This is a genomic window from Streptomyces sp. NPDC048254, assembly GCF_043201895.1.
In the GTDB taxonomy this organism is placed as follows: domain Bacteria; phylum Actinomycetota; class Actinomycetes; order Streptomycetales; family Streptomycetaceae; genus Streptomyces.
Window position 1 is genome coordinate 171880 of the sequence record NZ_JBICZJ010000006.1, and the last position, 113234, is coordinate 285113.

General features: G+C 70.7%; 96 protein-coding genes, 5 tRNA genes and 2 pseudogenes (1 of these 103 running past the window's edge). 38 read left to right on the forward strand and 65 right to left on the reverse strand.

Annotation, left to right across the window (positions count from 1 at the left end; translation table 11 throughout):
* Positions 1 to 262: 262 nt before the first annotated feature.
* From smc to ACGFZQ_RS18835, 3 genes are all read right to left on the reverse strand, one after another.
* Positions 263 to 3889 carry a chromosome segregation protein SMC gene (smc, locus tag ACGFZQ_RS18825; protein WP_393841311.1) on the reverse strand — a complete coding sequence of 1209 codons (3627 nt, stop codon included), beginning with the start codon at positions 3887 to 3889 and terminating at the stop codon, positions 263 to 265.
* Positions 3890 to 4159: 270 nt separating this feature from the next.
* Positions 4160 to 4363: a hypothetical protein gene (locus ACGFZQ_RS18830; RefSeq protein ID WP_093498859.1), complete on the reverse strand. Its 204-nt coding sequence runs from the start codon at positions 4361 to 4363 to the stop codon at positions 4160 to 4162.
* A gap of 383 nt (positions 4364 to 4746) precedes the next feature.
* Positions 4747 to 5028 carry an acylphosphatase gene (locus tag ACGFZQ_RS18835; RefSeq protein WP_351712561.1) on the reverse strand — a complete coding sequence of 94 codons (282 nt, stop codon included), beginning with the start codon at positions 5026 to 5028 and terminating at the stop codon, positions 4747 to 4749.
* 189 nt (positions 5029 to 5217) lie between these two features.
* Here ACGFZQ_RS18835 and ACGFZQ_RS18840 point away from each other — a divergent pair, with 189 nt between their 5' ends.
* Together ACGFZQ_RS18840 and ACGFZQ_RS18845 are read left to right on the forward strand one after the other, a co-directional pair.
* Positions 5218 to 6345, forward strand: coding sequence for a CAP domain-containing protein (locus ACGFZQ_RS18840; protein ID WP_393841312.1), 1128 nt, complete (start codon positions 5218 to 5220; stop codon positions 6343 to 6345).
* An 82-nt stretch (positions 6346 to 6427) separates the two neighbouring features.
* Positions 6428 to 6832, forward strand: a complete 405-nt coding sequence (locus ACGFZQ_RS18845) for a winged helix-turn-helix transcriptional regulator (protein WP_393841313.1) — start codon at positions 6428 to 6430, stop codon at positions 6830 to 6832.
* Here ACGFZQ_RS18845 and mutM read toward each other — a convergent pair.
* The 8 genes from mutM to recG all read right to left on the reverse strand — a co-directional run bounded on the left by mutM (position 6805) and on the right by recG (position 14417).
* The gene (gene mutM, locus ACGFZQ_RS18850) at positions 6805 to 7665 is read right to left on the reverse strand and encodes a bifunctional DNA-formamidopyrimidine glycosylase/DNA-(apurinic or apyrimidinic site) lyase (RefSeq protein WP_351739374.1); all 861 of its coding nucleotides are present in this window, start codon (positions 7663 to 7665) and stop codon (positions 6805 to 6807) included. The genes ACGFZQ_RS18845 and mutM overlap by 28 nt on opposite strands.
* A gap of 82 nt (positions 7666 to 7747) precedes the next feature.
* Positions 7748 to 8605: a ribonuclease III gene (gene rnc, locus ACGFZQ_RS18855; protein ID WP_393841314.1), complete on the reverse strand. Its 858-nt coding sequence runs from the start codon at positions 8603 to 8605 to the stop codon at positions 7748 to 7750.
* A gap of 8 nt (positions 8606 to 8613) precedes the next feature.
* Entirely contained in the window at positions 8614 to 8787 is a 174-nt protein-coding gene (gene rpmF, locus ACGFZQ_RS18860; protein WP_007493396.1) for a 50S ribosomal protein L32, read from the reverse strand.
* Positions 8788 to 8789: 2 nt separating this feature from the next.
* Positions 8790 to 9440: a YceD family protein gene (locus ACGFZQ_RS18865; RefSeq protein WP_393841315.1), complete on the reverse strand. Its 651-nt coding sequence runs from the start codon at positions 9438 to 9440 to the stop codon at positions 8790 to 8792.
* A gap of 378 nt (positions 9441 to 9818) precedes the next feature.
* Complete coding sequence (locus ACGFZQ_RS18870; protein ID WP_351739383.1) at positions 9819 to 10922, reverse strand: ATP synthase F0 subunit B; 1104 nt, start codon at positions 10920 to 10922, stop codon at positions 9819 to 9821.
* A 58-nt stretch (positions 10923 to 10980) separates the two neighbouring features.
* Entirely contained in the window at positions 10981 to 11460 is a 480-nt protein-coding gene (coaD, locus tag ACGFZQ_RS18875) for a pantetheine-phosphate adenylyltransferase (protein ID WP_351739386.1), read from the reverse strand.
* Between the two features lie 26 nt (positions 11461 to 11486).
* A complete protein-coding gene (gene rsmD / locus ACGFZQ_RS18880) occupies positions 11487 to 12074 on the reverse strand; it encodes a 16S rRNA (guanine(966)-N(2))-methyltransferase RsmD (RefSeq protein WP_393841316.1) in 588 nt (195 codons plus the stop codon).
* Between the two features lie 138 nt (positions 12075 to 12212).
* Complete coding sequence (recG, locus tag ACGFZQ_RS18885) at positions 12213 to 14417, reverse strand: ATP-dependent DNA helicase RecG (protein ID WP_393841317.1); 2205 nt, start codon at positions 14415 to 14417, stop codon at positions 12213 to 12215.
* A gap of 169 nt (positions 14418 to 14586) precedes the next feature.
* On the opposite strand from recG, the gene ACGFZQ_RS18890 reads away from it, so the two are divergent.
* Both ACGFZQ_RS18890 and ACGFZQ_RS18895 read left to right on the forward strand, forming a co-directional pair.
* Complete coding sequence (locus ACGFZQ_RS18890; protein ID WP_393841318.1) at positions 14587 to 16413, forward strand: HSP90 family protein; 1827 nt, start codon at positions 14587 to 14589, stop codon at positions 16411 to 16413.
* Complete coding sequence (locus tag ACGFZQ_RS18895) at positions 16413 to 19331, forward strand: tetratricopeptide repeat protein (RefSeq protein ID WP_393841319.1); 2919 nt, start codon at positions 16413 to 16415, stop codon at positions 19329 to 19331. Before ACGFZQ_RS18890 ends, ACGFZQ_RS18895 begins: the two co-directional genes overlap by 1 nt.
* A 20-nt stretch (positions 19332 to 19351) precedes the next feature.
* Here ACGFZQ_RS18895 and ACGFZQ_RS18900 read toward each other — a convergent pair whose 3' ends face one another.
* Positions 19352 to 21025, reverse strand: a complete 1674-nt coding sequence (locus ACGFZQ_RS18900) for a DAK2 domain-containing protein (protein WP_393841320.1) — start codon at positions 21023 to 21025, stop codon at positions 19352 to 19354.
* Between the two features lie 259 nt (positions 21026 to 21284).
* On the opposite strand from ACGFZQ_RS18900, the gene rpmB reads away from it, so the two are divergent.
* From rpmB to ACGFZQ_RS18915, 3 genes are all read left to right on the forward strand, one after another.
* Positions 21285 to 21470, forward strand: coding sequence for a 50S ribosomal protein L28 (gene rpmB / locus ACGFZQ_RS18905; RefSeq protein WP_009190838.1), 186 nt, complete (start codon positions 21285 to 21287; stop codon positions 21468 to 21470).
* A gap of 170 nt (positions 21471 to 21640) precedes the next feature.
* On the forward strand, positions 21641 to 24694 hold the full coding sequence (locus tag ACGFZQ_RS18910; protein ID WP_393841321.1) for a BTAD domain-containing putative transcriptional regulator: 3054 nt from the start codon (positions 21641 to 21643) through the stop codon (positions 24692 to 24694).
* Positions 24695 to 24728: 34 nt separating this feature from the next.
* On the forward strand, positions 24729 to 25940 hold the full coding sequence (locus tag ACGFZQ_RS18915) for an FAD-dependent monooxygenase (RefSeq protein ID WP_393841322.1): 1212 nt from the start codon (positions 24729 to 24731) through the stop codon (positions 25938 to 25940).
* Here ACGFZQ_RS18915 and ACGFZQ_RS18920 read toward each other — a convergent pair.
* From ACGFZQ_RS18920 to ACGFZQ_RS18930, 3 genes and pseudogenes are all read right to left on the reverse strand, one after another.
* A pseudogene (locus tag ACGFZQ_RS18920) lies at positions 25937 to 26666 on the reverse strand (IS200/IS605 family accessory protein TnpB-related protein); the annotation flags it as partial. The gene ACGFZQ_RS18915 and the pseudogene ACGFZQ_RS18920 sit on opposite strands and share 4 nt — an antisense overlap.
* The gene (thiD, locus tag ACGFZQ_RS18925) at positions 26600 to 27445 is read right to left on the reverse strand and encodes a bifunctional hydroxymethylpyrimidine kinase/phosphomethylpyrimidine kinase (RefSeq protein WP_393841323.1); all 846 of its coding nucleotides are present in this window, start codon (positions 27443 to 27445) and stop codon (positions 26600 to 26602) included. The pseudogene ACGFZQ_RS18920 and the gene thiD, both read right to left, overlap by 67 nt.
* Positions 27442 to 28407, reverse strand: a complete 966-nt coding sequence (locus tag ACGFZQ_RS18930) for a thiamine-phosphate kinase (RefSeq protein ID WP_351705346.1) — start codon at positions 28405 to 28407, stop codon at positions 27442 to 27444. Before ACGFZQ_RS18930 ends, thiD begins: the two co-directional genes overlap by 4 nt.
* A gap of 206 nt (positions 28408 to 28613) precedes the next feature.
* Here ACGFZQ_RS18930 and ACGFZQ_RS18935 point away from each other — a divergent pair, with 206 nt between their 5' ends.
* Positions 28614 to 28847, forward strand: a complete 234-nt coding sequence (locus ACGFZQ_RS18935; protein WP_351705343.1) for an Lrp/AsnC ligand binding domain-containing protein — start codon at positions 28614 to 28616, stop codon at positions 28845 to 28847.
* Between the two features lie 20 nt (positions 28848 to 28867).
* Positions 28868 to 29353: a DUF3515 domain-containing protein gene (locus tag ACGFZQ_RS18940; RefSeq protein ID WP_351739410.1), complete on the forward strand. Its 486-nt coding sequence runs from the start codon at positions 28868 to 28870 to the stop codon at positions 29351 to 29353.
* Positions 29354 to 29479: 126 nt separating this feature from the next.
* Here ACGFZQ_RS18940 and ACGFZQ_RS18945 read toward each other — a convergent pair whose 3' ends face one another.
* The 3 genes from ACGFZQ_RS18945 to ACGFZQ_RS18955 are packed head-to-tail and all read right to left on the reverse strand — an operon-like array spanning position 29480 to position 32468.
* Positions 29480 to 30637 (reverse strand): D-alanine--D-alanine ligase family protein, encoded by a 1158-nt coding sequence (locus ACGFZQ_RS18945; protein WP_351739413.1) that lies wholly within the window; start codon positions 30635 to 30637, stop codon positions 29480 to 29482.
* A 59-nt stretch (positions 30638 to 30696) separates the two neighbouring features.
* The gene (locus tag ACGFZQ_RS18950) at positions 30697 to 31707 is read right to left on the reverse strand and encodes an NAD(P)H-dependent glycerol-3-phosphate dehydrogenase (RefSeq protein WP_351739416.1); all 1011 of its coding nucleotides are present in this window, start codon (positions 31705 to 31707) and stop codon (positions 30697 to 30699) included.
* Entirely contained in the window at positions 31704 to 32468 is a 765-nt protein-coding gene (locus ACGFZQ_RS18955) for a lysophospholipid acyltransferase family protein (RefSeq protein ID WP_393841324.1), read from the reverse strand. Before ACGFZQ_RS18955 ends, ACGFZQ_RS18950 begins: the two co-directional genes overlap by 4 nt.
* A 177-nt stretch (positions 32469 to 32645) precedes the next feature.
* On the opposite strand from ACGFZQ_RS18955, the gene cofC reads away from it, so the two are divergent.
* Both cofC and ACGFZQ_RS18965 read left to right on the forward strand, forming a co-directional pair.
* On the forward strand, positions 32646 to 33284 hold the full coding sequence (cofC, locus tag ACGFZQ_RS18960) for a 2-phospho-L-lactate guanylyltransferase (RefSeq protein ID WP_351739418.1): 639 nt from the start codon (positions 32646 to 32648) through the stop codon (positions 33282 to 33284).
* 9 nt (positions 33285 to 33293) lie between these two features.
* Positions 33294 to 33497, forward strand: coding sequence for a hypothetical protein (locus ACGFZQ_RS18965; RefSeq protein WP_351739420.1), 204 nt, complete (start codon positions 33294 to 33296; stop codon positions 33495 to 33497).
* A 114-nt stretch (positions 33498 to 33611) separates the two neighbouring features.
* Here the strand turns inward: ACGFZQ_RS18965 and ACGFZQ_RS18970 are convergent, their stop codons facing one another.
* The 4 genes from ACGFZQ_RS18970 to leuC form a co-directional block, all read right to left on the reverse strand.
* The gene (locus ACGFZQ_RS18970) at positions 33612 to 34232 is read right to left on the reverse strand and encodes an HU family DNA-binding protein (protein WP_351739423.1); all 621 of its coding nucleotides are present in this window, start codon (positions 34230 to 34232) and stop codon (positions 33612 to 33614) included.
* 140 nt (positions 34233 to 34372) lie between these two features.
* Entirely contained in the window at positions 34373 to 34603 is a 231-nt protein-coding gene (locus ACGFZQ_RS18975; RefSeq protein ID WP_351739425.1) for a hypothetical protein, read from the reverse strand.
* A 288-nt stretch (positions 34604 to 34891) separates the two neighbouring features.
* Positions 34892 to 35485: a 3-isopropylmalate dehydratase small subunit gene (gene leuD, locus ACGFZQ_RS18980; RefSeq protein WP_393841325.1), complete on the reverse strand. Its 594-nt coding sequence runs from the start codon at positions 35483 to 35485 to the stop codon at positions 34892 to 34894.
* A gap of 6 nt (positions 35486 to 35491) precedes the next feature.
* Complete coding sequence (gene leuC, locus ACGFZQ_RS18985) at positions 35492 to 36922, reverse strand: 3-isopropylmalate dehydratase large subunit (RefSeq protein WP_393841326.1); 1431 nt, start codon at positions 36920 to 36922, stop codon at positions 35492 to 35494.
* Between the two features lie 205 nt (positions 36923 to 37127).
* Here leuC and ndgR point away from each other — a divergent pair, with 205 nt between their 5' ends.
* Positions 37128 to 37844, forward strand: a complete 717-nt coding sequence (gene ndgR / locus ACGFZQ_RS18990; protein ID WP_003993203.1) for an IclR family transcriptional regulator NdgR — start codon at positions 37128 to 37130, stop codon at positions 37842 to 37844.
* Between the two features lie 253 nt (positions 37845 to 38097).
* Here ndgR and ACGFZQ_RS18995 read toward each other — a convergent pair whose 3' ends face one another.
* The gene (locus tag ACGFZQ_RS18995; protein WP_393841327.1) at positions 38098 to 38595 is read right to left on the reverse strand and encodes a DUF4188 domain-containing protein; all 498 of its coding nucleotides are present in this window, start codon (positions 38593 to 38595) and stop codon (positions 38098 to 38100) included.
* Positions 38596 to 38684: 89 nt separating this feature from the next.
* Here ACGFZQ_RS18995 and ACGFZQ_RS19000 point away from each other — a divergent pair, with 89 nt between their 5' ends.
* A complete protein-coding gene (locus tag ACGFZQ_RS19000; RefSeq protein WP_382542661.1) occupies positions 38685 to 39329 on the forward strand; it encodes a MerR family transcriptional regulator in 645 nt (214 codons plus the stop codon).
* 68 nt (positions 39330 to 39397) lie between these two features.
* Here ACGFZQ_RS19000 and ACGFZQ_RS19005 read toward each other — a convergent pair.
* The 9 genes from ACGFZQ_RS19005 to ACGFZQ_RS19045 form a co-directional block, all read right to left on the reverse strand.
* Positions 39398 to 39470, reverse strand: a tRNA-Glu gene (locus ACGFZQ_RS19005).
* 44 nt (positions 39471 to 39514) lie between these two features.
* Positions 39515 to 39586 (reverse strand) — tRNA-Gln (locus ACGFZQ_RS19010).
* A gap of 21 nt (positions 39587 to 39607) precedes the next feature.
* Positions 39608 to 39680 (reverse strand) — tRNA-Glu (locus ACGFZQ_RS19015).
* Between the two features lie 22 nt (positions 39681 to 39702).
* Positions 39703 to 39775, reverse strand: a tRNA-Glu gene (locus tag ACGFZQ_RS19020).
* Positions 39776 to 39814: 39 nt separating this feature from the next.
* A tRNA-Gln gene (locus ACGFZQ_RS19025) sits at positions 39815 to 39886 on the reverse strand.
* Between the two features lie 92 nt (positions 39887 to 39978).
* Positions 39979 to 40710, reverse strand: a complete 732-nt coding sequence (locus tag ACGFZQ_RS19030; RefSeq protein ID WP_393841328.1) for an HAD family hydrolase — start codon at positions 40708 to 40710, stop codon at positions 39979 to 39981.
* Between the two features lie 153 nt (positions 40711 to 40863).
* Entirely contained in the window at positions 40864 to 42348 is a 1485-nt protein-coding gene (gene gltX, locus ACGFZQ_RS19035) for a glutamate--tRNA ligase (protein ID WP_351739442.1), read from the reverse strand.
* On the reverse strand, positions 42341 to 43126 hold the full coding sequence (locus ACGFZQ_RS19040; RefSeq protein WP_351739445.1) for a fumarylacetoacetate hydrolase family protein: 786 nt from the start codon (positions 43124 to 43126) through the stop codon (positions 42341 to 42343). Before ACGFZQ_RS19040 ends, gltX begins: the two co-directional genes overlap by 8 nt.
* A 308-nt stretch (positions 43127 to 43434) precedes the next feature.
* Positions 43435 to 43623, reverse strand: a complete 189-nt coding sequence (locus tag ACGFZQ_RS19045; RefSeq protein WP_351705292.1) for a hypothetical protein — start codon at positions 43621 to 43623, stop codon at positions 43435 to 43437.
* 573 nt (positions 43624 to 44196) lie between these two features.
* Between ACGFZQ_RS19045 and ACGFZQ_RS19050 the strand changes: the two genes are divergently transcribed.
* From ACGFZQ_RS19050 to ACGFZQ_RS19100, 11 genes are all read left to right on the forward strand, one after another.
* Positions 44197 to 48216, forward strand: coding sequence for a nitrate- and nitrite sensing domain-containing protein (locus tag ACGFZQ_RS19050; protein WP_393841329.1), 4020 nt, complete (start codon positions 44197 to 44199; stop codon positions 48214 to 48216).
* 9 nt (positions 48217 to 48225) lie between these two features.
* On the forward strand, positions 48226 to 48639 hold the full coding sequence (locus tag ACGFZQ_RS19055; RefSeq protein ID WP_005479910.1) for a roadblock/LC7 domain-containing protein: 414 nt from the start codon (positions 48226 to 48228) through the stop codon (positions 48637 to 48639).
* 110 nt (positions 48640 to 48749) lie between these two features.
* Entirely contained in the window at positions 48750 to 49148 is a 399-nt protein-coding gene (locus ACGFZQ_RS19060) for a DUF742 domain-containing protein (protein WP_019058642.1), read from the forward strand.
* Positions 49129 to 49704 carry an ATP/GTP-binding protein gene (locus ACGFZQ_RS19065; RefSeq protein ID WP_046729249.1) on the forward strand — a complete coding sequence of 192 codons (576 nt, stop codon included), beginning with the start codon at positions 49129 to 49131 and terminating at the stop codon, positions 49702 to 49704. The genes ACGFZQ_RS19060 and ACGFZQ_RS19065 overlap by 20 nt, the downstream gene beginning before the upstream one ends.
* 381 nt (positions 49705 to 50085) lie before the next feature.
* Positions 50086 to 53379 (forward strand): nitrate- and nitrite sensing domain-containing protein, encoded by a 3294-nt coding sequence (locus ACGFZQ_RS19070; RefSeq protein WP_393841330.1) that lies wholly within the window; start codon positions 50086 to 50088, stop codon positions 53377 to 53379.
* 10 nt (positions 53380 to 53389) lie between these two features.
* Positions 53390 to 53803, forward strand: a complete 414-nt coding sequence (locus ACGFZQ_RS19075) for a roadblock/LC7 domain-containing protein (RefSeq protein WP_217455051.1) — start codon at positions 53390 to 53392, stop codon at positions 53801 to 53803.
* Positions 53804 to 53899: 96 nt separating this feature from the next.
* Positions 53900 to 54469: a DUF742 domain-containing protein gene (locus tag ACGFZQ_RS19080; protein WP_351739454.1), complete on the forward strand. Its 570-nt coding sequence runs from the start codon at positions 53900 to 53902 to the stop codon at positions 54467 to 54469.
* A complete protein-coding gene (locus ACGFZQ_RS19085) occupies positions 54450 to 55031 on the forward strand; it encodes an ATP/GTP-binding protein (protein WP_123973912.1) in 582 nt (193 codons plus the stop codon). The genes ACGFZQ_RS19080 and ACGFZQ_RS19085 overlap by 20 nt, the downstream gene beginning before the upstream one ends.
* 69 nt (positions 55032 to 55100) lie before the next feature.
* Positions 55101 to 55307: a hypothetical protein gene (locus ACGFZQ_RS19090; protein ID WP_393841510.1), complete on the forward strand. Its 207-nt coding sequence runs from the start codon at positions 55101 to 55103 to the stop codon at positions 55305 to 55307.
* A gap of 32 nt (positions 55308 to 55339) precedes the next feature.
* Complete coding sequence (locus ACGFZQ_RS19095; protein ID WP_393841331.1) at positions 55340 to 55615, forward strand: hypothetical protein; 276 nt, start codon at positions 55340 to 55342, stop codon at positions 55613 to 55615.
* Positions 55612 to 55959, forward strand: coding sequence for a hypothetical protein (locus ACGFZQ_RS19100; RefSeq protein ID WP_393841332.1), 348 nt, complete (start codon positions 55612 to 55614; stop codon positions 55957 to 55959). The genes ACGFZQ_RS19095 and ACGFZQ_RS19100 overlap by 4 nt, the downstream gene beginning before the upstream one ends.
* Positions 55960 to 56158: 199 nt before the next feature.
* Here ACGFZQ_RS19100 and ACGFZQ_RS19105 read toward each other — a convergent pair whose 3' ends face one another.
* Together ACGFZQ_RS19105 and ACGFZQ_RS19110 are read right to left on the reverse strand one after the other, a co-directional pair.
* Positions 56159 to 56356, reverse strand: coding sequence for an acyl-CoA carboxylase subunit epsilon (locus ACGFZQ_RS19105; protein WP_350783849.1), 198 nt, complete (start codon positions 56354 to 56356; stop codon positions 56159 to 56161).
* 34 nt (positions 56357 to 56390) lie between these two features.
* Positions 56391 to 57986, reverse strand: a complete 1596-nt coding sequence (locus tag ACGFZQ_RS19110) for an acyl-CoA carboxylase subunit beta (RefSeq protein WP_393841333.1) — start codon at positions 57984 to 57986, stop codon at positions 56391 to 56393.
* A 493-nt stretch (positions 57987 to 58479) separates the two neighbouring features.
* On the opposite strand from ACGFZQ_RS19110, the gene ACGFZQ_RS19115 reads away from it, so the two are divergent.
* Entirely contained in the window at positions 58480 to 59079 is a 600-nt protein-coding gene (locus ACGFZQ_RS19115) for a YceI family protein (RefSeq protein WP_393841334.1), read from the forward strand.
* 104 nt (positions 59080 to 59183) lie between these two features.
* Here the strand turns inward: ACGFZQ_RS19115 and ACGFZQ_RS19120 are convergent, their stop codons facing one another.
* The 3 genes and pseudogenes from ACGFZQ_RS19120 to ACGFZQ_RS19130 form a co-directional block, all read right to left on the reverse strand.
* Positions 59184 to 59867, reverse strand: coding sequence for a DUF899 family protein (locus ACGFZQ_RS19120; RefSeq protein ID WP_393841335.1), 684 nt, complete (start codon positions 59865 to 59867; stop codon positions 59184 to 59186).
* Positions 59868 to 60036: 169 nt separating this feature from the next.
* Positions 60037 to 60150 (reverse strand): annotated as a pseudogene (locus tag ACGFZQ_RS19125) (helix-turn-helix domain-containing protein); the annotation flags it as partial.
* Positions 60151 to 60252: 102 nt separating this feature from the next.
* Positions 60253 to 60378, reverse strand: a complete 126-nt coding sequence (locus tag ACGFZQ_RS19130) for an HNH endonuclease (RefSeq protein WP_393841336.1) — start codon at positions 60376 to 60378, stop codon at positions 60253 to 60255.
* Between the two features lie 170 nt (positions 60379 to 60548).
* Here ACGFZQ_RS19130 and ACGFZQ_RS19135 point away from each other — a divergent pair, with 170 nt between their 5' ends.
* Complete coding sequence (locus ACGFZQ_RS19135; protein WP_393841337.1) at positions 60549 to 61358, forward strand: tetratricopeptide repeat protein; 810 nt, start codon at positions 60549 to 60551, stop codon at positions 61356 to 61358.
* Here ACGFZQ_RS19135 and ACGFZQ_RS19140 read toward each other — a convergent pair whose 3' ends face one another.
* Positions 61359 to 61766: an ATP-binding protein gene (locus ACGFZQ_RS19140; RefSeq protein ID WP_393841338.1), complete on the reverse strand. Its 408-nt coding sequence runs from the start codon at positions 61764 to 61766 to the stop codon at positions 61359 to 61361.
* A 112-nt stretch (positions 61767 to 61878) separates the two neighbouring features.
* On the opposite strand from ACGFZQ_RS19140, the gene ACGFZQ_RS19145 reads away from it, so the two are divergent.
* The 4 genes from ACGFZQ_RS19145 (at position 61879) to ACGFZQ_RS19160 (ending at position 64181) form a co-directional block, all read left to right on the forward strand.
* Entirely contained in the window at positions 61879 to 62700 is an 822-nt protein-coding gene (locus ACGFZQ_RS19145; protein ID WP_393841339.1) for a helix-turn-helix domain-containing protein, read from the forward strand.
* Entirely contained in the window at positions 62697 to 62882 is a 186-nt protein-coding gene (locus ACGFZQ_RS19150) for a DUF397 domain-containing protein (protein ID WP_393841340.1), read from the forward strand. Before ACGFZQ_RS19145 ends, ACGFZQ_RS19150 begins: the two co-directional genes overlap by 4 nt.
* A gap of 103 nt (positions 62883 to 62985) precedes the next feature.
* Complete coding sequence (locus ACGFZQ_RS19155; protein ID WP_393841341.1) at positions 62986 to 63228, forward strand: hypothetical protein; 243 nt, start codon at positions 62986 to 62988, stop codon at positions 63226 to 63228.
* Positions 63229 to 63398: 170 nt separating this feature from the next.
* Entirely contained in the window at positions 63399 to 64181 is a 783-nt protein-coding gene (locus ACGFZQ_RS19160) for a serine protease (protein WP_351739482.1), read from the forward strand.
* Between the two features lie 87 nt (positions 64182 to 64268).
* On the opposite strand, the gene ACGFZQ_RS19165 is transcribed toward ACGFZQ_RS19160, so the two are convergent.
* A complete protein-coding gene (locus ACGFZQ_RS19165; protein WP_393841342.1) occupies positions 64269 to 65636 on the reverse strand; it encodes a hypothetical protein in 1368 nt (455 codons plus the stop codon).
* 41 nt (positions 65637 to 65677) lie between these two features.
* Positions 65678 to 68692, reverse strand: coding sequence for a glycoside hydrolase family 3 N-terminal domain-containing protein (locus ACGFZQ_RS19170; protein ID WP_393841343.1), 3015 nt, complete (start codon positions 68690 to 68692; stop codon positions 65678 to 65680).
* Between the two features lie 126 nt (positions 68693 to 68818).
* On the opposite strand from ACGFZQ_RS19170, the gene ACGFZQ_RS19175 reads away from it, so the two are divergent.
* Positions 68819 to 70684, forward strand: a complete 1866-nt coding sequence (locus ACGFZQ_RS19175; RefSeq protein ID WP_393841344.1) for a ricin-type beta-trefoil lectin domain protein — start codon at positions 68819 to 68821, stop codon at positions 70682 to 70684.
* Positions 70685 to 70739: 55 nt separating this feature from the next.
* Here ACGFZQ_RS19175 and cimA read toward each other — a convergent pair whose 3' ends face one another.
* From cimA to ureA, 8 genes are all read right to left on the reverse strand, one after another.
* Positions 70740 to 72350, reverse strand: a complete 1611-nt coding sequence (gene cimA / locus ACGFZQ_RS19180) for a citramalate synthase (protein ID WP_393841345.1) — start codon at positions 72348 to 72350, stop codon at positions 70740 to 70742.
* Between the two features lie 283 nt (positions 72351 to 72633).
* Positions 72634 to 73935: an MFS transporter gene (locus tag ACGFZQ_RS19185; RefSeq protein WP_351739495.1), complete on the reverse strand. Its 1302-nt coding sequence runs from the start codon at positions 73933 to 73935 to the stop codon at positions 72634 to 72636.
* Positions 73936 to 73972: 37 nt separating this feature from the next.
* Complete coding sequence (locus ACGFZQ_RS19190; RefSeq protein WP_393841346.1) at positions 73973 to 75103, reverse strand: hypothetical protein; 1131 nt, start codon at positions 75101 to 75103, stop codon at positions 73973 to 73975.
* Between the two features lie 126 nt (positions 75104 to 75229).
* A complete protein-coding gene (locus tag ACGFZQ_RS19195) occupies positions 75230 to 76513 on the reverse strand; it encodes a TolB family protein (RefSeq protein WP_393841347.1) in 1284 nt (427 codons plus the stop codon).
* Between the two features lie 135 nt (positions 76514 to 76648).
* Positions 76649 to 77248 carry a TetR/AcrR family transcriptional regulator gene (locus tag ACGFZQ_RS19200; protein ID WP_351711058.1) on the reverse strand — a complete coding sequence of 200 codons (600 nt, stop codon included), beginning with the start codon at positions 77246 to 77248 and terminating at the stop codon, positions 76649 to 76651.
* Positions 77249 to 77266: 18 nt separating this feature from the next.
* Entirely contained in the window at positions 77267 to 78301 is a 1035-nt protein-coding gene (locus ACGFZQ_RS19205) for an agmatine/peptidylarginine deiminase (RefSeq protein WP_393841348.1), read from the reverse strand.
* Between the two features lie 9 nt (positions 78302 to 78310).
* A complete protein-coding gene (locus tag ACGFZQ_RS19210; protein ID WP_393841349.1) occupies positions 78311 to 80023 on the reverse strand; it encodes an urease subunit alpha in 1713 nt (570 codons plus the stop codon).
* Positions 80020 to 80727 (reverse strand): urease subunit gamma, encoded by a 708-nt coding sequence (ureA, locus tag ACGFZQ_RS19215; RefSeq protein ID WP_393841350.1) that lies wholly within the window; start codon positions 80725 to 80727, stop codon positions 80020 to 80022. The genes ACGFZQ_RS19210 and ureA overlap by 4 nt, the downstream gene beginning before the upstream one ends.
* A gap of 156 nt (positions 80728 to 80883) precedes the next feature.
* Between ureA and ACGFZQ_RS19220 the strand changes: the two genes are divergently transcribed.
* A complete protein-coding gene (locus tag ACGFZQ_RS19220; protein ID WP_393841351.1) occupies positions 80884 to 82326 on the forward strand; it encodes a cytosine permease in 1443 nt (480 codons plus the stop codon).
* Here the strand turns inward: ACGFZQ_RS19220 and ACGFZQ_RS19225 are convergent.
* From ACGFZQ_RS19225 to ACGFZQ_RS19240, 4 genes are all read right to left on the reverse strand, one after another.
* Positions 82274 to 83575, reverse strand: a complete 1302-nt coding sequence (locus ACGFZQ_RS19225) for a KamA family radical SAM protein (protein WP_393841352.1) — start codon at positions 83573 to 83575, stop codon at positions 82274 to 82276. The genes ACGFZQ_RS19220 and ACGFZQ_RS19225 overlap by 53 nt on opposite strands.
* A 15-nt stretch (positions 83576 to 83590) precedes the next feature.
* Entirely contained in the window at positions 83591 to 84664 is a 1074-nt protein-coding gene (locus tag ACGFZQ_RS19230; RefSeq protein ID WP_393841353.1) for a hypothetical protein, read from the reverse strand.
* Positions 84665 to 84745: 81 nt separating this feature from the next.
* Entirely contained in the window at positions 84746 to 85834 is a 1089-nt protein-coding gene (locus ACGFZQ_RS19235) for a branched-chain amino acid aminotransferase (RefSeq protein ID WP_351739517.1), read from the reverse strand.
* A gap of 250 nt (positions 85835 to 86084) precedes the next feature.
* Positions 86085 to 87128, reverse strand: coding sequence for a 3-isopropylmalate dehydrogenase (locus ACGFZQ_RS19240; RefSeq protein ID WP_393841354.1), 1044 nt, complete (start codon positions 87126 to 87128; stop codon positions 86085 to 86087).
* 131 nt (positions 87129 to 87259) lie between these two features.
* On the opposite strand from ACGFZQ_RS19240, the gene ACGFZQ_RS19245 reads away from it, so the two are divergent.
* On the forward strand, positions 87260 to 88834 hold the full coding sequence (locus ACGFZQ_RS19245; protein ID WP_393841355.1) for a purple acid phosphatase family protein: 1575 nt from the start codon (positions 87260 to 87262) through the stop codon (positions 88832 to 88834).
* Positions 88835 to 88961: 127 nt separating this feature from the next.
* Here ACGFZQ_RS19245 and ACGFZQ_RS19250 read toward each other — a convergent pair whose 3' ends face one another.
* The 3 genes from ACGFZQ_RS19250 to ACGFZQ_RS19260 all read right to left on the reverse strand — a co-directional run bounded on the left by ACGFZQ_RS19250 (position 88962) and on the right by ACGFZQ_RS19260 (position 90654).
* On the reverse strand, positions 88962 to 89093 hold the full coding sequence (locus ACGFZQ_RS19250; protein WP_393841356.1) for a hypothetical protein: 132 nt from the start codon (positions 89091 to 89093) through the stop codon (positions 88962 to 88964).
* A gap of 305 nt (positions 89094 to 89398) precedes the next feature.
* Positions 89399 to 89938, reverse strand: a complete 540-nt coding sequence (locus ACGFZQ_RS19255) for a GNAT family N-acetyltransferase (protein WP_351739525.1) — start codon at positions 89936 to 89938, stop codon at positions 89399 to 89401.
* A gap of 20 nt (positions 89939 to 89958) precedes the next feature.
* Complete coding sequence (locus tag ACGFZQ_RS19260; protein WP_393841357.1) at positions 89959 to 90654, reverse strand: SDR family NAD(P)-dependent oxidoreductase; 696 nt, start codon at positions 90652 to 90654, stop codon at positions 89959 to 89961.
* A gap of 86 nt (positions 90655 to 90740) precedes the next feature.
* Between ACGFZQ_RS19260 and ACGFZQ_RS19265 the strand changes: the two genes are divergently transcribed.
* Positions 90741 to 91625: a helix-turn-helix transcriptional regulator gene (locus tag ACGFZQ_RS19265; RefSeq protein WP_393841358.1), complete on the forward strand. Its 885-nt coding sequence runs from the start codon at positions 90741 to 90743 to the stop codon at positions 91623 to 91625.
* A gap of 115 nt (positions 91626 to 91740) precedes the next feature.
* On the opposite strand, the gene pruA is transcribed toward ACGFZQ_RS19265, so the two are convergent.
* Both pruA and ACGFZQ_RS19275 read right to left on the reverse strand, forming a co-directional pair.
* Positions 91741 to 93372, reverse strand: coding sequence for an L-glutamate gamma-semialdehyde dehydrogenase (pruA, locus tag ACGFZQ_RS19270; protein ID WP_393841359.1), 1632 nt, complete (start codon positions 93370 to 93372; stop codon positions 91741 to 91743).
* A gap of 83 nt (positions 93373 to 93455) precedes the next feature.
* A complete protein-coding gene (locus ACGFZQ_RS19275; RefSeq protein WP_393841360.1) occupies positions 93456 to 94382 on the reverse strand; it encodes a proline dehydrogenase family protein in 927 nt (308 codons plus the stop codon).
* A gap of 181 nt (positions 94383 to 94563) precedes the next feature.
* On the opposite strand from ACGFZQ_RS19275, the gene ACGFZQ_RS19280 reads away from it, so the two are divergent.
* Positions 94564 to 95829, forward strand: a complete 1266-nt coding sequence (locus ACGFZQ_RS19280; RefSeq protein ID WP_393841361.1) for a PucR family transcriptional regulator — start codon at positions 94564 to 94566, stop codon at positions 95827 to 95829.
* Between the two features lie 24 nt (positions 95830 to 95853).
* Here the strand turns inward: ACGFZQ_RS19280 and ACGFZQ_RS19285 are convergent, their stop codons facing one another.
* Positions 95854 to 96429, reverse strand: coding sequence for a TetR/AcrR family transcriptional regulator (locus tag ACGFZQ_RS19285; protein WP_393841362.1), 576 nt, complete (start codon positions 96427 to 96429; stop codon positions 95854 to 95856).
* A gap of 98 nt (positions 96430 to 96527) precedes the next feature.
* On the opposite strand from ACGFZQ_RS19285, the gene ACGFZQ_RS19290 reads away from it, so the two are divergent.
* On the forward strand, positions 96528 to 98039 hold the full coding sequence (locus ACGFZQ_RS19290) for an MFS transporter (RefSeq protein ID WP_393841363.1): 1512 nt from the start codon (positions 96528 to 96530) through the stop codon (positions 98037 to 98039).
* A 108-nt stretch (positions 98040 to 98147) separates the two neighbouring features.
* Here ACGFZQ_RS19290 and serA read toward each other — a convergent pair whose 3' ends face one another.
* The 6 genes from serA to ACGFZQ_RS19320 all read right to left on the reverse strand — a co-directional run bounded on the left by serA (position 98148) and on the right by ACGFZQ_RS19320 (position 108120).
* Positions 98148 to 99737, reverse strand: a complete 1590-nt coding sequence (serA, locus tag ACGFZQ_RS19295) for a phosphoglycerate dehydrogenase (protein WP_393841364.1) — start codon at positions 99735 to 99737, stop codon at positions 98148 to 98150.
* A gap of 228 nt (positions 99738 to 99965) precedes the next feature.
* Positions 99966 to 100964 (reverse strand): ketol-acid reductoisomerase, encoded by a 999-nt coding sequence (ilvC, locus tag ACGFZQ_RS19300; protein ID WP_351739549.1) that lies wholly within the window; start codon positions 100962 to 100964, stop codon positions 99966 to 99968.
* Between the two features lie 119 nt (positions 100965 to 101083).
* Positions 101084 to 101608, reverse strand: a complete 525-nt coding sequence (gene ilvN, locus ACGFZQ_RS19305) for an acetolactate synthase small subunit (RefSeq protein ID WP_123973946.1) — start codon at positions 101606 to 101608, stop codon at positions 101084 to 101086.
* 21 nt (positions 101609 to 101629) lie between these two features.
* Complete coding sequence (locus ACGFZQ_RS19310) at positions 101630 to 103480, reverse strand: acetolactate synthase large subunit (protein WP_382544132.1); 1851 nt, start codon at positions 103478 to 103480, stop codon at positions 101630 to 101632.
* Between the two features lie 242 nt (positions 103481 to 103722).
* Positions 103723 to 106767: a putative bifunctional diguanylate cyclase/phosphodiesterase gene (locus tag ACGFZQ_RS19315; RefSeq protein WP_393841365.1), complete on the reverse strand. Its 3045-nt coding sequence runs from the start codon at positions 106765 to 106767 to the stop codon at positions 103723 to 103725.
* A 402-nt stretch (positions 106768 to 107169) separates the two neighbouring features.
* Positions 107170 to 108120, reverse strand: a complete 951-nt coding sequence (locus ACGFZQ_RS19320) for a 2-hydroxyacid dehydrogenase (protein WP_382544126.1) — start codon at positions 108118 to 108120, stop codon at positions 107170 to 107172.
* Between the two features lie 73 nt (positions 108121 to 108193).
* Here ACGFZQ_RS19320 and ACGFZQ_RS19325 point away from each other — a divergent pair, with 73 nt between their 5' ends.
* Together ACGFZQ_RS19325 and ACGFZQ_RS19330 are read left to right on the forward strand one after the other, a co-directional pair.
* The gene (locus ACGFZQ_RS19325) at positions 108194 to 109192 is read left to right on the forward strand and encodes an aldo/keto reductase (RefSeq protein ID WP_393841366.1); all 999 of its coding nucleotides are present in this window, start codon (positions 108194 to 108196) and stop codon (positions 109190 to 109192) included.
* A 147-nt stretch (positions 109193 to 109339) separates the two neighbouring features.
* A complete protein-coding gene (locus tag ACGFZQ_RS19330) occupies positions 109340 to 110509 on the forward strand; it encodes a PQQ-dependent sugar dehydrogenase (protein WP_393841367.1) in 1170 nt (389 codons plus the stop codon).
* Here ACGFZQ_RS19330 and ACGFZQ_RS19335 read toward each other — a convergent pair.
* Positions 110497 to 113234: the 3' portion of an AAA family ATPase gene (locus ACGFZQ_RS19335; protein ID WP_393841368.1), read on the reverse strand. It continues 343 nt past the right edge of the window; the window shows 2738 of its 3081 coding nt (coding positions 344-3081); the start codon falls outside the window, past its right edge; its stop codon occupies positions 110497 to 110499. The genes ACGFZQ_RS19330 and ACGFZQ_RS19335 overlap by 13 nt on opposite strands.

Consider the following 113234-nt stretch of genomic DNA (forward strand, 5'->3'; position numbering starts at 1 on the left):
GTTCAAGTGGCGCACAAGATCACACCGCTCACACCTGAAGGTAAAAGCAACGTTGCAGAGACTATGCCTTCAAGTTTCGAAGTCAATAGGGGATGAGGTGTGAAGTTGTAGATACCACGCACCGAAGATGCGTTCACTTCTTGAAGAAGAGGCGAAGGTGGCGCGCCCAAGGGGCGCAGGGCTGTATCGATGTGCGGCTCCGCCGCGGGGCGCGACCAGCCACAACGGCGCCGCACCCGGAACCGTCGGCCAAGACGCGGCGTCAGCGCAACCGCTGGCTGATGACCTTCGACACACCGTCACCCTGCATGGAGACGCCGTAGAGCGCGTCGGCGACCTCCATCGTGCGCTTCTGGTGCGTGATCACGATCAGCTGCGACGACTCCTGGAGCTCCTGCATGATGCGGATCAGCCGCTGCAGGTTGGTGTCGTCCAGGGCCGCCTCGACCTCGTCCATGACGTAGAACGGGCTGGGCCGCGCCTTGAAGATGGACACCAGCATCGCGACGGCGGTCAGCGAGCGTTCGCCACCCGACAGCAGGGAGAGCCGCTTGACCTTCTTGCCCGGCGGCCGGGCCTCGACGTCCACGCCCGTGGTGAGCATGTTGTCGGGGTCGGTCAGGATCAGCCGGCCCTCGCCGCCCGGGAAGAGACGGCTGAAGACGCCCTCGAACTCCCGGGCCGTGTCCCGGAACGCCTCCGTGAAGACCTGTTCGACCCGTTCGTCGACCTCCTTCACCACTTGAAGCAGGTCGGCGCGGGTCTTCTTCAGGTCCTCCAGCTGCTCGCTGAGGAACTTGTGCCGTTCCTCAAGGGCCGCGAACTCCTCCAGGGCGAGCGGGTTGACCTTGCCGAGCTGCTGGTAGGCCCGCTCGGCCGCCTTGAGCCGCCGTTCCTGTTCGGCCCGGTGGAAGGACTTGGGCTGGTTGCGCGGGTGCTCGGGGTCCTCCGGCAGCACCTCGCCCTCGGCGGGGGGCGAGGGCGGCACGAGCTGGTGCGGGCCGTACTCCTCGACGAGTCCCGCCGGTTCGACACCGAGCTCCTCCAGCGCCTTGGTCTCCAGCTGCTCGATCCGCAGCCGCTTCTCGGCGCCGAGTACCTCACCCCGGTGAACTGAATCCGTGAGTTTGTCGAGTTCCGCCTTGAGGTCACGGCCGGTGCTGCGGGCTGCGGCCAGCTCCTGCTCGCGCCGGGCCTTCGCGGCCTCGGCGGCGTCCCGCTCCCGGTCGGCCCGGCCGACCGAGACCTCGACGTGCGCGAGCAGCTGCCGGGCGCCGGAAGCGACGGCGTCGGCGACCGCGGCCTCGTGGCGCAGCCGGGCCCGGCGCTGTTCCGCACGCGCGCGTGCCTCGCGTTCCGCGCGGGCGGCGCGGTCGAGGGAGTCGGCGCGGCCGGCGAGGCCCTTGACCCGCTCCTCGTGGGTACGGACCTGGAGGCGGGCCTCCATCTCGGTCTGGCGGGCGTTGGCGCCGTCGGCGGCCAGCCGGTCCCGCACCGAGGTGTCCGGTTCCTCCTCGACCGGCATCTCCTCGGCCACGGCGAGCCGCTCGGCCAGTACCTCGACCTCTTCCAGGGCCTTGTCGAGGGACTCCTGGGCGCGGGCGGCGGCGGCCGTGGAACGTTCCGCCTCGCCGGCCGCGCCGCGCGCCTGTCCGGCGAGCCGGCCGAGCTGCTGGGCGACGGCCGACTTCTCTCTGTCGGCGACGCGACGGCGTTCCGCCAGCTCCTCGACCTGAGCGGTGCACGCCTTGCGGTGTTCCTGGGCCGTCTGCTGGGCCTCGGTCAGCGCCTCGCAGCGGACGGCCAGCTCTTCCAGTTCGGCGGCGGCCTCGTCGACGGAGGCCTGTACTTCGAGGAGGCTGGGGGCGCCCGCGGAGCCGCCGTGTGCGAAGTGCGCGCCGAGGAGGTCGCCTTCGGCGGTGACAGCGGTGAGGTGGGGGTGGCGGTAGACGAGTTCCTCGGCGGCTTCGAGGGTGTCGACCACGACGATGCCGTGCAGGAGGCGGCGGACGGCGGGCATCAGGTCGGCGGGGCCGCGGACGAGGTCGGCGGCGGGGGCCCCGGAGGGGGGTGCCGGGAGGGGGCGTGAGTCGGGTGCGGAGCCGTCGTGGCTGGGCGCGCCGTTCCCCGCGCCCCTTTGGGGCGCCGCCTCAGGCCGGGGCAGCTCAGGGGCGCCCGACAGCAGGAGGGCTGCTCGGCCTCCGTCCTGTTTGCGGAGGAGGCGGATCGCGTCGGCCGCCGAGGTCGGGGTCGTCACGGCGATGGCGTCGGCCGCCGTGCCGAAGGCCGCCGCCAGGGCCACCTCGTGGCCCGGGGTCACCGTGAGCAGTTCCGCCGCCGGGCCCAGGATTCCGGTCAGGCGGTCCCGGGCGCCGAGCAGTATGCCGGTGCCGTCCTTGCGGCGCAGGCCCAGTGCCAGCGCCTCGCGGCGGGCCTGGGTCGCGGCGCGGCTGCGTTCCGCCGCGGTGGTCGCCTCACGGGCCGCGGTCAGCGCCGCCTCCGCCTCGGCGAGCCGCAGCCTGGCCTGCTCGTGCTGTTCGGCCAGTTCCTCGTCACCGGCGTCGAGGCCGTCGACCTCCGCCTTCAGCGCCTCGTACTCCTCCTGCGCCGACACCGCCCGTTCCTGGGCCTCGTCGCGGGCGGCGGCCAGCCGGTCGATCTCGGCCTGGGCCGAGCCGGCACGCGAACGGGCCGCGTTGACCTGGCCGTTCAGCCGGGCCAGGCTCTCCCGGCGGTCGGCGATGGAGCGGGCCACGTCCTTCAGGCGCCGTTCCTCGTGGGCCAGTTCGCGCTCCAGTTCGGCGCGGTGCGCGACGGTGTCGTCGAGGGCGTGCTGGGCCGCCTCCAGGGCCGCCTCCAGCTCGGCCTCCTGCTCACGGATGCGGTGGGCCTCGCGCTCCATGTCCTCGGGGTCGCGGCCGCGCCGCTCCTCGGGCGGCGTGGAGGTGGCGCTCTTCACCCGCGCGTCGGCCAGCGAGATGGTGCCGCGCACCCGTTCGGCCAGCTGGGACAGCTCGTACCAGGTCTGCTGGGCGCGCTGGAGGCGCGGGGTGAGCCGGCGTACCTCGTCCTCCAGGAGTGCCTCGCGCTGGAGGGCCTTCTTCAGCTCCTGCTCGGCGGCTTCCTTGCGCTCCTTGAGGGCGGCCTCGTCGGCGATCTCGGTCTGCAGCGCCTGGCGCAGTCGTACGAGGTCGTCGGCGAGCAGGCGCAGCCGCGCGTCGCGCAGGTCCGCCTGGATGACGGCGGCCCTGCGAGCGACCGCCGCCTGGCGGCCGAGGGGTTTGAGCTGGCGGCGGAGTTCGTCGGTGAGGTCCTGCACGCGCGCGAGGTTGGCCTGCATCGCGTCCAGCTTGCGGAGGGCCTTCTCCTTGCGCTTGCGGTGCTTGAGGACGCCGGCCGCCTCTTCGATGAAGGCCCGGCGGCCCATCGGGTCGGCGTGCAGAACGGAGTCCAGCTGGCCCTGGCCGACGATGACGTGCATCTCGCGGCCGATGCCGGAGTCGGAGAGCAGTTCCTGGATGTCGAGGAGGCGACACGTGTCGCCGTTGATCTGGTACTCGCTGCCGCCGTTGCGGAACATGATCCGCGTGATGGTGACCTCGGCGTACTCGATGGGCAGCGCGCCGTCGGAGTTGTCGATGGTCAGGGACACCTCGGCGCGGCCCAGCGGCGGGCGGCCGGTGGTGCCGGCGAAGATGACGTCCTCCATCTTGCCGCCGCGCAGCGACTTGGCGCTGTGCTCGCCCATGACCCAGGTGAGCGCGTCCACGACGTTGGACTTGCCCGAGCCGTTCGGACCGACGACACACGTGATCCCCGGCTCGAACCGGAGCGTGGTCGCCGAGGCGAACGACTTGAACCCGCGAAGGGTCAGGGCCTTGAGATGCACGCCGTCGGACTCTACCCGGCGGCGCTACCGCACTCCACGACCCCTCGCAACCTCGCGGTTTCGCGCATGAACATGCAGGGCACACCAGACGTTAAAGAGGGTGAAAGGATGCGCGGGGCTGGAAGGGGCCGGGCGCAGGCGTGCGGGGGCCGCCGAGAGGGACAGCGAAGAAAAGAAGGGACGCCGGGGCGTCCCTTGCAGATCTTGACAACTTAGCGGTTGAAAGGGCTGCCCAACCGCCGCATGTGCTGTTGTGGAGCGATGCAGCGATCAGGTGAGCGCAGGCTCCGCCTGGTTTGCGTCGATGCTCTCCATGATCCTGTCGGGAGAAGCGGCAGCCGTCAGCGCGTCGTTCTCGGCCTGAATCCGTACCAGCTCGGATTCGAGGTCCTGGACACGCTGCTGGAGCCGTCGCATCTCGGCGAGGAGTCGCGGGTCAGAGCCGCCGACGTAACCGAGAAGCGCCTTTGCCATGATGGATGGTCCTCCACACTGAGTGACCGACCGAAGCGGTGTGGGTCGTGAGGGATCGCACCCGCGGTGCTTGACACATCCGAGTGTTACTCGCTTGTTGCTCCATGCCAAACAGCTAAGGTGCGCGGGGCTTTCAGCGTCTCACCAAAAAGTTTGACGGTCAACACGATCACGCCCTGTATTGGCGGGCGAACCCGGGCGCGCGCGGCTGCAGGACCGGCGGCGCTGCGACTCCTGCGGGGCCCTCAGGACGTGGCGATCAGCTTTATCTGCGGAGCCTGCCACGACAAGCGAATATTGGCAACCACCAGGCCATTCCTGCTCCGGGCACATGCCGGTGGCATTTCACTCCGCTTTCACCTGCGGGGTTTCACGGAACGGGGTCAGCGGATGGCGAAGCCCTCGTAACCGCCGCGGGGTGTGTCCCAGATCTCGGTGACACCCTCGACCCGCCCGGGCGTGTCATCGCCCTGGAGCCAGGCGAGCAGCCCTTCGCAGCCCGTCCGGGAGCCCTCCGCGACCACCTGGACGCGACCGTCGCCCAAATTGAGAGCAAAACCACTCAGGCCGCCGATCTCCAGCGCCTTGGCCCGCGTGAACCAGCGGAATCCCACACCCTGTACACGTCCACGGACCCAGGCGACCAGTCGCACATCCTCGCTCATGGGTGCAACCTAACCGGCCAATCTCACTCGGAACACTTCCGCCTTCACCGCCATGCGGTACCGTCCCCACCCAATGAATCTCATCTGAAACTCACTCGATCGGGTGAGTCTGGTCGACCAGAAGGAGTCATTGGCCACACCGGCCCCTGGTCGACCCGGACCGCGAGGACGAGGGAAGAAGGCAAGGACATGGGACGCCACCGACGCTCCGCCGCCGGCCGCGCCGCCACGGGCCACGCCACGGGGGTCACGGAGCACGACGGCTCGTACACGGGCGGCCACGACCCCCAGGACTCGTACGCGGGCCTCCGCTACGGCACAGGCACAGCGGCCTACCTGCGCGAGGAGGAGTACGCCGACACCAACGCGCGCAGCTCGGCCTACCTGTTCGCGACCGAGGACGACTACGCCCGCTTCATGAACACCGCCGACTTCCCGGCCGAGGAGTTCACCCCGGCCGGCGGCTCCTCCTCGGGTGGCGGGCACCGGCGCCGGAAGAAGTCGGGGCGGCCCGTGGCCACCGGGCTACTGGGGGTCTCCGCCGCGGTCGCGATCGGTACGGTCGCGGTGGCCACCGGTGTGGTGCCGGGCCTGGAGAACTACAAGCTCGGCGGGAACACCAGCACCAGCGGCGGCGACCGGGTGCAGGCCGACGGGGCGCCCAGCAACACGGCCGCCGAGCAGGGCGGCACCTCCGGCAGCGCCGAGAGCCGGGACTCCGGCTCCTCGACCAGCCGTGACACCCAGCGCTCCGGCTCGCCCACGGAGGCGGCCTCCGCATCCGCGTCCACGTCCACCTCCGCGTCGCCCGCGCCGACGAAGACGGCGTCCGAGAAGCCGGCGCCCAGCGCCACGCCGTCCAAGAAGGCGACGCCCACGCCGACCAGGACGGCCACCAAGGCGCCGGTGAAGACCACCGCGCCGATCACCGTGTCCGAGGCGGCCGCCGCCGAGGCCGAGGTGCTCAAGCTGGTGAACGAGGAGCGGGCCAAGGTCGGCTGCAGCGCGCTGTCCGTGAACTCCTCGCTGACCAAGCTGGCCGAGGCGTTCAGCGAGGACATGGCCGCGCGGGACTTCTTCGACCACACCGACCCGGACGGCAAGACGCCCTGGGACCGGGACGCGGCCGCCGGCATAGCCAACCTGGGCGGCGAGAACATAGCCCGGGGCCAGGCCACCGCCCAGGCCGTCATGGACGCCTGGATGAACAGCGAGGGCCACCGCGCCAACATACTGAACTGCGACTTCAAGACCCTTGGGGTCGGGGTGCACCTCGGTTCGGGCGGCCCCTGGTGGACGCAGGACTTCGGGTACTGAGCCGTACCGACCACTCCAGGGTGCGCTAACCGACAGTTAGCGCACCCTGTTGGTTAGCGCCGTGCTCGCTTACGCTTGACACATGACCATCAGCACCCAGGACCGTCCCGAGGAGACGCCTCCTCCGTACGACGCCTTCGCCCGGGCCTGCCCCTCGCGCACCACGCTGGAACATGTCATGGGCCGCTGGGGCGGGCTGACGCTGAGCGCGCTGTACGAGGGATCGTTCCGGTTCAACGAGCTGCGCCGGCGCGTGGACGGCGTCAGCGAGAAGATGCTCTCGCAGACGCTCCAGGCGCTGGAGCGCGACGGCCTGGTGCACCGTGAGGCCCAGCCGACCAACCCGCCGCGGGTCGACTACGAACTCACCCCGCTCGGCCGCGAGGTCGCCGACCGCCTGCTGTCCGTCGTCCACTTCGTGGAGAGCCGGATGGACGAGGTGCTGGCCGCCCGCGCACGTTACGACGAGACGCGCGGCGCCCGCTGACACTTCGGGCAGAAGTAGCTGGACCGGTTCATCCAGGGCCGCCTGCGCATCGGCGTACCGCACCGCCGGCAGGGCAGCCCCTCCCTGCCGTAGGCGTCCAGCGAGCGGTCGAAGTACCCCGACTCGCCGTTGACGTTGACGTAGAGGCTGTCGAAGCTGGTGCCGCCGACGGCCAGGGCCGCGTTCATCACATCCCGTACATGGCCGAGGAGCTCGGCGGTGCGCGGGCGGGTGAAGCCGGCGGTCGGTCGCTCGTAGTGGAGACGGGCCCGCCAAAGGGCCTCGTCCGCGTAGATGTTGCCGACCCCGCTGATCAACGACTGGTCGAGCAGCGCCCTTTTGATGGTCGACCGCTTCCGGCGCAGCGCCTGGTGGAAGGCCTCGTCGTCGAACAGCGGGTCGAGGGGGTCGCGGGCGATGTGCGCGATGACGTCCGGCAGCCCGTCGAGGGTGTTGTCGTGCAACGACAGCCCGCCGAAGGTGCGTTGGTCGACGAAGCGGAGTTCGGTGCCCAGGCCGTCGGCGAACCTGACACGGATTCTCAGGTGCTTCTCGTCCGGTGCCTCGTGCGGCTGCACCAGCAGCTGACCGCTCATGCCGAGGTGGGCGAGGATCGACTGGTTGGTGTCCTCCAGCGGCAGCCACAGGTACTTGCCGCGCCGGCTCGGGGTGCCGACGCGGTGGCCCTTGAGCCGGTGCGTGAAGTCGTCGGCGCCGGCGAGGTGCCGTCGTACGGCGCGCGGGTGCAGCACTTCGGTCTCGGCCACGACACGGTGGGCGACCCACCGCTCCAGGCCACGCCGTACGACCTCGACCTCGGGCAATTCGGGCATCGCGTCTCCCGTGCAGGACCCTGGACGATGCGAGCGCCCGGCCCTGGGAAGGGGCCGGGCGCTCGGATCATCGCGCTGTTCTTCAGGCGGAGGCGGCGGACGACGAACCGTCGTCCTCCTCGGCCGCGGCGGCCTGTTCGGCTGCCGCTGCCAGCTTGGCTGCCTTGGCTCGCTCGTCCGCCGCGGCGCGGATGGCGCGCCAGGCGGACTCGGCGGCCTGCTGTTCCGCCTCCTTCTTGCTGCGGCCGGTGCCGGTGCCGTACGAGACGCCTCCGACGCGGGCGGCAGCAGTGAAGGTCTTCTCGTGATCGGGGCCGGTCTCCGTGACCAGGTACTCGGGCACGCCGAGGCCCTCCGTCGCGGTGAGCTCCTGGAGACTGGTCTTCCAGTCCAGGCCGGCTCCGAGGTTCGAGGACTTCTCGATCAGCGGGTCGAAGAGCCGGTGTACCAGCTCGGACGCCGAGTCGAGGCCCTGGTCGAGATAGACCGCACCGATCACCGCTTCCAGGGTGTCGGCGAGGATGGACGCCTTGTCCCGTCCGCCCGTGCCCTCTTCACCGCGGCCGAGCCGGATGAAGGAACCCAGGTCGAGACCGCGGCCCACCTCCGCGAGCGCACGAGAATTCACCACCGCTGCCCGGAGCTTGGCCAGCTGGCCCTCGGGCAGGTCCGGGTGGGTCTTGTACAGCGTGTCCGTGACGACGAGGCCGAGGACGGAGTCACCGAGGAACTCCAGCCGCTCGTTCGTCGGCAGGCCGCCGTTCTCGTACGCGTAGGAACGGTGGGTCAGCGCACGCACCAGAAGGGCGGACTCGAGCTGGTAGCCGAGCCGCCCTTCCAGAAGCGTGTGGGACGAGGCCGTGTTGTCCGTTTTCTTCTTGGCGGTTGGGTCCGCCTTGGCGTCATCCGCCTTCTTGGGACTGGACACAGTGCCTCTCACCTGGCCGCTCAGACTTCGAGGACCTGGCGCTTGTTGTAGGTGCCGCAAGACGGGCACGCGATGTGCTGCAGCTTGGGCTCGTGGCAGCGCTCGCACGCAACCAGGGTGGGGACCGCAGCCTTCCACTGCGACCGGCGGTGGCGCGTGTTGCTGCGCGACATCTTCCGCTTCGGAACAGCCACGGCTACTTCTCCTGCTTCTCGTCGACGCCCGCTTCCGCGTCAGCGCCGCTCATCTCGTCCTTCTCGCCGTCCTTCGTGGAACCGGCGAGTCCCTGCAAAGCCGCCCAACGGATGTCGACGGCGTCGTGGTGGTGGTCCGGGTCGTCCGCGAGGCGGGCTCCGCACTCGGAGCACAGCCCTGCACAGTCGTCCTGGCACACCGGCTGCATCGGCAGTGCGAGCACCACCGCATCACGCAGCACGGGTTCGAGGTCGAACAAGCCGTCCTCGATGAAGTACCTGTCCTCGTCGTCCTCGGCGTCGTCGCCCGGTTCCGCGATCACGCGGCCCCGGTCGTCGGCGTCAGGGTACGAGAACAGTTCCTGGAAGTCCGCTTCGAGCTCCTGCTCGACCGGCTCCAGACACCTTACGCACTCCCCCTCGGCCTGTGCACGGGCGGTGCCTGTGACGAGCACACCTTCCATGACCGACTCGAGCCGGAGGTCCAGCTCCACCGGGACGCCTTCCGGCACTCCGATGACCCCCTTGATACCGAAGTCCTCGGGAGCGTCGATCGTGCGGGTCAGGCGCTGCAGCGCGCCAGGACGCCGCCCCAGCTCGTGTGTGTCGAACACGAACGGGTTGCGGTGGTCTAGGCGTGCGTGAGGAGCCATTCCTGCTTTCGATCTTCGAGTTCAGAGGGACGCCGTCCGGAAGATTCCTCCGGGCAGCGCAGATCGCGTACGTGGACGCGACCGAAGAGCCAGGATACTGGACCTTTCGCTGTCAGCCCAATCCGCTGGCCTTCGGTCGGTTTCCCTAGGGCCTGTCTGACAATTCCCGTCGTCGCCCGGAGGGCGGCCTCGCGGCGTCAGGTGCGTGCTCTGAGGGTCCCCCCGGCCGGAGGCTGGGGGAGTGCCGGGCGTAGGCCCTCGTACTGGACGTACTTGGGTCTGCGCCCGGTGCGGCGAGTGGGGGCACCTCCCACGCCCTTAAGGCAGTGGGGGAGCGTGCATGGCGTCGTGAGGCAGACGGGAATTGTCAGACAGGCCCTAGAGGCCCCGGCCCTGCTCGTACGCCCTCAGCTGCTCCGGCGTGATCATGCCGGTGTCGAAGAGGCTGGTCTCGTCGAGGGCGTACGACTGCTGCGACTGGTGCTGGACCGCCGGCTGCTGCTGCGGGTCGTAGACGGGCTGCTGACCGGTGTCGTAGCCCTGGTAGGCGTAGGGGTCGGCCTGCTGGTAGCCGTAGGGGTCCTGCTGGGCGTAGGCGGGCTGCTGCTGGGGGTAGCCGCCGTAGGGGTCCTGCTGCTGCGGGTAGCCGTACGGATCCTGCACCACGGGCTGCTGCACCGGCTGCTGGTCGTACTGCGGCTGCTGCTGGGCGGCGGCGGGCTGCTGCTCGGCCTGCGCCGCCTGCGCCGCCTGGGCGTCCTGGTCGGCGAGGGCCGCGAGGTCGGCTAGGTAGTCGGCGTCGCTGGAGTGCTGGAAGGTCGTGTTGTCGTCGGCCAGGGCACCGAGGGCGTCGGAGGCGATCCGGCCGTGCAGCTTGGCACGGCCCTTGCCGACGGCCTCCAGGGTCTTGGCGAGGACCGCCTCGAAGGCGCCGAGCTTGACGTCGACGTAGGCGTCGGCGTCCCGGCGCAGGGTCTCGGGGTCGTGGCTGCGCTCGGGGGCGTCCTCGTCCTCGTAGCCCTGCTCGTCCAGGCCCGGGCCGGTACCGAGGAGCTTCTCGCGGCCACGGCCGACCGAGCCGAGGGTCTTGGTGAGGACGACCTCGAAGTTGGCGAGCTTGGAGTCGACGTAGTCGTCGGCGTCGGCGCGGACCTCCTCGGCCTCCCTCCGGGCCTCGTCGAGGATCCGGTCGGCCTCCGTCTGGGAGCGGCGGGCCACCTCGGTGTCGGAGATCAGCGAGCCGCGCTCGGCGTGCGCGGTCTCGATGATCCGCTCGGCCTCCATGCGCGCCTGCTCGACCATCTGCTCGCGGTCGCCGATCAGCTCCTGGGCCTGGGCGAGGGAGCCGGGCAGCGCCTGGCGCAGGTCTTCGAGCATCGCGAGCAGGTCGGCACGGTTGACCACGCACGACGCCGACATGGGCATGGCCCGGGCGCCGGAGACCGTGGCCACGATCTCGTCGAGCTTCTTCTGTACGTCCACCCTGCGCTCGCCACTCTCTACAGCTGTGTTGGAGACGGACGGGACGACTGTAGCCCCATCAGTCCCTGTGAATACGCTTGTTGAGGGCCTCGAAAACGGCCTCCGGAACCAGGTGGGATACGTCCCCGCCCCACTGGGCGACCTCCTTGACCAGGGAGGACGAGAGGAAGCTGTAGGTGGGGTTGGTCGGCACGAAGAGTGTCTCCACGCCTGACAGGCCGATGTTCATCTGGGCCATCTGCAGCTCGTAGTCGAAGTCGCTGACGGCCCGCAGGCCCTTGACGATGGCCGGGATCTCGCGCTGCTTGCAGAAGTCCACGAGGAGGCCGTGGAACGCCTCGACACGGACGTTTCCGTAGTCGGCGGTGACCTGGCGGATCAGGTCGATCCGCTCGTCGATCTCGAACAGGCCCTTCTTGGACTTGTTGATCATCACTGCGACGTAGACCTCGTCGTAGAGACGGGACGCACGGGCAATGATGTCGAGGTGTCCGTTGGTGATCGGGTCGAACGACCCGGGACAGACGGCGCGGCGCACTTGAGATCCCTCGCTCTCCGGTCCGGTCATCGTGCGTCTTCGCACGTAGAGGCGGCGCGACCGTACCAAAACGTTCCCTCGCCGTAGCGACGGGACCGGAGGGCCTCGAAGCCGGTCGGCCAGTGGTAGTCACCGCCTCTGGTGCTGCGCTCCACGGTGACGAGCGCCTCCGGCGCTAGCCAGCCCCCCGAGTGGAGTGTGAGGAGAATCTCCCGAAGATCGTCGTCCGAGACGGCGTACGGGGGGTCGAGGAAGACGAGGTCGTACGGCTGCGCGGGCGCCGGTGACTGGACGATCTGTTCCGCTTTGCCCGCCCTCACCTCGGCACCGGGCAGGCCCAGGTTCTTGACGTTCTCCCGTACGACGCGGGCGGCTCTGGGGTCGGCTTCGACGAGGAGGGTGTGGGCCGCGCCCCGGGAGAGGGCCTCCAGACCCACGGCTCCTGAACCGGCGTAGAGGTCGAGGACGCGTTCGCCGTCCAGGGGGCCGCCGAGGAGGGACTGCCAGGTGGAGAACAGGCCCTCGCGTGCGCGGTCGGATGTGGGCCGGGTGCCTGTGCCGGGCGGCACCGTCAGCCGACGTCCGCCGGCTGCGCCGGCGATCACGCGGGTCATTCGAGGTCCTTCGTCGTGGATGGTTTTACGGTTCAGTCTGGCAGGCCTCCCGGGGTGGGGCCTGGTCCGGGACAGCGGCTGCGGGTCCACCGTGGCTTGTCGCGCAGTTCCCCGCGCCCCTTGCGGGGCGCTGCAGCTTCAGCCCTTTTCCAGGAACTGTTCTCTCTCCTCGTCCAAGAGGGCGTCCAGGGCCGTTCGTAGCCCCGCGAGGCCGGCTAGCTCCGGGTCCCTCGCCACCAGCGTCGTCGCCTCCTCTCTCGCCTCGGCGATGATCTCCTCGTCCTCGATGACCGCCAGGACGCGGAGGCTGGAGCGGGCTCCGGACTGCGCCTGGCCCAGCACGTCGCCCTCTCTCCGCTGCTCCAGGTCGATCCTCGACAGCTCGAAGCCGTCCAGCGTCGAGGCCACCGCCGTCAGGCGCTGGCGGGCCGGGCTCGCCTCGGGCATCTCCGTGACCAGGAGGCAGAGGCCGGCGGCGGAGCCTCGGCCCACGCGGCCGCGCAGCTGGTGGAGCTGGGAGACGCCGAAGCGGTCGGCGTCCATGATCACCATGGCGGTGGCGTTGGGGACGTTCACGCCGACCTCGATGACCGTGGTGGCGACCAGGACGTCCGTGTCGCCGGCGGCGAAGCGGCGCATCACCGCGTCCTTGTCGTCCGGGTGCATCCTGCCGTGCAGGACCTCCACCCGCAGGCCGTTCAGCGGGCCCTTGGCGAGGTGGTCGGCAATGTCCAGGACGGCCAGCGGGGGGCGCTTCTCGGCTTCGTCCTCGGCCGTCTTCCTGGCCTTCTTCGGGTCGTCCTCCTCGTCTCCGATGCGAGGGCAGACGACGTACGCCTGGTGGCCGTTCCCGACTTCCTCGCGGACCCGTTCCCAGGCGCGCGCCAGGAAGTGGGGCTTGTCGGCGGCGGGGACGACATGCGTGGCGATCGGGGAGCGGCCGGCCGGGAGCTGGTCCAGGACCGAGGTCTCCAGGTCGCCGAAGACCGTCATCGCGACCGTGCGCGGGATGGGGGTCGCCGTCATGACGAGGAGGTGGGGCGGCTGCTTGCCCTTGCCGCGCAGGGCGTCCCGCTGTTCCACACCGAAGCGGTGCTGTTCGTCCACCACCACCAGGCCCAGGTCGTGGAACTGGACCTTGTCCTCGATCAGCGCGTGCGTGCCGATCACCAGGCCGGCGTCGCCGGTGACGAGGTCGAGCATCGCCTGGCGGCGGGCGGCCGTGCCCATCGACCCGGTGAGCAGGACGACCTTGGTGGCGTGCTCGGCGCCGCCCAGCATGCCGCCTTCCGCCAGCTCCCCCATCATCTCGGTGATCGAGCGGTGGTGCTGCTGGGCGAGGACCTCGGTGGGGGCGAGCATGGCGGCCTGACCGCCCGCGTCGACAACGGCGAGCATCGCGCGCAGGGCGACGAGGGTCTTTCCGCTGCCCACCTCGCCCTGGAGGAGCCGGTGCATCGGATGTTCCGTCGCCAGGTCGTCGAAGATCTCCTTCGAGACCTTCTGCTGGCCGTCCGTGAGGGTGAACGGCAGACGGTCGTCGAAGGCCGTGAGCAGGCCGTCGGGGCTGGGCCTGCGGGCCACCGCCGGGAGCAGGGCGTCGGTGTGACGGCGGCGGGCCAGGGCGACCTGGAGAACGAAGGCCTCGTCCCACTTGAGGCGGGCGCGGGCGTCCTCGATGTCCGCCTTGGTGTGCGGGCGGTGGATCTTGAGGAGGGCCTCGGGGAGGGAGACCAGACCGCGGCCCTCACGGAGGGCCGGCGGAAGGGGGTCCAGGGCCTCCTGGACGCTCGGCAGGACCGTCTGGATCGCCTTGCCGATCTTCCAGGACTCCAGCTTGGCGGTGGCCGGGTAGAGCGGGATGAGGGTTCCGGCCCAGGTCTCCACCGACTCGGCCGGGTCGTCGCCGCGGAGCAGTTCATAGGCCGGGTGGGCCAGTTGGAGGCGGCGGTTGAAGACCGAGACCTTGCCGGCGAACATCGCGCGCGTGCCCGGCAGGAGTTCCTTGTGGGGCTTGTGCACGCCGTTGCCGAAGAAGACCAGTTGGAGCCGGCCGCTGCCGTCGGTGATCGTGACCTCCAGCCGCTGGCCCTTGCCGCGGGGCGCCTTGGCGGAGGCGAACGTGTGCAGGCGGGCGTCGGCCACCATGGCGACCACGGTCACGTGTTCGTCCATGGGCAGGTCGGCGAGGTGGGTGAGCTGGCCGCGCTCCTCGTATCTGCGGGGGTAGTGGTGCAGGAGATCGCCGACCGTGTGCAGGCCGAGATGCTCGGCCATCACCTTGGCGGTGGCTGGGCCGAGCACCTTCTTCAGTGGTTCTTCCAGTGCGGGCACGAGATCCATTGCACACCACGCCACTGACAATGCCGTATATGTCTCGGGAAACCCCTGGTCAGGCGGCCGTTTTGAGTCATAGGATGGCGCGCTCCGGCCATCCTTCCGCGGTCACCACCCCACCAGGGACCGCCCGACCCCGCGCCGACCACGTCTTCCCCCCTCCGGCGCAGCGACGATGGACTCCCAGACCTCACAGTCATCCCAGGCATCACAGTCACCTCATACGTTCCAGGTCGACCTGCGTGGTCTGGTGGACCTGCTCTCCCATCATCTGTACTCCAGTCCCAAGGTCTACCTGCGCGAGCTGTTGCAGAACGCGGTGGACGCCATCACCGCCAGACGGGCCGAGCAGCCCGACGCCCCGGCGCGGGTGCGGCTGTACGCCGACGGCAGTGCTCTCCGGGTGGAGGACAGCGGCGTCGGGCTCACCGAGTCGGACGTGCACAGTCTGCTCGCGACCATCGGGCGCAGCTCCAAGCGGTCGGACGGGCTGCAGGAGGCCCGCTCCGACTTCCTGGGCCAGTTCGGCATCGGGCTGCTGGCCTGTTTCGTGGTCGCCGAGCGGATCCGGGTGGTCAGCCGCAGTGCCCGCACTCCGGACGCGCCGCCCGTGGAGTGGACGGCCCGCGACGACGGGTCGTACACCGTAAGGACGTTGGCGCCCGAGGCCCGTCCCGAGCCCGGTACCACCGTGCATCTGGTGGCGCGGGCGGGTGCGGCGGAGTGGCTGGACGAGCGGCGGGTGCTCGCGCTGGCCCGGGACTTCGGTTCGCTGCTGCCGTACGACGTCCGGGTGGGCGACGAGGCGGTCACCGATCTGCCCGCGCCCTGGGACCGGCCGTACCCCTCCCCCAGCACCCGCCGGGTGGCGCTGGCCCGGCACTGTCAGGAGCTGTTCGGGTTCGCACCGCTGGACTCGATCGCGCTGGACGTGCCGCTGGCCGGGATCCGGGGGGTGGCGTATGTGCTGCCGTCCGCGGTCAGTCCCGCCCAGCGGGCCACCCATCGCGTGCACCTCAAGGGCATGCTGCTCACCGAGCGGGCCGAACAGCTGCTGCCGGACTGGGCGTTCTTCGTGCGCTGTGTCCTGGACACGGACAGTCTGCGGCCGACCGCCTCGCGCGAGTCGCTGTACGAGGACGAGACGCTGGCCGCCGTACGGGAAGCGCTCGGCGAAAGGATTCGGTCCTGGCTGACCGGGCTCGCGGCCGGCGATCCGGAACGGCTCTCGGCGTTCCTGTCCGTGCACCACCTGGGGGTGAAGTCGCTGGCCCGGCACGACCAGGAGATGCTGCGCACCATGCTGCCGTGGCTCCCCTTCGAGACCACGGACGGGCAGCTGTCCCTGGAGGAGTTCGCGCAGCGACACCCGGTGGTGCACTTCACCCGGACCGTCGAGGAGTACCGGCAGGTCGCGCCGATCGCCTCCGCGCAGGGCGTCGGGGTGATCAACGGCGGTTACACGTACGACAGCGAGCTGGTCGAGGCGCTGCCGTCGGTGCGGCCCGGGACGGTGGTCGCGGAGCTGGACGCCGACACCGTGACCGCGCATCTGGACACGGTGGATCCGGCGGAGGAGCTGGCGCTGGCGGGCTTCCTCGCGGCCGCGCGGGCGAAGCTGGACCCGCTGGGCTGTGATGTCGTCCTGCGCGCCTTCCACCCCCTGTCCGTGCCCGCGCTGCACCTGGACGACCGGGCGGCCCGGCACGAGCAGGCCCGCGCGGAGGCCGAGGAGCAGGCCGACGACCTGTGGGCGGGCATCCTGGGCTCGCTGCGCGGCAGCGCGCCCCGGGCGCGGCTGGTGCTCAACCACCTCAACCCGCTGATCCGGCGGATCAGTTCCCTGACGGATCCGGAGCTGATCGGCACCGCGAGCGAATCACTCTACGGGCAGGCGCTGCTGATGGCCCAGCGCCCGCTGCGGCCCGCCGACTCGGCGCTGATCAACCGCTCGTTCATCGGCCTCCTGGAATGGGCCACTCACGGGGAGGGTGACCGCTGATGGACGAAACCGGCGGGATCGCGGACTTCGACTCGCTGCGCCACGCGATGGCCGAGAACTCCGAGGAGCCGGAGGGGCCCGCCCGCAACGCGCGCGCGGAGCAGCTGCTGCTGGAGGCCGAGAAGCTGAACATCCCGCTCGCCGTGATCGAGGCGCTCGGGCACCAGCTGAAGGTCTACAACTACAGCTCCGAGAAGGACAAGATGTTCGTCCCGTTCGCGCGGTTGCTGCGCCTGTGGGACGAGCGGCCCGGGGACTTCGACGAGTACGAGACGCATTCGCTGTACTGGGTCTTCAAGTGGATGTCGGCCGGCATGCTCGACCAGCCGCACATCCCGCTCGCCTCGATCGAGAAGTGGCTGGGCGAGATGGAGCACCGCTACCGGCTCGCCGGGCACTCCGAGCGGGCGGTGCGCAGCGCCGAGTTCAGTGTCGCCGGGCACATCGGTGACTTCACGCGCGCGGAGCGTGCGTACACGGCCTGGCTGGCGGCGGACCGGGACCGGATGGCCGACTGCCACGCGTGCGAGCTGCACGGGCAGGGCAGCTGGCAGCTGCGGAACGGCCGGGACGCGGAGGCCCTGGAGCTGTGGCGGCCGGTCCTGGAGGGCGAGTACAGCTGCGCCCACGAGCCGCACACGGTCCTCGCCTCCTCGTTGCTGCCGCTGCTGCGCCTTGGCCGGGTCGACGAGGCGCGCGCCCACCATCTGCGCGGTTTCCGGCTGGTCCGCCCGATGGAGAGCATGCGGGGCGCGTACGCGGACCATGTGGAGTTCTGCGCGCTGACCGGCAACGAGGCGCGCGGTCTCGAACTGCTGGCGGAACGTCCCGCCTACTTCACGGACACCGGGCAGCCGCGCAGCCGGCTGGACTTCATGGCGGTGGTGACGCTGCTGATGGAGCGGCTGACCGAGCTGGGCCTCGGTGACCAGCGGGTGCCGGGCCCGGCCGGGCGGGCGTGGAGCGCGGGGGAACTCGCCGTCCACGCGCGCGCGGAGGCCCTGGAGCTGGCCGCGCGGTTCGACGCCCGCAACGGCACCTCCTATGTCGGCGACCAGGTACGCGAGCGCATGGCCCAGCGGCCGCTGGTGGACCGGCTGCCGCTGGGCGTACGGGCGGTGCGGACGGCGCCCGCCGGACCGGTCGCGCCGGTGGTGCGGGCGCCCGCGCCGGAGCGACCGTCGCTGCCCGCGCTGCTCACCGAGGCGCGTCGGCTGTCGGACACGCTCCAGCCGCACGCCCTGGAGGCCTGGGCGGCGGTCGCGGAGGCCGCCGAGAGCGCCGAGGTCGACACCTATGTCCGCGCGGAGATCGCCGACCATACGGCGATGGGCCGCGGCCCGGAGGGCGTCGAGCTGTTCGAGCGGGCGGCTGAGCTGTACGCGGAGGCCGGCGACGAGGGCGAGGCGATCGCGGCACGCGCGCGTGCCGCCTACGTCCGCGCGCTGTCCGGGGAGCTGGACGAGGCGACGGCCGCGATCGACGAGCCGTACGACCGGATCCTCGCGCTGTACGCCGACGACGCCACCGGCGTGCGGCAGACGGCGTCCGTGCTGATGAGCCGGGCGCGGATCCTGATGCGGTGGGTGCACGAGCGGTCCGAGGGCGCCGCCGACGCCGAGCAGGCCGTACGGGAACTGCTGGCGCTCGTCGGCGGGCGCGGTGGGTCCGACCTCCGGCTGGTGTCCCGGGCGGCCGAGGGGCGGGCGATGCTCGCCGAACTGGCCGAGCACGCCGGCGACGGGGAGCGGGCGGGCGAGCTGTTCCGGCAGGCGTCGGCGCAGTTCGTCGGCGCGGAGCTGCCGTGGTTCGCGGTGGAGTACGAGGTGCGGGTGGCCGCGCTCGCCCATGAGCAGGGCGACATGGCCGAGGCGGAGCGGGCGCTGCGCGCGGCCCTGGAGCACGGTGGGCCGTATGTGGAGCCGGTCGGGCGGGCCCAGCTGCATCTCCAGCTCGCCGAGGTCCTCGGCGGCCGGGGCGGGGCCGAGGAGGCCGCCGAGCACGCCCTGGAGGCCGCGCACTGGGCCGACGAGGCCGGGGAGAGCGGCACCCTGGGCGCCTGGGCACGGCACCAGCTGGGCGGCTTCCTGCTGCGGCAGGGGCGGTTCGCGGAGGCCGCCGAGGTGCTGGAGTCGGCGCTGGCCGACCTGAGCGCCGAGACGCACGGCGACGGCGCGGTCGTCCAGACCCAGTGGTGGCTCGGGGACTGTCTGAGCGAGCTCGGCGAGCACCACGCGGCGGCCGAACGGCGGCTCCAGGCTGCCGAGATCGCCCGGCACTGGCCCGAGCAGCACGACCACGCCACCCTGGCGCACCTGGCGGCCGAGTCGCTGGGCAACGCGGGGCTGCCCGCCGAGGCGGACCGGGCGTACACGCGCGCCGGCGAGTTGTGGCGGGCCATGGGCAATGTGCACTTCCTGGTCCGCTCGCTGCGGGCGCGCGGCTGGCTGGCGCTGCGCACGGAGGCGGGCGCGGAGGGCGCGCGGCGGCTGATGGCGGCCGCGGTGGCGGAGTGCGAGACGGCGCTGGCGGCGCTTCCCACGCCCGCCGACCCGGCGGCCCGGGAGCGGCTCACCGGTGAACTCGGGCACACTCGCCGGCAGTTCGGTGATCTGCTGGCCCGGTCGGTGCCCGAGGACGCGGAGGACACCGCGATCCAGGACGCGTTCGAGGCGGCGCTGGCCGAGATGACGGCGGCGATCGCCGTCTTCGCCGAGCTGGGCGAGGACGGGCTGCACAGCCGTACCGGCGCCGAACTCGCGGCGGGCTGGCTGGAGGCCGACCTGAGCCGGCCGGCGGACGCGGCGGCACGCGCGCGTGCGGTGCTGGACGCCTACGAGGGCGCCGACCCGGACGACGAGACGGTCCGGGCCCGGCGGGCGGAGGCACGGCAGTTGCTGGAGCCCACGGAGGGGTGAAGGGGCGTGCGGTGGGGGCTCTACTCGACGCCGATGAGGAGCGGGGCCCCCTGCCGGCCGCCGTTGTAGACCACCGTGTCGACGGCGAGGTACGCCTCGCGCACCCGTGCCTCCAGGCGTTCGGCGACGCCCTCGGGCGCCTCGTCGCCGAGGACGAGGGTGACCAGCTCGCCGCCGGCCTGGAGCATGCGGTCGAGGACGGTCTCGGCGGTGGCCGTCACGTCCGAGCCGATCACCGCCACGTCTCCCTCGACCAGGCCCAGCACGTCGCCGGCCTGGCAGATGCCGGCCATGGTCCAGGACTGCCGTTCCGCGACCACGACCTCGGCGTAGCGGGTGGCGCCGGCCGCCGAGGTCATCTGGACGACGTCCTCGTCGAAGCGGCGTTCCGGCTGGTGCACCGCGAGCGCGGCGATGCCCTGGACCGCCGAGCGGGTCGGGATGAGGGCGACCCGGATGCCCTCCGCGCGGACCTGCTCGGCCGCCGCGGCCGCCGTGTGCCGCAGGTCGGCGTCGTTGGGCAGCAGCACCACCTCGCGCGCGTGGGCACGTCGTACGGCGTCCACCAGTTCCCCGCTGGCGGGCGGCTCCCCGGGGCGCGCGAGCACGGTGGTCGCGCCGGACTCGGTGTACAGCCCGACCAGCCCCTCCCCCGGCACCACGGCCACCACGGCGCGCTGTACCCGCTCGCGCGGCGGCTCCCAGCCGGTGTGCACGTCCCCCGCGCCGAAGTGCGTGATCCGGATCCGGTACGGCCGCCCCGCCTCGACGCCCGCCTCCACGGCGGCGCCGGCGTCGTCGACGTGCACATGGACGTTCCACAGGCCGTCGCCGCCGACCACGACCAGGGAGTCACCGAGCGCGTCGAGCCGGGTCCGCAGCCGGTCCACGGCGGCGTCCGCGGCCTCCAGGAGGTAGATGACCTCGAAGGCGGGACCCCCGTCCGACTCGGCGCAGGCATCGGCCCGGGCGTCGGAAACGGTGTCCACGCGCGCGTGGACGACCGGTACCGACCCGTACGCGTGTGCGTCGAAAGGCGTCGGGGTCTCCCCCGTGAACGCCTCCACCAGCGCCCCGAGCACCGCTACCAGGCCCCGCCCGCCGGCGTCCACCACCCCGGCCCGCTCCAGGGCGGCCAGCTGTCCCGGGGTCTGCGCGAGCGCCTTGCACGCGCCCTCGTAGGCGGTCCGCGCTATCGTCCCGCAGTCGCCCTCGGTCGCGTCGGCGGCGTCGGCCGCCGCCGACGCGACCGACAGCACCGTGCCCTCGACGGGGTGGGCCACGGCCTCGCGGGCGGCGTCGGCGGCGTGCCGCAGGGCGAGCCGCAGCCCCTCGCCGTCGATGTGAGTCGCTTCACCCTCGGTGAGGACATGGGCCATGCCGCGCAGCAGCTGCGCCAGGATCGTGCCGGAGTTGCCGCGCGCGCCTATGAGGGCGCCGTGCGCCATCGCGCGGACCGCGTCGGCCAGCGTGGGTACCTCTTCGCCCAGCTCGTAACCGGCGAAGACGGCCTCCACGGCCCCGGTGGCCGATTCCACCGTCAGATAGAGGTTCGTACCCGTGTCGCCGTCGGCCACCGGGAAGACGTTGATTGCGTCGATCTCCTCGCGCGCCCGGCCGATCGCCCCGAGCGCGAGACCGCACCAGGTGCGTACCGCGAGAGCATCGAAGAATGTCTGCGGCACCTGCGCCACCTGCGCCTCCTTGAACTGGCCCGACGTGGTCGCAGCGTAGACCCCGGGAGGGTGTCCACCGGAAGTGGGCCGGGAGTCGGCCCCTGAGCTGCCATGCTAGTTTCGTCTTACCGACGCGGCCGTTGTATGCTGCTCCGGTTGCCCGATCTGATCGGGCCATCACCCCTGGCAATGCCACTCAAGATCTCAGATCCCTGAATCTCGATCCCGGCACGCCGGGATTCAACCGTAAGTGCATCTGAAGTCTTTGGAGTGACCCGTGGCTGCCAACTGCGACGTCTGCGGCAAGGGGCCGGGCTTCGGCAACAACATCTCGTTTTCGCACCGCCGTACGTCCCGTCGCTGGAACCCGAACATCCAGCGTGTGCGTACCGTGGTCGGCGGGACGCCGAAGCGCGTGAACGCCTGCACCTCGTGCATCAAGGCCGGCAAGGTCTCGCGCTGACGCACTGCTGCTAGCGCGCGGCCACAGCCGGTTCGCCGCACTGAGCCGGTCCACCTGAGGGTGGACCGGCTTTTTGCCGTGCCCGGAAGTCGGGCCCGGAAGCCTGCCCGATCAGCCGCCGTGCCCGAAAATCGGAACCCCGGCAAACCGGGCCCTGCCAAGCTGGGCGCATGCGCTTCGGCATCCTCGGCCCCCTGGACATACGCACCGACGACGGCACCCCCGTCGACCCCGGCGGCCCCCGCCCCCGCGCGCTGCTCACCCTGCTCCTCCTGGACGCCGGACGCGCGGTCTCCGGACAGCGCCTCGCCGAGGGCCTGTACGGCGCCGAGCCGCCCGCCGGAGCCGCCAACGCCCTCCAGTCGCAGGTCTCCCGGCTGCGCAGGCGCCTGGCGCCGCACGCCGGGATCGAGGCCACCGCCACCGGTTACCGGATCGCCGTCGCCCCCGACACCGTGGACGTATACCAGTTCGAAACCCGGTCCGCGGCCGGCCGTGCCGCCCTCGCCGCCGGCGACCACCGGAACGCGGCGACCCGGCTCCGGGAGGCGCTCGCCCTGTGGCGCGGCCCCGCGCTGCCCGACCTCCCGGACGCACACGCCGAGGCCGCCCGGCTCGACGAGCTGCGGCTGGCCGCCGTACAGGACCGGATCGAGGCGGATCTGGCGCTCGGCGAGGGTTCCGGGCTGGTGGCGGAGGTGCGGACGCTGCTGGCCGCCCATCCGCTGAGCGAGCGGCTGTACGGGCAGCTGATGCGGGCCCTGCACGCGAGCGGGCGGCCCGCCGAGGCGCTCACGGTGTTCGAGGAGGCCCGTCGAACCCTCGCCGACCAACTGGGCGCCGATCCCTCGCCGGAGCTGTCCGCACTGCACCTGGAGCTGCTCCGGGGCACGGAGCCCGAGCGGCCCGGGCTCCCGGGCCAGGTCACCCGGTTCGTCGGCCGCGAGCCGGAGCTCGCCCGGATCGCCGAGCTCCTGGCCGGCTCCCGCCTGGTCACGCTCACCGGCCCCGGCGGTGCGGGCAAGACCCGGCTGGCGGTCGAGGCGGCGACCAGGATCGAGGCCGCCCGCACGGGCAAGGCCGCGCGCGCGGGCGACGGCGTCTGCTTCGTCGAGCTGGCGCCGCTGGGCGACGGCTCCCAGATCCCGTACGCCGTCCTCACCGGACTCGGCGTCCGCGAGGGTCTGCGCAGCCCCGCCGCCGATACCACCGACCGGCTGCTGGCCGCCTTGGAGGAGCGCGAGCTGCTGCTCGTCCTCGACAACTGCGAGCACCTGGTCGAGGCGGCCGCCAGGATCACCGCCCTGCTCCTCGCCTCCTGCCCGGGCGTGCGGATCCTCGCCACCAGCCGGGAGTCCCTGAACATCACCGGCGAGGTCCTGGTCCCGGTGCCCCCGCTGCCGCCGGAACCGGCGGAGCGGCTCTTCCTGGACCGGGCCCGCGCGGTGCGCCCCGGTTTCGGCGGCCACGCGCGCGTGCCGCACATCTGCGCCGCCCTCGACGGGCTGCCGCTGGCCATCGAACTGGCGGCGGCCCGGCTGCGCACCCTGACCCCCGACGAACTCGCCGACCGCCTGGACGACCGCTTCCGGCTCCTCTCGCGCGGCGACCGCTCCAAGGCGCCCCGGCACCGCACCCTGCGCGCGGTCGTCGAGTGGAGCTGGGATCTGCTGGACGAGGAGGAGCGGGAGCTGGCGAGCCGGCTGACGGTGTTCTCCGGGGGTGCAACGCTGGCGGCCGTGGAGGCGGTGTGCGGGCTGCCGTATCCGGAGGACGTGCTGGCCTCGCTGGTGGAGAAGTCGTTCCTGGAGGTGTCCGAGGGCCGCTACCGGATGCTGGAGACGATCCGCGCGTTCGCCGCCGAGGACCTGCCCGACCCGGGTGGCCTGCGGGACGCGCACGCCGGGTACTTCCTGCGGCTGGCCGAGGAGGCCGAGCCGAAGCTCCGTGGCGGCGGCCAGCTGCCCTGGCTGGAACGGCTGTCCGCCGAGCACGGCAACCTGGACGCGGCCCTGCGCCATCTCGTGCGCCACGGCCCCGAGGACGCCCTGCGCCTGATGGCCGTCCTGTCCTGTTTCTGGCGGCTGCGCGGGCTGCACGGCGAACAGGTGACGTCGGCACGCGAACTGCTGGCCGCCGTGGGGGACGCGCCGCCGCCGGGGCTGACGGAGGAGTACGTGCTGTGCGCGATCAACGTGCTCCTGGGCGACGGCGACCATACGGCCGGCGGTGGAGCGGGCGGCGACGAAGAGCTCGTCGCGCGCGTGGACGCCCTGCTGGCCGCGCACGACGGCCCCTTGCGGCTGCCGTACATCCTCATGCTGTGGTCGCTCGCGGTCGGCCCCCGGCCGGCGAGCAACGAGCAGGCGCTCGCCCTGGCCGGCGACGACCCCTGGGCGCGTGCGCTGCTCGACGTGGGCCTGGGTTTCCAGGAGTACTACACGGGCCGGCCGCGGAAGGCCGAGGAGTGCTTCACCCAGGCGCTGGCCGGGTTCCGGGCGACGGGCGACCGCTGGGGGATGGCCAACTGCCTCGACCCGCTCGGCATGTTCGCCCACGCGCGCGGGGACTCACGGCGCGCCCTGGAGCTGCTGGACGAGGGGCTGGCGTACATGCGCGACCTGGCGGCCCCCGAGGAGACCTCCGATCTGCTGCGCAGCCGTGGCACCGTGCTGCTGCACCAGGGCGACGCGCAAGGCGCCGAGGCCCACTTCGAGCGGGCGCTGACGCTGGCCCGGAGTGCCGGGCTCCCCGACAAGGTGGCGGGTGCCCGGCGTCAGATCGGCGACGCGGCACGGCTGTCCGGGGACACGGCACGCGCACGCGTGCACTACGAGAACGCCCTCCAGGAGTGTGCCGCCAACTGGTTCAGCGTCGGCGAGACGGTCCGCATCTTCATCGGGCTCGGCCGCACGGCCGCCGCCGAGGGATGCGCCGAGGAGGCTCGCGACTGGTTCCGGCAGGCCACTGAACTCGCCGTCGAGGGGCCGGGCGCCTTCAAACTCGCCGAGACGGCCGACGCGTTGGCGTCCGTCGCCGACACCGCCGAACGGGCCGCCGTCCTGCTCGGCGCGGCGACAGCCCTGCGGGGCGCCCGCGCCGAAGCCGACCCCGACGTCATCCGCACCGACAACGACGTACGCGCGAAGCTGTCCCCCGATGCCTACGACCAGGCCTTCGAGCGGGGCCGGCGGCTGGGGTCAGCCGCGGTCAGCGAACGGTAGGAAGACGGTCAGCGGAGCCGCCGAACCTCATCGCATGACCAAGAACCCCACTCCGAAGAGCCTCGGCCACCTCAGCGTCCTGATCTCCGGCGCCAGCGTCGCCGGCCCCGCCCTCGCCCTGAACCTCGTCCGGCTCGGCGCCCGCGTCACCGTCGTCGAGAAGGCCCCGGAACTGCGCGGCGGCGGCTTCGCGGTCGACTTCCGCGGCCATGTCCACCGCACCGTCCTGACCTCCATGGGCATCTGGGACGAGGTCCACGCCCGCCAGACCCACATGGGCCGCCAGACCGTCGTGGGCGCCGACGGCAGCCCGCGCGTGGACCTGCCCGCCGAGCTGATGAGCGGTGACGTGGAGATCTTCCGCGGCGACCTCGCACAGCTGATGTACGAACGCACCGAGGACGACGTCGAGTACGTCTTCGGCGACTCGATCGCCTCCCTCGCCCAGGACGCCGACGGTGTCGACGTCGCCTTCGAGCGGGGCGCTCCCCGCCGCTTCGACCTGGTCGTCGGCGCGGACGGCCTGCACTCCCACACCCGCCGGCTCGCCTTCGGCGACGAGTCCCGCTACCTGCGCTTCTTCGACCACTACGTGGCCGGCTTCGACATCCCCAACCACCTCGGCCTGGACCGCACCGGCCGCGCCTACAGCGAGCCCGGCCGCGGGGCCGTCATCGGCAACTACGACGGCGACCCGGACCGCGCGGGTGCGCTACTGGTCTTCCGGTCCGCGGAGCTGTCGTACGACCGCCGGGACGTCACGGCGCAGAAGCGGATCGTCGCGGAACGTTTCGCCGGCTTCGGCTGGGAGGGCCCGACCCTGCTCAAGGCCCTCGAAGAGGCCGACGACCTGTACTTCGACGCGATCGCCCAGATCCACGTCGACCGCCTGGTCGAGGGGCGGGTGGTGCTCCTCGGGGACGCCGGGTACGGGGCGACCATGGGCGGGATGGGGACGGGTGTGGCGGTCGTCGGCGCTTATGTCCTCGCTGGTGAACTCGCCCTCGCGGGCGGCGACCACCGCACCGCGTTCGCCGAGTACGAGACCCGGATCCGGGACTTCGCCAAGGGCTGCCAGAAGATCTCCGGGAACGCGGGCCCGTTCTTCGCCCCGCCGACCGAGCGGCGCATCCGCAACCGGGACCGCATGTACCGGGTCCTCGGCTCACGCCCGCTGGCCCGCTTCTTCAAGAAGATGACGGAGAAGGCGGCCACCGACATCAAGCTGCGGGAGTACCGTTTCTAGAGACTGAGCGGAAGTGAGTCCTGTGGCCAGAACTCATGCTCAGCCGAACGCCCCGAACGGTGTTGGGCGTTCTGGTCGACCGTGTTCGCTCCGCGTCTGGGCGGCACGGATCGTGTCCGTGGTCCGGGCATGCGGGGGCGGTGTCCCTCACGTCCTGGGTCCACCGAACTGGCCTGGACGGTCCGATGCCCGCATCCATCGCTCTGGTGGGTGCGGGGCGGTGCCGTCCGACGCCTGATCGGGTGTCCCAGGGCGCGCCTTCCGATCGCCACGGCGGCTGCGTCGTGGCGGGTGGTCTTCCTGGTGTTGCTGGTGAGGGGTTTCTGCCAGTGCTGGGCGCCCCCACCTGCTGGTGTAGGCGGGGTCGACGGCGATGACGGGGATGCCGAGTTCGGCCGCCATGGACACGAGCCGGGCCCGCAGCCGGGAGGTGGGCATGCCGGAGATCATCTTGCGGAACCGCTTCTTGCGGCCGTATTTCTCCCGGGTCTTCTCCGCGGTGAAGTCGAGGTCCTCGACGGCGACCGCGAGACGATGGCGTTTGGCCCAGTGCAGCAGCCTGATCAGCGCGTGCCGGAGTTGGGCATCGCGATACTCAGCGGTACCGGAGAGATCGTAGCCGAACCGGCACGGTTCGCCGACCGGGTTGCCGTGCCGGTTCAGGTGCCAGGCGGCGAGGTGGTCGGCGTTGGTATCGACGCCGACCAGGCCGTTCGCGCGGGCCGCAGGGCCCAGCCGTGGTCCACCGGCCCGATCCCCGCGCCGAGTGCGAACCCGGCGGCGATCGCCCCGGTGACGTACTCCTTGGCCGCCGCCACCGCCTCCGGCACGGACCGTCCCTTCGCGAGCTGCGACGCGATCGCGGACGCGAGGGTGCAGCCCGTGCCGTGCGTGTGCCGGTTGTCGTGCCGGGGGGCGCGCAGCCGGAACTCTTCGGTGCCGTCCGTGAGCAGGTCCACGGCCGCACCGGGCAGATGCCCGCCCTTGATCAGCACCCACTTCGGCCCGTACGACAGCACGGCCGCCGCGGCCCGGCGCAGCTCCGTCTCCGACTCGACCTGTACGCCGGTGAGTTGGGCCACTTCGTCGAGGTTGGGGGTGGCCACGGTGGCCAGCGGGAGGAGTTTGGTGCGGACCGAGTCCAGGGCGGAGGCGGCCAGCAGGGAGTCGCCGTGCTTGGAGACGCCCACCGGGTCGACGACCACGGGCGCGTCGGTCCCGGCGATCAACTCCGCCACCGTCTCGACGAGTTCGGCCGAGGAGAGCATCCCGGTCTTCACCGCGTCCACCCCGATGTCGTCGACCACGCTCCGGTACTGGGCCCGCACCGCCGCCACCGGCAGCTCCCAAGCGCCCTGTACGCCCACGGAGTTCTGCGCGGTCACCGCCGTGATCACGCTCATGCCGTGCACACCCAATGCCAGCATCGTCTTCAGGTCGGCCTGGATCCCGGCCCCGCCACCGGAGTCGGAGCCCGCGACCGTCAGCACGCGCGGGAGGCTCATGACTCGATGTCCCCGAAGTGGTCCCAGCCGCCCTTGCTGGTCCAGGGCGCCCCGTCGACGGTCACCTGCGGCAGCGCGGACGGGTTGAGGACCTCGCCGATGACCTTCCAGCGGGCGGGCAGCTTCACGTCCGGCGGGAAGGTCGCCACGATCGCGTGGTCCTCGCCGCCGGTCAGCACCCACTGGATCGGGTCGACGCCGACGGCCTGCCCGATGTCGTTCATCTGGGACGGGACGTCGATCGCGCCCGAGCGGATGTCGATGCGGACCTTGCTGGCCTCGGCGATGTGCCCCAGGTCGGCGATCAGCCCGTCGCTCACGTCGCACATCGCGGTCGCGCCGAGGCCCGCGGCGGCCGGGCCCGCGTGGTACGGCGGCTCGGGGCGGCGGTGCGCCTCCACGAAGGCACGCGGCGAGCGGAAGCCCCGGGAGAGCACCGCGTAGCCGGCCGCGGACCAGCCCAGCCAGCCGGTCACGGCGACCAGGTCGCCGGGCTGGGCACCGGCCCGGGTGACCGGCTCCTGGTTGCGCAGATCGCCGAGCGCGGTGATGGACACCATGATCGTGTCGCCGCGGACCACATCGCCGCCGACCACCGAGGCGCCGGCCACCTGGCACTCGTCCCGGATGCCGTCCATCAGCTCGCTGGGCCAGGTCACCGGCAGTTCGGCGGGGACGACCAGGCCGAGCAGCAGCGCGGTCGGCACGGCGCCCATGGCGGCGATGTCCGCGAGGTTCTGTGCGGCCGCCTTGCGGCCCACGTCGTAGGCCGTGGACCAGTCGCGGCGGAAGTGCCGGCCCTCCAGCAGGATGTCGGTGCTGGCCACGACCCTGCGGTCGGGCGCGGCGACCACCGCGGCGTCGTCGCCGGGGCCGACCCGGACCGCCGGAGTGGTGGTGAGACGGGAGGTGAGCTCCCTGATGAGCCCGAACTCGCCCAGCTCACCAACAGTGCCCTTCATTGCCCTTACGCCCCTTCTCTGCCTTGCCGTGCCCGCTCGCGCGTCATCGTCGTCCTGGATACGGTCGAGGTGACCGTCAACTTCTGTCGTGCCTGCACCCTGGCGCGCAAGCCCCTGTCCGCGCAGGTCTCCCCGCGGTGAGCGGCGACGCGATACCGTGGCGTTCCTTTTCCCCACATGATCCTCGTGGCCGCCCTGGAGGTTCCGTGGTACAGGCGTACATCCTGATCCAGACGGAGGTCGGCAAAGCGTCGACCGTCGCCGAGTTCATCAGCAAGATCCCTGGAGTCATCCAGGCCGAGGATGTGACAGGACCGTACGACGTCATCGTGCGCGCACAAGCGGAGACGGTCGATGAACTCGGTCGGCTCGTGGTCGCGAGAGTCCAGCAAGTGGAGGGCATCACGCGTACCCTGACCTGCCCGGTCGTCCATCTGTAGCCCCCGTCTAGGCTTGGCCGGTGAACATTTTCCGTCACCGGCCATTCGGTCTGCCCGCGCTCGCCGTGCTGATGATCGCGGCGGCGGGCTGCTCCTCAGCAGACGACGCCCCGTCGGCGGCGGTTCCCAGTCCGGGCGCGGCGGTTGCCAAGCTGTGCCGGAACCTCGACGAGGGGTTGCCGAAGAAGGTGGACAAGCTCGCCCGGCGTGACCCCGAGCCTGCCTCCGCGCTGACGGCGGGCTGGGGGGACCCCGCGATCATACTGCGCTGTGGTATCGAGCGGCCTGCGAAGATGGCCGACCCGGAGGCCGACGGGGTCGAGGTCAACGGGGTCGGGTGGCTGCTGGAGCAGGAGGCCGACAAATCGTTCCGGTTCACCACGACGTTGCGGAAGGCGTATGTCGAGGTGACGATTCCTGCGGGGCGAACCGGGGATGGCATGGCGCCGTTGGTGAGCTTGGCGCCTGCCATCAAGAAGGCGATTCCGGAGGGGGTTGCCGACTAGGCGCCGTGGGCGGACCGGTGGTGTGTCGGGTGCCGGTACGTTGTGGCTGGTCGTGCCCACGCGGCGGAGCCGCATGTCGGATACAGCCCCGCGCCCCTTTCGGGGCGCTTCAGCTCGGGGCGTTTTCTAGCGCAGGCCGGTTGAACGGTTCAGCGCTGCCTGGATCAGGCGGTCGATGAGGTCCGGGTAGCTGACGCCCGTCGCCTGCCACATCTGGGGGTACATCGAGATCGGGGTGAAGCCCGGCATCGTGTTGATCTCGTTGATGACGAAGTCGCCGTCATCCGTGCGGAAGAAGTCCGCGCGGACCAGGCCCTCGCAGGACGCGGCCTCGAAGGCGTCCACCGCGAGCGCCTGGATCTCGGCGGTCTCCTCGGGGGTCAGCGGGGCCGGGACGATGCCGGGGGTGGAGTCGATGTACTTGGCCTCGAAGTCGTAGTACGCGTGCGTGTCGGCCGGCGGGATCTCGGCCGGCACCGAGGCGCGCGGGCCGTCCTCGAACTCCAGGACGCCGACCTCGATCTCGCGGCCGCGCAGCGCCGCCTCGACCAGGATCTTCGGGTCGTGGGTCTGGGCGGTGGCGATCGCCTCGTCCAGGCCGGAGAGGTCGTCGACCTTGGTGATGCCGATCGACGAGCCGGCCCGCGCGGGCTTCACGAACAGCGGCCAGCCGTGCTCGCCCGCGAAGTCGACGATCCTCTTGCGGGCGGCGGACTCGTCCTGCTTCCACTCGCGAGGCCGGATCACCAGGTAGGGGCCGACCTTGAGCCCGAACGAGGTGAACACCCGCTTCATGTACTCCTTGTCCTGGCCGACGGCCGAGGCGAGCACGCCGGAGCCGACGTACGGGACGCCGGAGAGCTCCAGGAGGCCCTGGAGGGTGCCGTCCTCGCCGTAGGGGCCGTGCAGCATCGGGAAGACGACGTCGACCTCGCCGAGCGCCTTGGGCACGGAGCCGGGCTCGCTGTAGACGACCTCGCGGTTGGCCGGGTCGACGGGGAGCAGCACGCCGCCGTCGGTGGACTCGGCGAGGTCCCCGACCTCCGGCGTACGGCGGTCGGTGATCGCCATGCGTTCCGGCGCGTCGGCGGTGAGCACCCAGCGGCCTTCCCTGGTGATGCCGATCGGCAGGACGTCGTACTTCGTCCGGTCGATGGAGCTCAGGACGGCTCCGGCGGTGACCATGGAGATCCCGTGCTCGGAGCTGCGACCGCCGAACACGACGGCCACACGCGGCTTGCGAGCGGGCTGCTCAGGGCTCTGGGGGAGGTTCTCGGTGCTCATATCGGGTTGAGAGTACCCGGTGGTAGGGCCCCGATACAGCGTCCCCGGGGTGCGTTCGCTCAGCGTCGCTCGGGCTTCGCGCTGCGCGACATCAGCTCCTTGAGGGCGACCACGGGCGGCTTGCCCTCGTGCACGATGTCGACCACCGTCTCGGTGATCGGCATCTCCACGCCGTGCCGGCGGGCCAGATCCGCCACGGACTCGCAGGACTTGACGCCCTCGGCGGTCTGCCGGGTGACCGCGATGGTCTCCTCCAGGGTCATGCCCTTGCCGAGGTTGGTGCCGAAGGTGTGGTTGCGGGACAGCGGCGAGGAACAGGTCGCCACCAGGTCGCCGAGACCGGCGAGGCCGGCGAAGGTCAGCGGGTCGGCGCCGAGCGCGACGCCGAGGCGGGTGGTCTCGGCGAGGCCGCGGGTGATCAGCGAGCCCTTGGCGTTGTCGCCGAGCCCCATGCCGTCGGCGATGCCGACCGCGAGCCCGATGACGTTCTTGACCGCGCCGCCGAGTTCGCAGCCGATGACGTCGGTGTTGGTGTACGGCCGGAAGTACGGCGTGTGACAGGCGGCCTGGAGGCGCTGGGCGACGGTGTCGTCGGTGCAGGCGACCACGGCGGCGGCCGGCATCCGGGCCGCGATCTCCCGGGCCAGGTTGGGGCCGGTGACGACCGCGATACGGTCCTGGCCGACCTTGGCGACGTCCGCGATGACCTCGCTCATCCGCATGGTGGTGCCGAGTTCGATGCCCTTCATGAGGGACACCAGGACGGTGCCGGGCGCGAGCAGCGGCGCCCAGTCCGCGAGGTTGGCGCGCATGGTCTGGGACGGCACCGACAGGACGGTGAAGTCGGCGCCGTGCGCGGCCTCGGCGGGGTCGGTCGTGGCCCGCAGGTTCTCGGGGAGTTCCACGCCGGGCAGGTAGTCGGGGTTGGTACGGCCGGAGTTGATGGCCTCGGCCACCTCCGCCCGCCGCGCCCACAGGGTGACCTCGCACCCGGCGTCGGCGAGCACCATCCCGAAGGCCGTACCCCACGAACCCGCGCTGAAGACCGCCGCCTTGGCAGGCATGCTCACTTGCCGCTCTCCTCTTCCAGACCGCTCTGCGCACGCGTCCGGCGCCGCTGCTCGATCCGCACCTGGCGTGGATCGTAGGGGGTCTCGGGGGCCTTCTCGCCCCGGATCTCCTCCAGCTGGCGGGTGATGGCGGCCATGATGACCTCGGTCGCCTCCTTCAGGACGTCCTGGGTCATGTCCTTGTCGTAGAAGGGCGAGAGGTCGACCGGCGGACCGGCGAGGACGTGGTGGGTCTTGCGGGGCAGCAGGTTGAGCTTCTTCGCGTACGGCGGCAGCAGTTCGTTGGCGCCCCACTGGGCGACCGGGATCACCGGGCACTTGGTCTGCAGGGCGACCCGGGCGGCGCCGGTCTTGGCGGTCATGGGCCACTGGTCCGGGTCGCGGGTGATCGTTCCCTCAGGGTAGAAAGCCACGCACTCGCCGCGTTCCACGGCGTCGATCGCGGCCCGGAAGGCGCTGAGGGCGTCGGTGGACTCGCGGTAGACGGGGATCTGGCCGGTGCCCCGCATGGCGGCGCCGACGAATCCCTTCTTGAAAAGCCCGCTCTTCGCCAGGAATCTCGGAACGCGCCCGGTGTTGTACTGATAGTGCGCGTAGGCGAAGGGGTCGATGTGAGAATTGTGGTTCACCGCGGTGATAAATCCGCCCTCGGCCGGAATGTTCTCCATTCCACGCCAGTCCCGCTTGATCAGGACCACCAGCGGCGGTTTGCAGAGCACCGCAGCGAAGCGGTACCAGAAGCCGATTCTCCGGCGGGGCACGCGCACACCTTCCTCTAGGACTTCTTCCCGGTCTCCGGGACTTCTTCTCCCGGACCGGGGGCCGGGAGAAGTGTCGCCCCGGTCCGCCGGTCTGTCGAGGAACACCGTACGCCTCGCTGCCGCGCCTGCCTCGGGGCCCGGGTGACAATGAGGCAACGAGGGAGGGACGGTACGTCGGTGCAGTGGACCTTGGTGATACCCCTCAAGCCCCTGGCGCGAGCCAAGAGCAGGCTCGCGGACACCGCGACGGACGGTGTGCGTCCGGGACTGGCCCTCGCCTTCGCCCAGGACACGGTGGCCGCGGCGCTGGCCTGCCAGGCGGTGAAGGATGTGGCGGTCGTCACGGACGACACGCTGGCCGGGCGCGAGCTCTCGGCGCTGGGCGCGCGGATCGTCCCGGACACGCCGGGCGGCGGCCTGAACGCCGCTCTGCGGCACGGCGCGGCGGTCGTACGCGCGTCGCGTCCGGAAAGCGCGGTGGCGGCCCTGAACGCCGATCTGCCGGCGCTCCGTCCGCTGGAATTGTCCCGGGTGCTCGACGCGGCCGCGGAATTCCCGCGCGCTTTTCTCGCGGACGCGGCGGCTATCGGCACCACCCTGCTGGCCGCGACCCCCGGAAATGAATTGGCGCCCGCATTCGGCCTGGATTCCCGCGCCCGCCACACCGCCTCGGGCGCCGCGGAACTGCCGCTGGCCGGCGTGGAGTCGGTACGCCAGGACGTGGACACCGGCGCGGACCTGCGCACGGCCCTGGCCCTGGGCGTGGGCCCGCGCACGGCGGCGGTGGCAGCGCGGCTGCTGATCCCGGACCAGTAGGCTGCGCTCATGCAGGCGACCGCGTACACGTACGACCCCGACAGCAGAAGCGGCCAGGTACTGCTGGACGACGGGACTCCGGTGCCTTTCGACGGGGCGGCGTTCGAGGCGGGCGGGCTACGCCTGCTCAGGCCGGGTCAACGGGTCCGGATCGAGACCGAGGGAAGCGGAGCCGACCTCCGCATCACCCTGGTGACACTTCAGACGTTGTGAGGCGCGGCCCACCAAGGGGCGCGGGGCTGCATGAACACACCGCGGGCCGGACTCCCCAAGGGAGTCCGGCCCGTCGCGTGAGTGTCCCAACCCCGCTGTGAAGCGAGCCCTGCCCTAGCGCGCAGCCGTCTTCTTGGCGGTGGCCTTGCGAGCCGTCGACTTCTTGGCCGGCGCCTTTTTGGCGGTGACCTTCTTGGCCGGAGCCTTCTTCGCGGCCGCCTTCTTGGCCGTGGCCGTGGTCTTCTTCGCGGTCGCCTTCTTCGCCGTGGTCTTCTTGGCGGCGGCGGCCGTCGTCTTCTTCGCGGCAGCCGTCGTCTTCTTGGCGGTGACCTTCTTCGCGGTGACCTTCTTCGCGGTGACCTTCTTGGCCGCCGCCTTCTTGACCGTCGCCGAAGCACCGCCGGTCAGGCTGCCCTTGGGCGCCTTCTTGACCGCGACCTCACCGCCGCGCGGGAGCTTCTTCGAGCCGCTCACCAGGTCCTTGAAGCCCTGGCCGGCACGGAAGCGCGGCACGGAGGTCTTCTTGACCCGAACCCGCTCGCCCGTCTGGGGGTTGCGGGCGTAACGCGCCGGACGGTCCACCTTCTCGAAGGACCCGAAGCCCGTGACCGAGACCCGGTCACCCGCGACGGTCGCGCGGACGATGGCGTCCAGGACCGCGTCGACAGCCTCGGCCGCCTGCTGGCGGCCGCCCATCTTGTCGGCAATCGCTTCTACGAGCTGCGCCTTGTTCACGTCTTCCCCTTCGGAGACATCGCCAGAACGAAAGTGTTCAAGCTTTTTCGCACGTTAGGCAGATATATACCGCAAATCAAACACGAAACGGGCTTATCACCCTTGTGCCGCAACGGATTCGGTCGTCCAGGACGGTCCGGTCAGCGTTCCTCTTCGGGGAATCGACCCGCGTCGAGGTCCGCATTGAACCGTTCCAGCCGCCTTGCCGCGTCGGCGATGTCGTGCTTGGCCGCGGCCGTAATGACCAGCAGCTTCCGGGTCAGCGCCATCCGTACGCCCTCCGGGACTTGCAGTGCGCGCACTGTTGTGTGCGCTTCCTTCAGCTGGCCCGCGACCGCCGCATAGAGCTGGAGTTGGCCGTCGTGTTCCATGCACAGATTGTGCCATCTGGGGCGAGTTGTCGCCTGCGCAGGGGGCAACTGCCGCCTCAAATGGCCTTCCGGGCACTTGCGGAAGCCGCGGACACAGCACTCAGGTACCCACACAACATCCGTCCTAACGTGGGAAGTTGGCAAGACCTGCGACAACGCGAGCGTCCGTTCGGGTGCAGACATGGCTGTACCCCCAATCGTGGCGATCGGGGGTACAGGCGGGGCGTGGCGGTGGCTGAAACCAGCCGTATTCAGATGTGGTCGATCAGGCCGGAAGCGGGCTCCGGATCAGGCCTGGAGCGTCCGCGGCTTGTACGACGGCCGCTTGGTCTCGTACGCGGCGATGTCGGCCTCGTTCTGGAGGGTGATGGAGATGTCGTCCAGCCCGTTCAGCAGCCGCCAGCGGGAGTTCTCGTCCAGCTCGAAGGAGGCGGTGACGCCCTCGGCGCGCACCTCGCGGTTCTCCAGGTCGACGGTGATCTCGGCCTGCGGGTCGCTCTCGGTGAGCTCCTGGAGCGCCTCCACGATCTTCTGCTCCAGAACCACCGTGAGCAGGCCGTTCTTCAGCGAGTTGCCCCGGAAGATGTCGGCGAAGCGGGACGAGATGACGGTCTTGAAGCCGTAGTTCTGCAGGGCCCAGACGGCGTGCTCACGGGAGGAGCCGGTGCCGAAGTCGGGGCCGGCGACCAGGACGGTCGCCCCCTGCCGCTCGGGCCGGTTGAGCACGAACTCGGGATCTTTGCGCCAGGCCTCGAACAGCCCGTCCTCGAAACCGTCCCTGGTGACCTTCTTGAGCCAGTGAGCAGGGATGATCTGGTCGGTGTCGACGTTGGAGCGGCGCAGCGGGACGGCCCGGCCGGTGTGCGTGGTGAATGCTTCCATGGCTGATCAGACTCCAGCGGGCGTACGAACGTCGGCGTCGGACAGGTCGGCGGGCGAGGCCAGGTGGCCGAGGACGGCCGTGGCGGCCGCGACCTGCGGCGACACCAGGTGGGTACGGCCGCCCTTGCCCTGCCGGCCCTCGAAGTTGCGGTTGGAGGTGGACGCGGAGCGCTCCCCCGGGGCCAGCTGGTCCGGGTTCATGCCCAGGCACATCGAGCAGCCCGCGTGCCGCCATTCGGCGCCGGCGTCCTTGAAGACGACGTCCAGGCCCTCGGAGACGGCCTGCAGCCCGACCCGCGCGGAGCCGGGAACGACCAGCATCCGTACGCCGTCGGCGACTTTGCGGCCCTCGACGATCGCGGCGGCGGCGCGCAGGTCCTCGATGCGGCCGTTGGTGCAGGAGCCTACGAAGACGGTGTCCACCTTGATGGAGCGCAGTTCCTGACCGGCCTCCAACCCCATGTACTCCAGGGCCTTTTCGGCGGCGAGGCGCTCCGAAGCGTCTTCGTACGAAGCCGGGTCGGGGACCTCCGCCGAAAGCGGTGCGCCCTGGCCGGGGTTGGTGCCCCAGGTGACGAACGGCGAGAGGGCGGCGGCGTCGATGTGCACCTCGGCGTCGAAGACCGCGTCCTCGTCCGTCCTCAGGGTCTTCCAGTACTCGACCGCCGCGTCCCAGTCGGCGCCCTCGGGGGCGTGGGCGCGGCCCTTGATGTACGCGAAGGTGGTCTCGTCGGGGGCGATCATGCCCGCGCGGGCGCCGGCCTCGATCGACATGTTGCAGATGGTCATGCGGGCCTCCATCGAGAGCTTCTCGATGGCGGAGCCGCGGTATTCCAGGATGTAGCCCTGGCCGCCGCCGGTACCGATCTTGGCGATGATCGCCAGGATCAGGTCCTTGGCGGTGACGCCCTCGGGCAGTTCGCCGTCGACCGTGATGGCCATGGTCTTCGGGCGGGCCAGCGGCAGCGTCTGGGTGGCCAGTACGTGCTCCACCTGGGAGGTGCCGATACCGAACGCGAGCGCGCCGAAGGCGCCGTGCGTGGAGGTGTGCGAGTCACCGCAGACGACGGTCGTGCCGGGCTGGGTCAGACCCAGCTGCGGGCCGACGACGTGCACGACACCCTGCTCGATGTCGCCCAGCGGGTGCAGCCGGACGCCGAAGTCGGCGCAGTTCTTGCGCAGTGTCTCCAGCTGGACGCGCGAGACCGGGTCCGCGATGGGCTTGTCGATGTCGAGGGTGGGGGTGTTGTGGTCCTCGGTCGCGATGGTGAGGTCGAGGCGGCGCACCTGGCGGCCGTTCTGGCGCAGACCGTCGAAGGCCTGCGGGCTGGTCACCTCGTGCAGCAGGTGCAGATCGATGAAGAGGAGGTCGGGCTCGCCCTCGGCGCGCCGGACGACGTGGTCGTCCCAGACCTTCTCCGCGAGTGTCCTACCCATCGCTTTCCCTCCGGCCGGCAGTCGTGCACCGGCCCAACTAGAGATCTTGAGGTAGCGGCTGCCCGTTCTCCGGGCCCCTGAAGTCGTGGTTCCGGGCGTCCGCCGCCGGGCCCGTTGGTCCGCGGGCCACTGTGTCTCTCCAGAGTGGCGCGTTCCACCGAAAATTGAACTTGCGTTTCACAGAGTGAGACGTGAGTATCGTTGCATGGACAACAGTAGCGGCGTCGGCGTTCTGGACAAGGCGGCCCTTGTCCTGAGCGCTCTGGAGTCCGGTCCGGCCACCCTCGCGGGTCTGGTCGGGGCCACCGGACTGGCAAGACCCACGGCCCACCGGCTGGCCGTGGCTCTGGAACACCACCGCATGGTGGCACGCGACATGCAGGGCCGTTTCATTCTCGGTCCCCGACTCGCGGAACTGGCCGCGGCGGCCGGCGAGGACCGCCTGCTCGCGACGGCGGGCCCGGTGCTCACGCACCTCCGGGACATCACCGGCGAGAGCGCGCAGCTCTATCGCCGCCAGGGTGACATGCGGATCTGCGTGGCCGCGGCGGAACGCCTGTCCGGTCTTCGGGACACGGTCCCGGTCGGCTCGACGCTGACCATGAAGGCGGGTTCCTCCGCGCAGATCCTGATGGCCTGGGAGGAGCCGGAGCGGCTGCACCGCGGCCTCCAGGGCGCGCGCTTCACGGCGACGGCCCTGTCGGGTGTCCGCCGCCGCGGGTGGGCCCAGTCCATCGGCGAGCGCGAGCCGGGGGTCGCGTCGGTGTCGGCGCCGGTGCGGGGGCCTTCCAACCGGGTGGTGGCGGCCGTCTCCGTCTCCGGCCCGATCGAGCGCCTGACCCGCCACCCTGGTCGCATGCACGCCCAGGCCGTGATCGACGCGGCGGGCCGCCTCTCCGAGGCACTGCGCCGCACCGGCTGACGCTCCCTACCGGAAGGGGCCCGCCTCAACGCCGCGGCAGGCCTCTTCCGACGGAAGTGCAACCCCCTAGGGGCGCGGGGCTGTATCGATGTGCGGCTACCGCCGCGTGGGCGCGACCAGCCACACACTGCCCGCACCCGCCCAGTGACCGCAGCCCCCACGGCGGAGCATGTGCCACCACCGGCCGCCAGCCGTCAGCGACGCCGTCGTGGCTGGTCGCGCAGTTCCCCGCGCCCCTGACGGGGCGCTGCACTCACCCAGAGCGATACGCGAACCGGTCCTTCGCATAGCGCCCCCGCCGCTCCACCGGCACCACCCCGCTCGCCGCGCCCAGGCCGAACTCCGGCATGTCGAAGTAGATCGACTCGTACGAACCCTCGGGTGCCACATACGCCTCGTGCCACAGCCCCACGTGACCGTGGAGCTTCGCCGCACGTTCCTTGCGGTTCACGATGCCCCACACCTTGTGATGGAACAGGTCGGGTGAGCTCGCGTACGCGTACAGCTTCTCCTTCGACTCCCAGTACTGGACGACGTAGTACGTCCGCGGCGAAGCCGTCAGCAGGATGTGCCCCAGCAGCCCCCGGCCGGGGTCCCGTTCGAGTTCGCGCAGCATGCGGAACATCGACAGCAGGACCGGCACCCACTGGTGGACCGCCCAGAAGTGGTTGACGCGCGTGCCGATCAGCAGGACGACCGCGTCGCCCTCGCGAGCGGCGGTCGTACGGCCCGGAATCGGTTTGGCGAACATGACGACACCCCCGGATCCTCATCGGATAGCAGCACTATCCTTCTCTTCGATGCTTGGATAGTGGCACTTACCAAGGAAGGGCGCAAGACATGCGGCTTGCCCAGCTGAGCGAGCGCAGCGGTGTGTCCGCCGCGACGATCAAGTACTACCTGCGCGAAGGCCTGTTGCCGCCGGGCCGCCAGGTCAACGCCACCACCGCGGAGTACGACGAGGAGCATCTGCGCCGGCTCCGCCTGGTCCGCGCGATGATCCAGGTCGGCCGGATCCCCGTCGCGACGGTCCGCGAGGTGCTCGGGCATGTCGACGACGGCTCGCTGGGCCGCACGATCAGGGTGGGCGCCGCGCTGTGGGCGCTGCCGCAGGTCCCGGAGCCGGACGACGAGGACGAGTTCGTGCAGAGCGCGCACCGGGAGGTCGGCACACTGCTGGACGTCCTCGGCTGGGAGAACGCCAAGCAGCTCACGACCATCTCCCCCGCGTACCGCCAGCTGGTGGTCGCGGTGGCCGCGTTCCGCCGGCTCGGTTACGACTGGGACACCGAACTCCTCGTGTCGCACGCGAAGTTGATGCACCAGGCCGCGATCACCGACCTGGACTTCCTGGAGACGCATCCGTCGGAGGAGGAGAAGGTGGAGGTCGCGGTGGCCAGCGCGGTCCTGGTGGAGCCGATGCTCCAGGCGCTGCACCGCCTGGCCCAGGAGGAGGAGACGGCCCGCCGCTACGGCTTCGAGTGAGCCGCACGGCATTCGGCGGGTACGACGAAGGCCCCTCACCGAAGTGAGGGGCCTCGCTCTTCTCTCTGTACCCCCGACCGGATTCGAACCGGCGCTACCGCCTTGAGAGGGCGGCGTGCTAGGCCGCTACACAACGGGGGCGTGGATCTTACGAGCGTTTAAAACTGCACCGCCGCAGATCCGAGCTGGTCTACCTGGACTCGAACCAAGACTAACTGAACCAGAATCAGTCGTGCTGCCAATTACACCATAGACCAATGATGGTTTAGACCAGTTCGTACCCCCGACCGGATTCGAACCGGCGCTACCGCCTTGAGAGGGCGGCGTGCTAGGCCGCTACACAACGGGGGCCCTAGCGATCCTTCGATCACCGTACCCCCGACCGGATTCGAACCGGCGCTACTGCCTTGAGAGGGCAGCGTGCTAGGCCGCTACACAACGGGGGCTTGCGGATGTGATCCGCGCGTGCAGATGAGCTCTGCGAGCTGGCCTACCTGGACTCGAACCAAGACTAACTGAACCAGAATCAGTCGTGCTGCCAATTACACCATAGGCCACTGGAACGCAAGCCCCTGAGGGGATCTTGTTCTAGCTTCGCGCCTCCGGTTTCCGGCCTTTCGGCCCGCTCCCCGGCGGCGCAGGAAGAACATTACCTGAAGGTGGACGGGGCTCCAAAACGGGTATCGGCGCGGAGGATCGCGGGAAGTTCGGCGAGGGACGCGATCCGGTGCGGTCCGGCGGACCCGTCGCCCCCGGTCGCCAGTCCGTGGCGGTCGATCCACACCGAGAGCAGCCCGGCGTCGGCGGCACCGCGCCCGTCGATCTCCGGGTGGTCACCGACGTACGCGACCTCGTGCGGGGCGAGTTCCAGCGCCGCGCACGCCGCCAGGAAGGCGCCGGCCGCGGGCTTGGAGACGCCCAGTTCGGCGGCGCAGAGGATGGCCTCGAAGCGGTCGTGGACACCGAGCGTGCGCAGTTTGTGGTCCTGGACGTGGAGGCTGGAGTTGGAGAGCACGGCGTGTCGGTGGCTGGCCGCGAGCGCGTCCAGGGCGGGCAGGACGTCCGCGAAGAGGGCCCAGACGGCCTCATAGTGTGTTCGGTACCGGTGGAACCAGTCGTCGGCCTCGGCGTCGGTCAGCGCCGCCTCCAGGAACAGCCGTACCCGGTCGCGGCGCTGGTCCTCGAAGGAGAGCCCGCCCGCCGAGAACCGCGCCCACTGCTGGTCGGTGATCTCCCGCCACCGCACCAGCGCCGCCTCCGCGCTCTCCCAGCGCGCGAGCAGCCCCTCCGCCGCCAGATGCGCCCGCATGCCCTCGCGGTCGGCGGTCGTGTAGTCGAAGAGTGTGTCGTCCACGTCCCAGACCACGGCCCTGATCGTCATGACACCGACCGTACTCCGCGGGCGCCGCCGGCCCAGGGTCATCGTGCCGGAACGGGACTTGGCCGTAGGGGTCCGCTCTCGGGGACGCCTCGGGGACGCACGAGGGGCGGCGCCCGGAGACTCCGGGCGCCGCCCCTCACGTACGCCTGCGTGTTACGCGGCCAGCTTCGCCAGGGCCGCGTCGATCCTGGCCAGGGTCTTCTCCTTGCCCAGGATCTCCAGGGACTCGAAGAGCGGCAGGCCGACCGTGCGGCCGGTGACGGCCACCCGGACCGGGGCCTGGGCCTTGCCGAGCTTGAGGCCGTGGGCCTCGCCGGCGGCCAGGACGGCCTCCTTCAGGGACTCCGGAGAGGTCCAGTCGGCCGACTCCAGCTTCTCCCGGGCCGTGGCCAGAAGGGCGTCGCTGCCCTCCTTCATCGCCTTCGTCCACGACGCCTCGTCGGAGACCGGCTCGGGCAGGAACAGGAAGTCGACGTTGTCGGTGATCTCCGACAGGACCTTCAGGCGGGTCTGGGCGTGCGGGGCGATCGCGTGCCACTTGGACTCGTCGAAGTCCGCCGGGGCCCAGGGGGCGAAGGGGGCCTTCAGCCAGGGGGCGCAGCGCTCCGTGAAGTCCTTCACATCCAGCAGGCGGATGTGGTCGGCGTTGATCGCCTCGCACTTCTTGAGGTCGAAGCGGGCCGGGTTGGGGTTCACGTCGGAGATCTCGAAGGCGGCCACCATCTCCTCGATCGAGAAGATGTCCTGGTCCGCGGAGAACGACCAGCCGAGCAGGGAGAGGTAGTTGAGCAGGCCCTCGGGGAGGAAGCCGCGCTCGCGGTAGAGGTTGAGCGAGGACTCCGGGTCGCGCTTGGAGAGCTTCTTGTTGCCCTCGCCCATGACGTAGGGCAGATGGCCGAAGGCCGGGATCTGCCGGGCGATGCCGAGCTCGGTCAGCGCCTTGTAGAGGCCGATCTGGCGCGGGGTGGAGGAGAGCAGGTCCTCGCCGCGCAGGACGTGGGTGATCTCCATCAGGGCGTCGTCGACCGGGTTGACGAGCGTGTACAGCGGGGCGCCGTTCGCGCGGACGATGCCGTAGTCCGGGACGTTCTCCGGGGTGAAGGTCAGCTCGCCGCGGACCAGGTCCGTGAAGGTGATCGTCTCGTCGGGCATCCGGAAGCGGACGATCGGGGCACGGCCCTGGGCCTTGTACTCCTCGACCTGCGCGGCGGTGAGGTCGCGGCAGTGGCCGTCGTAGCCGGACGGCCGGCCGGCCGCGCGGGCGGCCTCGCGGCGGGTGTCCAGCTCCTCCTGCGAGCAGTAGCAGTGGTAGGCGTGGCCGGCGTCGAGCAGCTTCTGGGCGACGTCCTTGTACAGGTCCATGCGCTGCGACTGGCGGTACGGCGCGTACGGGCCGCCGACCTCGGGGCCCTCGTCCCAGTCGAAGCCCAGCCAGCGCATCGCGTCGAGCAGCTGGTTGTACGACTCCTCGGAGTCCCGGGCCGCGTCGGTGTCCTCGATGCGGAAGACCAGCGTGCCCTGGTGGTGCCGGGCGAACGCCCAGTTGAACAGGGCGGTGCGGACCAGGCCCACATGGGGGTTACCGGTGGGCGAGGGACAGAATCGGACGCGGACGGGGGAGCCGGGTGCGCTAGCCACGCTTGACAACCTTGTTGGTGAGAGTGCCGATGCCTTCGATGGTGACGGCGACCTCGTCGCCGACGTTGAGGGGGCCCACCCCTGCCGGGGTGCCGGTGAGGATCACGTCGCCGGGGAGCAGCGTCATGGCCTCGGTGATGTGGACGATCAGGTCCGCGATGGGATGGATCATCTCGCTCGTCCGACCGAGCTGGCGCTGTTCGCCGTTGACCGTGAGCTGGATCGTCAGGTCGGACGCGGTGGAGAGGTCCAGGTCGGTCTCCACCCAGGGGCCGAGCGGGCAGGAGGTGTCGAAGCCCTTGGCCCGGGCCCACTGCTTCTCGCGCTTCTGGACGTCGCGGGCGGTGACGTCGTTGGCGCAGGTGTAGCCGAGGATGACGTCCTGGACGCGCTCGCGCGGGACCTCCCGGCACATGCGGCCGATGACCACGGCCAGTTCGGCCTCGTGGTGGAGGTCCTGGGAGAACGAGGGGTACTGGATCTCGTCGCCGGAGCCGATCACCGAGGTGGACGGCTTGAAGAAGGCGAAGGGGGCGTCCGGGACCTCGTTGCCCAGCTCCCTCGCGTGCTCCGCGTAGTTGCGGCCGTAGGCGACGACCTTGTTCGGGAGCACCGGCGGGAGCAGCCGTACCTTGTTCAGCGGGACCTTCGTGCCGGAGAGCTCGAAGTCCGTGAACGGAATGCCCTTGATGATGTCGAGGACGAGTTCGTCCTGCTTGTCGCCCTCGACGGCGCCGAAGGCGACGTTCCCGTCGATGGAGAACCTGGCGATGCGCACGGGATCCTTGCGCCCCTCACTGAGCCGGCTGGAGTCTGACGCTCCAGGCTAACGCGGCAAGGGCCTGTTCCGGGTTCTCCGCCGTCCGCGCGGAGCGCGGGCGCAGCGGCGTCCGGTGCGTGCGCTCGGCGTGCGGTGTCGCAGGTCATGTGGCGGAGCCACCTGTCCTGCGGCGCCGTGCGGCGAGCGTGCGTGCCGGGCGTCGGGGCGCAGGCGGGGAACCCGGAACAGGCCCTTGGGGTGGCCGCCGCGGAATAACCCGGTGACCGGGTGAGTGAGTGAACGGCGGCCGTGACCCGTACTGACGGCTACTCGGCGACCGAGGTCGTGGCCGGGATCTCCATGAGGATGGTGCGCCGCGGGTTGGCGGTCTGGGCGGGGAGGTCGAGGGAGTGCTCGGGGAGCTCGGGGGTCTGCAGTTCCTCGGCGTCCTTGAGGTGGGCGAGGGTGGTGCGCCGGGGGTTGGCTATGTTGCGGAACATCATCGTCGTCTTCACGGTTGTCGTGGACCCCGTCATGTGTCGGTTGGCAGAAACTTCCCTCTTGTAAAGCGCCAGGCTAAACATCGAATTCCCGGCGGAAGCCGCCAAGTAGCTGTGATCCACGTGTGAGTTTGCTCACGAAGCCGAGGCCAAAACGGTCATTCCGGGCCGACAAGTCACCGCAATGAAACGGACATTGGCGAACTGAAGATGTCATTCCGCTCCTGATCATGGCGACTGGGACACGCCTCCCGCGCCTGCGACTGACAGGGATACGTCCGTTATGTACGCGATCGGCTTCGACATCTCGTAACGTGTCACTCACACGCTGTCACGGAGGTCACAGCTCGGCTCACGGCCCTTGTTGGAGATCCGGCACTGTGCTGGAATTCCACGGACCGCCGCAGGATCGAGCCGGCGCGCAGGGGGCGCAACGCAGCGCCGGGTGGCGGCGAGACAGGGGGATCCAGCGCCGGTCACACTCACGACCAACAGGGGGCGCGCATTCAGGGCGCTCCTCCCTATCAACGCCGACACCGTGTCTCTCCGTTCAGCGGAGGGGCGCCTGGTCCAGAGGTTGCGACGCTAGTGCAGGGACGTTTCAAGAGGGATGGCAGCGCTCCGGCGGAGCCGGAGGCGCACGGCGGGACCGACCGCGGTTCCTCGCCCCAGCACGCCCAGAACCCGGGCCCGGCCCCGGCCGGCGGTGGTGACGGCGGTGAGCGCCCCGGGCGCCCCGCCGTGTCGGCGTCTTCGGGATCTTCGGGCCCCCAGCCGACCGCTACACCGGCGCCCACGATCAAGCCCCCCAAGGGCCCGTCCAACCCCGGCCCGCGCGTAGCCCTGCGCAACTGGCGCATCTCCACGCGCCTGGTCTCGCTGCTCGCGCTCCCCGTGGTGGCGGCGACGACGCTGGGCGCGGTGCGCATCAACCAGTCACTCGACGACATCCAGCAGCTCGACAACATCAAGCTGCTGACGGAGATGACCAAGCAGGCGACCGAACTGGCCGTCGCGCTCCAGGACGAGCGCGACGAGACGGCCGGTCCGCTGGCGCACGGTGGGTCGACCACCAGCCTCGCGATCAAGAACCAGGAGGCGCAGACCGACCGAGCCCGCGACAACTTCCTCAACGCCTCCGAGGAAATCGACACCGCGAGCAAGAACGGTCAGCTCCAGGGCGTACGCGACAGCCTCGTCGGTCTGGCCGGCCAGCTGGACGACCTGGCGAAGATCCGCAAGGACGCCTATCAGCAGAAGGAGAACTCGACCCAGACGGTCGAGTCCTACCACCGGCTGATCACCCAGCTGATCGACCTCTCCCAGGACATGGCGCAGGCCTCCAGCAACCCGGAGATGATCCAGCGCACCCGCGCCCTGGCGGCGTTCTCCACCGCCAAGGAGTACGCGTCCGTGCAGCGCGCCGTCATCGCCGCGGCCCTGCCCGCCAGCAACAAGATCGCCGGTGACCTCTCCGAGAACGACCGCCTGTACGGCGAGTCCGCGCAGGAGAGCGAGACCTCCGAACTGACGATCTTCCGGAAGATCTACGCCGGCAACGCCGCGACGCTGCTGGAGCCGATCGAGGGGAAGAACCCCACGATCGAGGCCGCCGACACCTACGCCAAGCGCGCGCTCGGCGCCCAGAACGGTCTCAACGAGCTGAGCAAGCGGTCGTACAAGGACTGGGTGGACGACAGCTCGACCAAGATCGAGCAGATGGAGAAGATCGAGCACTCGCTGCTCGAGGACATGGAGCAGAAGGCCCGCGAGCTGCGGTCCTCCTCCGAGCAGGAAGCCATCCTCTCCGGTGCGCTGATCCTGCTCGTCCTCGGTGTGTCGCTGGTCGGCGCCTTCATCGTGGCCCGCTCCATGATCCGCTCGCTGCGCCGTCTCCAGGAGACCGCCACCAAGGTCGCCCAGGACCGCCTGCCCGAGCTGGTCAAGCAGCTGTCCGAGTCCGACCCGCAGGACGTCGACACGTCCGTGGAGTCGGTCGGTGTGCACTCCCGGGACGAGATCGGCCAGGTGGCCGCGGCCTTCGACGACGTGCACCGCGAGGCGGTCCGCCTCGCCGCCGAGCAGGCCCTGCTGCGGGGCAACGTCAACGCGATGTTCACCAACCTCTCGCGCCGCTCCCAGGGCCTCATCCAGCGTCAGCTCTCGCTCATCTCCGAACTGGAGTCCCGCGAGGCCGACCCGGACCAGCTCTCCTCGCTCTTCAAGCTCGACCACCTCGCGACGCGTATGCGCCGTAACGGTGAGAACCTCCTCGTCCTCGCCGGTGAAGAGCCCGGTCGCCGCTGGACCCGCCCGGTCCCGCTGGTCGACGTGCTCCGCGCCGCCGCGTCCGAGGTGGAGCAGTACGAGCGCATCGAGCTGGCCGCCGTACCGACCACCGAAGTGGCCGGCCGCGTGGTCAACGACCTCGTGCACCTGCTCGCCGAGCTCCTCGAGAACGCCACCTCGTTCTCCTCGCCGCAGACCAAGGTCAAGGTCACCGGTCACGCGCTGCCCGACGGCCGCGTCCTGATCGAGATCCACGACACCGGCATCGGCCTCTCCCCCGAGGACCTCGCCGCGATCAACGAGCGGCTCGCCTCGCCGCCCACCGTGGACGTCTCCGTCTCCCGCCGCATGGGCCTCTTCGTGGTCGGTCGTCTGTCGCAGCGGCACGGCATCCGCATCCAGCTGCGCCCGTCCGACTCCGGTGGTACGACCGCGCTGGTCATGCTTCCCGTCGACGTCGCCCAGGGCGGCAAGAAGCCCGCTCCCGGCAAGCCCGGCGCCCCGGCGTCGTCCGGCGGTCCGGCCGCCGCACAGGCAGCGGCCGGTGCGGCCGCGGCCCGGCGCGGTGGCCAGGGTGGTGCCGGCGGTTCGCTCGGCGCGGGTGCCCCCGCCGCGGCCCTCGGCGGCGGTGCCGCCGGTGCGCGCGGTGGCGCCCTCGGTGCCGGCGGCCCCTCCGGCGGCGGACTGCTCGGCGCCGGTGCGGCTCCGCGCGGCCAGGTCGGCGCGGGCCAGGGTCCCCGGGCCGCGCTGCCCGGCGCGGGCCCGAACGGCGGCCGTCCCGGTGCGCCGGGCGGCAATCGCGGCCAACAGGGTCCGGCGGCTCCCCCGCAGGGCCGGCCCAACGGCGGCGGCGGTGCCTTCGGCGACCAGGACGCGTTCGGCAACCGGCAGGACTCCTTCGGGGGGCAGGACGCCTTCGGCAACCGGGCCCCGGTCCCGCCGCAGCGCTCCGCCTCCCCCTCCGACCAGGGCCGGCAGCCCCAGCTGCCGCCGCGCGGTGGCCCGCGGGCCGAGCTGCCCGGCGGCAACCCGCCGCAGGGCGGCAGGCCCAGCTGGAGCGACGACAACGCCCAGCCGCCGCTCTCCCGTGCCTCGCTGGACACCCCGCGCGGCCACGACGAGCAGGACCCGGCCCACACCGCGCCGATGCCCCGCATCGACGACCGGCAGGGCATGGGCGCCACCTCGCAGATGCCGGCGATCCCGCAGGGGCCGTCGTCCACCGGCGAGTTCCCGCGCCCGGACTTCACCCTGCCGAACGGCTCGCAGAACACCGGTTCCTTCCCCCGCCCGGGCATGAACGGACCGCAGGACACCGGCTCGTTCCCCCGCCCGGGCATGAACGGACCGCAGGACACGGGTTCCTTCCCCCGTCCCAACGTGAACGGCCAGCAGGACACCGGTTCCTTCCCCCGCCCCGGCGCGAACGGACCGCAGGACACGGGTTCCTTCCCCCGTCCGAACGTCAACGGCCAGCAGGACTCGGGGCAGTTCGTCCGCTCCGACGTCTTCGGCGGGTCGACCGGGCCGCAGAGCGGCTCCCAGAACACCGGGCAGTTCGCGGCCCCGCAGAACTACGACAACGGCTCCACCGGCCAGTTCGCCGCACCGTCCTACGACGGCGGCTCCACCGGCCAGCACTCCCTGCCCGGCCGCCAGAACGGCTACGCGGCCAACGGCCAGTACGGCAACGGGCAGAACGGGAACGGCCAGAACGGCACGGGCCAGTTCGAGCGGCCGGGGACCAACGGCCGCGGCATGGACTTCGGCGCGCCGCAGCGCCCGCCGGTCCCGCCCGCGCCGCCGGCCCGTCAGGAGCCCGAGGCGCTGCCGCCGGCCAGCGGTCCCGGTGACGGTCGTACCCCGCTGTACGACACGCTGGAGACCAACTGGTTCCACGGCGGCCAGCAGGAGCAGCAGCACCCGCAGAGCAACGGCCACGGAAACGGCTCGGCGCCGACCCCGCCCGTTCCTGCCCAGCCGACGGCCCCGGCCGCCGCGGCCCCCCAGCGTCCCGCCCAGGCAGCCTGGCGCACCTCCCCGAACGATGACCTCGTCCGGCAGGCGGAGCGTGTACGGCAGCCGGCGGCGGGCGGTGTCACCACCTCCGGTCTGCCGCGCCGGGTGCCCAGGGCGAACCTCGTCCCGGGTACGGCTCAGCAGCAACAGCACCACACCGGTCCGCAGGTCTCGCGTGCGCCTGATGACGTCCGCGGCCGGCTGACCAATCTCCGTCGGGGTATCGCGCAGGGACGGCAGGCCGGTACCGGCCCGCAGACCGGCAGCTTCCCGAGCCCCACTCACCAGCAGGAGCGTTAGTTGAGTCCGATGAGCCAGGCGGCACAGAACCTCAACTGGTTGATCACCAACTTCGTGGACAACACCCCCGGTGTGTCCCACACCGTCGTCGTATCCGCCGACGGTCTCCTTCTGGCGATGTCCGAAGGCTTCCCGCGTGACCGTGCCGACCAGCTGGCGGCCGTCGCGTCCGGACTCACCTCGCTGACGGCCGGGGCATCCCGGATCTTCGAGGGCGGCGACGTCGCACAGACGGTCGTCGAGATGGAACGCGGCTTTCTTTTCCTGATGTCGGTCTCGGACGGGTCGTCCCTCGCGGTCCTGGCCCACCCCGAGTGCGACATCGGCCTCGTCGGCTACGAGATGGCGCTTCTGGTCGACCGCGCGGGCGCGGTGCTCACGCCCGACCTGCGCGCCGAACTGCAAGGCAGTCTGCTCCACTGACCGCCCGGATCCAACCCACCTCACCAAATCACCGTCCGGCCGCCACAATCCCCCCACCGGCCACGTCCGACGGCACGACTGACCGACTTGCTGTCCCGCCCGGAGGAACGATGACCCCGCCCACCGCCTCTCATGATCCGTACGCGGAGCCGTACGGGGACGAGGGCGACCAGCCGCTGGTACGTCCTTACGCGATGACCGGCGGCCGGACACGGCCGCGCTATCAGCTCGCCATCGAGGCGCTGATCAGCACGACGGCCGACCCGGCAGCGCTCATGGGGCTGCTCCCGGAGCACCAGCGCATCTGCCACCTGTGCCGTGAGGTGAAGTCGGTGGCCGAGGTCTCGGCGCTGCTCGCCATGCCGCTCGGTGTGGCCCGGATTCTGGTGGCCGACCTCGCCGAGGCCGGCCTGGTCGCCATCCACCAGCCGGGCGGCGACGAGAACAACGGTGGCGCACCTGACGTGACGCTGCTCGAAAGGGTGCTCAGTGGACTTCGCAAGCTCTGACGGAGGTCGGGCCACCACCTCCGCGAAGATCGTGGTGGCGGGCGGCTTCGGCGTCGGCAAGACCACGTTCGTGGGAGCGGTCTCCGAGATCAACCCGCTGCGCACGGAGGCCGTGATGACGTCCGCCTCGGCGGGCATCGACGACCTGACCCACACCGGGGACAAGACCACCACCACGGTGGCGATGGACTTCGGACGTATCACGCTCGACCAGGACCTGATCCTGTACCTGTTCGGCACGCCGGGCCAGGACCGCTTCTGGTTCATGTGGGACGACCTGGTCAGGGGCGCCATCGGCGCCGTCGTCCTGGTGGACACCCGCCGGCTCGCCGACTGCTTCCCCGCGGTGGACTACTTCGAGAACAGCGGTCTGCCGTTCGTCATAGCGCTCAACGGCTTCGACGGGCACCAGCCCTACACGCCCGAAGAGGTGCGCGAGGCGCTGCAGATCGGCCCGGACGCGCCGATCATCACGACGGACGCCCGGCACCGCGCCGACGCCAAGAGCGCGCTGATCACCCTGGTGGAGCACGCCCTCATGGCACGGCTGCGGTAGCAGTCAAGTCGTTCGTCGTGTACGGCAGTTGTCGTACGGAAACCGGAGCCGGCTGTGGCCTTTGACACGGTCGGCTCCGGTGTTCATAACGTTTCGGCAGAGGAATCCGGTGGTATCGCCACGCGTCGCGGTCACGCGGTACCGCTGCGCTCACAACAGCCCCGCCTTTTGGCGGGGCTCGCTCTTTATGACCGTTTTATCTGGGCCTTACAAGACCGCACTCCCCCGCTTTCCGCTGTTTGGAAGTGCGCAGGCCCCCGTGCTGGAATGCCTGAACTGCCCAATAGTCAAAGACGTACTCCGTAGTGGTCGATGACACACCGGGCTCTGAGAGACTGCGGCACGACGATAGGTGCCCGCCGCCGAGAGGTTGTTGGTCGAGTGAGGCGAAGCAAGAACGGTCCCGAGCCGTCGGCACGGGGCAACTTCACCCCGCCGCCGCGCGCTGCGGCGCCCACCCCTGTGCCAGCCGCGGAACCACCGGCCGCGCCCGCGAAGAGCGGCGGCCGTTTCTCCCCGCGCAACTGGCGAGTGCCGACCAGGCTGAACGCGATCCTGCTCATACCCGTGGTCGTCGGCCTGGTCATGGGCGGCTTCCAGGTGAAGAGCTCCATCGACACCTGGCAGGAGGCCCGGGACGCGGAGAACACCGCGCGTCTGGTCCGCGCCTCCCTCAGCTACGCCGACGCCCTGTACAACGAGCGTGACGTCACCGCGGCACCGCTGCTCCTGAACAAGGACAAGGCCACCGTCACCAAGGCGCGCGCCGAGACCGACAAGGCCGCCGACGCCTTCGACGCGGCCGCGCAGAACATGCCGCAGAAGTCCGGCCTGGAGCGCCGCCTGAAGCTGTTCCGCGAGGCGGAGCCCGCCCTCACGAACCTGCGCGCCGCCGCGTACACCACCAACCTCGGCGGTGTGAAGACGGAAGAGGGCTACACCCAGGTCGCCCACCCGCTGATGGAGTTCGCCAACGAGCTCGGTCTGGGCACCGGAAACATCACGTCCTACGGCCGTACGGTCTACGCCATCTCGCTCACCAAGGCGGCCCTGTCGCTGGAGCGGTCGATCGGCATGCACCTGCTGATCAAGCCCGGCCCGGACGCCGGCAACCTGGCCACCCAGCGCGTCGCCCTCTCGTCGTACGCCTACCTCGAAGGCATCGCCGTCGAGGAGTACCTCGGCGGTGGCACCGAGGCGGACGCGCAGAAGCTGGCCGGTCTCCAGCAGAAGATCAAGACCGACGGCGCGGCGATGGTCCAGCAGGCGAAGGCCAAGAACCCGGACTACGTGGCCCCGCCGTCCAAGGACAACGCGATGGTCTCGGCGCTGGCGACGCTGCAGGACACCGACCCGAGCACCCGCCAGACGCTGGCGGCCGGGGGCATCACCGCCGACAACTGGTGGGCGGTCAACACGCTCAAGTACAACGCCTACCGCACGATCGAGTCGGACATGGCCGACAAGGCGGTGAGCGAGGCCTCCGGCATCGCCGACGACGCGAAGACCTCCGCGTTCATCACCGGTGCCGCGGTCGTGGTCGCCCTGCTCGCGGCGTTCATCCTGGCCGGCATGGTGGCCCGCCAGATGTCCCGCTCGATGCGCCAGCTGCGCAACGCCGCCTTCGGCATCGCCGAGCAGCGCCTGCCGATGCTGGTCGACCAGCTCTCCCGCACCGACCCCGGCCGGGTCGACACCCGGGTGGCGCCGATCCCGATCACCTCGACCGACGAGATCGGCGAAGTCGCCCGCGCCTTCGACCAGGTCCACCGCGAGGCCGTCCGGCTCGCCGCCGAGCAGGCCCTGCTGCGGGGCAACATCAACGCGATCTTCACGAACCTGTCGCGCCGCAACCAGTCGCTGATCGAGGGCCAGCTGACCCTGATCACCGACCTGGAGAACAACGAGGCCGACCCGGACCAGCTGGAGAACCTCTTCCGCCTGGACCACCTCGCGACCCGTATGCGCCGCAACGGCGAGAACCTCCTGGTCCTCGCCGGCGAGGAGCCCGGCCGCCGCTGGGACCAGCCGGTCCCGCTGGTGGACGTGTTGCGCGCCGCCTCCTCCGAGGTGGAGCAGTACGAGCGCGTCGAGCTCTCCGGCGTCCCGGAGGCCGAGATCCACGGCCGCGCGGTCACCGACCTCGTGCACCTGCTGGCCGAGCTCCTGGAGAACGCCACCACGTTCTCCTCCCCGCAGACCAAGGTCCGCGTCACCGCGACCCGTCTCCCCGACGGCCGCATCATGATCGAGATCCACGACAAGGGCATCGGCCTCACCGCCGAGGACTTCGCGGACATCAACCACAAGCTGGCCAACCCGCCGACCGTGGACGCCGCGATCTCCCAGCGCATGGGCCTCTTCGTGGTCGGCCGGCTCTCCGACCGGCACGGCATCCGGGTCCAGCTGCGGCCCTCCGGCGAGCAGGCCGGCACCACCTCGCTGGTCATGCTGCCGGACGCCATCACCCACGGTGGTGGCGGCGAACAGCAGCTGGACCGCGACGAGTTCACCGTCTCGCAGATCATCCCGGAGCAGCAGTTCCACGCTGAGAACTTCAGCCAGCAGCCGCAGCTCCAGCCGATGCGCACGGCGGCCGAGCTGGGCTTCGACGACAGCCGCTACGTGGAGGTCCCCGACGACATCCGCGATCTGGACCCCGTCGGCCGCTCCCTGATGCGCGAGGAGCGCCGTGCGGCCCTGGAGGCCCAGGCGCAGCCCGGGCAGGCCCCACAGCTCCCCCAGAGCCCGCAGGAGACCGCGGAGATCCCGGCCTACGCCGACGAGTTCGACCGGGGCCAGCAGGGCTACGACACCAGCGGTACGGGCTTCCAGGAGCAGCCCACGGGCTTCGACGCCGGGCAGCAGTACCAGGAGCGGTCGCAGAGCGCGTACGACGAGCAGTACTACGCGCCGAACGGCGGCCTGCCGCAGAACGACACGTTCTCGCCGGACGCCTTTGCCACCAACGGCGGCTACCCGGAGCCCACGTATCCGGAACCGGCCCAGGAAGAGCCCACGGCCGCGCCCGCCGCCGCCTCCGACTCGTTCCAGGGGTTCGGGGAACAGCCCTACCAGGACGACTGGCCGCAGCAGGGCCAGCAGCAGGACAGCTACCAGAACGGTTACCCGGCCCAGTACGCTCCGGAGGCGGAGTCGGCGCAGGCCGGTGACGTGGACGAGCGGAACCGCGTAGGCTTCGACCGTCCGGGAGCGGCCCCCTCGGCCGGCCACCAGCTGACCAACGCGGGGCTGCCCCGCCGGGGATCCGGCGGTCCGGGCGGCGCGAACGGCGCGGGTCCCGCGCAGCAGGCTCCGGCCGCGGCTTCGGCTCCGGGGGCCTCGGCTCCGGAGTCCAACGGCGACAGCAGCTGGCGTTCGGCGAACGACGAGCGCTGGCAGCAGGCCTCGGCGCTGCGTAAGCCCAAGGCGGGCGGAGTCACCTCCTCCGGCCTGCCGAGGCGGGTTCCCAAGGCCAACCTGGTCGAGGGAGCCGCCGAGAACACCCCTCAGGGCGGCCCACAGGTCTCCCGCGCCCCGGAGGACGTCCGGGGCAGGCTGAGCAACCTGCGCAGGGGCGTCCAGCGCGGACGCAACGCAGGCAGTGAAACGAACGGCCAGGCCACTAGGAATCAGCACAGTGGTCCTGACAGCACCTACAACCAGGAGCGTTAGTGTGAGCCCGATGAGCCAGGCGGCACAGAACCTGAACTGGTTGATCACCAACTTCGTGGACAACACCCCGGGGGTGTCCCACACGGTGGTGGTCTCCGCCGACGGACTCCTTCTGGCGATGTCCGACGGCTTCCCCCGCGACCGCGCCGACCAGCTCGCGGCCGTCGCCTCCGGTCTGACGTCCCTGACGGCAGGCGCGTCCCGGATTTTCGAGGGCGGCAGCGTGAACCAGACGGTTGTGGAGATGGAGCGGGGGTTCCTGTTCATCATGTCCATTTCCGATGGGTCCTCGTTGGCCGTCCTGGCCCACCCCGAGGCCGATATCGGCCTGGTTGGGTACGAGATGGCCCTTTTGGTGGACCGAGCGGGCACGGTTCTTACCCCGGATCTGCGTGCGGAACTCCAGGGAAGCCTTCTCAACTAACAAGCAGACGGTGCGTTTTCGCGTCCCGGGGCCGTAAGGTTTCGGGACGCGGCTCCACAGTGATGGGTGCCCGGCACGGTCGGAGGAGGAGAGAAAGTGGCAACACCCCCAAACGGTTCGAATAACGGCAACTGGTCGTACGGTCCTGCGCAGGGCCAGGGCGACGGTTCCGCGAACCGGTACAACTTCCCCTCCACGCCGAGCCACCGGCAGCCGTACGCACCGCAGGGCCCCGGCCCGTCGCCGTACGACCAGCCGCCGGCGCCGCGCATCCAGCCGGTACAGCCGCAGCGCCGTCCCGAGCCGGCGCCGGCCTCGGGGTCGCACAACCCCTTGGTGCGTCCGTACGCCATGACCGGTGGCCGGACCCGCCCGCGGTACCAGCTCGCCATCGAGGCACTGGTGCACACCACCGCGCAGCCGCACCAGATGCAGGGCCAGCTGCCCGAGCATCAGCGGATCTGCAACCTCTGCCGGGAGATCAAGTCGGTGGCCGAAGTCTCGGCCCTCCTGTCGATCCCTCTCGGCGTGGCCAGGATCCTCGTCGCCGACTTGGCGGAGGCGGGCCTGGTCGCCATCCATCAGCCCGGCGGCGACGAGAACGCCGGTGGCCAGCCAGACGTGACACTGCTCGAAAGGGTGCTCAGTGGACTTCGCAAGCTCTAGCGGAGGGCCTTCCCGCTCCACCACGTCCGCGAAGATCGTGGTGGCGGGCGGCTTCGGCGTGGGCAAGACCACGTTCGTCGGTGCCGTCTCGGAGATCAACCCGCTGCGCACAGAGGCCGTGATGACGTCCGCGTCTGCCGGCATCGACGACCTCACCCACACCGGGGACAAGACGACCACCACGGTCGCCATGGACTTCGGCCGCATCACCCTGGACCAGGACCTGATCCTGTACCTCTTCGGTACGCCGGGTCAGGACCGCTTCTGGTTCATGTGGGACGACCTGGTACGAGGTGCCATCGGCGCGATCGTGCTCGTGGACACCCGGCGCCTGGCCGACTGCTTCCCGGCGGTCGACTACTTCGAGAACTCGGGTCTCCCGTTCGTCGTCGCCCTCAACGGCTTCGACGGCAGCCAGCCGTACAACCCCGAAGAAGTCCGCGAGGCGCTCCAGATCGGCCCCGACACCCCGATCATCACGACGGACGCCCGCCACCGCGCGGACGCCAAGTCGGCCCTGATCACCCTGGTCGAGCACGCGCTCATGGCCCGCCTGCGCTAGCGGTCAGCCGCACGAGGGGCCCTTTCCGATCGGAAGGGGCCCCTTTGTCATACCCCGCCGGCGTTACGACTGGGGACGACCGTGGCCCGCTCGGCCGCCCGGACCTGGCTGGGCGGGAAGCAGCGGGAGCAGGAACGCCGCATGGACATGGCCGAGTTGATACGGCTGCGGGTGCCGGGCCTGCGTCTGCAACGCAGCGTCGAGCGGCAGTTCGGGGAGATGGCGGACGCGGTGTTCGACCGCCTCGCGCCGTTCCTGGACCGGGCGCGGGCCTGACGGAGTCCGGCCGGGAGGCCGTGGTCAACGGCGTGTGCGACACGTTCGCCGCCGCCGACCTGTCCGACGAGGCGATCCTGGCGGCGGACGCGAACCCGGCGGAGGTGGTCCGCCGGGTGACCCGGGCGGTACGGCCACCGGTCGGCTCGGCGAGGCGGAAGGCCGCCTGTACGAGCTGCTGGCGCGTACGACGTCCCTGGGCACGGAGATCGCCCGGGTCCTGGAGAAGCTGCCGGACAGGTCGCTGTTCGCCCCCGAGGGCACGGACCGGGACGGGGACTTCCGGCGCCGGTACCTGGAGCTGGTGAGCACGGCCCTGGACGAGGTGGAGCTGTTCCGGCGGGCGTCGGACCGGGCGGCGGCCCAGGTACGGCTGTCCGTGGCGTACGTCAGCCTGCGGGCCACCGGCGACGAGGGCGGGACCCGGCTCGCCCGCCGCTCCCTGCCGCTCCTGCGGCCCGACATGAGCCTCCGGGAGGCGGCCGCGGGCGAGGGGCGGCCGGGATGCGCGTCGAGGCGGCTCTGGGCGGCTCCAGGCGGGTCCTGCTGCGCGGTGAGGCGGACTCCGGCAAGACGACGCTGCTGCGCTGGCTGGCGGTCACGGCGGCCCGCGGGGCGTTCACCGGCGAGCTGGCCGACTGGAACGGTCTGACCCCGGTGTTCGTGAAGCTGCGGGAGTTCAGCGGGCGGGCGCTGCCGGTGCCGGAGGCGATGCAGGAGACTGCGTCCTCCCCGACGATCCGAGCGCCCTGGAGTTCCCCGGCGTGGCGGTCGACATCCATTGACGAGCACACCACGGCCCCGCCCTCCCCAAGGGAGAAGCGGGGCCGTGGTCACGTCGTGCCGAGGGCTCAGTGCCAGCTGTGCGGCGCTCGGAAGCCGTTTTCGCGTTCCAGGCGGCGCCAGGCGGCCTTCGCGCGGCCTCGGTGGGTCTGCTCGGTGTCGGCGGTCGGCCGGGCGGCCGCGCGGGCCAGGAGGACCGCCGTTATGGCGGCGACTTCCTCCGGGTCGGCGTTGCCCTTCTCCACGCGAATGTCAGGGACGTTCATGGATTCAGTCTCCGTGAGAGAGGTTTCCGCAGGATTACTGCGGGGGGTTGCCGTGCTTACGCGACGGCAGGTCGGCGTGCTTGGTGTGCAGCATCGCCAGCGACTTGGCGAGCACCTCGCGGGTCTCGGCCGGGTCGATGACGTCGTCGACCAGGCCGCGCTCGGCCGCGTAGTAGGGGTGCATGAGCTCGGCCTTGTACTCCTTGACCATCTTCTGCCGCATGGCCTCGGGGTCCTCGGCCGCGGCGATCTGCCGACGGAAGATCACGTTGGCCGCACCCTCCGCACCCATGACCGCGATCTCGTTCGTCGGCCAGGCGTACGTCAGGTCGGCACCGATCGACTGGGAGTCCATGACGATGTAGGCACCTCCGTACGCCTTGCGCAGGATCAGTGAGATCCGGGGCACGGTCGCGTTGCAGTAGGCGTAGAGGAGCTTCGCGCCGTGGCGGATGATCCCGCCGTGTTCCTGGTCGACACCGGGGAGGAAGCCCGGTACGTCCAGGAATGTGACGATCGGAACATTGAAAGCGTCACACATCTGGACAAAGCGCGCAGCTTTTTCACTCGCCTCGATATCCAGGACGCCCGCGAGGACCTGCGGTTGGTTGGCGATGATGCCGACCACCTGGCCGTCGATCCGGGCCAGCGCGCAGATGATGTTCCGCGCCCAGCGCTCGTGGACCTCCAGGTACTCGCCGTCGTCGACGATCTCCTCGATCACCTTGGTCATGTCGTACGGCCGGTTGCCGTCGGCCGGGACCAGGTCCAGGAGGACGTCGCTGCGGCGGTCCACGGGGTCCGTGGAGTCGACGCGGGGCGGGTTCTCGCGGTTGTTCTGCGGGAGCAGCGAGAGGAGGTAGCGGACCTCCGCGATGCAGGTCTCCTCGTCGTCGTACGCGAAGTGGCAGACGCCGGAGGTCTCGGCGTGCACGTCGGCGCCGCCGAGGCCGTTCTGGGTGATCTCCTCGCCGGTGACCGCCTTGACGACGTCCGGGCCGGTGATGAACATCTGCGAGGTCTCGCGGACCATGAAGACGAAGTCCGTGAGGGCGGGGCTGTAGGCCGCGCCGCCGGCGCAGGGGCCGAGCATCACGGAGATCTGCGGGATGACGCCGGACGCCTTGGTGTTGCGCTGGAAGATGCCGCCGTAGCCGGCGAGGGCGGAGACGCCCTCCTGGATACGGGCGCCGGCGCCGTCGTTCAGGGAGACCAGCGGGGCACCGGCCGCGATGGCCATGTCCATGATCTTGTGGATCTTGGTGGCGTGGGCCTCGCCCAGCGCGCCGCCGAAGATCCGGAAGTCATGGGCGTAGACGAAGACGGTACGGCCCTCGACCGTGCCCCAGCCGGTGATGACGCCGTCGGTGTAGGGCTTCTTGGCCTCCAGGCCGAAGCCGACCGCGCGGTGCCGGCGCAGCTGCTCGACCTCCTGGAAGGAACCCGGGTCCAGGAGCAGCTCGATACGCTCCCGGGCCGTCAGCTTGCCCTTGGCATGCTGCGCCTCGGTCGCCTTCTCGCTGGGCCCCGCCACGGCCACCGCACGGATCTCGTGCAGCTCGGCGACCCGCCCGCGTGCGTCCGTCGGCTCGCCGGTGGGCTCACCCGTCGTCTCTTCCAAAACGGTCATGTAGCGACCTTACGAAGGACACCAAGGATTACGAGACGTCGACTCCGTACAGTCTCCGACCCGTTTTCCTGGAACCACTGAACAGAACCAGAACGACATGCAGCCGTTCCGACTGCTCAGAGGGCTGTGGCGTTGTAGGGGTGCCACAAAGGCAGCACCTGAGACGCGCCTCACATTCGCGGGCGCCCCATACCACCCCCGGAGTGAAGGGGCCCCCGGACGGCGGGTCCGTCGCCCGCTTCGCCCGCAGCGCGACCCACTCACCACCGAGCCTAACCCGCAACCTCGCCACACCCTCCCGTCACGTCGCGATCCGGCGCACACGACGTTACGGTGCGTAATAAGCGCGACACGGGAATCGATGATGTTGAATGTTGTACGGAATAGCGCTACGGTAGGCGCCGTTGAGTTCGTTGAACATTAAACATCAACGGTCCGTGCCTTCGGCAGCCACCGCTCCCAGGCCGCGACCCGTCCCCCCAAGGAGCACGTCATGGGCATCTTCGGCCGCAAGAACGACGACACCACCACCGCTGCCGTCCCCGGCGCCGACACGGCCACGCTGACCGGCGACTACACCGTCGACCCGGCGCACACCACGCTCGGCTTCGTGGCCCGGCACGCGATGGTCACCAACGTCAAGGGCAGCTTCCAGCAGTTCGAGGGCTCGCTGCACCTGGACGGCGCGGACCCGGCGAAGTCCACCGCCTCCCTCGACATCACGATGGACAGCATCACCACGGGCAGCCCGGACCGTGACGGTCACCTGAAGTCGGCCGACTTCTTCAAGACGGACGAGTTCCCGACGATGACCTTCCGTTCCACCAAGGCGGAGGCCCTCGGCGGCGACGACTACCGCATCACCGGCGACCTCACGATCCTCGGTGTCACCAAGCCGGTCACCATCGACCTGGAATTCAACGGCGCGGCCAAGGACCCGTTCGGCAACGAGCGCGTCGGTTTCGAGGGCAAGGCCGAGATCAAGCGCTCCGACTGGGGCGTGACCTGGAACGCCGCGCTGGAGACCGGTGGCGTGCTCGTCTCCGACAAGATCAAGCTGAACTTCGACATCTCCGCGATCAAGAACGCGTGAGCCCGCGGCGCCGGACCGCCGGCCCCGATCACGCCCGCTGAGCGCCCGCCCTCGACTCCCCTGAGGGCGGGCGCTCGGCCGTGTCCGGACGTCCCGCATGTGTCCTAGTAGTCGATGGTCGGGTACCAGTCGCCGCGCCCTTGCGGGGTGAGGTCGAGGAGGTGCCAGACGGGCGTCAGCAGGTCGATGCCGCGCTCCTGGATGTCGTCGGCCATGCGCGGATGGGCGGAGTAGGTGTGCCGGACCGTGCCGTCGCCCGCACGGGTGAAGACGGAGACCGTGGAGTCCTGCGCGCCGTCCTTGTCCTCACTGCCCAGGTCGTACTTGAACGTGCTGTCGCCACAGCTGAGCAGCCGCAGCCGGTGCCAGCCGCGATCGCGGGCGTACTGACGGAGGGTGGGCGGGTCGGCGGCCGCAGCGATGACGAAGTCCGCGTTCCGGGCCACGTGGTGGGCGATGCCGTTGTAGCCGTCGATCCACAGCGTGCACATCGGGCAGGCGCTGGTCTGGAGCTTGCCGTACATGAAGTGGTAGACGATCAGCGGGCGTCCGGGGCCGGAGAACAGCTCGCTCAACGCGACCTCACGGACCGGGGTGTCACCGGCGCCGAGGTCGCCGGGCCCTTCGAGGAAGACGTAGTCGTCGACGGCCGACCCCTGCGGGAGCGCCCGGCGCAGCGCCGCGACCTCTTCCCGGCGCCGCATCAGCTCGATCTCGGCCCGCCGCAGCTCCTCGCGGGCACCGAGATACTCCCCGGACTCCCCTTCCAGCCTCGTCTGCCGCACCATCGCGTCCTCCTGGAGTGGGGTCCCCCGCCCAGGCCCTCAAGTCTAGGCCGGTGACTTGCCTCACTCACCTTCGTACAGACGCGCCAGGTTGACCAGCACCACCTCTCCCCGGTCGCCGGCGGCCCGGAGATCGTCGGTGAACCCAGCTCCGCTTTGACTCGCATCTTCGAGGTCCGCCCGCCCTGCGGGCCTCCTCGCGGACGCGCACGGCATCGTTGTACACGACGCGGGCGCACCCGAACGCCCTGGCCAGCGCGCGGCGTTGGCCACGTTCCGGGTACAGGTCGGGTAGCCGGGATGCATTACTGCACCCCGGCCCCCTCAGAACCGTGCGTGCACCTTTCAATGCACACGGCTCAAGCTCGCCCCATGGGCCAGCGCAGTTTCACTTGGCCTGTACGCCATCTTGAGCGTGTAGCTGTCGATGGCATGCGGAGTGCACGAGACGAAGATTGGTTCGATCGCCGGAACCGCCTTCTCTCCGGTAAACGAAGTGATGCTTGTGCAGCATCTTTTTCGAGGCCGCAAACCAGTTGATCCACGGCGTGGTTGGACACCGAACATGCTTCCCTTGTCAATGCCGTGTTGTGGGCAGAGAAGGCGGAGCACAGGACGGCCGCGACAGGTCTGGGAGTTTGTATCGACAGGTATCTCCACTTCCGGCGGCACTTCACTGACGGTGTGACTGTCTCCGATGCCCTGCATACCGCAGCGCGGCGGGACCGAGATCAAGTCCTGGAGTTGTTCTCCTTGGCCTCCTCGGGGAATGCTCACCATGAACTACGTCAGTATCGTGAGGCCGCCATCGCTCACACGCACGCTCTCCGCCTGGCGTACTCGATCGGCGACCTGAGCGGCCAGGCAGCCGGCTGGACCAACCTGGGCCGTTGCATGCACGAGTGGGAGCAGTACGACATCGCCGCGCAGATACACAGCCACAGTCGGGCACTGTTTTCGCAGCTGGGTGACGACCACAGAGAGGCGATGGCCTGGAACAACCTCGGCATGGCCCTCGGAGAGCTTCGCCGATTTCAGGAAGCCGCCCAGGCGTGCGGACGTGCCCAGGAGATCTACGCCCGGCTGGGGGATCGACAGCGCGAGGCAACGGCATGGATCAATTTGGGCGCAGCCTTGGCAGAAGGCCCTGACTTCGACTCCGCTGCCAATGCCTACATGAATGCAGCAGACCTCTTCGCCGAACAAGGAGATCACCACGGAGAGGCTTCAGCTTGGAGCAATGTAGGCTCGCTCCTGAGTGATCTCCAGGAATTCGACATGGCCGCCAAGGCGCTCTTCACAAGCGAGGCGGTGTACGAAGCCCTCGGCGATTGGTACAACGTGGGCAGAATCCGCTGGAACACCGCACTCCTTCATGAACGGCAAGGCAAACACCTCGAAGCACAAGCGTCCTGGACCGCCAGCGCCGAGGCATACGAGCGGGCCCAGGCCCCCGAAAGGGCCGCCAAAGCTCGTCGGAACGCTCAGATGTAGTCACTCCCGCACCACGAGCTCGCACCACACCACCTTCCCCGGCTCCCGCTCCCCCACCCCCCACTTGTCCGCGAGCAGGCTGACCAGCAGCAGGCCCCGGCCGTGTTCCGAGTCCGGTGACATGTCGCCGTAGCGGAGTTCGCCCGGGCCGCTGTCGTGGACCTCGGTGCGGAGGACTCCGTCGGGGTGCAGGGTCAGCCGGAGGCGGAAGCCGCGGCCCGGGGGTACGCCGTGGAGCACAGCGTTGGTGGTCAGTTCGCTCACGCAGAGCAGTACGTCGTCCGCGCGCGGGCCGACCTCCCAGTCGGCCAGGACCGTGCGCGTGAAGTCGCGGGCCACGCCGACGGATCTGCGGTCCCGGCGGTAGAACGCCTCGCGGGTGTGGGGGTGTTGGAGTTCCCGGTTCATGAGGCGAGTGTCACCGTGAGTGACTAATATGGATCAGTGAGTGAAGTCGTAGTTCTGACTTCTACGAGTCCACTACGAGCGGTCCGGGCGCGCACGGGGGAAAGGGACACGCATGCACGTGGCGAGGAAGCCCAAGAAGGTCGGTTCGTGGCACGCGGTCGGAGCGCTCGTCGCCCACTACCGGAAACAGGCCCGGCTCACACAGGAGCAGTTCGCCGAACTCGCGAACCTGCATGTCGACACGGTGGGCTCCATCGAGCAGGGGCGGCTTGCACTTCAGCCGGATCGGGCGGAGCAGTTCGACGAACTGCTGGCGACAGGCGGGGCCTTGGGTGTGCTGGTGACGAAGATGCCGGTGCGGGAGCGGATCGTTCAGTTCGCGCAGGGGCTCATTGATCACGAGCAGGAAGCGCTGGGAGTTCTGTCGTACGAGATCCAACTGGTGCCTGGACTGCTCCAGACCAGGGAATACTGCCGCGCCACCTTTGACTCCCGCTATCCCGCGCTCGGGACCGAGACGGCCGAGCAATGGGTCAACGCCCGAATGGAAAGGCAGTTGATCTGGCAGCGGGACCGGCCGCCCGTGGGGCACTTCATCCTGGAGGAGAGCATCCTCAGGCGAGAGGTCGGCAACCGTGAAGTGATGCGGGCACAGGTCCGCCAGATCCTGGAGTACACCGAACCCATCCACATGAGCGTGCAGATCATGCCCATGGACCGCATGCCGCATGCGGGGCTCGCAGGCCCCATGACACTACTGGAGACACCCGAGCACAACTACCTCGTCTACCTGGAGGTCCAGCGAGCGAGCTTTCTCGTCGACGATCCCGACGAGGTCAGCGACTATCACCACAAGTATGGAATGCTGCGGTCGCAGGCCCTCTCGCCCGAGGAGAGCGTGCGCTACTTGAATGGACTGCTAGGAGAGTCATGAACACCGCAGCGTCGCTTGCCTGGTTCAAGTCCAGCTACAGCAGCAACGAGGGCGGCAACTGCGTCGAGGTCGCCTCACACACTTCCGCCATCCACGTCCGTGACTCCAAGACCCCCGCCGGACCGATGCTCACCCTTTCCCCGTCCGCCTGGAGCGACTTCCTTGAGCGCCTCGCCCGCTGAGCAGATCGACTGGGTCCTCGTCGCCTCGTACCAGAACCTGCCGGGGCGTCCGACTCCCCTTGCAGCCGTGCACGGTTGACTGCGGGAGCGCGGGATCGACTGGATGCCCTTCGTGATCGACGAGGTGCGGTGGGATCTCGCGTGCGGGAGGGGGGACGACGGGCACTGGTGGGGGAGGTTCGGTGTATTCGTCGACGCGCGGGCGCTGGTCGCACTCGGGTTGCATCCCGAGCAGGCGTTTGCCGTTGCCGGCGACGCCTCACCGCCGCACTGGTGGCATGCCGCCGGTGAGCGGTACGCGGTCTCGCGGTGGCCGCTCGCACGGCTCGGGGCGCCGTCCTCGTAGGTGTGGCTGGATCTCACCCCTTGTGTGCGCGCTCACAGCGTTCCCATAATCCAGCAACAGAATTTGACGAGCGCATGCCAGAACATGGTCATTCCTTTACGGCTTTCGTGGCCTGTTTATTGGCATGCGCATGTCATACATCGCATACACCCCCCACGGAAGGCTTCACGTTGAAGAAGCTCCTCAAGGCCCTCAGGAGATGCGCGGTCGCCGGTGCGGCCGCCCTCGCGGTCGTCAGCCTTCAGCCCGTCTCCGCCGCACAGGCCGCCCCGAACCCCGTGGTCGGCGGGACCCGTGCCGCGCAGAGCGAGTTCCCGTTCATGGTCCGGCTCTCCATGGGCTGCGGCGGCGCGCTCTACACCCCGCAGATCGTGCTCACCGCCGCGCACTGTGTGAGCGGCACCGGCGCCAACACCAGCATCACGGCCACCGCCGGTGTCGTGGACCTCCAGTCGACCACCGGCCGGGTCCAGGTCAAGTCCACCTACGTCTACCGGGCCCCCGGCTACAACGGCAACGGCAAGGACTGGGCGCTCATCAAGCTCGCCTCGCCCATCAACCTGGCGACGCTGCCCATCGCCACCACCACGACGTACAACACCGGCACCTTCACCATCGCCGGCTGGGGCTCGGCCACCGAGGGCGGCGCCCAGCAGCGCTACCTCCTCAAGGCGACCGTGCCGTTCGTCAGCGACGCCACCTGCCGCTCCTACAGCGGCTACAGCGGCCTGGTCGCGACCGACGAGATCTGCGCCGGCTACGCGGCGGGCGGCGTCGACACCTGCCAGGGCGACTCCGGCGGACCCATGTTCCGCAAGGACAACGCCGGCGCGTGGATCCAGGTCGGCATAGTCAGCTGGGGCATCGGCTGCGCCCGGGCCAACGCCCCCGGTGTCTACTCCGAGGTCTCGACCTTCGCCTCCGCGATCGCCGCGGCGGCGGCAACGCTCTGAATCACGCCTCGTACACCTCGTACACCTCGTAGAACAGCCACAGGCACGGGTCCGGCGCCGCCACGCGCCGGGCCCGTGCCCCGTACGTCAGAAACCGCCGCCGAAGTCGCCGCTGTCGCCGCCCCCGCCGCCGAAGTCCCCTCCCCCGCCGTCCCCGAACCCGCCCCCGAAGTCGCCCGGGTCGAAGTCCGCGCCCGACACGTCGCCGCCCTGGTAGCCGCCGGTGTTGAAGTCGCCGTAACCGGTGCCGTAGTCGGCCGCGTAGGCCGGGGCGGACATCCAGCCGCCCAGGGCCGTGCCGATGAGGAGGCCGGGAAGGATGCCGCCGCCGAAGTAGCCGCCCGCCCAGGGGCCGTAGGCCGGGCCCGCGTCCCAGTAGGGGCGGCGGCCCTGGTCCGTGTCGACCTCGCGGATCGCCGGGTCGCGGCCGTCGGCCAGCCGGGTGGCGTCGGCCGCGCAGACCGGCACCTCGCGGGGCGCGCCGCCGGCCGGGGTCCAGGTGGCGTCGGTGACCGAGGGGCCGTGCCGCGGGTCGAAGAAGCACGGCGGGCGGCGCTCGGGAAGCGGGCGGCCCTCACGGCGGGCGGCCAGCTGCGCCAGCGAGAAACGGCCGTCCTCCAGGGCCTGGGTGACCCCGCGCACGTCCTCCGGTCCGCGGGCGTCGGCCATGTACTGCTTCGCCTGCTCGTAGGCGTTCAGCGCGCGCTCGTACTCGGCGCGCATGGCGTCGTCGGCGCCGGGCTCGGCCGGGTGGAAGTCGAGCTGGTCCAGTTCCTCGCCGAAGGCGGTGATGTCCTCGTCCACGACCACCCGGAGCCGGTCCAGGGCGGCCCGCTGCTCCTCCTGGTGGCGCCGGCGGTTGCGGCGGACCAGGGCGTAGGCGCCCGCTCCGCCGGCCACGACCACTGCTCCGATCGTGATCAGCGCCGTGGTGGAGACGCCGGAGCCGTCCGCGCTGCCGCCGCCCCAGCTGGCGGGTGCCTTGCCGCCGAGGTTGGCCAGGGCGCGGTTCGTGAAGTCGGTCAGCTGGGTGTTCGCGGTCTCGCCCTGGACACTGGTGACCAGGTTCTGCACCGCCGTCCGGGACAGCACCGAGGAGTCGGCGCGGGCGTCGAAGCGGTCGCCGAGCCGGACTGCGTACAGGCCGGTGATGCCGGTGGCGGTGCGCAGGTCCGTGAAGAGGTCCTGAGTGGGGTAGCCGGCCGGCAGGACCGCGATGAACAGGGGTTTGTTCGCGTCCTTGATCTGCCGGGCCAGGGTGTCGGCCTCGGCCGTGGAGAGCTGGGCGGCGGCCGCCGGGTCGACGTACACCGGGCTCCTGCGCAGGGCGTCGGCGATCGTCGAGACACCGGTGGCCGCCGTGGCCTGCGGAGCGAACGCCGTGAGGGCGATCACCAGCAGGGCCAGCAGCAGGCCTGGGAGGCTTCGGGTCCGGGTCCGTAGCACGGCCTTCATATTTCGCAATTTACCCGAAGCCTCCCATAACCAGTCATTTCTTATGCTGCGTCGTACGCCTCCGTCAGCTTCTCCACCGCCGCCGCGTACTGGCCGGTCAGCAGCAGATGGTCGGCGTCCGCGAAGGGCTTCGACACGGCTGCCGTGATCGACTGTCCGATCTCAGCCTGCACCAGCAGTCGCGCCTTGGTGACCAGTTTCCGGCCGGCCGAGGCGGCACCCGCCCGCTCCGCGGCCTTCGCGGAGACGCCGAGCGCCCGCAGGGTGGCCTCGCCGCCCTTGGGGGACTTGGTCAGGGTCGTCAGACCCCAGCCGTACGGGTACTGCGGGTCGTACGAGGCGTCGCCCACGTTGATCGGCAGCTGGGCCTCGGACTTCGGCCAGGTGACCGGGAGCTGGCCGGTGAAGGCCTCCCTGCCGTAGAGCACGTCGGCCACGCCGTCGCCCTCCGTGCCCGGCAGCCAGGACGCCACCAGGGCGTCGATCTCGCCGAGCCGGTCTCCGATCAGCTGCGGGCGTCCGGAGACGATCAGCACCGCGCACTTCATGGCCGCGCACACCTTGTCCACGGCGGCCTGGTCGGCCGGGGTCAGCGCCAGGTCGTTGCCGTTGCCGACGTCTCCGATGCCCTCGGCGTACGGGGTCTCGCCGACGACGACCACACCCACGTCGTAGCCGCTCGTCGGCGCCGAGGCGTCCTTGGAGTAGGTGACGTCTCCCCCGGCGTTCTTCATGCCCTGGAGGATGGTGGTGCCGGTGGTGTGGGTGCCGGACTGGCCCTGCCAGGTGATGGTCCAGCCGCCGGTCTGGTTGCCGAGGTCGTCGGCGTTGGACCCGGCGACGTACACCTTCTGCGACTTCTTCAGGGGCAGGACGCTGTCGGAGTTCTTCAGCAGGACCTGCGACTCGGCGGCCGCCTGGCGGGCCACCGCCCGGTGCTTGGCGGAGCCGATCTTCGAGGCGCCGGAGGTGTCGGCGTACGGGTGCTCGAACAGGCCCAGCCTGAACTTCTGGGTGAGGATGCGGGAGACCGCGTCGTCGATGCGCTGCTCGCCGACCCGGCCGGCGTTCACCTCCGCGGTCAGGGTCTTGGTGAAGTCCTGGTAGCTGTAGGGCACCATCATCATGTCGACGCCCGCGTTGACCGACGTGCTGACGTGGGCCGCGTAGTCGCCGGGGAGCTGGTCGATGGCGTTCCAGTCGCTGATCACGAAGCCGTCGAAGCCCATCCGGCCCTTGAGTACCCCGTTGATCATGTCGGCGCGGGCGTGCATCTTCACCGGGCCCTGGCCGTCGCCGAGGATGTCGAGCGAGGAGTACGAGGGCATGACCGTGCCGATGCCCCGGTCGACCGCGGTCTGGTACGGCGCCAGGTGGACCGCCTCCAGCTGCTGCCGGGTGACCTTGGTGACGCCCTGGTCGATGGTGTACGACCCGGTCGTGGACGAGCCGTACTCCGTGCCGCCGTCGCCGACGAAGTGCTTGGCGGTGGCCAGGACCTTGTCGTCGTCCTTCAGGTCACGTCCGTCCGCCCGGCCCTGGAGGCCCTGGATCATGGTCTCCATGGACTTCACCAGCGCCGGGTCCTCGCCGAAGGACTCGTAGGAGCGGCCCCAGCGCTCGTCACGGGTGACGCAGAGGCAGGGGGCGAAGTCCCAGGGGATGCCGGTGGCGCGGACCTCGGCGGCCGTCACCGCGCCGGTGTCCTCGGCGAGCCCGGGGTCGCGGGTCGCGCCGATGCCGATGTTGTGCGGCATGATCGTGGCGCCGGCCAGGTTGTTGTGGCCGTGCACCGCGTCGACGCCGTAGATCAGCGGGATCTGGAACCTGGTCGCCTGCGCCCGGAGCTGGAAGCCGTCGATCATCTTCGCCCAGGCCGCGGCCGTGTTGGGCGTGGGCGTCGAGCCGCCGCCGGAGAGCAGCGAGCCGAGGTCGTAGGCGGCGACGTCACCGCCGTTGCCCACGGCACCGCGCTCGGCCTGGGTCATCTGGCCCACCTTCTCCGCCAGGGACATCCGGGACAGGAGGTCGGCGACCCGCTTCTGCACGGGCAACCTGCTGTCCAGGTACGGCAGTCCGTGCGCGTCGACGACGACCTGCGGGGTCTCGGCGGGGGCCTTGGCGCCGGTGACGGTGAGCTTCAGCGGGATGGCCTCGGCCGATTCGCCGGACCGGTCCTTCAGCGTGCGCACCTTGATGGTCTGCGTGGCGCCGGAGACCGTACCGGCCGGGAAGGTGAGGGTGCCGGAGACCGGGGTGTAGTCCTCGCCGGAGGTGGCGGTCCCGGTCGTGGCCGTCTCGTAGGCGACGGTCACGGGCTCGTCGAGGGGGGCGGAGCCGGTGGTGCCGACGGAGACCTTCACCGCGGCCGTGCGGCCCTCCTGTACGGGGTAGACGGCCGCGTCCGTGGTGACGGAGGCGCGCAGGGCCTGGTCGGCCTTGCCGTACAACTCGACGTCGTCCACGGCGAAATGCCCCGGGACACCGACCGGGAGGGTGAGCGCGTAGCCCCACATCTGGGTCAGGCCGAGGACGTGGTCAATACCGCCGACGGGCTGGTAGTCCGTGCGGTAGACGAAGTCGGCGAAGGGGATCTCGATCTGCTTCCAGCCGGTGAAGTCGTCGGTGAAGGAGGTGGTCCACAGCTCGGAGGCCTCGCCGTTGGCGCCGCCGTCCTTGATCTCGAAGTTGATCTTCTTGCCGTTGTCCTGGCCGTCCCACCAGAAGCGGATGCCCTTGTGGGCGGACCAGTCGTGGGCGGGTTCGGTGGCGGCGAAGTCGTGGGTGAAGCCGCCGTAGCCGCTGATGTCGTAGGTCCCGGAGAGGACCTTGGCGCCCTCGGGGGCGTCCGCCCGGTCGGCGAACTGTAGGGCGGGCGGGTCGTCGCTGTCGCCTCCCCAGGTGAAGATGCCCTCGGCGGGCTGGGAGGCGAAGGGGACCTCACCCTCGAAGCGGTCGACGGGGGTCGGTGCGGGGTCGTCGGCCGCGCGGGCCGCGGACAGGGGCATCAGGGCTGCGAGTAGGGCGGTGGACACGAGCAGGGCGGTTCTTGGCATGGACCTTCCCTCGACTCTCTGGTTCACTCATGGCTCTCACAGTTCACTCATGGCTTAGATCACGACGTGAGTTAACTAACGGCTCGCACCCCCGTCAAGACATCCGTCAGGAAGGGCGATGTGTCCATGAGAACCACCCCCCACACGGTCCGGCTGCTCTTGGCCGGGCTGCTCACCGTGGCCGGCCTCAGCGCGGTCGTGCCGTCCGCGCACGCGGCCGGTGAGCAGGTCACGGCGTACCTCACCACCACCGACGACTCCGGCGGGCGCCATGTCACCCGCGGGCTCCAGGCGCAGACGCCGTTCGCCTTCCAGTCCGGGAGCGGCGGCAGCGGCGAGAACATCACCGTCGACGAGAACACCCGCTACCAGACCTTCACCGGCGGCGGCGCGTCCTTCACCGACACCGCGGCCTGGCTGATGAACAGCAGCGGGGCGCTGTCGACGGCGACCCGGAACGCGACCATGCAGAAGCTGTTCTCGCCGACGGACGGCATCGGACTGTCGTTCCTGCGCAATCCGATGGGCGCCTCGGACCTGGCCCGGTACGGGTACACGTACGACGACATACCCGCCGGGCAGACCGACCCGAACCTCAACAGCTTCTCCATCTCCCACGACCTCGCGGACGTCGTCCCGCTCACCAAGCAGGCGCTCCAGCTGAACCCGTCCCTGACGGTGATGGCCTCGCCGTGGACCGCGCCGGCCTGGATGAAGGACAGCGGCTCGCTCAACGGGGGCTGGCTGAAGTCGGAGGACTACGGGGCCTACGCCTCGTACTTCGTGAAGTACCTCCAGGCCTACCAGGCACAGGGCGTGAAGGTCTCCTACGTCACCCCGCAGAACGAGCCGACCTGCTGTTCCGGCTACCCGTCGATGAGCTGGAACGCCTCGGGCCTGCAGTACTTCCTCAAGAGCGAACTGCTGCCGAAGCTCCAGGCCGCCGGGCTCTCCACCAAGGTCCTCGCGCACGACTGGAACTGGGACGTGTACGACTCCTACGCGGCCGCGAGCGTCGACGACTCGGCGATCCGCAACCACCCCAACTTCGGCGGGATCGCCTGGCACGGCTACGGCGGTGACATCAACAAGCAGACCACCGTCCACAACCAGTACCCCACGCTGGACGCCTTCGGCACCGAGCACTCCGGGGGCACCTGGATCGCCAACCAGCAGCGCGAGGACATGAACAACATCATCGACTACACCCGCAACTGGGCGAAGTCGGTGACGAAGTGGTCGCTGGCCGTGGACCAGAACATGGGCCCGCACAACGGCGGTTGCGGCACCTGCACCGGGCTGATCACCGTGCACAACGGGGACGGGGCGAGCGGGACCGTCGACTACACGGTCGAGTACTACACGATGGGGCACCTGACCAAGTTCGTCCGGCCCGGCGCGCAGCGGATCGCCTCCACCGCGTCCACCGCCGTGCCGAACGTGGCCTGGCGCAACCCGGACGGGTCCAAGGCGCTGATCGCCTACAACGACTCGTCCGCCGCCAAGACCGTCACCATCAACTGGGGCTCCCAGCACGCCACTTACTCACTGCCCGGCAAGACCTCGGCGACCTTCACCTGGTCCGGCACCCAGTCGGGCGGCGGCAGCCAGACGGGCGCCTTCGTCGGGCTCGCGAGCAAGTGCCTCGACGTGGCGGGCGGTTCGAGCACGAACGGTACGGCCGTGCAGCTCTACGACTGCAACGGCAGCACCGCCCAGCAGTGGACCGTGCAGTCCGACGGCTCGGTCCGCGCGCTCGGCAAGTGCCTCGACGTGACGTCGGCCTCCACGGCGGACGGCGCGAAGGTGCAGTTGTACGACTGCAACGGCACCGGGGCGCAGCAGTGGTCGTACAACGCGTCGACGGGTGACGTGGTGAACGCGGCGGCGAACAAGTGCCTCGACGTCACGGACAACTCGTCGGCCAACGGGGCGCGCGGCCAGATCTGGACGTGCACGGGATCCGCCAACCAGAAGTGGCACCTGCAGTAAGGCGGTACGCGGAACGAGCCGGGGGCTGTGAGCCCAGCCCCCGGCTTCACCGCTGTTACTCCGCCGGCTCCACGCCCGCCCGCAGCAGGCCGTAGGTGTACGCGTCCTCCAGGGCCTGCCAGGAGGCGGCGATGACGTTCTCCGCGACGCCGACGGTGGACCATTCGCCGCTGCCGTCGGACGTGGAGATCAGCACGCGGGTGATGGACTCGGTGCCGTGCTTGCCCTCCAGGATGCGGACCTTGTAGTCGACCAGGTCGAGCTTGGCGAGCTGCGGGTAGATCTTTTCGAGGCCCACGCGCAGGGCCCGGTCGAGGGCGTTGACCGGGCCGTTGCCCTCCGCCGTGGCGACGATGCGCTCGCTCTTGGCCCAGAGCTTGACCGTGGCCTCGTTGGCGTGGGTGCCGTCGGGGCGGTCCTCGACGATGGCCCGCCAGGACTCGACGCGGAAGTAGCTGCGCCGCCTGCCCTCCACCTCGGCGCGCAGGAGGAGTTCGAAGGAGGCGTCGGCCGCCTCGAAGGTGTAGCCCTTGAGCTCGTACTCCTTCACCCGCTCCACCACCCGGCCGACCAGTTCGCGGTCGCCGCCGAGGTCGATGCCGAGTTCCTTGCCCTTGAGCTCGACGGAGGCGCGGCCGGCCATGTCGGAGACCAGCATGCGCATGGTGTTGCCGACCAGCTCGGGGTCGATGTGCTGGTAGAGGTCCGGGTCGACCTTGATCGCGGAGGCGTGCAGGCCGGCCTTGTGGGCGAAGGCCGAGACGCCGACGTAGGGCTGGTGGGTGGAGGGCGTGAGGTTGACGACCTCGGCGATGGCGTGGGAGATGCGGGTCATCTCGCGCAGCCGGCCGTCGGGGAGGACCTTCTTGCCGTACTTCAGCTCCAGCGCGGCGACCACCGGGAAGAGGTTGGCGTTGCCGACGCGCTCGCCGTAGCCGTTGGCCGTGCACTGGACGTGGGTGGCGCCGGCGTCGACGGCGGCCAGGGTGTTGGCGACCGCGCAGCCGGTGTCGTCCTGGGTGTGGATGCCGAGCCGGGCGCCGGTGTCGGCGAGGACGGTGGAGACCACGGCGTTGACCTGGGCGGGGAGCATGCCGCCGTTGGTGTCGCAGAGGATGACCACGTCGGCGCCCGCCTCGGAGGCGGCCCGGACGACCGCCTTCGCGTACTCGGGGTTGGCGCGGTAGCCGTCGAAGAAGTGCTCGCAGTCGACGAAGACCCGGCGGCCCTGGTCCTTCAGGAAGGACACCGTGTCGCGGACCATCGCCAGGTTCTCGTCGAGGGTGGTGCGCAGCGCCAGTTCGACATGGCGGTCGTGGGACTTGGCGACCAGGGTGATCACCGGGGCACCGGACTCCAGCAGGGCCTTGACCTGCGGGTCCTCCGCCGCCTTGGCACCGGCCCGGCGGGTGGCGCCGAAGGCGACCAGCTGGGCGTGCTTGAAGTCGATCTCCTGCTGGGCGCGGGCGAAGAACTCGGTGTCCCGGGGGTTGGCGCCCGGCCAGCCGCCCTCGATGAAGCCCACGCCGAAGTCGTCCAGGTGCCGTGCGATGGCCAGCTTGTCCGCGACGGTGAGGTTGATGCCCTCGCGCTGCGCACCGTCGCGCAGCGTGGTGTCGAAGACGTGGAACGAGTCGTCCAGCTCGTTGGTTGCCGTCTCGGTCATGGTCACTAGGCTCCTGATGTCGAATCTCGGTCGTACCGGAATGACCGGCTCCACCGTCCCTCCATGGTCCCTCGCGCTGGTCTTCCGGCTGAAGGTGGGCCGGAAAACGAAAAAACCCCTCGCGGGTGCGAGAGGTCTGCGCGCGGGTCGAGGACGACGATGGCCACCCGTACCTGGTCGTACGTGGTGGTCACTGCGGACCGGCGCGCCTGCTGCCAATAATCATGGCGAACGAGAGCACGGGGGAAGTCTGGCACAACCCGCCCCCGGCTCACCGACCGTCTCAGGATGCGGTCGTCACGGTGGATGGATCCTGAGACCTCATCCGTGCCAGATCCAGGTCCTTCGTCTCCCGCATGGTGACGTACACCACAAGCGATACGGCGGCACAGCCCGCCACGTACCAGTAGAAGCCGGACTCGATCCCGGCGTTCTTGAACCACAGGGCGATGTACTCCGCCGTACCGCCGAACAGGGCGTTGGCGAGGGCGTAGGGCAGGGCCACGCCCAGGGCGCGGACGCCGGTCGGGAAGAGCTCGGCCTTCACGCAGGCGTTGATCGAGGTGTAGCCGGTGACCACGACGAGGGCGAGCAGGGAGAGGCCGAGGGCGGGCCAGTAACCGTTCGCGTGTTTGAGGAGGGTCAGGATCGGCACGGTGAGGACGGTGCAGCCGACCGCGAAGGTGATCAGCAGCGGGCGGCGGCCGATGCGGTCGGAGAGGGCGCCGGCGAGCGGCTGGAGGCAGGCGAAGACGGTGAGCGCGGTGAAGGAGACCAGGGTGGCGGTCTCCTTGGACAGGCCCGCGGAGTTGGAGAGGTACTTCGTGAGGTACGTCGTATACGTGTAGTAGGCGACCGTGCCGCCCATCGTCAGCGCGATGACCAGGAACGCCGCCCGCCGGTGCCGCCACAGCGCGCGCAGCGTGCCGCGCTCGGCGGTGTCCGAGGTGTCCTCCGCGTAGACCTCGGTCTCCAGCATGGTCCGGCGCAGGTAGAAGACCACGGCGGCACCGAGCGCGCCGACCACGAACGGAATGCGCCAGCCGTAGTCGTGCAGCGCGGTGTCGGAGAGGGTGTGCTGGAGGACGATCAGCAGGCCGAGGCCGGCGATCTGGCCCGCGGTCATCGACACGTACTGGAAGCTGGAGGCGAAACCGCGCCGGCGCGGGTCGGAGGCCTCGGTGAGGTAGGTGGCGCTGGCCGCGTACTCGCCGCCCACCGACAGCCCTTGCAGCAGGCGGGCGACGAGCAGCACGAAGGCTCCGCCGTAGCCGGCCACGTCGTAGGTCGGGGCGACGGCGATGAGGAGCGCGGACACCGACATGAGGGTGACGGTGAGGGTCAGGGCCGCTTTGCGGCCCTTTCGGTCACCGACCCTGCCGAGCAGCCAGCCGCCCACCGGGCGCATGAAGAACCCGACGGCGAAGATGCCGGCGGTGTTCATCAGCTGCGCGGTGGGATTTCCGCTCGGGAAGAACGCCCCGGCGAAGTAGGTGGCGAAGCTCGCGTACACGAACCAGTCGAACCACTCGACCATGTTGCCCGCCGAACCGACCCAGATCTTCTTCCACTGTTGTCGTCCCATGGGCCTTTCCTGCCCGGCGGGGGAACATGAGATTCCTTTACTGCAAATGCCTGACGAAGACGTCCTGTTCGTTGTTGGTGTCCCCGCGCGGGTTGAGGGTGCCGTCGTAGGACGTGAAGGCGACCCGGCCGCCCGTGACCCCGCCGGGAGCCGCCTGGCCTTCCTGGGCGACCAGGGTGCGGGTGTGGTTCCTCAAGTCGCTCGCATACAGCGGGTATGCGGAACCCTCGTGGGTGGTGAGGGTGACGTATCGGCCGTCCGCGCTGACCGCCGCGTCCCGCCCGTAGCCCTGGATACGGTCGTTGACGCCCGTGGCGATGTGGTGGACGAACACGTTCCAGCTGTTGTCGGTATCGGCCGGAACCAGATGGGTGTCGGCCGATTCGAAGACGACGGTACGGCCGTCCGCGCTGAGGGCCGGGTTCAGGGACTCGCGGGTGGTGGGTGAGCCGTCGGTGGAGCGGTCGATCCGGGTGCGCTCGCCGGTGGCGCGGTCGTAGAGCCAGATGTCGCTCCAGTCGTCGCCGCGCGGGCCGTTGGAGTAGGTGTACTGGTACACGATCCGGCTGCCGTCGTCGCTGACGGTGGGGGCGCCGGCGCTGCGCGGCTCCCAGGTCGGCTTCGGCGGGCTGATCCGCTCGGTGGTGTGCTTGTCGCGGTCGCGGAGGAAGACGACCGGGCCGTCGGCGTCGCTGCTGGCGGTGAAGACGGCGTAGCGGGCGGTGCCGCTCAGACGGGCGTGGGAACCCGGGCCGAAGCCCGCCGGGAGGCCGGTGTCCAGGCGTTCGGTGCGGCCGGTGCGGCGGTCGAGGAGGCGCAGGCCGGTGCCCGTGGTGTAGGCGAGGCGGCGGCCGTCGGCGCTGAGCGACGGGTCGGTGCCGTCGGCCGCGTGCGTGAGCTTGCCGGTCGTCAGGTCACGGACGAGGACCCCGCCGTGCGGGGCGCCGGGGAGCAGGTCGGTGGCGGTCGAGGAGAAGGCGACGTAGCGGCCGTTCCGGCTGATGACCGCACCGGTCGACGGGCCGTCGCCCGCCGCCCCGGAGGGCGTGACGCTGACCGGTTCGGTGCGCGGAGCGGTGGCGGGCGCGGCGGTGGCCGCCGCCCCGGTCGCGGCCAGGGCGGCGGCCGTCAGGGCGGCGGCGAGGGCGGTGCGGGTACGGACGTTCAAGGCGGTGATCCCCCGGGTGTGCTGGTCGGTGGTGGACGAGGAGCTGACCTCAGCAGGACGAACGTGCCGGCGGGGCCGGCGGACACGGCCCGCCCGGCGTCGGCTCGTCGTCGGCTCGGCGTCCTGTCACCTTGTCTTCCGTACGAAGACGTCGGCGACGCCGTTCGTGTCGCCCCGGACGAGGTTCGTGGCCGTCGAGGCGTAGGCGGCCGCCCTGCCGTCGGCGCTCAGGACGGCGGCGGACGAGGCGCCGTCGGCCTGGCCGGTGCCGAGGCTGACGCGGGTGATCGCGCCGGTCCGCAGGTCCTTGACGAAGATGTCGGCGACGCCGTTCGTGTCACCGGGGACCAGGTTGCCGGCGGTCGAGGTGAACGCCGCGTAGCGGCCGTTCGCGCTCAGGCTCGGGTCCTGGCTGGGGCCGTCGGCCTGGGTGCCGTCGGCGGCGGTGCTGGCCCGGACGGTGGTCCCCCGGGTCCGGTCGTAGACGAAGATGTCGGGCTGCCTGTTGGTGTCGTCGGGGACCAGGTAATAGAGGCTGGACTCGAAGGCGACCAGGCGGCCGTTCCCGCTGATCGAGGAGTCGTCGGCGTAGTTCTTGTAGGCGTACCGGGTGGGGCGGCTGATCTGCTCGGTGGTCTGCGTACGCAGGTCCCGGACGTAGACCGTCCTGGTCTTGGAGGTCTGCACCTGGGTCGGGTCCAGCTGGGCCGGGGTGTCGAAGGTGACGTAGCGGCCGTCGGCGCTGAGGGACGGGAAGAGCGCGTCGGCGTCGGCGAGCACGCCCGAAGTGGTGTACTGCACCAGCTGGTCACGGCCCGTGCGGCGGTCGTGGACGATCACGTCGGCGCGTTCGTTGGTGTCGCCGGGCGCGGCGTCCGGGGCCGAGGTGGCATAGGCGACGACCCGGCCGTTCGCGCTGATCGCGGGGTACGAGTTGGCCAGCCAGTCGGTGGGGTGGCCCTTGCTGATGCGTTCCGCGCGGTGGGTGCGGCGGTCGTAGAGGTAGATGTCGGCCACGCCGTTGTCGTCGCCCTTGGCGAGCGCGGCCGAGGTCGCGAAGACGACGTAGCGGCCGTCGCCGCTGAGGGCCGGGGCGCTCGCCGGGCCCTTCGCGATCCGCTCGGTGCGGCCGGTGCGCAGGTCGCGTACGAAGACGTCGGCCACGCCGTTGCGGTCGCCGCGGACCAGGTTGCCGGCGGCCGAGGTGAAGGCCACGTAGCGGCCGTCGGCGCTCAGCGCGGGTGCGGCGGAGGCGGCGTCGGCCTGCCGGCCGCCCGGTCCCACGCTGACCCTGGTGGTGGCGGGGTGCGATGCCGCGGCGGCGGTCGGGGCCGCGGTTCCCGTGAGCGCGAGCAGCAAGGCGCTGCCCAGCGCGGCGCCGCCTAAGTACACGCGTGGTGCAGTGGACATGATGACCCCCGTGATCGTGTCGTCCCTCGGGTCCCCCGGCCCTGCGCCGAAGGCTCAGCCGAGGGCTCACCGGAATGCAACCGCAGCACACAACCCGGGTCAATCACCCTTATTGCGTACAACCGGGTCGGAAGGTCACGCGTCCGCGAGAAGATCCGCTTCCAGGAACTCGCGTACATGGCCGAGAACCTGTGCCCGGTCCGTGCCGCGCAGGCCGATCGCGACATGGATGGAGAAGCCGTCGAGCAGGGACCGCAGCCGCGCGGCGAAGCGGTCGGCGTCGACGGGCCGGAACTCGCCCCGCGAGATGCCCTCCGCGAGCAGGGCCACCAGGTCGCGGTGCCAGGCGCCCTCGATGGCGGCCTGGCGGTCGCGGGCGGCCTCGTCGGCGTTCTGCGAGCGGTTCCAGACCTCCAGCCAGAGCGTCCAGTGCGGGTCCCGGTGGCCGACGGGGACGTACAGGTCGACATAGGCGTCGAGGCGCTCGCGGGCGGTGCCGCGGCGGGTGAGCAGCCGGCCGCGCTCGGCGCCCAGCCGGCCCTCGCTCCACTCCAGGGTCTGGAGCAGCAGTTCGTCCTTGGACCGGAAGTAGTAGAGGAGATGGCCGCTGCTCATGCCGACCTCGTGGCCGAGCGCGGCCATGGTGAGTTTCTCCAGACCGCGCTCGGCGATCATGTCCATGGCGGCGGCGAGCACGTCCTCGCGGGGCGGGGCCTGTCTGCGCCCACCGGCCATGTGCTGCTCCTCGTACTGCTAGATCTTCGGCTGCTGTTGCGTGATGCAGTGGACGCCGCCACCGCCGGAGAAGATCGTACGGGCGTCCACCAGCGTCACCGTCCGCTCGGGGAAGAGACGGCGGAAGATCCCGGCGGCGATCTCGTCGCGCGGGTCGTCGAAGCCGCAGAGCACGACCCCGCCGTTGCAGAGGTAGTGGTTGATGTAGGAGTAGTCGGCCCAGTGGCCGTCGGCCTCCAGGACGGTCGGGGCCGGGACCTCGACGACCTCCAGGGTGCGGCCGCGCGCGTCCGTCTGGGACCGCAGCAGGCCGATGACCTCCTGGGTCACCTCGTGGTCCGGGTGCGCGGGGTCCGGCTGGGAGTGCGCGACCACGACTCCCGGGCGGGCGAAGGCGGCGACGATGTCGACATGGCCGAGGGTCCCGAAGCCGTGCGGAGGGTAGTCGCCGGTGAGGCCGCGGGGCAGCCAGATGGCCTTGCGGGTGCCGAGCATCCCGTGGATCTCCGCCTCGACCTCCGCGCGGCTCCACCCGGGGTTGCGCTCGGGCCCGAGCTGCACCGTCTCGGTCAGCAGGACGGTCCCCTCGCCGTCGACATGGATCGCACCGCCCTCGTTCACCAGCTTCGAGGCGTACGTCTTCGCGCCCGCGAGGTCCGCGACATACCCGGCGATCTTCGTGTCGTGCTCCCAGCGGGCCCAGTGCTGGGCGCCCCAGCCGTTGAACGTCCAGTCGACGGCGGCCAGTTCACGTCCGTCGGTGAGGAAGGTGGGGCCGATGTCCCGCATCCAGGCGTCGTCGAGGTCCCGCTCGACGGTGTCGACGCCGGGCCCGAGCAGCGTCCGTGCCGCCGCCGACTGGCCGGGACCGCACACGACGGTCACCGGTTCGAAGCGGAGGACGGCACGGGCCACCGACGCCCAGGCCGTCCGGGAGGCGAGGAGGTCGTCCGGGTCGTCGAAGGTGGGGTTGGGGCCCGGCCACGCCATCCAGGTGCGCTCGTGCCGGGTCCACTCGGCGGGCATCCGGAAACCGTCGGAGGCAGCAGTCATCGGTGATCCTCAGAGGAAGTACAGGCGGTTGAGGGAGACGGAGTCGGCGGGCTCGGAGCGGAGCGGCTCGCCGTCGAGGGTGACCAGGCCGGTGCGCCGGTCCACGTCGACCGCTCCGGTGCGCGAGTTGCGCCGCAGGTCGGCCGGGCCGATGCCGCGGGTGCCGCGGACGGCGACCCGGCGGCGCCGGGTGGGCATGGTGTCGTGGCCCTGGTCGAGGGCGGCCTGGGCCACGAACGCCACGGAGATGTCGGCGGGGGTGGCGCCGTGCGCCCCGAACTGGGGGCCAAGCACGAGGGGTTCGCAGGTGTCGGTGGCCGCGTTCGGGTCGCCGGTCACGCCGTACGCCGGGAAGCCGGACTTGAGGACGAGCTGCGGCTTGGCGCCGAAGTACTCCGGCAGCCACAGCACGATGTCGGCCAGCTTGCCGACCTCGATGGAGCCGACCTCGTGCGCGAGCCCGTGGGCGATCGCCGGGTTGATGGTCAGCTTGGCCATGTACCGCAGCACGCGCTCGTTGTCGTGGCCGTCGTCCGGGGCGCCGAGCTCGGCCTTCATCTTGCCGGCCATGGCGAAGGTGCGGCGGACGGTCTCCCCGGCCCGGCCCATGCCCTGCGCGTCGGACGAGGTGATGCCGATCGCGCCCAGGTCGTGCAGTACATCCTCGGCGCCCATGGTCCCGGCGCGGATGCGGTCGCGGGCCATGGCCGCGTCGCCGGGCAGGTCGGTCTTCAGGTCGTGGACGGAGACGATCATGCCGTAGTGCTCGGCGACCGCGTCCCGGCCGAAGGGCAGGGTGGGGTTGGTGGAGGAGCCGATGACGTTGGGGACACCGGCCATCTTCAGGACGTTCGGTACGTGTCCGCCGCCGCAGCCCTCGATGTGGAAGGCGTGGATGGTGCGGCCCTCCAGCACCCGGAGGGTGTCCTCGACCGACAGGCACTCGTTCAGCCCGTCGCTGTGCAGGGCGACCTGGACGTCGTGTTCCTCGGCGACCCGCAGGGCCGTGTCCAGGGCCCGGGTGTGGGCGCCCATGTCCTCGTGCACCTTGAAGCCGGAGGCACCCCCCTCGGCCAGCGCCTCGACCAGCGGAGCCGCGTGCGAGGACGAACCCCGCCCGAGGAAGCCGATGTTGACCGGCCACGCGTCGAAGGCGCTGAACGCGTGCTTGAGCGCCCAGGGCGAGTTGACGCCGACGCCCCACACCGGGCCGAACTCCTGCCCGATGATCGTGGTGACGCCGGAGGCCAGCGAGGCCTCCATGATGCGCGGCGACAGCAGGTGCACGTGCGTGTCGACGGCCCCGGCGGTCGCGATCAGCCCCTCGCCGGACACGATCGAGGTACCGGTACCGACCACGACGTCCACCCCGTCGAGGGTGTCGGGGTTTCCGGCCCGCCCGATCGCATGGATCCGCCCCTCGCGGATGCCGATGGACACCTTCCGGATCCCGAGCACGGCGTCGATGACGACGACGTTGCTGATCACGACGTCGCAGGTCTCGCGAACGGCGGCGGCCTTGAGGTGCAGTCCGTCCCTGGCCGTCTTGCCGAAGCCCGCCAGGAACTCGTCGCCGTAGCGCTGGGAGTCGTCCTCGACGCGGATCACCAGCCCCGAGTCGCCGAGGCGGACGCGGTCGCCGGCGCGGGGGCCGTGGGTGGCCGCGTACTCGTACGGCGTGAGGCGGCGGGCCTCCGCCGGGTGCCCTCCGGGACGGCTCATCGGTCCCCCTCCTGGTCGCGGATGTCGTGAACGCCCAGGTAGCCGCAGGCGGCCGCGCGGCGCAGCGCCTCCTCGCGGGCCCCGGGCGCGTCCAGCGGCCCGTCGACCAGCCCGGCGAAGCCGATGGCGACCCGGGCACCGCCGATCGGCACCAGGCCGACCTCCAGGGACTCCCCCGGCCCGAAGCGCACGGAGGACCCGGCGGGCACGGCGAGCCGCAGACCGTAGGCGGCGGCGCGGTCGAAGTCGAGGCGCGGGTTGGCCTCGAAGAAGTGGAAGTGGGAGGTGACGGAGACGGGGACGGTCGCGGTGTTGGTCACGGGCAGCCGTACGACCGCCTCCGGGTCGCCGTGCTCGGGTCCCGGCAGCAGCGCGCCCGGCCCCTCGTCGCCCAGCCCGCCGCCCCCGATCGGGTCGGTGACCACCGCGAGCCGTGAGCCGTCGTCGAAGACGGCCTCGACATGCACCTCGGTGACGATGTCGGCGACACCGGGCAGCACGTCGGCCGGGCCGAGGACGGAGCGGGCCGCCTCGACGGCCTCGGCGAGCCGCCTGCCATCCCGGGCGGCCTCGCAGACGGTGTCCGCGATCAGTGCGGTGGCCTCCGGCACGTTGAGCCTGAGGCCCCGGGCGCGGCGGGCGCGGGCCAGCTCGGCGGCTCCGAAGAGCAGCAGCCGGTCACGTTCCGTGGGGGTCAGTCGCACGTCCCGGTACCTCCTTCGCTTCCTGCACTTAGAGCACCACTCTAAATGCCGGATTAGGAGAAGGGAACCATTGACATCAACCGCCTGGTCACCCACATTGAACGTCGCTCTAACTCTCAGCCATACGTCTCAGGTGGCCGTCGAAGGAGACCAGCCATGCCGATAGAACAGCGCGGAGTCGACACCATCCCGGACGAGGAACGCACCAGCGGACCCAAGGACCTGGTCTCGATCCTGCTCGGCTCCAACCTCTGCCTCGGCGTGATCATCTTCGGCTGGCTGCCGCCGTCCTTCGGGCTCGGCTGGTGGGCGTCGGTGAGCGCGGTCGTGGCGGGCACACTGGTCGGCACGGTGTTCACGGCCCCGCTGGCCCTGGTCTCGCTGCGCACCGGCACCAACCTCTCCACCTCCTCCGGCGCCCAGTTCGGGGTGCGCGGACGGCTGGTCGGCTCGGTGGTGGGCCTGCTGCTGGCCCTCGGCTACACCGCGCTGACCGTGTGGATCGGCGGCGACGTCATGGTGAGCGTGCTGGGCCGGCTGTTCGGACTGCCCGCGGACGGGGTGTCGTACGCCGTGGTCTACGCGGTGCTCGCGGCGGCGACGGTGGCGGGCGCGGTCTACGGCTACCGGGTGCTGCTCGCCATGTCCAAGGTCCTCGCCATCGGCATGACGGCCCTGCTGGTCCTCGGGATCTTCGCCTACGCCCCGCACTTCACCACCTCTCCCCTGCCGGAGGCGGGCGGCTATCTGCTGGGCGGCTTCTGGCCGACCTGGTGCCTGGCGGCGGTCGCGGCGGGGCTGTCCGGCCCGGTCGCCTTCATCACCCTCCTCGGCGACTACACGCGCTACATCTCCCCCGCCCGCCACTCCTCCCGCCGGGTCCTGCACGCGACCTGGCTGGGCCTGATCCTGGGCCTGCTGGTGCCGCAGCTGTTCGGCACGTTCACCGCGTACGCGGCGCGGGCGGCCACGGAGTACGCGGGCCCCCTGGTGTCGGCCTCCCCCACCTGGTACCTGGTCCCGCTGCTGCTCTCCGCCTCCGCGGGCTCGGTCGGCAACGCGGGCCTGATGCTGTACTCGATGGGCCTGGACCTGGACGCGATCCTGCCCCGCGCGTCCCGCGCCCGCGCCACCTACACGGTCGCGATCGTGGCCACGGCCTGCGTCTTCGTCGGCCACTACGCCTGGAACGCGCAGTCCGCGATGACGTCCTTCGTGCTCCTGCTGACCGCGATCGGCACCCCCTGGGCGGTCATCACGCTCATCGGCTTCGTCCGCTGCCGGGGCAGGTACGACGCGGACGCCCTCCAGGTCTTCAACCGCCGCTCGCACGGCGGGATCTACTGGTACCGGGCCGGCTGGAACATCCGGGCCGCGGTCTCCTGGACCCTGGGCGCGGGAGTCGGCCTGCTGGCGGTGTCCCTGCCGTCGTACGAGGGCCCGCTGCTGTCGCTGACGGGCGGGGTGGACTGCAGCTTCCTGCTGTCGGGCCTGACCGGCGGCCTGGTCTACCTGGCGCTGACGGCTCGCCGTCCGGTCGTGCCGGTCAGCCCGGCCCCAGCCCCGGCAGGAACTCGCTCGCCCCGAACGCCGGTTTGAGGTCGGTGAACCAGGTGGCGCCCTCGTCGTAGGCGGCGAAGAACGGCCGGTCCACCAGGGCCGGGTCGCGGGCCTGGATCAGGTGCAGGACGAAGACCTTCTCGCCGGCCACCTCGGCGACCCCGTCCACGCAGACCTTGCCGGGCATCGCCGACATGACCGGGCCGCGGACGGTGCGGGCGAGGCCGGAGACCCGGGCGTACGCGTCCCGGAAGACCGCGTGGCCGCGGGCCAGGGGGACGGCGAAGTAGCCCTGTGGGCCGGTGTCCCGCTCCACGAACTGGTAGTACGGGACCGCGCCCAGCGTGGTCGTCTCCTCCCACAGCTCGGCCCAGGCCTCGGCGCTGTCGTTGATCCCGGCCACCAGCGGCCCCTGACAGCGGATCACGGCACCGGTGTCACGGACCCGGCGCATGGCCTCCCGTACGACGGGCGGGCGCAGCTCCTGCGGATGCGTGAAGTGGGCCATCAGCGCGAGGTGCCGGCCGCTCGCCACCACCTGCTCGAAGAGGCGGAGCAGGTCGTCGGCGTCCCGGTCGGTGGTGAAGCGGTAGGGCCAGAAGGCGAGCGACTTGGTGCCGATGCGCACCGAGCGGACCGTGTCGGTCTCCAGGAGGGGTTCGACGTAACGGCGCAGCACGTCGGTGCTCATGACCAGGGGGTCGCCGCCCGTGATCAGGGCGCTGCTCACCTCGGGGTGGGCGCGCAGGTAGGCGGTCGTGGCCGCGATGTCGTCGGTGGCGATGCGCAGGTCGGCCTCGCCGACGAACTGCGGCCAGCGGAAGCAGTAGGTGCAGTAGGCGTGGCAGGTCTGGCCCTGGCGCGGGAAGACCAGCACGGTCTCCGGGTACTTGTGCTGGAGGCCGGTGAGGCGGCGGCCCTCGTGCACGGGGACGTTGGCGTCGAGCTGGCCCGAGGGATGCGGGTTGAGCCGCATCCGGATCTCGTGGGCGGCACGCTGGACCTCGGCCCGGGGCGCCTGCCGGGCCAGCAGGCCGGACATCCGGCGGACGTCGGGCCCGGGCAGCATCCCGGACTGCGGGAAGGTCAGCCGGAAGACCGGGTCCTCGGGCACCGCCGACCAGTCGATCAGCTCGTCGACGACATAGGCGTTGGTGCGGAACGGCAGGACCGAGGAGACCGCCCGCAGCGCCAGCCGCTGCTCGTCCGTCAGGGAGACCCGCCGCAGCAGGCCGTCCAGGTCGCGGGGCGTGAAGGCGCGGAAACGGGGGTGGTGCGCTGAACACATGTGTGGCGGGGCCCTCTATTCCGTGACCAGGACCGTGGACGGCCGCAACTCCACGAAGGCGGCCGCGTGCGCATCGTACTTCTCCCCGAAGTGGTGGATGAGCCGCCGGTGCAGCTCGCTCTCGTCGTCCACGACGATCACCTCGTGCGCCCCGGCCCCGGTCAGCGCCTCGCTGTACGCGCTGAGTTGGTCCAGCCGGCGGCGCGCCAGATAGGTGACGAGGTCGGGCGCGGCGACGTACAGGCGGTCGTCGAGGAAGACGAAGCGGCAGACGAACTCCCGTCTGCCGTCGGTGGCGTCGACCAGGGTGACGGGGAGCCTGGTGAACCGTTCCATCGGCTTGCCCTGCTGCCACAGTTCGTCGAAGCGCTGCTCCACGAAGGTGCCGAGCGGGGAGCGGACCGCGACCTCCAGCTGGACGCCCTCGCCGGAGAGCCGGCCGACGGTCAGGAAGGAGACCAGGCAGCGCTCGTCCCAGCGGTAGAGGGTGACACCGGGGGAGGTCGAGCACAGCCGTACCTCCAGCAGATGCCGGGAGGTGGCGTCCAGGCGGCGGGCGAAGGCGTCCAGGGTGCGCAGGTTGCGCATGATGTCGCGGCGGATGTCGGCGCTCCGCTCGCCCAGTTCGCGGCCGCGCAGGATGACGGCGAGGGAGTCGGGGTCAAGGAGCAGGATCTGCACCCGGGCGCCGCTCGCGGTGGCGGATCTGACGCCGCGGAAGAGACGCTCGGAGAACTGCGGGCCGAACAGGTTGGAGAAGGTGTCGAGGACCTTCACGTTGGACGTCGAGCCGTACACCTGGGCGGCGAACCACTCGTAGTCGAGCCGGGTGTGCTCGCGGACGCGGCCCTCCTGGGCCCGGGATATCAGCGGGCCGATGACGAACACGGTGACGACCACGCCGACGATGTCGGTGCCGAGGTTGAGGGCGAGGTTCTGCCCGTAGTTGTCCATCGTCGACGCCCGCCACAGCAGCACGGCCGCGACGGCGGTGAGCAGTCCGAGCACGGTGAGGCTCTGCGGGCGGCGCGGTGTCCGTAAGGTCCGCATCAGCCAGCGCAGCCGTGGCATCGGCGACCGTCCGCTCACGCGTGTTCCCTCCCCCGTGTGGACTGAGGTGATACCCCTACGGGGGAGGCGATACGCGTCGAACGGACGGCCGGGGACCGGTCAGCCGAGCTCGTGCATCCAGCCGTGCTTGTCCGCCACCTTGCCGCGCTGGATGTCGAGAAGCGCCTCGCGGAGCCTCATGGTCACCTCACCCGGCTCGCCGTCCGACTGCCGCCACTCGGCGCCGCTGCGCTTGACCGTGCCGACCGGGGTGATCACGGCCGCCGTGCCGCAGGCGAAGACCTCGGTGAGGGTGCCGTTCTCCGAGTCGCGCTGCCACTGCTCGATGGAGACCCGGGCCTCCTCGGACTCGTAGCCGAGGTCACGGGCGACGGTGAGGAGGGAGTCACGCGTGACGCCTTCGAGGATCGAGCCGCTGAGGGTCGGCGTGACGATCTTGTCTCCGTACACGAAGTACAGGTTCATGCCGCCGAGTTCCTCGACCCACTTGTGCTCGACCGCGTCGAGGTAGCAGACCTGGTCGCAGCCCTGCGCGGCGGCCTCGGCCTGGGCGAGCAGGGAGGCCGCGTAGTTGCCGCCGGTCTTGGCGTCGCCCATGCCGCCGGGGACGGCGCGGACCCGGTCCTCGGAGGCCCAGATGGAGACCGGCTTGACCCCGCCGGGGAAGTAGGCGCCGGCCGGGGAGGCGATGACCAGGAAGAGGTACTCGTTGGCCGGCTTGACGCCCAGGCCGACCTCGGTGGCGATCATGAAGGGGCGCAGGTAGAGGGATTCCTCGCCGCCGTGGGCCGGGACCCAGTCCCTGTCCTGCTGGACGAGCAGGTCACAGGCCTCGATGAAGGTCTCCACCGGCAGCTCGGGCATGGCGAGCCGGCGGGCGGAGCGCTGGAAGCGCTTGGCGTTCTGGTCGGGACGGAAGGTGGCCACCGAGCCGTCGGGCTGCCGGTAGGCCTTCAGCCCCTCGAAGATCTCCTGGGCGTAGTGCAGGACGTTGGTCGCCGGGTCGAGGGGGATCGGCGCGTACGGAACGAGCTGGCCGTCGTGCCAGCCGCGGCCTTCGGTCCACTTGATCATCACCATGTGGTCGGTGAAGTGGCGGCCGAATCCGGGGCTGGCCAGGATCGCCTCGCGCTCGGCGGCGGCGAGCGGGTGCGCGGACGGCTTGAGCTCGATCGTGGGCGTCGTCATGAGTGGTAGTCCTTCACCGGTTGTAGTGATGGGCCGCGCTCACGCCCGTACGCCGGTGTCCAGTGGTTGGACGTCCGAGCATTCCCTCACAGCGCGGCTCCGCGTTCGATTATCGCGCGGGGGCCGGGATGAACGGAATCGGGGTGAATGCGGACCCGGGGTTGATGGTGGCACCCGGCGGCAGGCATGGGGAAGCCGCCGGGCGCTTGTGCGACCCGGCGGCTTCGAAGTCGATCGGCAGCGCGGCGGGTCAGCCGGCTACTCGTACGGCGAGCGCGTCGCCGATCTCCGAGGTGGAGCGGGCGGGCTTGCCCTGGCGCTCGGTGAGGTCGGCGGTGACGGCCTCGTCGATGCGGGCGGCCTCGGCCTCGTAGCCGAGGTGGCGGAGCAGCAGGGCGACGGACAGGACCGTGGCGGTGGGGTCGGCCTTGCCCTGGCCGGCGATGTCGGGCGCGGAACCGTGGACCGGCTCGAACATCGAGGGGAACTCGCCGGACGGGTTGATGTTCCCGCTCGCGGCGACGCCGATGCCGCCGGAGACGGCCGCGGCGAGGTCGGTGATGATGTCGCCGAAGAGGTTGTCGGTGACGATGACGTCGAACCGGCCGGGGTCGGTCACCAGGTAGATGGTGGCCGCGTCCACGTGGATGTAGTCCGTGGTGACCTCGGGGAACTCCTCGGCCACCTTGTTGAAGACGTTCGTCCACAGGTGCCCGGCGAAGGTCAGCACGTTGTTCTTGTGGACCAGCGTGAGCTTCTTGCGCGGGCGGGCCTGGGCGCGGGCGAAGGCGTCCCGGACGACCCGCTCCACGCCGTAGGCCGTGTTGACGGACACCTCGGTGGCGACCTCGTGCTCGGTGCCCTTGCGGATGGTGCCGCCGTTGCCGGTGTACGGGCCCTCGGTGCCCTCTCGGACCACGACGAAGTCGATCTGCGGCTCGCCGGCCAGCGGGGTGGCGACACCCGGGAGGAGCTTCGACGGACGCAGGTTGACGTGGTGGTCGAAGGCGAAGCGGAGCTTCAGCAGGAAGCCGCGCTCCAGGACGCCGGAGGGGACGCTCGGGTCGCCGATCGCGCCCAGCAGGATGACGTCGTGGTTCTTCAGCGCGTCGAGGTCGGCGTCGGTGAGGGTCTCACCGGTGGCGTGGTAACGCTGGGCGCCGAAGTCGTACTCCTTGGTCTCCAGCTTCACGTCCTCCGGGAGGACGGCGGAGAGGACCTTGAGGCCTTCGGCCACGACTTCCTGCCCGATGCCGTCACCGGGGATCACTGCGAGATCGATGCTGCGAGACATGTCGGCACCCTACTCCTCGTCCCATGGGATGACACGATGTGTCCGCCATACGGACGGCTCGGGTCGTTCCGTCAACCGGCGTTCACCCGTACGTGTGGCCGGTGTTGGCCTGCGCTGGGCATGTTTCCGGCATGGACCTTCCCGGCACGGACATCCCCGACTTCGGCATCCCGCCGCGGCTCGCCGCCCGGATGAGCATGGCCGAGCAGTACGAGTATCTGCGGGCCCGGCTGGTGAGCCGCCGCACCCTGGTGACGGCGGGCGCGGTGGCGGGCACCATGGCGGGCGGCGGTCTGGTCGCCGGCTGTGCGAAGAAGTCGGCGAGTCCGGCGCCGGCCACCTCGGCGATCCGCGGCGCGGCCGTGGTGCCGTTCGGCCGCCATCTCGCCTTCGGCGCCGACCCGAGGACGCGGATGCGGATCTCCTGGCAGGTGCCGTTCGCGGTGCGGAAGCCGTTCGTGCGGGTCGGGACGCGCCCCGACGACCTGGGCCGGCGGGTCGCCGCGGAGATCCGGCACCTGCACACGCCCGGGGTGCAGGGGGTGCGCCCGGTGGTCGAGCAGTACTACGTGCACGCGGCCCTGGACGGCCTCACCCCCGGTACGACGTACTACTACGGCGTCGGCCACGACGGCTGGGACCCGGCCGCCCCCAACCACCGCTCCACCATCACCTCCTTCCGCACCGCGCCCGCGAGCCCGGAGAAGTTCGTGTTCACGGCCTTCGGCGACCAGGGCGTCAGCCAGGCCGGCAAGGCCAACGACAACGCGCTGCTGAAGCAGGACCCGGCCTTCCACCTGCACGCCGGCGACATCTGCTACGCGGACGGCAACGGCGCCGGGAAGACCTCGGACGGCTACGACGCCCGGGAGTGGGACCGGTTCCTGCGCCAGAACGACCCGGTGGCGCGGTCGATCCCGTGGATGGTGACGACCGGCAACCACGACATGGAGGCCTGGTACTCCCCCGACGGCTACGGCGGCCAGTACGCCCGCTTCGCCCTCCCGGACAACGGCTTCGACCCGCACGGGTCACCGGGCGTCTACGCGTTCACCTACGGCAACGTCGGCTTCGTGGCGCTGGACGCCAACGACGTGTCGTACGAGATCCCCGCCAACCTCGGCTACAGCGGCGGCTGGCAGACGACGTGGCTGGAGAAGAAGCTGAAGGAGCTGCGGGCGGCGCCGGGCGTGGACTTCGTGGTCGTCTTCTTCCACCACTGCGCGTACTCGACGTCCGCGCACGCCTCCGACGGCGGGATCCGGGCCACCTGGCTGCCGCTGTTCACCGAGTACCAGGTGGACCTGGTCATCAACGGGCACAACCACGTCTACGAGCGCACGGACGCGGTGCAGGGCGGCGAGGTCGGCCGCGCGGTCCCGGTCGGCGGCTCGACCGACCCGGCCCGGGACGGGATCGTGTACGTCACGGCGGGCGGCGGCGGGCGGGACCTCTACTCGTTCCCGTCCGGGGTCAAGGACAGTTACGAGGGGCATGTCACCCGGCACGGCGCGGTGCGCAGCTTCCACTGGACCGAGGGGCAGCACAACGTGGCCGAGACGGTGGAGTGGTCGCGGGTGCGGTACACCGGCTTCTCCTTCCTCAAGGTCGAGGCGGAGGCGGGTACCACCCCGAGGCTGAGGGTGTCGGCGCTGGCGCAGAGCGGGGCGCGGATCGACCACTTCGAGATACGGCGGGGCGGCTGACACGGGAGTACGTCCCGAACCACGTCCCCGGAGTACGGCGCGGCTGTCCCGGCCGCGCCGTACTCCGTGCGGGTGCGGCTCCCGGTCAAGGGGTGTTACACGTGTTACCGGCGTTTCCCAGGTGGGCTCAGTGGCCGGTCTCGCCGCCGTTGTCGCGGCGGTCGAGGGCGCGCTGGAGGGCGGCGGCGGCGTTCTTGCGCTCGGACTCGCTGATCCGGGACACGTGGCGGACGCGGCGGCGGACGGTCGTCTCGGCCATGGGAATCGACTCCTTCGACATACATGGAGTACGGCAATGGGGGGTTACGAGACGCCGGAAGGGGCGGGAAGCGCGGAGCCGCAGGGGTTGCCTGCACGGGGCCCGGCTCACGACCGCCCTTCGCTTGATCGAGCGAGACGTTCGGCTCCTACAAAAGTAAGGGAGCGGCCCGCTTCTGTCTGCACAATTACTTGGGCTTCCTACTATCTGAGACGGCGCACCGGGACAGACGGCCGTGAGCTGGGCTTTTGACAGGTGGGGCGGATGGGACCACCGGGACGGATGTCATCCGGGAGACGGACGGGTTACATGACATCGCCGTCCCGCCAGTCGAAGACCAGCTCGTGGGCGGGGTCGAGGACGTCCCCGGCGAGGCCGGGCCACACGTACACGTCCCCCTCCTCGTCCGGCAGGCGCACGATCCCCTCCGCCGGGGAGACCGCGCAGACCGGACCGGCCCAACGCCCCCAGCCCCGGGCGGTGTAGAGCCGAGCACCGTCCTCGCTGGCGGACAGCGCACCGAAGTCGTACGCCCGCTCGACGATCCCCTCAAGGGCCGCCAGCACCTGGCCGCCCAGCCCCCGGCGGCGGGCGTCGGGCCGGACGCCGACGGCCTCGACATAGCCGACGCGCAGCCAGCGGCCGCGGTGCCCGGCCCGGCGCATGACGACCGAGCCGTGGGCGGCGAGCCCCTCGTCGTCGTGGACGAGGGCGTGCAGGCCGCCCAGACCGTGCTCCCAGTCGCTGTCGGCGAAGTCCCCGCCGAACGCCTCGTGGAGCAGGCCGCGGGCGGCCCGGAGGTCGGCGGGACCGAGATCGGCGGTGTGAGCGACACGGAGAGACATGACCCAAGTGTCGTACGGGATCACCAGTCGACGGGGCCGTGGCGGTCGATGAAACGGCCCGTTCCCGCGTCGGACGGCTCGGTGGCGAGGCGGACGATCGCGTCGGTGCCCTCGGTGACGGTCTGCGGCCCGCTGTGGGCGTTGAGGTCGGTCGCCGTGTAGCCGGGGTCGGCGGCGTTGACGCGGATGTCCTTCAGGGCCTTGGCGTACTGGGTGGTGAGCATGGTCAGGGCCGACTTGGAGGCGGTGTAGAGGGGCGAGACGACGGAGGACTCGACGCGCGCGGGATCGTGTGTGAGCGCGAACGACCCCATTCCGCTGCTGACGTTGACGATGACGGGCTCCGCCGACCTGCGCAGCAGGGGCAGGAACGCGGTGGTCGTGCGGATGACGCCGAAGAGGTTGACGTCGAAGACGGCCCGGGCGCCGGCCGCGGTCAGCCCGGCGGGGTCGTCGTGCGGGCCGGAGACTCCGGCGTTGTTGATCAGTACGTCGATCCTGCCCTCGTGGGCGGCGACGTCGGCGGCCGCGGCGGTGACGGAGGCGTCGTCGGTGACGTCGATCCGCACGAACCGCGCGCCGAGCGCGTCGGCGGCCGCGGCGCCCTGCTCCGGATCACGGGCGCCGACGATCACGGTGTGGCCGAGTTCGACGAGGCGGCGGGCGGTCTCGCGGCCGAGGCCCTTGTTGGCGCCGGTGATGAAGGTGATGGTCATGGGTCGATCGTCCGTCCGGCGCCGGCCCGGTTCCAGAGACGCTTCGACTGTAGGAAGGGCAGTACCACGATCGCCGAGGGGGGAGGATGGAGAGCATGACCGGGAAAGAGGCGACCGACCTGGGTACGACCATCCGGGTCTGGCGGGAACGGCTGTCACCGTCGGACGTGGGGCTGCCGGTCGGCCGGACCCGCCGGGCGGCCGGACTGCGCCGCGAGGAGCTCGCCGAGCGCGCCGGGGTGTCCGTCGACTACGTGGTGCGCCTGGAGCAGGGGCGGGCGACGGCACCGTCCGGACAGGTGGTCGCCGCCCTCGCCCGGGCCCTGCGGCTGACCGGCACCGAGCGCGAGCACCTCCACCGGATGGCCGGGCTCGCGCCCCCGGACGACGGTCCGGTCCCCGACCGCCTCCCGCCGGGTGTGCACCGCGTGCTGAACCGGCTCGGGGACGTGGCGGTCGCCGTGTTCACCGCGCATTGGCAACTCCTCTGGTGGAACCCCGGCTGGGCCGCACTGCTCGGCGATCCCGAGGCCACGCCGCCGAGGCTGCGCAACCTCGCCCGATCGAGGTTCCCGGTCGGCTCCGGGGACGCACGCGTCTCGTCGTGGCCGGTGCTCGTGGCGAACCACGACGACTCCGACCTCGCCATCGCATCCGACCTGCGCCGCGCCACCGGCCGCTTCCCGCACGACGCCCGCCTGGCCGAGCTGGTCCGGGAACTGACCGAGGGCAGCCCGCGGTTCGCCCGGCTGTGGGCGAGCGGCACGGTGGCGGCCCACCGCGAGGACCGCAAGACGGTCGAGCATCCGCGGGTGGGGCCGGTGGAGATCGACTGCGACGTCCTGACGGACGGCGACTCGGAGCTGAAGATCGTGATCCTGTCGGCGGCGCCCGGTACCGAGGCTGGGGCCAGGTTCCGGGACGCCCTGACGGTGGAGGACCTCGAAAGCCGCGGCGCGCCACGGGAGTGACCGCTTCCCCGGGGTTTCTCCGGGCTTTCCCCGGGTTCCGGCCGGCTCATGGGAACGGGCCGGGAAGCCTGCTCGTGGGTCAGGCTTCCCGGCCCGTGCTCGGGTGGGCTCTGGGTCAGCCCATGTGCGGGTAGGAGTAGTCGGTCGGGGCGACCAGGGTCTCCTTGATCGCGCGGGTCAGCGTCCAGCGCAGCAGGTTCTGCGGGGCGCCGGCCTTGTCGTTGGTGCCGGAGGCACGGCCGCCGCCGAAGGGCTGCTGGCCGACGACGGCGCCGGTCGACTTGTCGTTGATGTAGAAGTTGCCGGCCGCGTAGCGCAGCTTCTCCATCGTGTACGCCGCCGCCGCGCGGTCGCCGGCGATGACCGAGCCGGTGAGCGCGTACTCGGAGACCGACTCCATCTGGGTCAGCATCTCGTCGTACTGGTCGTCCTCGTAGACGTGCACGGCGAGGAACGGGCCGAAGTACTCGGTGCGGAAGACCTCGTTCTCCGGGTCGGAGCACTCGACGACGGTCGGGCGGACGAAGTAGCCGACCGAGTCGTCGTAGGAGCCGCCCGCGACGATCGTGCAGGTCGGGTCCTCCTTGGCGCGGTCGATCGCGGCCTTGTTCTTGGCGAAGGCGCGGTCGTCGATCACGGCGCCGATGAAGTTCGACAGGTCGGTGACGTCACCCATGGTGAGGTAATCGACCTCGGCGGCGAACTCCTCCTTGAAGCCGGAGTTCCAGATGGACGCCGGGATGTAGGCGCGGGAGGTCGCCGAGCACTTCTGGCCCTGGTACTCGAAGGCACCGCGGGTCAGCGCGGTCTTGAGCACCGCGCGGTCGGCCGACGGGTGGGCGACCACGAAGTCCTTGCCGCCGGTCTCGCCGACCAGGCGCGGGTAGGTGCGGTACTTCTCGATGTTGTTGCCGACCGTCTTCCACAGGTGCTGGAAGGTCTTGGTGGAGCCGGTGAAGTGGATGCCGGCCAGGTCCCGGTGCTCCAGGGCGACCTTCGACACCTCGATGCCGTCACCGGTGACGAGGTTGATGACGCCCTTGGGCAGGCCCGCCTCCTCCAGCAGCCGCATCAGCAGGACGGCGGCGTGGGTCTGGGTCGGGGACGGCTTCCAGACCACCACGTTGCCCATGAGGGCGGGGGCGGTGGGCAGGTTGGCCGCGATCGCGCTGAAGTTGAACGGCGTGATCGCGTAGACGAAGCCCTCCAGCGGGCGGTGGTCCATCCGGTTCCACACGCCCGGGGAGTTCGCCGGGGGCTGCTCGGCGAGGATCTGCCGGGCGTAGTGGACGTTGAACCGCCAGAAGTCGACCAGTTCGCAGGGGCTGTCGATCTCGGCCTGCTGGGCGGTCTTGGACTGGCCGAGCATGGTGGAGGCGGCGATGGTCTCGCGCCAGGGACCGGAGAGCAGCTCGGCGGCGCGCAGGATGATGGCCGCGCGGTCGTCGAAGGACATGGCGCGCCAGGCGGGCGCGGCGGCGAGGGCCGCGTCGACGGCGTCCTTGGCGTCCTGCTGGGTGGCGTGCCGGCCGGTGCCGATGACGGCCTTGTGGTTGTGCGGCTGCACGACCTGGAACTGCTCGCCGCCGCCGAGCCGCTGCTCGCCGCCGATGGTCATCGGCAGCTCGATCGGGTTCTCGGCGAGCTCCTTGAGCTTCGCCTCCAGCCGGGTGCGCTCGGCGGAGCCGGGGGCGTAGCCGTGCACCGGCTCGTTGACGGGGGTGGGGACCTGGGTCACAGCGTCCATGGGATCCGTAACTCCTTGTACGTGAGCGGGTGTGCCGGGCGGCGGGTGGGAGAGAGGCGTGCGGTGGGCGGGAGGGGGGCGCTTCAGCCCTTGCTGAGCATCGAGCGGACGAAGAAGCGCAGGTTCGCCGGCTTCTCCGCGAGCCTTCGCATGAAGTAGCCGTACCAGTCGGTGCCGTAGGCCGTGTAGACCCGCATCCGGTGGCCCTCGGCGGCCAGCCGCAGGTGCTCGTCGCCGCGGATGCCGTACAGCATCTGGAACTCGTACTCGTCGGGCTTGCGGCCGGCGCGCCGGGCGAGTTCCTGGGCGATGGAGATGAGGCGCGGGTCGTGGGAGCCGACCATCGGGTACCCCTCGCCCTCCATGAGAGTCCTGAGGACCCGCACGTACGCCTTGTCGATCTCGTGCTTCTGCTGGTAGGCGACCTCGGCGGGCTCCTTGTAGGCGCCCTTCACCAGGCGGACCCGGCTGCCGGCCTCGGCGAGGCGGCGGGCGTCGGCCTCGGTGCGGAAGAGGTAGGCCTGGATGACGCAGCCGGTCCCCTGGAAGTCCCTGCGCAGCTCCTCGTGGATGGCGAACATCGAGTCGAGGGTGGTGTGGTCCTCGGCGTCGAGGGTGACGGTGGTACCGATGGCGGCGGCGGCCTCGACGACCGGCCGGACGTTGGCGAGGGCCAGGTCGTGGCCGCCCTCCAGCGCCTGGCCGAACATGGACAGCTTGACCGACATCTCGACGCGCTCGCCGAGGCCCAGCTCGCGCAGCCGGTCGATGAGCGCCAGGTAGGCGTCCCGGGCGGCGGTGGCCTGCTCCGGGGTGGTGATGTCCTCGCCGACGACGTCCATGGTCAGCTCCAGGCCGCGGCCGGTGAGCTCCTGGACGATCGGGACGATGTCGTCGACCGACTCACCGGGGATGAAGCGGTCGACGACCTGCTTCGTCACCGGGGCCGCCGAGATAAGGCGTCGCATCCGGTCGCTGCGCGACGCGGCGAGAATCACGGGACCCAGCACGGGGCACCTCCACAACACATGCCAGAACGGCCGCGATCCGACGATGTGGATACGGCACGGAGAACCACCGTGAAAGTTAGGGATCTCTCCGATCCTGAGCCATCGACAGCTGTCACGCATCCGTGCCACAGATCTCAGACAGATGTATGAAGGCGTCCGTGAATTGCGGGAGAATGCCCGGGTGACGTCGGAATTCAAGGGTGACTACCAGGAGCTGGTCGACGAGATCTCCGAGCTGCTGGGCGTCCCGGCGACCCTGGAGAACCGCGACTTCGAGCTGCTCGCCTTCGGGGCGTACGACAGTGAGGGCGACCTCGATCCGTCGGCGCTGGACCCGGTCCGGACCCGCTCGATCCTGACCCGGCGCTCCACGGCGGCGGTCCGCACCTGGTTCGAGGGGTTCGGCATCACCCGGGCGACCGGACCGGTGCGTATCCCGCCGACCCCGGAGGCGGGGGTGTACCGGGGCAGGATCTGTCTGCCGGTACGCCATCGGGGTGTCGTCCTCGGCTATGTCTGGCTCCTCGACGACGATCCGGGTCCGACGGAGACCCAGCTGGCCGCCGCCATGGGAGTGGCGGGACGGATCGGCGCACTGCTCGCGGACGAGGCACAGGCGGGGGCGGGTCTTGGCCGGGAGCTGCGGGCGGTGCTGGTCGCGGAGCGCGGCTGGCAGCGGGACATGGCGGTGGCCGAGTTCCGTACCGCCCTCGGCGCCCGTGCCGACGGCCCGCACACGATGGTCTGTGTCGCCCCCTGGCCGTCCGCCGACCCGGACGACGCCCCGTCCCCGCGTACGGTCCCGCACGCCACCGCGCTGTGCACCCTGCCGTGGGGGACCAGCGGCCACAGCCTGGCCGTCCTGGTCCGGCTGCGCAGCACGGACACGGCCACCCCGGCCCTGACCGCCGCCGCGCGGCTGCTCAAGGAGGCGGAGGAGGCCCGGTCGGCCCGGTCGGCGTCGGCGCTCGGGGCCGGGGCGCGCACGGCCGCCGCCGTCGCCGCGGGATTCACCGGCGCGGCCGCGGCGGCACAGGGCTGCGCCGCGGGGGTGGGCGAGGCCCGGGCCGGCCTCGCCGAACTGGGCACGGTCTGGCAGGAGGCCGCCGCGGCCACCCGCGCCGCGCTGGCCGAGCCGCGGCTCGGGCCGGTCGCGGAGTGGGCGCACATCGGCCCGTACCGGCTGCTGACCGCGCTGCCGCCGGATGCCTCGCACGACCCGGCGGCGGCCGTCCTGCTCACCCCGGCCCACCGGGAACTGGCCCGCACCGCCGAGGCGTACCTGGACTGCGCGGGCCAGGCGGGCCGCACGGCCGCGGCCCTCGGCATCCACCGGCAGACCCTGTACTACCGCCTGTCCCGCGTGGAACAGCTCACCGGCCTCGACCTGGACGACGGGGAGGACCGGCTGCTGCTGCACATGGTGTTGAAGAGGGCGCGGCTGTAGTCGCCGCCCGCTCGCGGCCGCAGGTCAGGTGCGGGTCGCGGCCTCGACGATCTGGCGCAGGCCCTCGGTGAGCGCGTCGCCGTCGGGCGCGGTCTTCGGGTCGAAGGTCCACTGTGAGATGAGGCCGGACATCAGGGTCATGTAGAAGCGGCCCAGGGTGTCGGCGGTCTCGTCGGAGACCTTTTCCTCCGGTACGCCCATCAGCAGCGAGGTCAGCCCCCGGCCGCCCTCGCGCTGGGCGCGCGCCAACTGGTCGCGCACCTCCGGCAGTTGATCGCCCATCGTCACGATCTCCACGCTGAGCCGCCACAGCGAGCCGGGCCCGCGCATGCTGTCGACGATGTTCGACCACACCTCGCGGAACCGTTCGAGGGAGCCGGGCGCTCCGGTCAGCCCCCCGTCGCCGCCCTCGAAGGACATCTCCTCCACCAGCGCGATGTAGGCCTGCGCGAGCAGCGCGTCCTTGGAGCCGTAGTGATAGCCGATCGAGGCGAGGTTGGTCCCCGACTCCTTGACGATGTCGCGCGCCGTCGTCCGCGCGAACCCCTTCTCCAGCAGGCAGCGCTTGGCGCCTTCCAGCAGATCCTCACGGTGTCCCATGCGGACCAGCCTACCCCGGGATCCATACAACCGTCCTAGACGCATGAATTATACAATCGTTCTAGACAAGCGTTTAAGACGCCCGTACATTCCTTGGCATGACGAACCCGACGAGCACGACCACGAGCCCACCCGAGACCAACTCCCGTGCGGGGCGCCGCGAATGGAGCGCGCTCGGCGTGCTGATGCTTCCGCTGCTCCTGGTCTCCATGGACGTCTCGGTCCTGTACTTCGCGCTCCCGGCGATCGGCGCCGACCTCCGCCCGAGCGGCACCCAGCAGCTGTGGATCCTGGACATCTACGGCTTCGTCCTGGCCGGTCTGTTGATGACGATGGGCGCGCTGGGCGACCGCATCGGCCGCCGGCGACTGCTGCTGATCGGCGCCGCGGCCTTCGGCGGCGCCTCGCTGCTCGCCGCGTACGCCGACAGCGCCGGGACCCTGATCGCCGCCCGCGCGATCCTCGGCATCGGCGGCGCGACCCTGATGCCGTCGACGATGGCCCTGCTGCGCACGATGTTCACCGACCCCGGCCAGCGCGCGAAGGCGATCGGCCTGTGGTCCGGCGTGATGACCGGCGGCATCGCACTCGGCTCGGTGATGAGCGGGATCCTCGTGGAGCACTTCTGGTGGGGCTCGGTCTTCCTGGTCAACCTGCCCGCGATGGTGATGCTGCTGGTGCTCGGCCCGATCCTGCTCCCCGAGTCCAGGAACCCCTCCCCCGGCCGCTTCGACTGGCTGAGCGTCCCGCTGTCGATGGCCGCCGTGCTCCCCGTGATCTACGGCGTGAAGGAGATCCCCTCCGAGGGCTGGCATCCGCTGTACGTCGTCTCGATCACCGTCGGCCTGCTCTTCGCGGCGCTCTTCGCCCACCGCCAGCGCACCAGCACCTCCCCGCTGATCCCGCCGGCCCTGCTGAAGGGGCGCGGCTTCACCCCGGCGCTGGTCCTGAGCCTCGTCGCCTCGCTCGCCATGATGGGCTCGGCGATCTTCACCACGCAGTATCTGCAGGCGGTGCTCGGCAAGAGCCCCCTGGAGGCCGCGCTGTGGAGCCTGCTGCCCTCGGTCTTCATCGGGGCCGCCGGGCCGCTCACGGCACAGCTGGTCCAGCGGGGCGTCGACCGGGGCCATGTCGTCGCCGGCGGCTTCACGGCCATGGCGGGCGGGTTCGTACTGCTCGCCCTCGTCGGCACCGACTCGCTGTGGCTGGTGCTGACCGGGGCCGGTGTCCTCGCCTGCGGGATGGTCGCGATCATGTCCCAGCTGACCGACCTCGCGATGACCGGCGCACCGGTGGAACGGGCGGGCACGGCCTCCTCACTGCTGGAGACCGGCACGGAGTTCGGCGGGGCGCTCGGCATGGCCGTCCTGGGGTCGATCGGCACGGCCGTCTACCGCCACCAGATGCCGGCCACGGCCCCGGCACAGGCCCGCGAGACGCTGGGCGGCGCGCTGGCCACGGCGGGCCGGCTGCCGGGGCCCGCGGGAGAGACCCTGCTGCGTACCGCACGGGAGGCGTTCGCCAGCGGGATGCAGGGGGCGGCGATCGCGGGGGCGGTGCTGCTGGTGCTGGCGGCGGTGGGGGCGGGGGTGACGCTGCGGAGGAAGTGACCATGGAAAACGCCGGACGGGCTGGTTTCCCAGCCCGTCCGGCGTTTGAGGACGGGGCCGTTCAGGCCGAATGCGAGGCCCTGGGGGCGGCAGCCCCCGGACGGCAGGTCAGACCAGGTTCACCGAACGAGCCGAGGTCGCCCCGATCTCCGCCTCGACCTCGGCCAGCACACCGGAGGTGACCGTGTCGTCGACGGTCAGGACGGCCAGCGCCTCGCCGCCCGCGATCGACCGGGCGACCTGCATACCGGCGATGTTGATGCCCGCCTCGCCGAGGATGCGGCCGACGGTGCCGACGACGCCCGGCCGGTCCTCGTAGCGCAGCACCAGCAGGTGGTCGGCGATCGCGAGGTCGACGTCGAAGTCGCCGACCGCGACGATCTTCTGGAGGTTCTTCGGGCCGGCCAGCGTGCCGGAGACCGAGACCTCCTCGCCGCTGCCGAGGGTGCCGCGCACGGTGACGACGTTACGGTGGTCGGCCGACTCCGAGCTGGTGGTGAGGCGGACCTCGACACCGCGCTCCTGCGCGAACAGCGGGGCGTTGACGTAGGAGACGGTCTCGGCGACGACGTCCTCGAAGACACCCTTGAGCGCGGAGAGCTCCAGCACCTTCACGTCGTGCTGGGTGATCTCGCCGTAGACCTCGACGTCGAGGCGGACCGCGACCTCACCGGCGAGCGCGGTGAAGATGCGGCCGAGGCGCTCGGCCAGCGGCAGGCCCGGCTTGACGTCCTCGGCGATGACACCGCCCTGGACGTTCACCGCGTCCGGGACCAGCTCGCCGGCGAGGGCGAGGCGGACGGACCTGGCGACCGCGATGCCCGCCTTCTCCTGGGCCTCGTCGGTGGAGGCACCGAGGTGCGGGGTGCAGACGACCTGGTCCAGCTCGAAGAGCGGGGAGTCGGTGCACGGCTCCTTCGTGTACACGTCGAGGCCGGCGCCGGCGACGCGGCCCTCCTTGAGCGCCGCGTACAGCGCCTCCTCGTCGACGATGCCACCGCGCGCCGCGTTGACGATCCGCACCGACGGCTTGACCTTGCGCAGCGCCTCGTCGCCGATCAGACCGACCGTCTCGGGGGTCTTCGGCAGGTGCACGGTGATGAAGTCGGAGACTTCGAGCAGCTCGTCCAGCGACAGCACCTTGACGCCCATCTGCGCGGCCCGGGCAGGCTGGACGTAGGGGTCGTACGCCACGACCTTCATGCCGAAGGCGGACATCCGCTGCGCGACCAGGGCGCCGATGCGGCCGAGGCCGACGACACCGAGGGTCTTCTCGGCGAGCTCGACACCGGTGTACTTGCTGCGCTTCCACTCGCCGTTCTTCAGCGCCGAGTTGGCCTGCGGGATGTTGCGGGCGGTGGCCAGCAGCAGACCGCAGGCCAGTTCGGCGGCGGTCACGATGTTGGAGGTCGGCGCGTTGACGACCATCACGCCGGCCTTGGTGGCGGCGGAGACGTCGACGTTGTCCAGGCCGACGCCGGCTCGTGCGACGACCTTCAGCTTCTTCGCCGCGGCGATCGCCTCGGCGTCGACCTTGGTGGCGGACCGGATCAGGATCGCGTCCACGTCGGCGATGGCCGGGAGCAGCTCGGCTCGGTCTGCTCCGTTCGTGTGCCGGATCTCGAAGTCCGGGCCCAGCGCGTCGACGGTGGCGGGCGACAGCTCTTCAGCGATGAGTACGACAGGTTTCGAGCTCACGTGAGTCCTCACATGTCCAATGCGGACGGCCGTCCCGACGGCCGCTGGCGGTGGAGGGGGCTACCGCGTGGAGACGCACGACGCTGTGGGCCTGACGCGTATGTAGTACGGCAGTGTAGTGGCGTGGTGGTGGTCGTCCTGCGCCTCTGCGGAAGGATCACCCGTCCGAGATTCGACGGGGCGGACAACAGGGCCGGGGCGTGTCGCCCCGGCCCTGTCACCTGGGGCTCACGCCTCTTCGTTGACCCAGGACATCAGCTTGCGCAGCTGCTTGCCGGTGGTCTCCAGCAGGTGCTCGGAGTCCTGCTTCTTGTACTCGTTGTACTTCTTCAGACCGCCGTGGTACTCGTCCATCCAGTTGTTGGCGAAGGTGCCGTCCTGGATCTCGGCGAGGATCTGCTTCATCTCGGCCTTGGTGGCGTCGGTGATGATCCGCGGGCCGGTGACGTAGTCGCCCCACTCGGCGGTCTCGGAGACCGACCAGCGCATCTTCTCCAGGCCGCCCTCGTACATGAGGTCCACGATCAGCTTCAGCTCGTGCAGGCACTCGAAGTAGGCGATCTCCGGCTGGTAACCGGCCTCTACCAGGGTCTCGAAACCGGCCTTGACCAGGGCGGCCGTACCACCGCACAGGACGGCCTGCTCACCGAACAGGTCGGTCTCGGTCTCCTCGGTGAAGGTCGTCTTGATGACGCCGGCACGGGTACCGCCGATGCCCTTCGCGTAGGACAGGGCCAGCGCGAAGCCGTTGCCGGTGGCGTCCTGCTCGACGGCCACGATGCAGGGGACGCCGCGGCCCTCCTCGTACTGACGGCGCACCAGGTGGCCCGGGCCCTTCGGGGCGACCATGCAGACGTCGACGCCGGCCGGGGGCTTGATGAAGCCGAAGCGGATGTTCAGGCCGTGGCCGAAGAACAGGGCGTCGCCGTCGTTCAGGTTCGGGGCGATGTGCTCCTCGTAGACCTGGGCCTGGATCGGGTCCGGGACGAGGATCATGATGACGTCGGCCTCGGCGGCGGCCTCGGCCGGGGTCACCACGCGCAGGCCCTGCTCCTCGGCCTTGGCCTTGGACTTGGAGCCCTCGTGCAGACCGACACGCACGTCGACACCGGAGTCACGCAGCGACAGGGCGTGGGCGTGGCCCTGGCTGCCGTAGCCGATGACCGCGACCTTGCGGCCCTGGATGATGGACAGGTCGGCGTCAGCGTCGTAGAACAGCTCGGCCACTTTGGGTTCTCTCCTTGGTGTGCGGATGGTGCGTCCCACCGTATGACGGCGGGCGGAAGGGAAGTCTCGGGGTCTCGGCATACGGGCGGCCGACGGCCGTCGGCCGCCCGTTTCCAGCCTTACGCAGATCGGTCGAGTGCGCGCAGCGACCGGTCGGTGATCGAACGCGCGCCGCGGCCGATCGCGATCGTGCCGGACTGCACCAGTTCCTTGATGCCGAACGGCTCCAGCATCTTGAGCATGGCGGTCAGCTTCTCGCTGCTGCCGGTGGCCTCGACGGTGACGGCCTCCGGGGAGACGTCGACGGTCTTGGCCCGGAACAGCTGGACGATCTCGACGATCTGGGAGCGCGTCTCGTTGTCGGCGCGCACCTTCACCAGAACGAGTTCCCGCTGAACGGCCGAACCCGGCTCCAGTTCGACGATCTTGAGCACCTCGACGAGCTTGTTGAGCTGCTTGGTGACCTGCTCCAGCGGCAGGGCTTCGACACTCACCACGATCGTGATGCGGGAGATGTCGGGGTGCTCGGTGACACCGACGGCCAGCGAGTCGATGTTGAAGCCCCGCCGGGAGAACAGCGCGGCGATCCGGGCCAGGATGCCCGGCTTGTTCTCCACCAGAACGGAGAGCGTGTGCTTGGACATGGTCTTTTACGTCTCTCTCGCTCAGTCGTCTTCGTTGTCGCCGAAGTCGGGGCGGACGTCCCGGGCGGCCAGGATCTCGTCGTTGGAGGTGCCGGCGGCGACCATCGGCCACACCATGGCGTCCTCGTGGACGATGAAGTCCACGACGACCGGACGGTCGTTGATGGAGTTCGCCTCTTCGATGACCTTGTCGAGGTCGTCCGGGGACTCGCAGCGGATGGAGTAGCAGCCCATGGCCTCCGACAGCTTGACGAAGTCGGGGACCCGGGTGCCACGGGCGTCCGGGTTGACGTCGTCGGGCCCGGAGTGCAGCACGGTGTTGGAGTACCGCTGGTTGTAGAAGAGGGTCTGCCACTGGCGGACCATCCCGAGGGCGCCGTTGTTGATGATGGCGACCTTGATCGGGATGTTGTTCAGGGCGCAGGTGGTGAGCTCCTGGTTGGTCATCTGGAAGCAGCCGTCGCCGTCGATCGCCCAGACGGTCCGGCCGGGCTGTCCGGCCTTGGCGCCCATGGCGGCCGGGACCGCGTAGCCCATGGTTCCGGCGCCGCCGGAGTTCAGCCAGGTGGCGGGCTTCTCGTACTGCACGTAGTGCGCGGCCCACATCTGGTGCTGGCCGACGCCCGCCGCGAAGATCGTGCCCTCCGGGGCGAGCTGCCCGATGCGCTCGATGACCTGCTGCGGGGAGAGCGAACCGTTGTCGGGCAGGTCGTAGCCCAGCGGGTAGGTCTCGCGCCAGCGGTTGAGGTCCTTCCACCAGGCGGTGTAGTCGCCCCGGTGGCCCTCGCTGTGCTCCTTCTGCACGGCCTGGACCAGGTCCGCGATGACCTCGCGGGCGTCACCGACGATCGGCACGTCGGCGGTGCGGTTCTTGCCGATCTCCGCGGGGTCGATGTCGGCGTGGACGATCTTGGCGTACGGGGCGAAGCTGTCCAGCTTGCCGGTGACGCGGTCGTCGAAGCGGGCTCCGAGGGCGACGATCAGGTCGGCCTTCTGCAGCGCGGTGACGGCGGTGACCGCACCGTGCATGCCCGGCATTCCCACGTGCAGCTCGTGACTGTCGGGGAATGCGCCGAGCGCCATCAGGGTGGTGGTGACGGGCGCTCCGGTGAGTTCTGCGAGGACCTTCAGCTCGGCGGTGGCGTGCGCCTTGATGACGCCGCCGCCGACGTAGAGGACGGGCCGCTTCGCGGAGGTGATCAGCTTGGCGGCCTCACGGATCTGCTTGGCGTGCGGCTTGGTCACCGGGCGGTAGCCCGGCAGGTCCATGACCGGCGGCCAGGAGAAGGTGGTCTTCGCCTGGAGGGCGTCCTTGGCGATGTCGACCAGCACCGGGCCGGGACGGCCGGTGGAGGCGATGTGGAACGCCTGGGCGATGGTCCGCGGGATGTCCTCGGCCTTGGTGACCAGGAAGTTGTGCTTGGTGATCGGCATGGTGATACCGACGATGTCCGCCTCCTGGAAGGCGTCCGTGCCGATCGAGGAGGACGCGACCTGCCCGGTGATCGCCACGAGCGGCACCGAGTCCATGTGCGCGTCCGCGATCGGCGTCACCAGGTTGGTGGCGCCCGGTCCCGAGGTGGCCATGCAGACTCCGACCTTGCCGGTGGCCTGCGCGTAGCCGGTGGCCGCGTGACCGGCGCCCTGCTCGTGCCGGCACAGGACGTGGCGCACCCGGGTGGAGTCCATCAGCGGGTCGTAGGCCGGCAGGATCGCGCCGCCAGGGATGCCGAATACCGTGTCAGCGCCGACCTCCTCGAGGGAGCGGATGAGGGACTTCGCACCCGTGACGTGCTCGACGGGCGCGGACTGCTGTCCTCCGGAACGGGGCCGCGGCTGCGGATGGTGGGCCCCCGGGGCCTGCTCGGTCATCGGCATTCTCTTCTCGATGCTGAGGGTTTTTGCGAGGTTCGTACGGATTTCTGCCGCCGTACGTCTGGTGCTGGTGCAACAAAAAACCCCTCGTGCCAAAAGGCAAGCGAGGGGAGCGCGCCGGTGTGGTCGCTGGGGTTCCGGATCCTTCTCCGGTGGTTCCCAGCTCAGCCGACGCGCTGTCCAAGTACGAGAATTCGGGTGCGCATGGAACTGACCCTCCCTCTGACGCGCACCACGTGTCAAGTGGGTGGGACGGGAGTCTCATTATGTGAGCGAAGGGCACTGCCGCCTCCGAACACGGCGGTCACCCCGCCGGCGACCGCGGGTACACCACCGGTGTACACCCCCGCGCCCCTCTCCATGGCACGTTCGCCTCCGGCGGCGCCGGCGAACGCCGGCTCGGCCGGTGCGTGCGGCACCGGATAGTGGCCGGAACCGAGGGCCCGGCGCAGCCGGTACTCGTCCACCGGGCCGGAGAAGGCCATGCCCATCCCGTGCGTGCACCCCATCGCGCGCAGCGCCGTGACCTGCTCGGGCAGGTCCACGCCCTCGGCCACCGACTGGAGCCCGAGATCGCCGGCGATCCGCAGCAGCCCGCTGGTGATCTTGTGCAGCCGGGGCGACTCGACGACCCCCTCGACCAGACTGCGGTCGAGCTTGAGCAGGTCGACGGGAAGCTTCCGCAGGGCCGTGATGGCCGCGTAGCCGCTGCCGAAGCCGTCCAGCGCGATCCGGACACCGTGCCGGCTGAGCGCGGTCAGACGCCGCTCCAGCTCGTCCAGCGGAACCCTGGGGTCGGTGTCGGACAGCTCCAGGACCAGCGCTCCCGACGGCAGCCCGTGCCGGGTGAGCAGGGCCTCCACGGAGCCGAGCGGCGAGGACCGGTCGAGCAGCCGCCGGGCACTCGTCCGGACGGCGACCGGCACCACGAGCCCGTTGGCGGCCCGCTCGGCGGCCTGTTCGACCGCCTCCTGGAGGATCCAGCGGTCCAGTTCGGAGGTCTTGTCGCTGTCCTCGGCGACCCGCAGGAACTCGGCCGGCGTGAACAGCACCCCCTGCGAGGAGCGCCAGCGCGCCTGTGCGGAGACCGAGTCGATCCGCCCGCTCTCCAGGCACACCACGGGCTGGTGCAGCAGCGCGAACTCACCGTCGTGCAGCGCGGCCCGCAGCCGGGTGGCCAGTTCCGCCTTGCGTACGACGTCCTGCTGCATCTGCGGCTTGTACAGCTCGACGCGGCCCTTTCCGGCCGACTTGGCGCGGTACATCGCCAGGTCGGCGTTGCGCAGCAACTCCCCGGCGCCGAGACCCGGTTCGGCGAAGGCGACACCGATGGACGCGTTGACACGGACATCGTTGCCGTCAATGGCGTACGGCTGCGAGAGGGTCGCCCTGAGGCGGTCGGCGAGCTCCAGGATGTGCCGCTCTCGGGCACTGCGGTCACGGGTGCCGTCACCGACGATCAGCGCCGCGAACTCGTCGCCGCCCAGCCGGGAGGCGGTGTCGCCGTGGCGGACCGCGTCCTGGAGTCTGCGCGCGGCCTGGACGAGCAGTTCGTCGCCGGCCTGGTGCCCGATCGTGTCGTTGACGGCCTTGAACCCGTCCAGGTCGATGAAGAGCACGGCCGTGTTCCGCAGGGCGGGGCCCCGGTCCGAGGAACGGCGGCCGGACAGGGCCTGCTGCACCCGCCGGGTGAACAGGGCGCGGTTGGGCAGGTCGGTGAGCGGGTCGTGCTCGGCGTTGTGCTGGAGCTGCGCCTGCAGCCGCACTCTCTCGGTCACGTCCCGGCTGTTGAAGATGAGGCCGCCGTGGTGCCGGTTGACGGTGGACTCGACGTTGAGCCAGCCGCCGTCGCCGGACCGGAAACGGCACTCGATACGGGTGGTGGCCTCCTCCAGGGGGCCGGTGGCGAGGAAACGGCGCACCTCGTGCACCACGCAGCCCAGGTCCTCCGGGTGGATGAGGTTGCCCAGTTCGGAGCCGACCAGCTCCTCGGCGGGCCGTCCGTAGACCCCGGCGGCGGCCGGGGAGACGTACCGGAGGATGCCGTTGGGTGCGGCGATCATGATGACGTCGCTGGAGCCCTGCACCAGGGAGCGGAAGTGGTTCTCCTGATGCGCCAGTTCCTGGGTGAGGGTGATGTTGTCGAGCAGCATGATGCCCTGGCGCACCACGAGCGCGAGGACCACACAACCGGCGGTGATCAGGACGACATGGTCCGGGCTGCGGCCGTTGAGCACGTTGTAGAGGATTCCCAGCGTGCACACGGCGGCGGCCAGGTAAGGGGTCAGCGCGGCCAGCGAGCCGGCCAGGGGGCGGCCCGCCGGGTACCGGCCGGGCTCGCCGCCCGGGGCGGACGCGGACGCCTGCCTGGGTGCCGTGGCCCGTCCGCCGGGCACGTGCTCGTGGACCACGCGGGTGTGCCCCTCGGGCTCCCCCGTCGGCCGGGGCGCGGCCCAGGGCGCGTACGCCAGCAGCAGCGAGCCGGCGAACCAGCCCGCGTCCAGCAGCTGGCCGGAGCGGTAACTGCTGTGCAGCAGCGGCGAGGTGAACAGGGCGTCGCACATCACGGTCAGGGCGAGCGCGCCGATCGCGGTGTTCACCGCGGTGCGGTTGCCCGGCGAGCGCCGGAAGTGCAGCGCGAGCACCATGCTGACCAGGGCGATGTCCAGCAGCGGGTAGGCCAGCGAGAGCGCGGTGTGCGCGACGCTGGGCCCGTCGAGCCGGGCGGCCTGGGCGAGCGCGAGGCTCCACGACAGGGTGAGCAGCGAGCCGCCGATCAGCCAGGCGTCCAGCCCCAGGCAGATCCAGCCGGCCTTGGTCATCGGCCGCTTGGCCAGTACCAGCAGACCGACGATGGCCGGCGGCGCGAAGCACAGGAAGAACAGGTCGGCGTAGCTGGGGCTGGGCACGGGCCGCTGCAGCACGACCTCGTACCACCCCCAGACCGCGTTGCCCAGGGCCGCCATCGCCGAGGAGAGGGCGAACAGCAGCCACGCGGGGCGAAAGCGGACCCGCGGGGAGCGGGCGTAGCAGAAGCACGACACGGCGGCGGTGCCGGCGGCCGCGGTCAGACCGAAGTCACCCATGAACAGGGCGATCTGGTTCGAGCCCCAGTCGAACGCGGAACCGACGGCGTATCCCGCGCAGATCAGGGCCAGGACGAGTTGGCGGACCACGCCGGTCCCGCCGCCGGTGGCCGGCGGCCGGGAGTGCGGCGTCCCCGCCGGAGGCTGTGCCCGCAACGCTCCGGGGAGGGTGGTCCTCACAGGCGTCGGCGCTGTCACCGGATGCTCCCGGTCCGCGCCGCTCCCGGGTCCCTCGGGTCCCGGTGCGCTGGGTGAGCGTGCCTCCTGCGTCCACTGTGCCTGCGGTGGTGGTGATGGCTGGTGTGGTGGCCGCGTCTGCGCGCAGCCGTGCGCCAGGGTCGCCGCCGGCGGCTCCGCCGCGTCGGATCGTTCGTCCATAGGCCGTGCATCGCCCGTCGCCCCCCTCACAAATCTGAAATGTCCATCCCCGGCGCCGAACGGTGCGCGGCGCAGCCCCTGTCGGGACGATACACCAGTCTCGTCACTCAGGGACATAGCTTCTCTACGCTCCGTGACGACCAGCGGCTATGCGCGTACACAGCGCGCCCGGAAGGTCGCGGACCGTACCGGAAGCGGATTACACGCGTGTTGCTGCGATTGTCAGTTGTCGGTGGATCCCGTCGTAAGGATCACGTTTCGCAACGGCTCCCGGTTCACGAAACGGTTCAACTGCTCGACGACGACTCGCCTGGCACGCGGCAGGAAGGCCGAGGTGGGGCCGCCGACATGGGGGCTGATCAGCACTCCGGGCGCCTGCCACAAGGGGTGTCCGGCCGGCAGCGGCTCGGGATCGGTGACGTCCAGGGCGGCGGTGAGGCGGCCGCTCTCCAGCTCGGCGAGGAGCGCCTTGGTGTCGACGACGGCCCCGCGCGCGATGTTCACAAGCAGTGCGCCGTCCTTCATCCGCGCGAGGAACTCCTCGTTGACCAGGCCACGCGTGGTGTCCGTGAGGGGCGTGGCGAGGATGACGACATCGGCTTCCGGAAGCAGTTGCGGCAGTTCGGTGAGCGGATGCACGGGACCGCGCGCCGAGGCGCGCCCGGAGCGCGCGACGCGCGCCACCCGCGCAACCTCGAAGGGCACGAGCCGGTCCTCGATGGCCGAACCGATGGCGCCGTAGCCGACGATGAGGACGGTCCTGTCGGCGAGGGCGGGGTGGAAGCCGCTCTGCCAGTGCTCCTGCTGCTGGGCGCGCACGAACCCCGGGACACCGCGCAGGGACGCCAGGGTCAGGGTGAGCGCGAGCTCGGCGGTGCTCGCCTCGTGCACCCCGCGCGCGTTGCACAACGGCACGCCGGGGGCGATGCGGTCGATGGCCGCGATCATGTCGTCCACACCGGCGGTGAGGGTCTGGATGAGCCGGACGTTCCGCATCCGCTGGAGCGGCAGCACCTTCACGTCCTGCCGCTTCATGTAGGGGACGACATACACGGCGCAGTCGGCGGGATCGCCGGGAAAGTCCTGGTCCCCGTCCCAGAACAGGTAATTGAGCCCGTCGGGGAGCCCCTGGAAGTCCTTCAGCGGGATGGGGAGCCATGCGTCTTGGGTCATGTCAGGAGGCTATGTCAGGGACGTGTGGGCGCAGAGGTTAGGTTGGGGGCTCTAGAAGGAGGTTCACGGGCTGGTGGAGCGCAGGACGATCGGCGCGGGGGCGCTCGCGGTGGGGGCCGTCGGACTCGGGTGCATGCCGATGAGCTGGGCCTACAGCGGGTCGCGGCAGCGCGGTGACGAGTCGGTGAGAGCGGTGCACCGGGCACTGGACCTGGGCGTGACGCTGCTGGACACCGCGGACATGTACGGCCCGTTCACCAATGAGCTGCTGCTGGGGCGGGTGCTCAAGGAGCGGCGAGCCGAGGCCTTCGTGTCGACCAAGGTGGGCCTGCTGGTCGGCGACCAGCACATCGTGGCGAACGGCCGGCCCGGCTATGTGAGGCGCGCCTGCGACGCGTCCCTGCGGCGGCTCCAGACCGACGTCATCGACCTCTACCAACTGCACCGCGCCGATCCCGAGGTCCCCGTCGAGGAGACCTGGGGCGCGATGGCAGAGCTGGTGCAGGCGGGGAAGGTGCGCGCGCTGGGGCTGTGCGCCCTGGGGGCGCGCGGGGGGCGCAGGTCCGGCGCGCGGCTGCATGACGCGACTCTGCGCCAGTTGCAGCGGGTGCAGCAGGTGTTTCCGGTGAGCGCGGTGCAGGCGGAGCTGTCGGTGTGGTCGCCGGAGGCGCTGGAGGCGCTGCTGCCGTGGTGCGAGGCGCGGGGCGTGGGTTTCCTGGCGGCGATGCCGCTGGGCAACGGCTTCCTGACCGGGACGCTCACGCCGGGTGAGGGGTTCGAACCCGACGATCTGCGGGCGCGGCACCCGCGCTTCACCGCGGAGATGATGGCGGCGAACCAGCCGATCGTGGCGGGGCTCCGACGGGTCGCCCGGCGGCACGGGGAGGAGGTCACCGCCGCTCAGGTGGCGCTGGCGTGGGTGCGGGACCGGGGGCGGCATGTGATCCCGATTCCCGGTACCAAGCAGTGCCGGTGGGCGACGGAGAACGCCGGCTCAGTGGACGTACGGCTGACTGCAGAGGATGTCGCCGAGCTGGGCTCGCTGCCTCCCGCGCAGGGATCGTGGGATTAGCAGTCAATTGCCGTGATCTGCCCGTGGTTCGGTGCGGCGGCGTTGTGGCTGGTCACGCCCACGCGGCGGAGCCGCATATCGTCACAGTCCCGCGCCCCTTGCGGGGCGCTGCACTAACGTCGCCGATGAGGAGCCGTCGAAGGGACCATGATCGTGCAACGTCGAGGTGTGGCCGCCGTGTTGGCCGTGGCCGGGATCCTGGTGGTGGCCGGGTGTTCCTCCGGGGACAGTGGTGGGGACCTGCCCGCGCCGTCCTGGGCCGGGGGTACGTCCGCGAGCGCCTCCGCGTCCGCCGGGGCGAGTGAGTCGGCCGCGCCCGCGAAGGGCTCGGTGAAGGTGGTGCGCACGGTCGCCGAGGGGCTGAAGTCGCCGTGGGGGCTCGCGCCCCTGCCGGACGGTTCCGGGCTGCTCGTCTCCGACCGCGACGACGGGACGATCAGCAAGGTCGCCGAGAAGACCGGGAAGAAGACCGAGCTGGGCACCGTCTCCGGGGTGTCCGCGGCCGGTGAGGGGGGTCTGCTGGGCATCGCCCTCTCCCCCGACTTCGCCTCGGACCACATGATCTACGCGTACTTCACCTCGGCCTCCGACAACCGCATCGTGCGCATGCTCTGGGACGAGGGCAAGCCGGCCGGGGAGCAGCTGGGCGCCCCCGACACGATCTTCAAGGGCATCCCCAAGGGGTTCATCCACAACGGCGGCCGGATCGCCTTCGGCCCCGACGGCATGCTCTACGCCGGCACCGGCGAGAGCGGGCAGCGGGGCCTCGCCCAGGACAAGGACTCCCTCGGCGGCAAGATCCTGCGGCTCACCCCGGAGGGCGAACCGGCCCCCGGCAACCCCTTCCCCGACTCTCCCGTCTACACCTACGGCCACCGCAATGTGCAGGGCCTGGCCTGGGACGACGACCAGCGGCTGTTCGCCTCGGAGTTCGGCCAGGACACCTGGGACGAGCTGAACGCCATCAAGCCCGGCGGCGACTACGGCTGGCCGAACGCCGAGGGCCGGTCCTCCGACGCCAAGTACGTGAACCCGATCGCCCAGTGGCACACCGACGACGCCTCCCCCAGCGGCATCGCCTATGTCGACGGCGTGATCTGGATGGCCGGGCTCAAGGGCCAGCGGCTGTGGCGCATCCCGCTGAAGGGCACCGTCGCGGGCGCCGAACCCCAGTCCTTCCTCAAGGGCGAGTACGGCCGGCTGCGCACGGTCGTCGCGGCGGGCGGCGACAAGGTGTGGCTGGTGACCAGCAACACCGACGGGCGCGGGAAGCCGAAGCCGGGCGACGACCGGATCCTGGAGCTTCAGGTGCGCTGACCGGCGGTGGCACCGCGGTCGGTACGGCCGGCACGGCCGGTGCGGTCCGTGCGGTCGGGCGGGAACAGCTCCAGGCGGTGGGCCACCGCCGCCGCCTCTCCCCGACCCGAGACGCCGAGCTTGCCCAGGATGTTGGAGACGTGGACGCTGGCGGTCTTCGGAGAGATGAAGAGCTCCTCCGCTATCTGGCGGTTGGTACGGCCCGCCGAGACCAGCCGCAGGACGTCCCGCTCCCGGCTGGTGAGGCCGAGGCTCTCGGCGGGATCCAGGGATCGGCGCGGACCGCCGGTGGTGAGGCTGAGCCGGGCACGCTGGGCGAGCAGGGCGACGGCGTCGGCGAGCGGGCGGGCGCCCAGGTGGCCCGCGACCGCCCCGGCCAGCCGCAGCAGTTCGGTCGCGCGGTCGCGCTCGTCGTCGCCGGGCGCCTCCTCGAGCAGGACCTGGGCGAGGCGGCGGCGGACCCGGGCGAGGTCGTAGGGGCGGTCCAGACGCTCGAAGTCGGTGACCACGTCCGACCAGAGCGCGGCGGTGTCGGTGCCCCGGGCGCGGTGCAGTTCGGCCCGGGTCCAGCGTTCGTACGCCCGCCAGAGGGGCGCACCGGTGGTGAGTTTGCGGACGGCCTCGGTGAGCCGGTCGAGAAACTCGGCCCGGCCGTCGGCCACCGCGGGCAGGGCGCGCGCATCGGCCTCGGCAGCAGCGGCGGCCAGCAGCAGGGGCCAGCCGTAGCGCTGGGTGCCCGGCGGGAAGCCACGCCCCAGGGCGCGGTCCAGCTCGGCGCGGGCGTCGAGGAACCGGCCCTCCTCGGCGGCGACGCCCACGGCGATCCGGGCGACGGGCAGCAGCGCCTGGGGCATCGGGTCGTGGGTGCCGTAGTGCTCGTGGGCGATGGCGAGTTGGCGGGCGGCCTCGGCGGCGTCTCCACGGGCGAGGGCGATTTTGGCGAGGCGCAGGGCGCCGGCGCCCCGGGGCTTGGCGCTGGCCGCGGAGGCGAGAGCGCCCGCCGCGGCTTCGGCGGCCTCGTCCCACTGGCCGAGCGCGTACAGCGAGTCGGAGAGGTTGCCCCTGATCCACACCTCGGAGTCCAGCAGGCCGTACCTGCGGGCGAAGACGAGGCCCTCCCGCAGGAGGGGCACCGCCTCCCCGCTGCGGCCGACCGAGTCCAGCTCGGAGGGCAGGTTCACATAGGCACGGCCCGCGACACCGGCCGCGCTCTCCTGGAGGGCGGTCTCCTTGACCCGGCGCAGTTCCGCCAACCCGTTCTCGACATCGCCCGCGTCGACCATGAGGCAGCCCACGGTGATGCGGGCGTTGAGCTCGATCTCCCGGGCGCCCACCATCCGCGCGTACTCCACGGCCCGCTCGGCGGCGGCGAAGGCCTCGGGGCCGGGTTCGTGGAGCATGCACCAGTTGGCGACGTTGGCCAGCACATCGGCGTGCACCTCCGAGGGCGGCAGGCCGCGCACCAGGTCCTGGGCGGTGCCGAGCTCCTGCCAGCCGTCGCCGCGCGCCAGGTCCTGGACCAGCTTGGAGCGCTGCACCCAGAACCAGGCCGCGCGCAGGGGATCCGCCTCGTCCTCGACCATCCGCAGTGCCCTCTTGGTGATCTTCAGGGCGCGTTCGCGCTCCCCGCAGAAACGGCCCGCGACCGCCGCCTCCGCCATCAGGTCGAGATAGCGCAGCGGTGTGGTGGCCGGATCGCAGCCGCAGGGAGGGTAGACGTCGGTGTAGTCGACGGGGCGCAGGGCGGCGCGGATCTCCTCGGGGGCCGGGTCCCACAGCTCCATCGCCCGCTCCAGGAGCCGCAGTTGCTCGCTGTAGGCGTGCCGGCGGCGGGCCACGACGGAGGCGTGGAGGACGGCGGGCAGGGCCTTGGCCGGGTCGTGGGCCTGGTACCAGTAGCTGGCCAGGCGGGTCACGCGCGCGTCGGCCGGCACCAGCCCGGGGTCCGACTCCAGGGCCTCGGCGTAGCGCCGGTTGAGCCGGGAGCGTTCGCCGGGGAGCAGGTCGTCGGCGACGGCCTCGCGGACCAGGGAGTGCCGGAAGCGGTAGCCGTCGCCGGCGGGCGTGGCGGTGAGGATGTTGGCGCCGACGGCGGCCCGCAGCGCCTCGATGAGGTCGTCCTCGGCGAGCTGGGCGACGGCGGCGAGGAGCCGGTACTCGACGGTGGAGCCGCCCTCGGCGACGATCCGGGCGACCCGCTGGGCGCTCTCGGACATTGCCTCGACCCGCACCAGCAGCAGGTCGCGCAGCGAGTCGGTGAGCCCGGTGCAGCAGCCCTCGGCCCAGGCGACGGCGAGCTCCTCGACGAAGAAGGCGTTGCCGTCGGAGCGCTCGAAGATCTCGTCGACCTGGGCGGGGTCGGGTTCGGCGGCGAGGATGCCGGCGATCTGGCGGCCGACCTCCTCCCGGTTGAAGCGGGCGAGTTCGACACGGCGGACGGTACGCAGCCGGTCGAGTTCGGCGAGGAGCGGGCGCATCGGGTGGCGGCGGTGGATGTCGTCGGAGCGGTAGGTGGCGAGGACGACGAGCCTGCCGGTGCGCAGGGTGCGCAGTAGATAGGAGAGGAGGTGGCGGGTGGAGGCGTCGGCCCAGTGCAGGTCCTCCAGGGCGACGACCACCGTGCGTTCGGCGGCGACCCGTTCCAGCAGCCGTGCGGTGAGCTCGAAGAGGCGGGCCATGCCCTGCTCGTCGTGGCGACCGGAGGAGGCCTCGCCGAACTCCGGCA

What these genes read in the sequence shown, in the direction of transcription:
- ACGFZQ_RS19130 (WP_393841336.1), bottom strand. Translation starts at nt 60,378, where the DNA reads ATGCTGCACAAGCATCACTTCGTTTACCGGAGAGAAGGCGGTTCCGGC.
- ACGFZQ_RS18995 (WP_393841327.1), bottom strand. Translation starts at nt 38,595, where the DNA reads ATGTTCGCCAAACCGATTCCGGGCCGTACGACCGCCGCTCGCGAGGGC.
- cimA (WP_393841345.1), bottom strand. Translation starts at nt 72,350, where the DNA reads ATGACCGAGACGGCAACCAACGAGCTGGACGACTCGTTCCACGTCTTC.
- ACGFZQ_RS19310 (WP_382544132.1), bottom strand. Translation starts at nt 103,480, where the DNA reads ATGACCGAGCAGGCCCCGGGGGCCCACCATCCGCAGCCGCGGCCCCGT.
- ACGFZQ_RS19255 (WP_351739525.1), bottom strand. Translation starts at nt 89,938, where the DNA reads ATGTCTCTCCGTGTCGCTCACACCGCCGATCTCGGTCCCGCCGACCTC.
- ACGFZQ_RS19155 (WP_393841341.1), top strand. Translation starts at nt 62,986, where the DNA reads ATGCCCTTCGTGATCGACGAGGTGCGGTGGGATCTCGCGTGCGGGAGG.
- ACGFZQ_RS19140 (WP_393841338.1), bottom strand. Translation starts at nt 61,766, where the DNA reads ATGAACCGGGAACTCCAACACCCCCACACCCGCGAGGCGTTCTACCGC.
- ACGFZQ_RS19075 (WP_217455051.1), top strand. Translation starts at nt 53,390, where the DNA reads ATGAGCCAGGCGGCACAGAACCTGAACTGGTTGATCACCAACTTCGTG.
- mutM (WP_351739374.1), bottom strand. Translation starts at nt 7,665, where the DNA reads ATGCCCGAATTGCCCGAGGTCGAGGTCGTACGGCGTGGCCTGGAGCGG.
- ACGFZQ_RS18930 (WP_351705346.1), bottom strand. Translation starts at nt 28,407, where the DNA reads ATGAAGGGCACTGTTGGTGAGCTGGGCGAGTTCGGGCTCATCAGGGAG.
- ACGFZQ_RS19320 (WP_382544126.1), bottom strand. Translation starts at nt 108,120, where the DNA reads ATGACCCAAGACGCATGGCTCCCCATCCCGCTGAAGGACTTCCAGGGG.
- ACGFZQ_RS19110 (WP_393841333.1), bottom strand. Translation starts at nt 57,986, where the DNA reads ATGACCGTTTTGGAAGAGACGACGGGTGAGCCCACCGGCGAGCCGACG.
- ACGFZQ_RS19115 (WP_393841334.1), top strand. Translation starts at nt 58,480, where the DNA reads ATGGGCATCTTCGGCCGCAAGAACGACGACACCACCACCGCTGCCGTC.
- ACGFZQ_RS19030 (WP_393841328.1), bottom strand. Translation starts at nt 40,710, where the DNA reads ATGACGATCAGGGCCGTGGTCTGGGACGTGGACGACACACTCTTCGAC.
- ACGFZQ_RS19210 (WP_393841349.1), bottom strand. Translation starts at nt 80,023, where the DNA reads ATGAGCCGTCCCGGAGGGCACCCGGCGGAGGCCCGCCGCCTCACGCCG.
- ACGFZQ_RS19185 (WP_351739495.1), bottom strand. Translation starts at nt 73,935, where the DNA reads ATGGGACGACAACAGTGGAAGAAGATCTGGGTCGGTTCGGCGGGCAAC.
- ACGFZQ_RS19250 (WP_393841356.1), bottom strand. Translation starts at nt 89,093, where the DNA reads ATGGCCGAGACGACCGTCCGCCGCCGCGTCCGCCACGTGTCCCGGATC.
- ACGFZQ_RS19195 (WP_393841347.1), bottom strand. Translation starts at nt 76,513, where the DNA reads ATGTCCACTGCACCACGCGTGTACTTAGGCGGCGCCGCGCTGGGCAGC.
- ACGFZQ_RS18835 (WP_351712561.1), bottom strand. Translation starts at nt 5,028, where the DNA reads ATGAGCGAGGATGTGCGACTGGTCGCCTGGGTCCGTGGACGTGTACAG.
- ACGFZQ_RS18865 (WP_393841315.1), bottom strand. Translation starts at nt 9,440, where the DNA reads ATGGCTCCTCACGCACGCCTAGACCACCGCAACCCGTTCGTGTTCGAC.
- ACGFZQ_RS18890 (WP_393841318.1), top strand. Translation starts at nt 14,587, where the DNA reads ATGGACTCCCAGACCTCACAGTCATCCCAGGCATCACAGTCACCTCAT.
- ACGFZQ_RS19265 (WP_393841358.1), top strand. Translation starts at nt 90,741, where the DNA reads ATGGAGAGCATGACCGGGAAAGAGGCGACCGACCTGGGTACGACCATC.
- ACGFZQ_RS19200 (WP_351711058.1), bottom strand. Translation starts at nt 77,248, where the DNA reads ATGGCCGGTGGGCGCAGACAGGCCCCGCCCCGCGAGGACGTGCTCGCC.
- ACGFZQ_RS19165 (WP_393841342.1), bottom strand. Translation starts at nt 65,636, where the DNA reads ATGAAGGCCGTGCTACGGACCCGGACCCGAAGCCTCCCAGGCCTGCTG.
- ACGFZQ_RS19290 (WP_393841363.1), top strand. Translation starts at nt 96,528, where the DNA reads ATGACGAACCCGACGAGCACGACCACGAGCCCACCCGAGACCAACTCC.
- ACGFZQ_RS18895 (WP_393841319.1), top strand. Translation starts at nt 16,413, where the DNA reads ATGGACGAAACCGGCGGGATCGCGGACTTCGACTCGCTGCGCCACGCG.
- ACGFZQ_RS18945 (WP_351739413.1), bottom strand. Translation starts at nt 30,637, where the DNA reads ATGAGCACCGAGAACCTCCCCCAGAGCCCTGAGCAGCCCGCTCGCAAG.
- ACGFZQ_RS19175 (WP_393841344.1), top strand. Translation starts at nt 68,819, where the DNA reads ATGAGAACCACCCCCCACACGGTCCGGCTGCTCTTGGCCGGGCTGCTC.
- ndgR (WP_003993203.1), top strand. Translation starts at nt 37,128, where the DNA reads ATGGACAACAGTAGCGGCGTCGGCGTTCTGGACAAGGCGGCCCTTGTC.
- ACGFZQ_RS19055 (WP_005479910.1), top strand. Translation starts at nt 48,226, where the DNA reads ATGAGCCAGGCGGCACAGAACCTCAACTGGTTGATCACCAACTTCGTG.
- ACGFZQ_RS19145 (WP_393841339.1), top strand. Translation starts at nt 61,879, where the DNA reads ATGCACGTGGCGAGGAAGCCCAAGAAGGTCGGTTCGTGGCACGCGGTC.
- ACGFZQ_RS19120 (WP_393841335.1), bottom strand. Translation starts at nt 59,867, where the DNA reads ATGGTGCGGCAGACGAGGCTGGAAGGGGAGTCCGGGGAGTATCTCGGT.
- leuC (WP_393841326.1), bottom strand. Translation starts at nt 36,922, where the DNA reads ATGGGTAGGACACTCGCGGAGAAGGTCTGGGACGACCACGTCGTCCGG.
- ACGFZQ_RS18975 (WP_351739425.1), bottom strand. Translation starts at nt 34,603, where the DNA reads ATGGAACACGACGGCCAACTCCAGCTCTATGCGGCGGTCGCGGGCCAG.
- ACGFZQ_RS19205 (WP_393841348.1), bottom strand. Translation starts at nt 78,301, where the DNA reads ATGACTGCTGCCTCCGACGGTTTCCGGATGCCCGCCGAGTGGACCCGG.
- ACGFZQ_RS19260 (WP_393841357.1), bottom strand. Translation starts at nt 90,654, where the DNA reads ATGACCATCACCTTCATCACCGGCGCCAACAAGGGCCTCGGCCGCGAG.
- ACGFZQ_RS19000 (WP_382542661.1), top strand. Translation starts at nt 38,685, where the DNA reads ATGCGGCTTGCCCAGCTGAGCGAGCGCAGCGGTGTGTCCGCCGCGACG.
- rsmD (WP_393841316.1), bottom strand. Translation starts at nt 12,074, where the DNA reads ATGACCCGCGTGATCGCCGGCGCAGCCGGCGGACGTCGGCTGACGGTG.
- pruA (WP_393841359.1), bottom strand. Translation starts at nt 93,372, where the DNA reads ATGGACGCTGTGACCCAGGTCCCCACCCCCGTCAACGAGCCGGTGCAC.
- ACGFZQ_RS18965 (WP_351739420.1), top strand. Translation starts at nt 33,294, where the DNA reads ATGCAGGCGACCGCGTACACGTACGACCCCGACAGCAGAAGCGGCCAG.
- ACGFZQ_RS19240 (WP_393841354.1), bottom strand. Translation starts at nt 87,128, where the DNA reads ATGTCTCGCAGCATCGATCTCGCAGTGATCCCCGGTGACGGCATCGGG.
- ACGFZQ_RS18840 (WP_393841312.1), top strand. Translation starts at nt 5,218, where the DNA reads ATGGGACGCCACCGACGCTCCGCCGCCGGCCGCGCCGCCACGGGCCAC.
- ACGFZQ_RS19105 (WP_350783849.1), bottom strand. Translation starts at nt 56,356, where the DNA reads ATGAACGTCCCTGACATTCGCGTGGAGAAGGGCAACGCCGACCCGGAG.
- ACGFZQ_RS19225 (WP_393841352.1), bottom strand. Translation starts at nt 83,575, where the DNA reads ATGTGTTCAGCGCACCACCCCCGTTTCCGCGCCTTCACGCCCCGCGAC.
- ACGFZQ_RS19220 (WP_393841351.1), top strand. Translation starts at nt 80,884, where the DNA reads ATGCCGATAGAACAGCGCGGAGTCGACACCATCCCGGACGAGGAACGC.
- ACGFZQ_RS19245 (WP_393841355.1), top strand. Translation starts at nt 87,260, where the DNA reads ATGGACCTTCCCGGCACGGACATCCCCGACTTCGGCATCCCGCCGCGG.
- ACGFZQ_RS19060 (WP_019058642.1), top strand. Translation starts at nt 48,750, where the DNA reads ATGACCCCGCCCACCGCCTCTCATGATCCGTACGCGGAGCCGTACGGG.
- ACGFZQ_RS18845 (WP_393841313.1), top strand. Translation starts at nt 6,428, where the DNA reads ATGACCATCAGCACCCAGGACCGTCCCGAGGAGACGCCTCCTCCGTAC.
- recG (WP_393841317.1), bottom strand. Translation starts at nt 14,417, where the DNA reads ATGGATCTCGTGCCCGCACTGGAAGAACCACTGAAGAAGGTGCTCGGC.
- leuD (WP_393841325.1), bottom strand. Translation starts at nt 35,485, where the DNA reads ATGGAAGCATTCACCACGCACACCGGCCGGGCCGTCCCGCTGCGCCGC.
- ACGFZQ_RS19285 (WP_393841362.1), bottom strand. Translation starts at nt 96,429, where the DNA reads ATGGGACACCGTGAGGATCTGCTGGAAGGCGCCAAGCGCTGCCTGCTG.
- ilvN (WP_123973946.1), bottom strand. Translation starts at nt 101,608, where the DNA reads ATGTCCAAGCACACGCTCTCCGTTCTGGTGGAGAACAAGCCGGGCATC.
- ACGFZQ_RS18830 (WP_093498859.1), bottom strand. Translation starts at nt 4,363, where the DNA reads ATGGCAAAGGCGCTTCTCGGTTACGTCGGCGGCTCTGACCCGCGACTC.
- ACGFZQ_RS19150 (WP_393841340.1), top strand. Translation starts at nt 62,697, where the DNA reads ATGAACACCGCAGCGTCGCTTGCCTGGTTCAAGTCCAGCTACAGCAGC.
- ACGFZQ_RS18915 (WP_393841322.1), top strand. Translation starts at nt 24,729, where the DNA reads ATGACCAAGAACCCCACTCCGAAGAGCCTCGGCCACCTCAGCGTCCTG.
- ACGFZQ_RS19170 (WP_393841343.1), bottom strand. Translation starts at nt 68,692, where the DNA reads ATGCCAAGAACCGCCCTGCTCGTGTCCACCGCCCTACTCGCAGCCCTG.
- ACGFZQ_RS19330 (WP_393841367.1), top strand. Translation starts at nt 109,340, where the DNA reads ATGATCGTGCAACGTCGAGGTGTGGCCGCCGTGTTGGCCGTGGCCGGG.
- ACGFZQ_RS18910 (WP_393841321.1), top strand. Translation starts at nt 21,641, where the DNA reads ATGCGCTTCGGCATCCTCGGCCCCCTGGACATACGCACCGACGACGGC.
- ACGFZQ_RS19235 (WP_351739517.1), bottom strand. Translation starts at nt 85,834, where the DNA reads ATGACGACGCCCACGATCGAGCTCAAGCCGTCCGCGCACCCGCTCGCC.
- thiD (WP_393841323.1), bottom strand. Translation starts at nt 27,445, where the DNA reads ATGAGCCTCCCGCGCGTGCTGACGGTCGCGGGCTCCGACTCCGGTGGC.